Genomic DNA, 88,456 nt, shown 5'->3' on the forward strand with positions numbered 1-88,456 from the left:
CCCCCCCCCCCCCGGGACCGTGCCGCGTGAACGGCCGGGCCGCCCGGTCAGCCGTCGCGCGGCGTGGCCCGGCCGGACGGCCCGATCCCGGCCTCGGCCGACAGGGCCGCCCCGGCGCCGGAAGGCAGCGCCGCCAGGTCGAAATCGACCTTGGCAATGCCTTCGTCCTCCTCCGAGCGCCCGATCTTGCCGCCCAGGTTGCGTGCCATGCGCAGCATCGTCGTGTTCTCGCGCAGCACGTCGCCATAGACGTGCCGCAGGCCGCGTTGCCGGGCGAAGTCGAGCATGACGAGCATCAGGCGGTAGCCGAGCCCGATGCCCTTGAGGTCGGAGCGCACCATCACCGCGTACTCGCCCGCCTCGCCGTCGGGCGTGATCACGATCCGAACCGTGCCCAGGATCTCCCCGCCCTGGCCGGGCTCCAGCGCGACGAAGGCCATCTCCCGGTCGTAGTCGATCTGCGACAGCCGCGCGGCCATCTCGTGGTGCAGCATCCGCACCGCGCCGAAGAAGCGCAGGCGCAGATCCTCCGGCGTGCAGCGCGCCACCATCTCGACCAGCGCCGGCTCGTCCTCGGGACGGATCGGCCGCACGCACAGGTGCCGCCCGTCGCCCAGCACCAGCTCCCGCTCCAGCTCGGCGGGATAGGGGGAAAGGGCGAGGCGCCGCGATCCGTCCGGCGCCGGCGGGCCGACCACGGCGCGCGCGTCCAGCGCCACCACGCCCCTCGCATCGGCCAGCAGGGGGTTGATGTCGAACTCCCGCAATCCGGGCAGGTCGATCGCCAGCTCGGCGAGGCGGATCAGCGTCTTCGCCAGGGCGTCGAGATCCGCCGCCGGCACGTTGCGGTAGCCCGCCAGCAGCGCCGAGACGCGGGTGCGCCCGATCAGCTCGCGCGCCAGCGGCAGGTTGAGCGGCGGCAGGCCGACGGCGCGGTCGCGCACCACCTCCGCCGCGATGCCGCCGGCACCGAACAGGATCACCGGGCCGAACACCGGGTCCGTGGCGATGCCGGCGATCAGCTCCGGCGCGTGATGGGTGTCGACCATGGGCTGCACGGTGAAGCCCGCCACCGCCACACCCGGCGCCGCCGCCGCCACCTGCTCCAGCATCTCGGTGGCGGCGAGCCGCACCGCCGCGGCTCCCCGCAGGTCCAGCCGCACCCCGCCGACATCGGATTTGTGCGTGATCTCGGGCGAGAGGATCTTCAGCACGACCGGCGTCCCCGGGGCGCCCGGCAGCGCCCTGGCCAGCGGCCCGGACAGGGCACGGGCCTGCTGCCCGGCCTCGAACGGGTTGGCGGCGATGCGCGTCTCCACCACCGGCACGCCGTAGGCGGCGAGCATGCCCTTGGCCTCCGGCTCCGTCAGCACGGTGCGGCCGTCGTCCAGCGCCCGGCGCAGGATGCCGGCCGCGCGCTCCCGCTCGGCCGGCGTCGCCATGGTCCCCGCCGCCGGGGTCTGCATGAGCTGCTCCTGGTTCCGGCGGTAGCGGACGAGGTGCATGAAGGCGCGCACCGCCTCCTCGGGCATCTCGTAGGCCGGGATGCGCTTCTCCGAGAGGAAGCGGCGCACCGGCTCGGCCGTCGCCTCGCCGACCCAGCAGGCGAGGATCGGCGCGCCGCCGCGTGGCAGCGCCGCCAGCGCCTCGGCCACCGCCGTGCCGTCGGCGGTGCCGGTCGGGCCGTGCAGCACCAGGATCGCATCCTGCTGGCCGTGCCGCCGCAGGATGCCGATCACCTCGGCGTGCCGCTCGGGCGAGGCGTCGGCCGTCAGGTCCACCGGGTTGGCGCGCGACCAGTGCGGCGGCAGCACCGCGTCCAGCGCCTCGCGCGCCGCGTCCGTCAGCGGCGCCAGCACGCCGCCCTCGGCCTCCAGCGCATCCGCCGCGAGCACGCCGGCGCCGCCGCTGTTGCTGACGATGGTCAGGCGCGGCCCGCGCACGCGCAGCCCGGTGCCGAGCGTGGCGGCCGCGTCGAACAGCTCGCGCAGCGTCGCGACCCGCAGCATGCCGGCGCGGCGGAAGGCGGCGTCCTGCACCAGGTCGGCCCCGGCCAGCGCGCCGGTATGGGCGAGGGCGGCGCGCGCCCCCGACTCGCTGCCGCCCGCCTTGACCAGGATCACCGGCTTGGCGCGCGCGGCGATGCGGCCGGCCGACATGAATTTCCGCGCCTCGGTGACGCTCTCGACGTAGAGCAGGATGGCCCGCGTGCCGCGGTCGAGCGCCAGGTGGTCCAGCACGTCGCCGAGATCGACGTCGGCCATGTCGCCCAGCGTCACGACGTGCGAGAAGCCGATGCCGCGCCCGGCCGCCCAGTCCAGCACGCTCATCGCGATGGCGCCGGACTGCGCCACGAAGGCGATGTCGCCGCGCGCCGGCATCAGGTGCGCCGTGCTGGCGTTCAGCCCGTGCGCGGGGGAGAGCAGGCCGACGCAGTTCGGCCCGAGCAGGCGCAGCGTGTGCGGCCGCGCCGCCCGCAGCAGCGCGTCGCGCAGCGCCAGCCCCTCGGCGTCGCCGCCCTCGCCGAAGCCGGGCGGGATGACGATGGCGGCGCGGCAGCCGCGCGCGCCGAGCGCCGCGACCAGCGCGGGCGCGACGGCGGCCGGGGTGGCCAGGATGGCGAGGTCGGGCTTCTCGGGCAGGGCGGCGACGGCGTCGGGCGTCGCCTCGCCCTCGATGTGCATGATGCGGCCGGCGAAGCCGCCCGCCTCCAGGTTCCGGGCCAGGGTGCGGCCCGACGCATCCGCCTCGCCGCCGTCGCGGACCAGCACCACCGCGCGCGGTTCGAACAGGGCATCGAGGTTGCGTACGGTCATGGTCAGCCCTCCGGCGAGGCAGGTCGCGGCCTGCTGGTCGTTCCATCCCCCGCGGCGGGCGTGGCGGCTCGGCCGCCTTCGCCGCTGCCCGAACCTGTCAGCGCGCCACGGCGTAGCCCTGCATGCCGCGCGGGTTGGCGCCGGCGCGGATCTGCCGCTCCTCCAGCCGCGCCGCCGAGAGCCGGCCTTCCGACCATTCGCCGTTCATCTCCACGCGATGGCCGCGCGCCGAGAGATCCCCGGCCACGGAATCGCGGAAGCGCCCTTCCAGCACCAGCTTGCCGGGGCGGGCGACGCGCGGCCAGAAGCTGCTCGGCCAGTGCTCGGTGTGGAAGCTCGGCAGGTCGATCGCCTGCTGGATGTTCAGCCGGTGGTTCACCATGCGCAGGAACATGGTGGCGCTCCACTGGTCCTGCTGCTCGCCGCCTGGCGTGCCGAAGCTCATCCAGGCCCGGCCGTCGCGCAGCGCCATGGAGGGCGAGAGGGTGGTGCGCGGCCGCTTGCCGGGCAGCAGCCCGTTGGGCAGGGATTCGTCGAGCCAGAACATCTGCCCGCGCGTGCCGAGCGCGAAGCCCAGCGCCGGGATGGCGGGCGAGGATTGCAGCCAGCCGCCGGAGGGTGTCGCCGAGACCATGTTGCCATGCCGGTCGATCACGTCGAGGTGGCAGGTGTCGCCGCCCACCGCGCCGAGCCTCGCCACGGTCGGCTCGCCGGCGGCGGCGTTGCCGGTGAGCAGGGCGATGCGCGATTCCGCTTCGTGGTCCACCCAGGCGGCGAAGCCCGGCAATTGCCCCGGCCGCAGCGCCAGCGAGGCCTCGTGCGCCACCAGCTTCCGCCGCACGGCGTTGTAGGCCGGCGAGAGAAGCTGCGTCATCGGCACGTCGGCGAAGTCCGGGTCGCCGTAATAGGCCTCGCGGTCGGCGAAGGCGAGCTTGGCGCATTCCACCACGGTGTGGACGAATTCCGGGCCCAGCGGGTCCATCGCGTCGAGGTCGAAGCCGTCGAGCAGGGCGAGCTGCTGCAGGAAGGCCGGCCCCTGGCTCCAGGGGCCGCATTTCAGCACGGTGTGGCCGCGATACTCGTAGGCGAGCGGCTCCTCGACCGGCGCCTCCCAGCGCGCCATGTCGTCCGCCGTGAGCAGGCCGCGATGGCGGCGGCCGGAGGTGTCCATCACCTCGTTCTCGCGGAAGAACCGGTCGATCGCCTCGGCGACGAAGCCGCGATACCAGGCGTCGCGGGCGCGGTCGATCTGCGCCACGCGGTCGCTGCCGGCGCTCTCGGCCTCGCGCACCACGCGGGCATAGGTCTGGGCGAGCGTGGGGTTGCTGTAGAGCCCGCCCGGCTCCGGCCCGCCGTCGCGCAGCCAGAGCGCGGCGGAGCTGGGCCATTCCGTCTCGAACAGGGCGCGCACGCCCTCGATGGTGGCGCGGATGCGCGGCACGTAGTGGACGCCGTTGGCCGCGTAGCCGATCGCGTATTCCAGCACGGCGCCGAGGGTCCAGGTGCCGTGGTCGCGCAGCATCCGCGCCCAGGCGTCGAAGGCGCCGGGCACCATGGCGGGCAGGAAGCCGGTGCCGGGAATCAGGTCGAGGCCGAGATCGCCGCGCAGATGCGCGACCGTCATCGCCGCCGGCGCCACGCCCTGGCCGCAGATCACCTGCTGCGCGCCGAGCGCCGCCGAGTGGAGGATGATCGGGCAGTCGCCGGCCGGGCCGTTCAGGTGCGGCTCGACCACCTGCAACGTGAAGCCGGCCGCCGCCGCCGCGTCGAAGGCGTTGCCGCCGCGCTCCAGCACGGCCATGCCGACCTGCGAGGCGATCCAGTGCGTGGAGGCCACGGCGCCGAAGGTGCCGGCGACTTCGGGGCGCGTGGTGAAGCCGGGCGGCGACCAGGAGGGGGACGGGGTGGTTGCCATCGTTGCTTCGCCTCGCACGGGGTGGTGCGGGGAATTGGGGCAGGCGGAGCGTGGTGGTCAACGGGACTCGGGGCTTCGCCCCGGGCCCCACCAGGGAAGGCTCTGCCTTCCCTGGACCCATCCGCTGGGGCCGGGAGGCCCCAGACCCCGTTCGTCAGGACGCGCGATGGTGCAAGCTGCTGGTATTACCAATCAAATGGGGTTTCCGAAGGGGCTTCGCCCTTTGGTGGGAGGGGTGCAGGGGAGGGCAAAGCCCTCCCTTGCCTCTGTCCGCTCAGCCCCCGGCCCCACCCAGCGGCAACCGCTCGGCGATGCGGAACGGCGCTCCCGCCGCCGCCTGGGTGAACAGGCAGACCGATCCGACGCGGCGCGGCCGGCCGGCCGCCAGCCCCACCCAGGCCTCGGCCGCCGGGCGGTACAGGTCGCGTTCCGCCGGGGTGAGCCGCCGCGTCAGCGTCAGGTGGAAGCGCCACTCGGCGAAGACGTGCGGATAGCCCCAGCGCCGTAGCATCGCCTCCTGCGACGGGCCGAGCCCGGCGGCAAGGCGGCGTGCCAGCTCGGCCTCGGTGGGCGGGGCGCGGAAGCGGTCGAGCGCCTCGGTCGCCGTGTCGGCCAGGGCGTGCAGGGGCGGGCAGGGGGCGGCCTCGCGCAGCGCCAGGAAGCCGCCCAGTTCCGCCACGGCGAGGGGCGGCAGGTCGAAGGGCGCGATGCCGGCTGCCATCGCCGCCGCCGCCTCGCGGACCTCGGCCCAGGGGGCGAGCGGGCGGAACGGCGCCTTCAGGGTCGCGTGGAAGCCGTAGAGGCGCGCCTCGGCGGTGATGGCGTGGATGTCGGGCAGGGGCGGCTGCTCCAGCGCGGCGCCGGTCTCGGCGTCGCGGCCGAGCCAGGCGGAGGCGGCATGGTGCAGCGGGTCGTCCAGCTCCGGCGCCCAGTAGAGGGCGACGCGCGCGGTTCCGGCGGTGTTCATGCCACGCGCTCCCCCTCGCGCCAGACCCGCCTCGCCACCGGCAGGTCGTGCACGGTGCGCACCTGCACCAGATCCGCGCGCAGCCCCGGGGCAAGCCGGCCCCGGTCCGTCAGGCCGACCATCCGCGCCGGGCGGTCGCTGACCATCGCGACGGCCTCGTGCAACGCGATTCCGACCGCGCGGCCGCACAGCCAGGCGGCCTCCAGCGGCGCCGCCGGCACGTAGTCGCTGGCGAGGCTGTCCACGAGGCCGGCGCGCAGCAGCGTCGCCGCATCGACGTTGCCGTAGTGGCTGCCGCCGCGCACGAGGTTCGGCGCGCCCGCGATCACCCGCATCCCGGCGGCCGCGGCCGCCTCGGCCGCCACCAGCGTGACGGGGAATTCGCTGATGGCGATGCCGTCGGCGTGGTTCTCCGCCACCTCGTCTTCCGTGCGGTCGTCGTGGCTGGCGAGCGGGATGCCGGTGCCGGCGAAGCGTTCCAGCAGGGCGCGGCGCTGCCTGTCGCGCAGCAGGGCGCGGCGCTCGACCAGCGACTCGATCTTGCGGCGCACATCCGCCACGCTGAGGTCGTTGCCGATCCGCCGCAGCGTCACGTAGCGGTCGAGGTCGGCGTACTGGCCGTAGCCGGGCGAGTGGTCCATCAGGCTGACCAGCCGCACCAGCGGATGGCCCGCCAGCGCGTCCAGCTCGCCGGGCAGGTCGGGGGCGGGGACCTCGCAGCGCAGGTGCAGGAAGTGCTCGGCGCGCAGGGCGCCGGTGCCGGCCAGCGCGTCGAGATCGGCCGCGCCGTCGCGGCAGGTCTGCACCCGGCCGGGATCGAAGCCGAGATCGCCGAGGCAGAGCGCGTCGAACACCGTGGTCACGCCGGCGGCCGCCGTCTGCGCGTCGTGCGCCAGCAGGGCGGAGCGGGAGGGCCAGCGGGCGGAGGCACGGGGCTGCACCTGCCGCTCCAGGTTGTCCGTGTGCAGGTCGACGAGGCCGGGGATCAGGTGATCCCCCTCGCAATCCTCGGCGCCGGGCAGGTGGGAGCGGCCGGGCTGCACCTCGGCGATGCGGCCGCCGCGCAGCACCAGCGTGCCGGGGTGCACCCCGTCCGGCAGGACCAGCAGCGCGTTGGTGAGGACGGTTTCGGCGGGTGGGAGGAGTCTCTCGGTCACGCGCCCGGTCTTGCCATGAATCGACGCCCTTGCGGAGCCCCGGCGCCGCGACGTTTCCGCGACACCACGCCTCGGCGGGACAGGGCCGACGAGGCCGGAACGGGGATGGGCGCCGTCGCGGAGCCCGGCGGGCCCGGAAGGGCGGTGGCTCCCCGAGTAGGACTCGAACCTACGACCGAGCGATTAACAGTCGCTTGCTCTACCAACTGAGCTATCGGGGATCAGCGGCGCGGCCGGGCGTATAGCAAAGCCGCCCGGTGGGGGAAAGCCCCGTTGCCGGCCTTTCCGGCGGGAAAATCACCCTCGCCCCCGGAGAGTGCAGGCCGGCCATGCCGTTTCGCGGGCCGCCCGCGCCCCGCTCCGGATCCGCCGGGCGTTCCGGGCGTTCCGGGGATACGGCCGCCCCCTGCCCGAAACCGGGGCAGCGTGGGGCGTGCCGCAGGAAGGACAGGGGACAGGCATGGACGAACATCGCATCTCCGGCATGGCCAAGGATGCCATGGGAAAGGTGCAGGACGCGGTCGGGGGGCTGGCCGGCGACACGCGGTTGCAGTCGCGCGGCAAGCTGCGCCAGGCGGAAGGGCAGGCCGAGAATGCCATCGGCCGGTTCGGCGACCTCATCCGGGACCAGCCGGTGACCTCGGTGCTGATCGGCCTGGGAATCGGATACCTGCTGGGCCGCTCAAGGATCGTCTGACACGGGTGGCGGGCCCGGGCGGCGGGATCGTCCGACCCGCCAGGCGGGGAAGGGGTTTCGCCCCGGGCGGGCCGGCGGATGCCGAGATGGGCATCAGGCCGGGTGTGGCAGGGATCCCGCCCGCGTCGGATGGCGCGGGCGGACCCCTCGCTCGCCCGCCGCGCCCGTCCGTCATGGCCCGTCCGCCACGGCCCGCCGAGGGGCGGCGCAGGGCCGCGTTCAGCAGCCGCGCGTGGCGGGCTGCGTGGTCGACGCGGTGCCGCCGGGGCCGAGCGGGCTGAAATTCGCCTCGCAGCGCTCGCTCGGCGTCCCCTGCGTCACGCCGCCGCCACAGGCGGCCGCGAGAAGCGGGAGGAGAAGGGCGAACAAACCGCGTCGCATGGGCCGCATGGAACGTGCTCCGCCGACCTCCGGCATGCCCTCAGCTTGCCGGCGAGCCGGCGGCGGTGGCAAGGTCCGGCCGCCCGTCGGCCGTGTCGTCGTTGCAGAGGTCGGCGATGCGGTGGCGCACCGCCTCCATCTCCTCCTCGGTGCGGTCCTCCAGCGCCATCAGGCTGTTCTGCGCCCCCTGGGTGACGCGGATCAGCTCGTCCAGCTTGAGCTGGATCGCCTGGGTGTCGCGGTTCTGCGTGTGCTGCAGCAGGAACACCATCAGGAAGGTGACGATGGTGGTCCCGGTGTTGATGACGAGCTGCCAGGTGTCCGAGTAGTGGAAGAGCGGCCCGGTCACGCCCCAGACGACGACCAGCAGGCACGCACCGACGAAGGCGTAGGGCCGGCCGGCCTGGCGCGCCGTGGCGTGCGCGATCCGGGAGAACAGATTGGTCATGGCATGGCGATCCGTTCGGGAAGATGGGGCCGACGTCCCGGCACGGCGGCATCCGTGACGCCTTAACTCGCGAGGGTGGCGCCGGTGCCCGCGGGCCGTAGCGTTTCCGGCGCCGGCCCGCCGCGTCGCCGGGTGGAAGGCGCCGGCCGGCCAGCCTCCGCCGGCTGAACGGATCTCCGGCCTCCGCCGGTTGGCCGGGCCGCCGGCTTCGCCGTGTAGCCGGGCCGCCGTCATTTCCGCCGCAAGCGTGCCGCAAAGGCGCCACGTTGGGCCCGGATACGATGCGTACACGAACGGGAACGGCCGGCGCGCGGCGCCGTTGACCAGGGCGGGCCGGATACGGCCTGCGTCTCGCCTTCCCGGTCACAGGAGGTCGTGTGAGCATGCGTATCGCGCAGGTCGCCCCGCTGGCTGAGGCGGTTCCCCCGAAGCTCTATGGCGGCACGGAGCGGATCGTCTCCAACCTGACGGAGGAGCTGGTGGCCCTCGGCCACGAGGTCACGCTGTTCGCCAGCGGCGACAGCGTGACCGCCGCCGAGCTGGACGCCATCGTCCCCTGCGCCCTGCGCCTCGACCCGTCGGTGCGCGACACGCTGGCGCCCACCGTGCTCCAGGTCTCGCGCGTCGTGCGGCGGGCGCACGAGTTCGACGTGATCCACTTCCACATCGACCACCTCCAGCTCCTCGCCATGCGCGGCGTGGAGGTGCCCTTCCTGACCACCCTGCACGGCCGCCTGGACCTGCCCGAGATCGCGCCGCTCTTCGCCGCGCATCCCGAGGCGCCGTTCGTCTCCATCTCCGATTCCCAGCGCCGGCCGCTGCACGGCGTGAACTGGGCCGGCACCGTGCTGCACGGGCTGCCGACCGACGTGCTGCGCCCGTCGCTGCCGCAGGGCCGCCGGCAGGACGGCTACCTCGCCTTCCTCGGCCGCATCTCGCCCGAGAAGGGGCCGGACGCCGCCATCCGCATCGCCCGCGCCACCGGCATGAGGCTGCGCATCGCCGCGAAGGTGGACCGGGTCGATGAAGAGTATTACGAAACGGCGGTCCGGCCGCTGATCGAGGAGGCCGGTGACCAGGTGGAGTTCATCGGCGAGATCGGCGAGTCGCAGAAGGCCGGGTTCCTCGGCGGCGCGGCGGGCCTGCTCTTCCCGATCGACTGGCCGGAGCCCTTCGGCCTCGTCATGATCGAGGCGATGGCCTGCGGCACCCCCGTGGTCGCCTTCAACCGTGGCTCCGTGCCCGAGGTGCTGGAGGATGGCGTGACCGGCTTCATCGTCGAGGACGAGATCAGCGCGGTGGCCGCGGTGCGCCGCCTCGCCTCCCTGGACCGCGGCACGATCCGCCAGACCTTCGAGACCCGCTTCAGCGCGCGCCGCATGGCCGAGGACTACCTCGCCCTGTACCGCAAGCTGGCCCAGGCCGGCCGGCCGCAGCTGCGGGTCGCCTGACTTGATGGCGGCGGCGCAGGCGGAGTCGGCGGAGGAAAGCTTCACCATCGCCGCCACGGCGGCGACCGCGCTCGCCATCGCCCGACCACGCACGCTGAAGAGCGGCAACACCTTCGTGGTGCTCGACCTCTTCGGCGACGCGCAGTGGCACGCCGCCACCGCCGAGGGCCTGTTCCACGAGGACACGCGCTACCTCTCGCGCATCGCGTTGCGGATCAACGGGGAGCGGCCGCTGCTGCTCTCCTCGATGGTCAGCGAGGACAACGCGCTGCTGTCGATCGACCTGACCAACCCGGATTTCGGCCAGCGCGGCCAGCTGCAGATGATGCGCGACACCGTCCACCTGCAGCGATCCTTCGTCTGCGGCGACGGCGTGCTGCACCAGCGCCTGACGCTGCGCAATTTCGGCGCCGAGCCGATCGAGTTCGAGCTGCACCTGGAGCAGGCGGCGGACTTCGCCGACCTGTTCGAGGTGCGCGGCATGCACCGGCCCGAGCGCGGCACGCTGCTGCCGCCGGAGACGCTGCCGGACGGCGTGCTGCTCGGCTACCGCGGGCTGGACGGCGTGACGCGCCGGAGCCGGCTGAGCTTCGCGCCGCCACCGGACGAGGCGCAGGGCACGGAGGTGCGCTACCGCCTTCGCCTCGCCCCGGCCGAGGAGCGGGTGATCGACATCGCCTGCCGCTGCGAGCGCGAGGGCGCCCCGCCGCCGCGCGACCTCGGCCTCGACGGCTGGCTGGCCACGCACCAGGAGTGGACCGCCCGGCGGCGCGACGAGGTGGTGGACATCTACACCGCCAACGAATCCTTCAACGACTGGATCAACCGCTCGCGCGCCGACCTCGACATGCTGGCGACGCGCGCGCCGGAGGGGCCTTTCCCCTATGCCGGCATCCCCTGGTTCAGTACCGCCTTCGGGCGCGACTCGCTCATCACCGCGCTGCAATGCCTCTGGCTCGACCCCACCCTGGCGAGCGCGGTGCTGCGCTACCTCGCCGCGCGCCAGGCGACGAGGCTCGATCCGGCGCTGGATGCCGAGCCGGGCAAGATCCTGCACGAGACCCGCAAGGGCGAGATGGCGGCGCTCGGCGAGGTTCCCTTCGGCCTCTACTACGGCTCGGTGGACGCCACGCCGCTCTTCGTGGTGCTGCTCGACGCCTATCACGCCCGCACCGGCGACCTCGCCCTGGTGCGCGCGCTGTGGCCCAACGTCGAGGCGGCGCTGGGCTGGATGGAATGCCACGGCGACCCGGACGGGGACGGCTTCCTCACCTACGACCGTCGCGCCTCCAACGGGCTGCTGAACCAGGGCTGGAAGGACAGCCACGACGCGGTGTTCCATGCCGATGGCCGGCTCGCCGAGGCGCCGATCGCCCTGGCCGAGGTGCAGGCCTACGCCTACGGCGCCTGGAACGGCGCGGCACGCCTGGCGCGGCTGCTCGGCGACGCGCCGCGCGCCGGGGCGCTGGAGCGGCGCGCCGCGCGGCTGCGCGAGCGGTTCGAGGCGCGCTTCTGGTGCGAGGAACTCGGCCTCTACGCCCTGGCGATCGACGGCTCCGGGCAGCCCTGCCGCGTCCGCGCCTCCAATGGCGGCCACACGCTGCTCACCGGCATCGCCGGGCCCGAGCGGGCCGCGCGCATGGCCGCGACCATGCTGGAGCCGTCCTTCTTCTGCGGCTGGGGCGTGCGCACCGTCGCCGAGGGCGAGTCGCGCTACAACCCGATGAGCTACCACAACGGCTCGGTCTGGCCGCACGACAACGGGCTGATCGCCATGGGGCTGGCCCGGTACGGGCTGCACGGCCCGATGCTGCGGCTGCTGGGCGGGATGTTCGATTCCGCCATCTGGACCGAGGCCAAGCGCCTGCCGGAGCTGTTCTGCGGCTTCCCCCGCCGGCCCGGCGAGGGGCCGACCGCCTACCCGGTCGCCTGCCTGCCGCAGGCCTGGGCCAGCGCCACCGCCTTCGCCGCGCTCGGCGCCATGCTGGGCATCGGCTTCCGGCCGGAGGCGCGGCAGATCCGCTTCGAGCGCAGCGTGCTGCCGCAATGGCTGGAATGGGTGCGGCTGAAGAACCTGCGGCTCGGCGACGCCTCGGTGGACGTGCTGCTGCGCCGATTCCACCCGAGCGGCGTCTCGGTGAGCGTGCTGCGCCGGGAGGGCGACGTCGAGGTGGCGGTCATCACCTGAGGGCGGCGGCCCCCGGACCCGCCCCGACTCACGCCGGCCGCCGATCCGGGCTGCAGCGAACCGCAGTCCGGTCGGGACTGCGGTTCGCTGCAGCTCGATTGTTCCCGGCGCGGATTCACGCCGCCGGGCGTATCCGCCCGCCGGCGATCCGCTCTAGCCTGGAAGGAAGCCGGGAGTGGGAGAGGCGCCATGAATGAGACACCGGAGTTCCGGCCTGTGGCCGATGCCAGCGTCTGGCGCGGCGCCGATCTGGTCGGGGACCCGGCCTGGATCCACTGGCTCGGGGCCGACGAGGTGGAGGAGCTGGCGGCGGCGCTGGCCGTCGCGCGGGCCAAGGGGGAGCGCGACGGGGAAAAGGGCAGGGGCCTCGCCACCACCGCCATCACCCGCGACGACTTCCCGTTGCCGACGCTCGGCCCCCGTCTCGCGGCGCTGCGCGAGGAGGCGCGGCTCGGGCGCGGCTTCTTCCTGATCCGCGGCCTGCCCGCCGACCGCTTCGACGAGGCGGAGCGCGAGGCGATCTTCTGGGGCATCGGCACCTGGCTCGGCAGCCCGGTCTCGCAGAACGCGCATGGCGAGCTGCTCGGCCACGTCTTCGACCAGGGCCGCACCTACGGCGCCGCCAACACGCGCGGCTACCAGACCAACGCCCGGCTGCCCTACCACACCGATCGCTGCGACCTCGTCGGCCTGCTCTGCCAGCGCAAGGCGAAGGCGGGCGGGCTCTCCAGCATCGTCAGCACCATGGCGGTGCACGACGAGATCCTGCGCACCCGCCCGGACCTGCTGCCCTACCTGTATCGCGGCTACCGCTACGGCGAGCGCGAGGCCGCCGACCGGCCGGACGGGGTGACGCCGCACCGCATCCCGGTGTTCAGCCGCCAGGACGGCCTGCTGAGCTGCCGCTTCATCCGCTCGCCCATCGACATGGCGGTGAGGCGCACCGGCATCCCGCACGAGCCGGCCGAGGCCGAGGCGCTGGAGCTGATGACGCGGCTGACCGAGGACCCGGAACTGCGCCTCGACATGGACCTGGAGCCCGGGGACATGCAGTTCTGCAACAACTACGTCACCGCCCATTCCCGCACCGGCTTCGAGGATTTCGCCGAGCCCGCACGGCGCCGGCTGATGGTGCGGCTGTGGCTCTCCTTCCCCGAGCGCCGGAAGCTGGCGCCCGATTTCGGCGAGCATGACGGGATTCCGCAGCGGCTCGCGGCCGAGGCGGCGCCGCCCGTGCCGGCGTAGGTCCGGACCGGGCGGCCGAGTCCCCCGGGCAGGCGCCGGAGCCCGGGCCGGACGGGCGACGGCACGGCGTGCCGGCTCGGTTCCGTGCGCCGGCACGCCGCGGGGAGACGACCGCCGCGCCGGCGCGATCCCGCTCGCGCGGACCTTGCTCCGCGCCGCCGCGCCGACACCCGCCATTCCGCTCGTCCGGGCCGGTGTTCCGGCTCGCATCGCCATGCCCGGATACCTCGGGACCGGCAACGGGGTTCGTCCAGGCTGCGGCAGCGGAGATAGAATTCCGCTATATCTGTTATACAACCAGCGATTATTGACAATAACATTGCCGGTTAACGAGTATTGCCGCGAGAATAAGAACTCGCGGAGAAAAGAATGCATTCCCTGGGAGGGGGTAACCGATCGCCGGGCGCCGTGTCCGCGCCGTCGGAACCAGGGCGGGAAGTCGCGGGCGCCGTACCCGGATGCCTCGCCCCGCTCGACGAGGTCTCCGCCCCGGGCTGGACTCCCCCGGCGCACGCCACCGACTGCCATTTCCACATCAACGGCCCCTACGATCGCTATCCTCTGAGCGAGGGCCGCATCTACGATCCGCCGGCCGCGCTCATACCGGATTATCTGCGCGTGGCACGGCGGCTGGGCCTCGAACGGATGGTGGTGGTGCAGCCCAGCACCTTCGGCACGGACAATGCCTGCACGCTCGATGCGGTGCAGGCGCTCGGCCCGGCGCGCACCCGCGCCGTCGTGGTGGTGGACGACGAGGTGAGCGAGGCCACGCTCGGCGCCATGCACGCGGCCGGCGCGCGCGGCGTGCGATACAACGTCATCCACGGCAACGGGCCCACCCTCGGCTGCCTCGCCCGTCTCGCCGAGCGGCTCGCTCCCCTCGGCTGGCATATCCAGTTCTATGGCGACGCCGAGCGGCTGCCGGACCTGGAGCCCGTGCTCGCGGCCCTGCCGGTGCCGGTCGTGCTCGACCACATGGCGGGCGTGACCGGCGCGCGCGGCGTCGACAGCGCCGGCTTCAGGGCGGCTGAGCGGCTGCTGGCGTCGGGGCGCGCCTACGTGAAGCTCTGCGCCTACCGCAGCTCCGCGCAGGGATTCCCCTACCCGGATGTCGATCCCATCGGCCGGCGCTTCGTGGCGGCGGCGCCCGAGCGGTGCCTGTGGGGCACCGATTGGCCGCATCCCAGCCTGTTCGGCGCGACGCAGATGCCCGATGACGGCCGGCTGCTCGACCTGCTCGGCGCCTGGGCGCCCACGCAGGCGCTGCGGCAGGCGATCCTGGTGGACAATCCCGCCCGGCTCTACGGCTTCGACTGAGGACTGGCGCGCGGGCGCCCGCCCCGGCCAGGAAGAACCCCGAGGATCAGGTCGCCGGACACGGCGCGTGCCACCAGCACGTGCCACTGGCGCGTGCCACTGGCGCGTGCGCGCCCGCGGGCCGCCGCGCCCGCGTGCCGGACGACAGGACAGGCACCGGAACAACGAAAGGAAACGTCATGGTGGCGATCGAGAAAGCGGCCACGCTCGGGAAGGCCCCGCCGGCGGCCGAGGACACCAGCCTGTTGGGCTTCTACGCCGACATGAACGTCGGCGAGCGGCGGACCTTCTGGAATTGCGCCGCCGGCTGGGCGCTCGACGGCATGGACTTCCTGATCTATCCGCTCGTCATCGGGACGGTGATGGCGCTGTGGAACATCACCGCCGGGCAGGCCGGCCTCGTGGCCACGGCGACGCTGCTGGCCTCGGCCGTCGGCGGCTGGCTCGCGGGCTATCTCGCGGACCGCATCGGCCGCGTCCTGACCCTGCAGATCACCATCGTCTGGTTCTCCTTCTTCAGCCTGCTCTGCGCCTTCGTGCAGGACTACAACCAGCTCCTGATCGTGCGGACGCTGCTCGGCCTCGGCTTCGGCGGCGAATGGGCGGTGGGCGCCATCCTGATGGGCGAGATGGTGCGCCCGCAGTATCGCGGACGGGCGGTCGGCTCCGTGCAGTCCGGCTGGGCGGTCGGCTGGGGCGCCGCCGTGCTGCTGCAGGCCATCTGCTTCTCGATCTTCCCGGCCGAGGTCGCCTGGCGCTACATGTTCGCGGTCGGCGCGCTGCCCGCCGTCCTCATCTTCTTCGTCCGGCGCTACGTCGAGGAGCCTGAGATCGCCGCGACGTCCCGCGCCCGCCGGGCGCAGTCCGGCGACCATCCCGCGCTCACCGAGATCTTCACCGGCCCCTACCTGCGCACGACCCTGCTCGCCTCGTTCATGATGTGCGGCGCCCAGGGCAGCTACTACGCCATGAGCACCTGGGTCCCGCGCTTCCTCACCACCGAGCGCGGCCTGACCCTGGTGGGCTCGACCGGCTACCTCGCCACGCTCATCGTCGGCAGCTTCGTCGGCTACCTGACCGGCGCCTGGCTCGCCGACAGGATCGGGCGGCGCAAGCTGTTCCTGACCTTCTCGCTCGGCGCCATCGCCATGATCCTGCTCTACATGAAGGCGCCGCTGCCGACCGGGGCCTTCTGGCTGCTGGGGCTGCCGCTCGGCTTCTTCTCCACGGGCTTCTTCTCGGGGATCGGGCCGTTCCTCACCGAGCTCTTCCCCACCCGCCTGCGGGGGTCCGGCCAGGGGTTCTGCTACAATTTCGGCCGCGGCATGGGCGCCCTCTTCCCGGCCCTCGTCGGGGTCATGGCGGATCACACCTCGCTCGCCAACGCCATCACGGTCTTCGCGGTCGCGGCCTACGCCATCTTCTTCCTGACCGCCTTCGCCTTCCCGGAGACCCGCGGCAAGGTCCTCGACGCCGAGGCCTGAACCCCCTTCACGTCCGGGCCGCTCCCCCGAGCGCGGGATCGGCCGGCCCGGACGCCGAGGAACAACAGCGAGGGTAAGCCGACATGACGGAACTGCATCAGGCGGGGGAGCCCGGCGCCCGGGCCGCCTTCCGCTGGCCCGGTGGCCGCTCGGTGGCCGTGGTGCTGAGCATCGCCTACGAGGTCTGGGCGGAAGGGCACGTCTCTGGGGTGGGGCCCATGGGCAATCCGCTGCCGCCGGGCGTGTTCGACACCAACGCCGATTCCTATGGCCGCTACGGCGCCCGGACCGGGATCGGCCGCCTGCTGCGCCTCGTCGGGAAGGTGGGCGTCCCCGTCGACGTCTTCACCTCCGGCGCCCTCGCCGAGCGCGATCCGGCGCAGGTGAGGGCCATCGCGGCGGCGGGGCACGGCATCGTCGCGCACGGCTACACGCAGGACGCCATTCCGGCGAAGCTCACGCCGGAGCAGGAGGCGGAGAGCATCCGCCTCACCACCGAGCGCCTCGCCGACGTCACGGGCCGCCGGCCCTCGGGCTGGATCAGCCCGCGGGCTTCCCCGGGGCCCGCCACCCGCGATCTCCTGGCACGGGCCGGCTATCGCTGGCACGCCGACGGCCTCGACGCGGACCTGCCCCATGTCGAGCATCACGCGGGCCGGCCGCTGGTGAGCGTGCCCCTCGGCGTCGAGCTGAACGACCTCGCCCATGCCATGCGCCACGGCCGCACGCCGCGGCAGTTCATCGAGATGTTCGAGGACGCGGTCACGCACTGCCTGGCCGACGCGGACCACCCCGTGGTCCTCGACGTTCTCGTGCATGCCCATTGCTACGGCCGGCCCGCCAGCGCCTGGGCCTTCGCCGAGATCGCCCGCCTCTGCCTGGGGCACGACGAACTGTGGCTCACCACCCGGGAGCGGATCGCCGACGTCGTTCTCGCCGACCAGGGCGAGTCCCGCTCGCCGTGACTCGCGGAACGGCTCCAGTTCCTCGGCTTTTCGGGCATCCTCACCCGGTCAGGTGACTCCGCCCGACCGGGATCCGCCCCGATGGCCACGCCCCGATGGCCACGCCCCGATGGCCACGCCACGGATGCCCTTCCGGCCGGCCCGGGACCGGCCAGGCGGGGGCGCCAGCCGGCCTGGCGGCTTCGTCGGCCGTTGCCGGGCGGCTCGGGACGGCGGCCGACCGCCGTCAGAGCCCCGCGAACAGGTCGGTGGAGAGATACCGCTCGGCGAAGGAGGCGGCGATGCCGACCACGAGCCGGTCCCGCATCGCCGGGTCGCGCCCCACTTCCAGCGCCGCGTGCAGCACCGCGCCCGAGGAGATGCCGATTGGCAGCCCCTCCACCCGGGCGCAGCGGCGCGCCGCCGCCATCGCCTCGCGCTCGGAGACGCGCATCACCGCGTCCAGGCGATCCAGCTCCAGCACCGCCGGCTTGAAGCCGGCGCCGATGCCCTGGATGTCGTGCGGCCCCGGCTCGTCGCCGGACAGCACGGCGCTCTCCGCCGGCTCGATGCCGATCACCCGCAGCGAGGGGCGGCGCGGCTTCAGCGCGCGCGCGATGCCGGTCAGCGTGCCGCCGGTGCCGATGCCGCCGATCACCACATCCACCTCCCCCGCCGAGTCGGCCCAGATCTCCTCGGCCGTGGTGGCGGCGTGGATCGCCGGGTTGGCGGGGTTGTCGAACTGCCGCGGCATCCAGGCACCGGGGGTGGAGGCGACCAGCGCCTCGGCGCGGGCGATGGCGCCGGCCATGCCCTGCTTGGCCGGGGTCAGCTCGATCTCGGCGCCGAGCAGCCGCATCATCTTGCGCCGCTCCGTCGAGGCGCTCTCCGGCATCGTCACCACCAGCCGGTAGCCCTTGGCGGCGGCGACGAAGGCGAGCGCGATGCCGGTGTTGCCGGAGGTCGGCTCCACCAGCGTGCTCTCGCCGGGGCGGATCAGCCCGGCCGCCTCCGCCTGCTCGACCATGGCGAGGCCGATCCGGTCCTTCACCGAGCCGAGCGGATTGAAGAATTCCAGCTTCAGCGCCAGCCGCGCCGGCAGCCCCTCCGCGGCCCGCAGGCGCGGCAGGGCGACCAGCGGCGTGCCGCCGATCGTGCCGAGGATGCTCTCGTAGAGGCGGCCATGGTGCGGCGCGCCGCCTCGCTGGCTTCCGTCCGGACCGGATGCGGGATTCATGTTTCCCGTCTGGGATCTGGCGTCATCGGGCATGGAGGAGGCATTATCACGTCTCGCTGGCGTGGAAACCAGCCAAAACGGCCCGGGCCGTCGTGGGGACGGCCGCGCGCGGGGACGGGACGCGGCGACGGCACGGCCGGGCCGGGCCGGGCCGGGCCGGGGGCAAGGGTAGCAAGGGGAGCAAGGGGAGCGAGGATGCTGCTGCGACGGGACCGCGCGATGACCGCGGTGGCGATCATGCTGGACGTGGCCTTCCATGCCGGGCGGGGCACCACGGTCAGCGCCGCCGATATCGCCGACCGACTCGGCCAGGCGCGGCGCGGCATCGAGCCGGTGCTCCAGGCCCTGTCGCGCGCCGGACTGCTCGACAGCCTGCGCGGTCCGCGCGGCGGCTACCGGCTGGGGCGCCCGAAGCGCAGCCTGACCGTGGCCGAGATCATCGCCGCCGCGGTGGACACGGACGGAGACGCCGACGTGCCCACCGGCCAGCTCCAGGCCGCCGTGGTGGTGCCGCTCTGGAACGATCTCGAGGCCATGTGCCGCGAGCACCTCTCGAAGCTGACGGTGGACGACCTGGTGAAGCGCGCGGTCGCCGCCGGGATGCGCCGCCCGACCTCGGAACCGCTCACCTTCGCCATCTGAGGGGTTGCCGTCCGTCATCCGCGACGGCGTGCGCGGGCCCGCCCGCGCTTCTCCCCGGCCCCCGCTGCCGAGGGATCGGGAGGCGAAGCGTCCTCCGCGCCTTCCTTCCGTGGAACCGCCCGGTCGGCCCCGCCGCCCCTGCGAGGGGCGCGATCCGGGGGCGCTTCGGACGGTGCGGGGCCGATATTCTGGTTGTATTCCATCGATAGTTTTGACACGTTACGGTTGATGGATTTCGGCAGGGGCACCCAGGCTTGCTTGCAAGGCCCGATCCCGATGTGCCGGGCGGCGATCCACCGGGGCAGCGGCCCGCCGCGCCCGGCCGGCCCTTCGCCAGCACCGGGCCGCAGGGCCATCGTGCCCGGATGCGGGCCCGGCTGCTCGCCGACCCCGCCGCGCTCGCCGACTACGAGCTGCTGGAGATGCTGCTCTTCCTCGGCATTCCGCGCCGTGACACCAAGCCGCTCGCCAAGGCGACGATCAACCGCTTCGGCAGCCTCGCCGCGGTGCTGTCGGCCACGCCGCGCACCCTGCACGAGGCCACGGGACTGCGCGGCGCCGGGATCGGGGCGATCAAGCTGGTGGAGGCGGCCGCCGCCCGGCTCGGCGCCGCCGAGGCGCGCGAACGGCCGCTGCTGAACCGCTGGGACCGGCTGACCGCCTATCTGGACGGCACGCCGGACGCCGGCCCCGAAGCCGGGCAGCGTTTCCGCATGCTGTTCCTCGACAACCGCAACCGGCTGCTCGCCGACGAGGCGACGGCGCGGCCGGCGGCGGCGGACGAGGCGGCCTGGAGGCGCGAGGTGATGCGCCGCGCGCTGGAGCTGCATGCCACCGCGCTGCTCCTGATCCACACGGGCGGCGACCGCGACGCCGCCGAGACGGCCGTCGAGACGACGATGCGCCTGCGCGAGGCCGGACGGCTGCTGGCGATCACGGTGCACGACCACCTGCTGCGCGAGTCGACGGGCTGGACCAGCCTGCGCCGCGAGGGGCTGCTGTGAGCGGCATCGCCGGAAGCGTCCCGGCCGAAGCGTCGCCGGTGGGCGGCACGCGCACCGGCTTCGCCGACGGCGAGAGCTTCCGCCCCGGCGCGTCGGTCGCCGTCGTGCCCGAACTGCCGCTGGCCCCGCCCCAGGTGCAGCGCGAGGAAAGCTGCCGCCGCCTGCTGAAGCTCGGCGGCGCGCTGCTGCCCGATGGCGAGCTGCTGGCGCTGCTGCTCGCCAATGCCGCGCCGGGGCGGGACGTCCGGCCGCTCGCGGCGGCGCTGCTGGCGCGCTTCGGCAGCTTCGCCGCCGTGCTCGCCGCGCCGCTGCAGGAGCTGCGGGGCATCCCCGGCATCGAGATCCACGCCCTGGCGGCGATCAGGCTGACGCACGAGGCGGCGCTGCGCCTGGCGCGGTCCGAGGTGATGCGGCAGACGGTGCTCGACCACTGGGACGCGCTGATGCGCTACCTCAACGCCGCCCTGGCGCGGGAGCGGATCGAGCAGTTCCGGATCCTGTTCCTCGATGCCGAGAGCCGGCTGCTCGCCGACGAGGCGCAGGCGCGCGGCACGGTGAACCACACGCCGGTCTATCCGCGCGAGGTGGTGCGGCGGGCGCTGGAGCTGCGCGCCACCGCGCTGATCCTGGTCCACAACCACCCGAGCGGCGACCCGACGCCCTCGCAGGCCGATCTCGACATGACGGCCGAGGTGCGCGACGCGGCGGCGCTGCTCGGCATCGTCGTGCAGGACCACGTGATCGTCGGCAACGGGCGCTGGCTGAGCTTCCGGACGGAAGGGCTGCTGTAGCCGGCCATCCTGCCCGGAAACATGCCGGATCAGCGGGTTGGAATCTCCGGCTGATGTCGCCGGCGAAGCCGGGGCGGCCCCGGCGCCACGCCGGCGGGGCGGATCAGGCCGGCGGGCCGGGTTGCTGCCGCTCGGCGATCAGCGCGTCGTCGATCTCCACCGCCCGGCGATGGGCCGGCCGTTCGTCGTGCCGCGCGACGTACCGCTCGAAGGCCGGCCGTTTCTCGATGGAGCCGAACTGCATGCCGAAGCCCAGCATGGCGGCGAGGTAGAGGTCGGCCGCGCTGAAGCGGTCGCCGGCCAGGAAGGACCGGCCGGCGACGGCATTCTCGATCGTGTCCAGCACCGTGGCGAGGTTGCCGTAGCCGATCATCCGTTCCTTGTCCTTGGGCGGGACGAGGCCGATGCTGGTGTTGGCCCAGGCCGCCTCCAGCGGGCCGGCGACGAAGAACAGCCAGCGGTAGTAGGGGCCGCGCTGGCGGTCGCCGGGCGGCGGGGCCAGGCCGGCTTCGGGGAAGGCATCGGCCAGGTAGGCGCAGATCGCGGCGACCTCCGTCACCACCGTCCCGCCGTGGCGCAGCGCCGGCACCTTGCCCATCGGGTTGATGGCCAGGTACTCGGGCGCCTTCATGGTGGTGCCGTAGTCGAGCAGTTCGGTGCGGTAGGGCTGGCCGACCTCCTCCAGCATCCAGCGCACCACCCGGCCGCGCGACATGGGGTTGGTGTAGAAGACGAGTTCGTCGGCCATGCTGCCCTCCCGCGTCCGGCTCCGGACGGATACTGGATAGCGGTTCTCGTTCACGATTTGTACAGAAATTCCCGTGGCCACGGGGCGGCATGCCGGCAATGCCGCCTTCGTCGCCGCGCGGCCGGCCCCGTCAGGGCGTCGGGAATTCCTCGCCGCTCCAGCTCACCGGCACGTCGAGCCTGCCCACGGCGATCGCCTCGGCCGCCGCCGCGATCCGCGCCGCGACCGCCGCCGGCACGCGCGGCGCCAGGGTGAGGCGCACCGCCTCCGGCTGCTCCAGGCCGATGCGCCGGATCGCGCCCGCCTGGAATCGTCCGGCCGCGAGGTCGAGGACGGCGTCGAGCACCGCCTGCCCGGAATCCGCCACGGCCGAGCCCAGGAACACGTCGGGCGCCACCGCGACCCAGTCTCCCACATTGCCGATCTGCGCCCGGCCGGCCGCGCGGCACGCCTCGGTGACGCCGCTGCGGCCGGCGTTGAGCATGGTGAAGACGATGTCGGCACCGGCCGCGAACATCGCCTCGGCGATGCGGCGCGCCAGCGCCGGGTCGTCCTGGCTGCCGGAGAAATTGGTCAGCAGCCGCGCCGCGGGATTGGCGTGCCGCACCCCGTGCGCGTAGGCGGCGCGCCCCTTCAGCCCGGGCACCACGCGGATGCCGGACTGATGGCCCACCACGCCGCTGCGGGTCGAGAGCCCGGCCAGCATGCCCGCCAGGAAGGCGGACTGCTCCTGCAGCACCTCGTAGCTCGCGAGGTTGGGGCCGGTGACGTTGCCCTGCGTCACCACGAAGCGCGTGCCGGGGAATTCGGCCGCGACCGCCTGCGCGGCGGCGTTGTTCTGGCCGCCATGGGCGATCACGAGGTCCGGCGAGTCCGCCGCCAGCCGGCGCAGCGCCGCCTTCAGGGCCTCGGCCTCCGGCGGGATGCCCTGGATGGTGCGGATCTCAGCGCCCAGCGTGTCTCGCGCCCGCTCCAGGCCACGGTGGCCGGCCTGCATGAAGCCGCCATCGTCCACCCGACCGGCGAACAGGGCCGCGAGGCGCATCGGGGTGGCCGCCCGCGTGCCGGCGGGCAGGCCGGCGGCGAAGGGCAGCGCGAGCAGCCCGCGCCTGGGCAGGGGGAGGGGGAGGGGGAGGGAGGCGGGCATCGGCGTGCCGTCCGGATCCTGATGGGAGCGCCGGCCTGGAGGCGCCGGCCGGGGTATCGCCGGATCGTCCCGGCCGTGCCGCGCGAGGCAACGGCCATGCCATGGCCGCCCCCTGGCCCTTCCTGGGCCGGCCGCGCCTGCCTCACGCGCCTCGCCCCCGCCCGCGCCGCCCGAGCCAGCCCAGCAGCAGCGCCAGGGCGAGGCAGGCGAGGGCGGGCACCAGCAGGTCGCCCACGCTCTTGGCCGTCCATTCCCAGGGAAACCAGCCCTGGTCCCAGACCTCGGCGGCGGGGCGGTGCAGGCGGTTCTCGTGGTCGCGCTTCTCGCGGCCCCAGTAGAAGCCGATGGCCAGCGCCGCGCCGATCCATTCGCCGTTGCGCACCCGCAGCAGGCCGAGCGGCAGCGCCGCCGCGCCCTGGATCGCCAGCGCCAGCGCCGCGTGCGAGAGCCAGGAATGCGCCTGGAGGAACGCCACCACGGCCGGCGCCGCCGCGGCTCAGCGGGCCGGCGGCAGCTCCACCGCGTAGCTGTCGAGGGCCGGCACGGCGCGGATCATCCGCCGCTCCTGCATGAAGCGGCCGAAGCGCTCGTAACGGTTGCGGTCCAGCGCGCCGGGGGCGAGGGCGAAGCGGCCCAGCGTGTCGCGCCAGGCGCGGCGGTTCAGCTCGTTGTCCAGCTCGCGGCGCGGGCCGGCGACGAACATGCGCCACGCCTCGTCCGGGTTGTTGATCATCCAGTTGGCGGCGGCCTCCACCGCGTCGACGAAGCGGCGCATCGCCGGGTCCGGCACGCGGTCGCGGTGGGCGACCAGGATCAGCTCGTCATAGGTCGGGATGCCGTATTCCTCGGGGAAGAAGGCGCGGCCCGGGCGGCCCTCCAGCGCGAGCTGGTTCAGCTCGAAATTGCGGAAGGAGCCGATGATCGCATCCACCTGCCCCGACATCAGCGCCGAGGAGAGGCCGAAATTGACGTTCACCAGAGTCACGTCGCGCAGCGTGAGCCCGGCGCGCTCGATCATGGTGCCGACATAGACCTCCTCGAACCCGGCCACCGAGAAGCCGATGCGCCGGCCGCGCAGGTCGGCCAGCGTCTTCACCGGCCCGTCGCGCAGCACGGTCAGGGTCGAGAGCGGCGTGTTGACCAGCGTGCCGACTCGCACCAGCGGCAGGCCCTGCTCCACGGCGAGGTAGAGGTTCTTCTGGTAGTACACGGCGATGTCGCCGCGCTTCGCCGCCACCAGCTTGGGTGGGTCGGAGGGATCGGCGGGCGCCACGATGCGCACGTCGAGCCCGGCGCGCGCGAAGTCGCCATGCTCCTGCGCCACGATCAGCGGGCCGTGGTCGGGGTTGACGAACCAGTCGAGCAGCAGGGTGAGGGGCTGTGCCGTGGCGGGTTGCGCGGGCGCCTGGGCCTGGGCCTGGGCGGGCCGGAGACCGGACAGCGGTCCCAGCACGGTGCCGAGGGCGCCGCCGGCCAGGACGGATCTGCGGGTGGTCATGGGCGGCGGTCCTCCTCTTGTTCCCCTGGCTGTTCCCCTGGCAGCCGGTCGGGCTGCCAGGGCAGCAGGGCCCGCAGCAGCCAGTCCAGCGCGTACCAGAGCGCCAGCGCCATCGCGGCGAGCACGAACAGCGCGGCGAACATCACGTCGGTCTGCGAGCGCCCGTTGGCGTGCAGCATCAGGTAGCCGAGCCCGGCCGAGGCCCCGACCCATTCCCCCACCACCGCGCCGATCGGCGCGACGGCGGCCGCGACGCGCAGCCCGGAGGCGAGGGCGGGCAGGGCGGCCGGCAGGCGGATGCGCAGCAACACGGCGCGGCGCGTGGCGCCCATGGTGCGGGCGAGGTCGAGCCAGCCCGGCTCGGTGCGGCGCAGCCCGTCGTAGAAGGTGGCGGTGACGGGGAAGAAGATCACCACCGTCGCCATCGTCACCTTGCTGGCGATGCCGAAGCCCATCCAGAGCGTCAGCAGCGGCGCGATGGCGAAGACCGGCACGGCCTGCGAGGCGAGCAGGATCGGCAGCAGCCAGCGCCGCCCCGCCGGCCAGGCGGCCAGCAGCAGCGCCGTCGCGACGCCGAACGCCGTGCCAAGGGCGAGCCCGGCCAGGATCTCCGTCAGGGTGATCCAGGCATGGCCGGCGATGATGTCCCAGCGGTCGAGCAGCGCCGTGGCGACGCGCGCCGGGGTGGGCAGCAGGAAGGGCGGCGCGCCGGTGGCCCAGACCAGGCCCTGCCAGACGGCCAGCAGGCCCAGCGCCGAGACGAGGGCGCGCCAAAGGCGGCCAATGGGGCGGCCAGTGTGGCGGCCGATGGGGCCGCCGGCCTGTGCCACGGCACCGGCCGGTGCCGCCGGATCCGCTTTCATCGGAACGGCTTGCGCGGCGTCGCTCACGCGGCCTCCGAGGCGGCGGCGAGGCTTTCCAGCAGCCGGCCCTGGGCCGCCAGCACCGCCGGGTCCCGCACCTCGCGTGGCGGCGCGCCGGGCGGGACGGGAACCGGCACGGGCACCCAGCCGGGGCCGCCGGCGGCGGGTTGCAGCACCAGCACGTGATGGGCGAGACGCAGCGCCTCCAGCGGGTCGTGCGTCACCAGCAGCACGGTGCGCCCGGCCAGCAGCCCGGCGGCGAGGCCCTGCAGGCGATGGCGGGTCGGCGCGTCCACGGCGCTGAAGGGCTCGTCCATCAGCACGAAGGGGCGGTCCTCGACCAGGGTGCGGGCCAGGGCGGCGCGCTGGCGCATGCCGCCGGAGAGCCGGTCGGGGCGGACATGCTCGTGGCCGGCGAGGCCGACCGCGGCGATCATGGCGCGCATCCGGGCGGGATCGGCCGGCTCGCCGCGCAGGCTGGCGCCGAGCCCGACATTGCCCAGCACGTCGCGCCAGGGCAGCAGCAGGTCCTGCTGCCCCATCCAGGCGATGCGCCCGGCGACCGGGGCGCCGTCGGTCGCGGCGAGGCGGGTGCCGGCCGGCGGCAGCAGCCCGGCGACGAGGCGCAGCAGGGTGGACTTGCCGGAGCCGGACGGCCCGAGCAGCGCCATGGTCTCGCCCGCCGCCAGCGTCAGCCGGAAGGCGCCGAGCACCGGCCGGCCGCCGAGGGCGAGGCCCGGGCAGTCGAGCAGCAGGCCGGGCGCGCCGGCAGCGGGCGCGTCGGCAGCGGACGCACCAGCGGGGCGCGCGCTGTTGGGTCGCGCACCGATGGGCGGCGTTCCGGGGGGCGTCGCCCCGGCGGCGCGGGGGGCGGTCGGGTGCTGGGCAGGCAAGCGGTCCACCGATCCCTTCGCCGGAATGACCCGGATCAGGTTCCAGGAGTCGCGGTTGCGCCGCCTCTCAGCCGGTGCCGCGGATGCGGACCGGCTCCCCCCGGTGACAGGTCGGCAGGATGCGGTGGCGACACGCCCGGCGCAAGCCCGGGCGCCGCTGCGCCCGCCCGGCGGCGGTTCAGGCCTGGCGCGATCCCCCGCCGCTGCCGCGCTGGCCGATCGCCTCGATCACCCGGCCCAGCACGCTTTCCAGCAGGCCGCCGGACCCGCCGCCGGATTGCCCACCCTGCGGCGCCGCCTGCCCGGGCTCCACGCGCCCGTGCGGGGTCAGCAGGTTGATCAGCACCGGCAGCGCCTGGCTGAGCAGCATCAGCAGCTCGCCGCGGTCCAGCCCGATCCGCTGCTCGATGCGCGAAAGGATGTCGCCGCCCAGCGCCGGCTCCAGCGCCTGCGGCGAGACGGGCTGGTTCGCGCCGTTGCCGATCCAGGAATCCACCTGCTCGCCGAGGCCCGCCTGCCGCAGCCGCGACAGCAGCCCGTCCAGCCCGCCCTGGCTGTCCAGGAGCTGCTGCACGGCGCCCGCGGCCTGGCCGCCGCCCGCGATGCGGGAAAGGAACTCGCTCATCTCGTGGCCCTCGTGCCCGTCGCCGGCCCGACTTGCGCCGGACATCCCGCCGCGCCAACGCGCCGGCCACCCCGGCCGTTGCGGCACCTCTTGAGTCGGCTCCCGGAGGCACCGATAACCCCAGCCGTGAATTACCGACACGCCTTCCACGCCGGCAATTTCGCCGACGCGATGAAGCACGCGCTGCTGCTCTGGCTGCTGCGCGCGCTGCAGCGCAAGCCGGCGCCCTTCGCCGTGCTCGACACCCATGCCGGCACCGGCGCCTACGACCTGACCGACGATCCGGCCGAGCGCACCGGCGAGTGGCGCCAGGGCATCGGCCGGCTGCTGGAGATCGAGACGGGGCCGCTCGCCGACTATGTCGGGCTGGTGCGCGCGGCGGGCGGGCCGCTGCGCTACCCGGGCTCACCGGCGCTGGTGCAGGCGGTGCTGCGGCCGCAGGACCGGCTGGCGGCGGTGGAGCTGCACCCCGAGGACCATGCGCAGCTCCGCGCCCGCTTCCGCGGCGATCCGCGCGTCGGCACGCATCACCGCGACGGCTGGGAGGCGCTGCGGGCGCTGACGCCCTTCCCGGAGCGGCGCGGCCTGGTGCTGATCGACCCGCCCTTCGAGGAGCCGGGCGAGTTCGAGCGGCTGGCCGAGGCGCTGGCGCTGCTGCGGCACCGCTTCCGCGCCGCCATCGTCGCCGCCTGGTACCCGATCAAGCACCGCGCCCCGGTGCGCGCCTTCCACGAGGCGTTGCAGACGAAGGGGGTGGGCGACGTGGTGGCGGCGGAGCTGTTCCTGCGCGAGCCGACCGACCCGCAGCGGCTGAACGGCAGCGGCCTCGCCGTGCTGTCGCCGCCCTTCCGCTTCGAGGCGGAGGCCGGCGAGATCCTGGCGGCGCTGCTGGAGCGGCTCGGCGACGGCGAGCCGGGTCAGGGCTGGTCGGTCCGGCGCGTCACCGATGAGTGAGGCGTCGCCCGTCGCGGTGCTCGGCGCCGGGGCCTGGGGCACGGCGCTGGCGATCCAGGCGGCGCGGGCGGGCGGGCCGGTGACGCTCTGGGCGCGCGACCCGGCGCGCGCGGCCGCGATCGAGGCGGAGCGGGTGAACGAGCGGCACCTGCCGCGCGCCGTGCTGCCGGCGGCGGTGCGCGTCACCGCCGATGCCGGCGAGGCGCTGCACGGCGCCGCCTTCGCGCTGCTAGTGGTGCCGGCGCAGCACCTCCGCGCGGTGCTGGCGGCGATGCCGCCCCTGCCGCCGGCGGTCGTCTGCGCCAAGGGCGTCGAGCGCGGCACGCTGCTGCTGCCGCTGGAGGTGCTGCGCTCGCTGCGGCCCGGCGCGCCGTCGGCGGTGCTGACGGGGCCGAATTTCGCGCACGAGGTCGCGGCCGGCCTGCCGGCGGCGGCGGTGGTGGCGGGGGAGGAGGCGGCCCTGCGCGACGCGGTCGCGGCGCGCCTCGCCACCGCCGCCTTCCGGCTCTACGGCGGCGACGACCCGGTGGGGGCGCAGGTCGGCGGGGCGGCGAAGAACGTGGTCGCGATCGCCGCCGGCGCCGTGATCGGCGCCGGGCTCGGCGAGAATGCCCGCGCGGCGCTGGTGACGCGCGGCCTCGCGGAGCTGTCGCGGCTGGCGGTGGCGCTGGGCGGCCGGGCGGAGACGGCGGCGGGCCTTTCCGGCCTCGGCGACCTGCTGCTGACCTGCACCGGGCCTTCCAGCCGCAACACCTCGCTCGGCATCGCGCTCGGGCGCGGCGAGACGCTGGCCATGGCGCTGGCCGGGCGGAGCAGCGTGACGGAGGGCGTCGCCACCGCCCCGGCGCTGCTGGCGCGCGCGGCGGCGGCCGGCGTCGAGATGCCGATCTGCGCCGCGGTGGCGGCGGTGCTGGCCGGGCGGTGCTCGGTGGCCGAGGCGATGGACGCGCTGCTGGCACGGCCGCGGCGGGACGAGTAGGCGCAGCCGCGCCTGAGTCGATTGGCGCAGCCGCGCCGGGCCCATCGGGCGCAGTCGCGCCGGGCCCATCAGGCGCAGCCGCGCCGGGCCCATCGGGCGCAGTCGCGCCGGGGCACTCAGTTTCAAGGACCGAACCCGCAACGGAATGGCGGTGCCGGCCTGGCCGGTGGCTCCCGGCATGTCGTCGCGTCTCTCCTGGCATGAGACGTGCTTCCTGAACGGCTCGTTGGCCCGTTGTGACGCGGCTGACACATGGTCCGGGCGTCGCGCCACGGATCGCCGGGAAGGGCGCCGCAAGAGGCACCGCAAGGTGATGCTGGCGATCCGCCCATCCATGAGGCAGGCTGGCGTGAATTCGGGCGCAGATCCGCGAGAAGAAGGTTCCACTGATGGATCGTAGAGGGTTCCTGAAGGCGACGGCGGCTGCCGGCGCGCTCGGCGGGCTGGGCTCGGGCCGCCTGGCCTCCCCCGCGCTGGCGCAGGGGGCCGCGGCGCGCACGCTGCGCTTCGTGCCGCAGGCGAACCTCGCGAATTTCGATCCGGTCTGGGGCACCCAGTACGTGGTGCGCAACGCCGGCGCGCTGGTGTGGGACACGCTCTACGGCGTGGACGACAAGCTCGAGCCGCAACGCCAGATGGTGGAGGGCGAGGAGGTCTCGCAGGACGGGCTGACCTGGACCTTCCGGCTGCGTCCCGGCCTCAAATTCCACGACGGCGAGCCGGTGCTGGCCAAGGACGTGGTGGCCAGCCTGAACCGCTGGTCGGCGCGCGATTCCATGGGCCAGATGATCCGCGCCATCCAGAACGAGGTGGCGGCGGTGGACGACCGCACCTTCGTGTGGAAGCTGAAGTCGCCCTACCCGAAGATGAAGTTCGCCCTGGGCAAGACCAACTCGCCCTTCGGCATCGTCATGCCCGAGCGGATCGCCAAGACCGATCCCTTCAGCCAGATCACGGAATACGTCGGCTCCGGCCCGATGCGCTTCAAACGTGACGAGTGGGTGCCGGGCGCCAAGGCGGTGTTCGAGAAGTTCGCCGGCTACGTGCCGCGCGACGAGCCGGGGAACTGGCTCGCCGGCGGCAAGCGGATGCTGGTGGACCGCGTCGAGTGGGTGATCATGCCCGACACCGCCACCGCCTCCGCCGCGTTGCAGAACGGCGAGGTGGACTGGTGGGAGAACCCGATCTCCGACATCATCCCGACCCTCAAGCGCAACCGCAACATCGCGGTGGACATCGCCGACCCGCTGGGCAACATCGGCGTGTTCCGCATGAACCACCTGCACCCGCCGTTCAACGACGTGCGGGCCCGGCGCGCCATCCTGATGGCGACCTCGCAGGAGGACTACATGGCGGCGATCGTCGGCGACGACGCGGCGCTGTGGAAGCCGCTGCCGAGCTTCTTCACCCCGAACACGCCGCTCTACACCGAGGCGGGCGGCGAGATCATGAAGGGCCCGCGCCGGCTCGACGAGGCGAAGCGGCTGTTGCAGGAATCCGGCTACAAGGGCGAGCCGATCGTGATGCTGGTGGCGCAGGACCAGCCCATCACCAAGGCCCAGGGCGACGTCGCCGCCGACATGCTGAAGAAGATCGGCGTGAACGTGGACTACGTGGCGACCGACTGGGGCACCGTCGGCCAGCGCCGCGCCTCCAAGGCGTTGCCCTCGCAGGGCGGCTGGCACATCTTCTTCACCTGGTTCGGCGGCGCCGACTGCATCAACCCGGCGCCCAACAACGGCGTGCGCGCCGGCGGCGACACGGCGTGGTGGGGCTGGCCGAACAGCCCGGAATGCGAGGCCCTACGCAACGAGTGGTTCGCCGCGCCGGACCTTGCCGCCGAGAAGGCGGTGATGGCCCGCTACAACAAGGCGCTGATGGACTTCGCCATCTACAACCCGACCGGCTTCTTCCTCGCCTACCAGGCGTGGCGGAAGAACGTCTCCGGCGTGGTGAAGGGGCCGCTGCCCTTCTTCTGGGGCGTCTCCAAGAGCTGAGGAGGAGCGCGCGATGTTCGCCTACATCCTGCGCCGGCTGATCGCCACCATCCCCGTGATGCTGGTGGTCGCGGCGGTGGTGTTCATGATGGTCTACGCCTCGGGCAACCCGGCGGCGCTGCTCGCCGGCGACCAGGCGACGCCGGAGGACATCGCGCGCATCGAGCACGCGCTCGGCTACGACCGGCCGAAGATCCAGCAATTCGTCGAGTGGCTGTGGCGGGTGATGCAGGGCGACCTCGGCACCTCGGTGTTCACCAACCTGCCGGTCACCACCATGATCGCCCAGCGCATCGAGCCGACCGTCTCGCTGATGCTCGTCACGCTGGTTCTCTCGGTCGGCGTCGCCGTGCCGATGGGCGTGGTCGCCGCCTGGAAGGCCGGCACCTGGATCGACCGGGCCATCATGGTGATCGCGGTGCTCGGCTTCTCGGTGCCGGTCTTCGTGGTCGGCTACATCCTGGCCTGGGTCTTCGCGCTGCAGCTCGACTGGTTCCCGGTGCAGGGCTACACGCCGCTCTCCGAGGGCTTCATCCCCTTCATCTCCAACCTGATCCTGCCCGCCATCGCGCTCGGCGGCGTCTACATCGCGCTGATCGCGCGCATCACCCGCGCCACCATGCTGGAGGTGCTGCAGCAGGACTACGTGCGCACCGCCCGCGCCAAGGGCGTCGGCCAGCGCGAGATCCTGTTCGTCCACGCGCTGAAGAACGCCGCCATCCCGATCGTCACCGTGATCGGCATCGGCATCGCCCTGCTGATCGGCGGCGCGGTGGTGACGGAGAGCGTGTTCGCCATCCCCGGCCTCGGCCGCCTGACGGTGGACGCGATCCTGCGGCGCGACTTCCCGGTGATCCAGGGCGTCGTGCTGATGTTCTCCTTCGTCTACGTCATCATCAACCTGCTCATCGACCTCTCCTACTCCCTGTTCGACCCGAGGATCCGGTATTGAGCGCCTCCACCATCGAAGTGCCGCAGGGCGACGCGCCGCAGGGCAGGGTCGCCGTCGCGGCGCCCATGCCCGACGTGCTGCCGCCGATGCGCCGCATCGGCGGCGTGGTCGGCTTCCTCCGCCGCAACCCGACCATCGCGGTGGGCGGCTTCCTGCTGCTGCTGATGATCGGCGTCGCGGTCTTCGCGCCGTTCCTCGGGACGGTCGATCCGACCGCGCTCTCGCCGGCGCGGCGCACCCGCGAGCCCTCGGCCATGTACTGGTTCGGCACCGACATGCTGGGCCGCGACGTCTACTCGCGCGTGCTCTATGGCGCCCGCGTTTCGCTGATCGTCGGCTTCTCGGTGGCGCTGATCGCCTCGGTGATCGGGCTGGCCATCGGCCTCGTCTCGGGCTTCGTGCGCTGGCTCGACTGGTTCGTGATGCGGGTGATGGACGGGCTGATGTCGATCCCGCCCATCCTGCTCGCCATCGCGCTGGCCGCCGCCACCCGCGGCTCGGTGCAGAACGTGATCTTCGCCATCACCGTGGCCGAGATCCCGCGCGTCGCGCGCCTCGTGCGCGGCGTGGTGCTGAGCCTGCGCGAGCAGCCCTACGTCGATGCCGCCATCACCACCGGCACCCGCGTGCCGGTGATCATGTGGCGGCACATCCTCCCCAACACCCTGGCGCCGATGACGGTCCAGGCGACCTACATCTGCGCCAGCGCCATGATCGTGGAGGCCATCCTGAGCTTCATCGGCGCCGGCACCCCGCCGACCACGCCCTCCTGGGGCAACATCATGGCCGAGGGCCGCGCGCTCTGGCAGGTCAAGCCCTACATCGTGTTCTTCCCCGCCATCTTCCTCTCGATCACGGTGCTGGCGGTGAACCTGCTGGGCGACGGGCTGCGCGACATGCTCGACCCGCGCATGGCCAAGCGCGTCTGATGAGCGGCATCACGCTTGAGAAGGCGCCCGCCGACGCGGCGGCGCCGGCCGGCCGGGCAGCGGCGCCGCTGCTCTCGGTCGAGCAGTTGCAGACCCATTTCCGCACCCCGGATGGCGGGGTGAACCGCGCCGTGGACGGGCTGACCTTCCACGTGGACGCGGGCGAGACGGTCGCCATCGTGGGCGAGTCCGGCTGCGGCAAGTCCGTCACCTCGATGTCGATCCTGCGCCTGCTGCCGACCCCGCCGGGGAAGATGGCCGGGCGGATCATGTTCGAGGGCCGCGACCTGCTCGCCGCCTCCGAGGCGGAGATGCGCGACCTGCGCGGCAACGAGATCGGCATGATCTTCCAGGAGCCGATGACCTCGCTGAACCCGGTGCTCAGCGTCGGCCAGCAGATCGGCGAGTCGCTGCGCCTGCACCAGGGCATGAGCCGCCGGCAGGCCGAGGCGCGCGCCATCGAGATGCTGGAGCTGGTCGGCATCCCGGCGCCGGCGCGGCGGGTGAAGGAGTACCCGCACCAGCTCTCCGGCGGCATGCGCCAGCGCGTGATGATCGCCATGGCGCTGGCCTGCAACCCGAAGCTGCTGATCGCCGACGAGCCGACCACGGCGCTCGACGTGACCATCCAGGCGCAGATCCTCGACCTGATGCGCGACCTCAAGCGGCGCGTCGGCGCCGCCATCGTGCTGATCACCCACGACCTCGGCGTGGTGGCCGAGGTCGCGGAGCGGGTCATCGTGATGTATGCCGGCCGCAAGGTGGAGGAGGCCGGGGTGGTGGCGCTGTTCCGCGATCCCAAGCATCCCTACACGCAGGGGCTGCTCGGCGCGGTGCCCAGGCTCGGCTCCTCGCTCACCGGCGAGCACACGCGGCTGGCCGAGATCCCCGGCCAGGTGCCCAGCCTCAAGCAGCGCATCGACCATTGCGTCTTCGCCTCGCGCTGCCCGAAGGCCACGGAGCTCTGCCGCACCGTGGTACCGGCGCTGGAGGAGAAGGCGCCCGGCCACGTCGCCGCCTGCCACTACGCCGACAAGGAGGAGCTGGTCGCGGCATGAGCATCTCCCTCGCCGGGCCGCAGGCCGCCGATGCGCGGCCACTGCTGCAGGTCAACGACATCAAGAAGTACTTCCCGCTGCGCGGCGGCTTCTTCGGCGGCCGCACCGGGCAGGTCCACGCGGTGGACGGCGTCTCCTTCCACGTCGACCGCGGCGAGACGCTGTCGCTGGTGGGCGAGTCCGGCTGCGGCAAGTCCACGGTGGGCAAGGCGATCCTGCGCCTGTTCACGCTGACCGACGGGCAGGTGGTGCTGGACGGCCAGCGCATCGACGACCTGCCGGCGGGCCGGCTGCGCCCGTTGCGGCGCCGCATCCAGGTGATCTTCCAGGACCCGTTCTCGGCGCTCAACCCGCGCCTGCGGGTCCGCGACATCCTGGCCGAGCCGCTGCGCTCCTTCGGCATGGCCGGCAGCCGCTCGGAGCTGACGGCGCGGCTCGAGAAGCTGATGGACACGGTGCGTCTGCCGCGCGACGCGCTGAGCCGCTTCCCGCACGAATTCTCGGGCGGCCAGCGGCAGCGCATCTGCATCGCGCGCGCCCTGGCGCCGGAGCCGGACCTGATCGTCTGCGACGAGGCGGTCTCGGCGCTCGACGTCTCGGTGAAGGCGCAGATCGTCAACCTGCTGCAGGACCTGCAGAGCGAGCTGGGCCTGGCGCTGCTGTTCATCAGCCACGACCTCGCCGTGGTCGAGCACATGACGCACCGGGTCGCGGTGATGTATCTCGGCGCGGTGGCCGAGGTGGCGCCGCGCCGCTCGCTCTTCGCGGCGCCGAAGCACCCCTATACCCAGGCGCTGCTCTCCGCCGTGCCGGTGCCCGTGCCGGGCCAGGCGCGGCAGCGCGTCATCCTCAAGGGCGACGTGCCGAGCCCGATCAACCCGCCCTCGGGCTGCCGCTTCCACACGCGCTGCCCCTACGCCTTCGACCGCTGCAAGACGGAGCGGCCGGTGCTGAAGCTGGTGCCGGATGCCGGCGTCAATGCCGGGCACTGGGCGGCGTGCCACCTGCACGACCTGCCGGCCTCGCAGAACCCGCTGGCGGCCTGACATCCCGGCCCGGTCCCGCGGCCCGGCGGGGCAAGGGGCCTTGTTGAAGGGGCGGACGGGAGCCGCCCCGCTGCCAGAGGCGGGCCGGCCGAGGCCCCGGCCCGTCCCCCCGCCGGCCCTGCGGCGCGCCTGCCGGGTCGTGGCGGCGGGCGGGGCTGTCTCCGGCATGGCGCCCCGTCTTGACGCCGTCCGGTCCGCGGAGGACCCTGCCGCCATGGGGCCACGCGTCGAGACGGGCGCGGGCGGATCGGATGCGGGAGGCGCGCGAATGCCACAGGTATCGCTGACGGTGAACGGCAAGCCGCACTCGGTCGAGGTCGAGGGCCGCACCCTGCTCGTCGAGCTGCTGCGCGAGAAGCTGCGCCTGACCGGCACGCATGTGGGTTGCGACACCAGCCAATGCGGGGCCTGCGTCGTCCATGTGGACGGCGAGAGCGTGAAGTCCTGCACCATGCTGGCCGTGCAGGCAGAGGGCGCGGACGTGACCACCATCGAGGGCCTCGCCTCGGCGGACGGCACGCTGCACCCGATGCAGGAGGCCTTCCGCGAGTACCACGCGCTGCAATGCGGCTTCTGCACCCCGGGCATGGTGATGAGCGCCATCGACCTGGTGATGAAGCACCCCGAGGGGCTGGACGAGAAGCAGATCCGCGAGGGGCTGGAGGGCAATCTCTGCCGCTGCACGGGCTACCACAACATCGTCAAGGCGATCGCCGCCGCCGCCGAGGTGATGCACGGCCGCCGGACGGAGCTGGCCCAGGCCGCCGAGTAGCCTCGCCGGCCGGCTTTCCACGGGAACCCCGGACGGCCCCGCCGGCGGCCTGACCCGACGAGGCGTCCAGCGGCCGGCGCCGCGTCCTCTGTCGCCGGGGCCGCCCGGGAAACCGGCCGCCCCGGCGGCCCATGAAGTCGGCCGCGACGACGGGCCGGGAAGCAAGATCGCAGGGAAGGGGCCGGCAAGGTCCCTCGGGAGGCGTCCGCATGAACGTGGTGACCCCGTTCGAGGGGATCGGCGCCAGCGTGCGCCGCAAGGAGGATCTGCGCTTCCTCTCCGGCCGCGGCCGCTACACCGCGGACATCGACCGGCCCGGCCAGGCGCACGCCTACATCCTGCGCAGCCCCCACCCGCATGCCGCCATCCGGGGGATCGACGCCACGGCGGCGCGCGCCATGCCCGGCGTGGCGGCGGTGTTCACCGGCGCCGACATGGCGGCCGGCAAGGTGGGCGGCCTGCCCTGCGGCTGGGGGGTGAAGAACAAGGACGGCTCGCCCATGGCCGAGCCGCCGCACCCGGTGCTGGCCGTGGACCGCGTGCGCCATGTCGGCGATCCGGTGGCCGTGGTGGTGGCCGCGACCCGTGCCCAGGCGCGCGACGCCGCCGAGGCCATCGTGGTGGACTACGCGCCGCTGCCCGCCGTCGCCACCATCGAGGAGGCGCTGCGCCCCGGCGCGCCGGCGGTGCACGACGAGGTCGCGGGCAATCTCTGCTTCGACTGGCATCTCGGCGACAAGGCGGTGACGGATGCCGCCTTCGCGAAGGCCGACCGGGTCGTCACCTTCGAGCTGGTCAACAACCGGCTGATCCCGAACGCGATGGAGCCGCGCGCCGCGATCGGCGACTACGACCCGTCCGCCGACGAGCACACCCTCTACACCACCAGCCAGAACCCGCACGTGATCCGGCTGCTGATGGGTGCCTTCGTGCTCGGCATCCCGGAATCGCGGCTGCGCGTGGTGGCGCCGGATGTCGGCGGCGGCTTCGGCAGCAAGATCTACCACTACGCCGAGGAGGCGATCGTCACCTGGGCCGCCGCCAGGCTCGAGCGCCCGGTGAAGTGGGTGGCCGACCGCACCGAGAGCTTCGTCTCCGACGCGCATGGCCGCGACCACGTCACCCGCGCCGAGCTGGCGCTGGACGGGGAGGGGAATTTCCTCGGCCTGCGCGTCGCCACCAGGGCCAACATGGGCGCCTATCTCTCGACCTTCGCGCCCTCGATCCCGACCTACCTCTACGGCACGCTGCTGGCCGGGGTGTACCGCACGCCCGCCATCTACGTGGAGGTGAAGGCGGTCTTCACCCACACCGTGCCGGTGGACGCCTATCGCGGCGCCGGCCGGCCCGAGGCGACCTACCTGCTGGAACGGCTGGTGGACGTCGCCGCCGCCGAGACCGGGATCGATCGAATCGCGCTGCGCCGGCGCAACCTCGTCAGCCAGTTCCCGCACCAGACGCCGGTCGCGCTGGAGTACGACAGCGGCAACCACGCGGCGACGCTGGAAGCCGCCCTGCGCGCCGCCGACTGGGACGGGTTCGAGTCACGCCGCGCCGAGGCGAAGGCGCGCGGGAAGCTGCGCGGCATCGGCGTCTCCACCTACCTGGAAGCCTGCGGGCTGGCGCCGAGCCACCTCGCCGGACAGCTCGGCGCGCGGGCCGGGCTGTACGAGGTGGGCACGATCCGCTTCCACCCGACGGGCAGCGTCACGGTGCTCACCGGCTCGCACAGCCACGGCCAGGGGCACGAGACCACCTTCGCCCAGCTCGTCGCCGACCGCTTCGGCCTGCCCGTCTCGCAGGTCGAGGTGGTGCACGGCGACACGGGCAAGATCCCGTTCGGCATGGGCACCTATGGCAGCCGCTCGCTCGCGGTCGGCGGCAACGCCATGGCCATGGCGATGGACAAGATCGTCGCCAAGGGGCGCAGGATCGCGGCGCATCTGCTGGAGGCGGCGGTCGAGGACGTGGAGTTCGAGGGCGGCAAATTCCGCGTCGCCGGCACGGACCGCGAGAAGACCATCGGCGAGATCGCCATGGCCGCCTACGTGCCGCACAACTACCCGCTGGCCGAGATCGAGCCGGGTCTGGAGGAGACCGCCTTCTACGACCCGAAGAACTTCACCTATCCCGGCGGCTGCCATGTCTGCGAGGTCGAGATCGACCCCGAGACCGGCCATGTCCAGGTGGTGAACTTCACCGCCGCCGACGATTTCGGCCGCGTCATCAACCCGATGGTCGTGGAGGGCCAGGTGCATGGCGGCGTCGCCCAGGGCGTCGGGCAGGCGCTGCTGGAGGCCTGCGTCTACGACGCGGATGGCCAGCTCCTGACCGGCTCGATCATGGACTACAACCTGCCGCGCGCCGAAGACCTGCCGAGCCTCTCGCTCTCGCACCACGACACGCCCTGCCTGACCAACCCGCTCGGGGTGAAGGGCTGCGGCGAGGCGGGGGCGATCGGCTCGCCCCCGGCCGTCATCAACGCCGTGGTGGACGCGCTGCGCGAGCGGGGCGTGCGCCATGTCGAGATGCCGGCGACGCCGGCGCGCATCTGGGGCATCATCCATGGCGGCGGGCCGAAGGGCGCGCCGGCCATCGCGGCGGCATAGCGGCCGGCCGGCGGACCGGACAACATCGTGAGGGCAGCATGTACGATTTCGCCTACCACAAGCCGGGCAGCATCGCCGACGCGGTGAAGATCCTCACCGACGACCCGGAGGCGCGGCCGATCTCCGGCGGGCAGACCCTGCTGCCGGCGCTGAAGCACCGGCTCGCGCACCCGACGGCGCTGGTCGACCTCTCCGGCATCGCCGAGCTGCGCGGCATCCAGCGCGACGGCGACAGGCTCGTCATCGGCGCGATGACGAAGCACTACGAGATCCAGACCAGCGACGTGGTGAAGACCGCCATCCCGGCGCTGGCGAAGATGGCCGGCAACCTCGGCGACACGCAGGTGCGCAACCGCGGCACGATGGGCGGCAGCCTCTCCAACAACGACCCCGCCGCCGACTACCCGGCCGCCGCCATGGCGCTGAACGCCACCTTCCGCACCGACCGTCGCAGCATCCCGGCCGACGAGTTCTTCCAGGGCATGTTCGCGACGGCGCTGGAGCCGGGCGAGCTGCTGGTGGCGATCGAGTTCCCGATCCCCACCAAGGCCGGCTACGCCAAGATGCGCAACCCGGCCAGCCGCTACGTGATGGCGGGCGTGTTCGTGGCGAAGCTCGCCGACGGCAGCGTTCGCGTCGCGGTGAACGGCGCTGGCCCCGGCGTGTTCCGGCAGGAGGAGATGGAGGCGGCGCTGGCGAAGAGCTGGTCCGCCGACGCCATCGCCGGCATCCGGCAGGACCCGGACGGGCTGAACGGCGACATCCACGGCAGCGCCGAGTACCGCGCGCACCTCGTCGGCGTGATGGCGAAGCGGGCGCTGGCCGAGGCGGGCTGAGCCGGAGGCGGCACGGCGCGGCGGGGTCTCCGCCGCGCCCGCCCCGCCTGCGCCGCTCCCGGCGGGCGGTTCTAGAGCCGATCCAGCCTGACTGTATCAGGCCGGAACGGCTCTAGCCTTTTGATTTTTCGCATTTTCCGAGCCGCTGAGCGAGGACGCTCAGCTTGAAAATGCTCTAACGCGCCGAGAAGGCGGTCGGCCTGAGGATCGTGTTGCTGTAGGAGGCGATGATCGGGCCGTCCTTCTCCGAGGCGGCGCGCGCCGCCTGCCATTCGGGATCGTTCATGAAGGCGGTCCATTTGCGCTCGCGCTCGGCGAGCGAATCCCATTCCAGCAGATAGTAGAGATCCTGGTTCGACTCGCCGATCTCCACCGTCCAGAAGCCGGCCTGCCGGATGCCGTGCCGCTCCCAGATCGCCAGAGTCGCCGCCTCGAAGCGCCTGAGCAGCACCGGCAGCCGCCCCGGCAGGCAGTGGTAGACGCGCAATTCGTGGATCATCGTAAGGCCTCCCTCATTCCTCGTTGGGGATGGGCAGGCTAGAGCGGATCGCCGGCGGGCGGATACGCCCGGCGGCGCGGCGCCGTTCCGAAAGCAGCGGGCTGGAGCGGAACGCGGTCCCGACCGCGTCGCGTTCTGCGCCGGTGCAGCCCATCCGGGCTGGAAGCGCCCCCTCGAACGCCAGGACCCGAAGGAAACGCCATGCATCCCGCCCTTGCCGTGCTGCTCCTGCTCGCCCTGCCGCCGCTGGCCGGCTGCACCTACAGCAGCCCGAGCCCCAGCAGCGGCAGCTCCAGCTCCTCCCGCCCCGCGCCGGACACGGTCTACCTGCCGCCGGGCACCACCGTCGTCTGCACCGGCACCGGCCGGCCCCCGCCCTGCGACTGACGGGCGGCCAGGCGTTCCTCCGCCGGCGGCGATCCGGCGAGCGGCGCGGTCCTCGCCCGCAATTGCGAGGCGAGGACCACCCAGCGCGGCTCGATCGCCAGCCCGGCGGCGCCCAGCGCGTCCGCCGTCCAGGTGTTGCAGGTGTAGAACAGCGTGTAGCGGTACGAGGCGGCGTAGAAGTCGCCGCCGGGATAGGGGCCGGGCGCGACCGTCTCCGGCGTGCCGTCCGGCCGCAGTGCGAAGGAATCGCGCAGGAAGCGGCGCAGCCGAACCAGTTCCTCCGCCGAGAGCGGCACCTCCTGCCGTTCGGCGGCGGGAAAGGCGCGCGAGGGCGGTCCGCGCAGCGCCGTCACCATCACCACGCCCTTGCCGGGCAGGAAGGTGCGCAGCACGTCGAGCGGCCCGGGATGCGGCTCGATCATCCAGGCGTGCTGGCCGAAGCCGAACACGAAGTCGGTGGCGCCGGGGTAGCGGTCCGCCACCATCGCCAGCTCGGGACCGAGCGCCGCGGCAGGCAGTCCGAGATCCGTGTGCCATTCCCGCGTCATCACCGTGAGCATCGTGACCGGCGGCGCGTCCGAGGCTGGCGCGGGGTAGCGCGGCGACGCGCAGGCGGCCGGCAGCCAGGCCAGGAGCAGCACCCGGCCGGCCCGGCGCAGGCGAGGGAGAAGGCGCATGGCGGCGGAGGCTACGTCACGGCGCCTGCCCGGCCCAGGGACCCGGCCGCTTCGCCGCGCCGACTCCGGCCATGTCGATTCCGGCCACGTCGATTCCGGCCGCGTCGCCGGCGGCATGCAGGCCCGCCTCAACGCGGCAGGCTCAGCAGCAGCGCCAGCACGCCGATCGCCAGCAGCAGCGCGAAGAACGGCACCACGCCGAGGCCAAGCCAGCCGGCCAGCACCCCCGCGCACCAGGGCAGGGTCGCCGCGCCGACCACGCCGGCCGCGCCCTGCAACCCCACCGCGTGCAGCGCCACGGCCTCGCCGAGCCGGTCCGGGGTGCGTGCCATCAGCGTGGGGAAGATCGGCGCCAGCGCCAGGCCGCACAGCGCCAGCGCCGCCACGTTCAGCACCGGCAGCGGCGGCAGCAGCAGCGCCGTGGCGGGCAGGACCGCTAGGCCGGCGAACGCCAGCAGCCGGTCCGCCCCGAGCCGCCCGACCAGCAGCCCGGCGCCGATCCGCCCACCGGTCACGCCGGCCCAGAACAGGGTGGGACCGGCCCCGGCCAGCACCGTGCCGGCGCCGCGCGCCTCGTGCAGCAGCGCGTAGCTCCATTGCCCGAGGGTCAGCTCCAGTCCGACATACAGGTAGAACAGCAGCATCTGCCGGCGCACCAGCCGGTTGCGCAGCACCGAGAGGCCGGGCGGGCCGGGCGGCGACACGGCGCCGTCCCAGACCCGGCGGGACAGGGCGAAGACCAGCGCCAGCGCCGCCAGCGCCGCGCCGATCAGCGCGTAGCCCAGCCGCCAGGACAGGCCGGCCGCGATCACCGCCGTCAGCAGCGCCGGGCCGACGGTGACGCCGATGCCGTAGCAGGCGTGCAGCCAGTTCATGTGGCGCGGCGAGAAATGCCGCGCCGCGTAGCTGTTCATCCCGGCATCCACCGCGCCGGCGCCGAGCCCGGCGAGCAGGGCGAGCAGCAGGAAGCCCGCCCAGCTTCCCACGGCGGCCTGACCGAGCGCCGCCAGCGCCGTGGCGCCGATGCTGAGGCAGAGCAGCCCGCCCAGCCCGAGGGCGCGGATCGCGCCGCCGGTCGTGCTGCTGGCGGCGACGTAGCCGATGGCGAGCGCGGCCAGCGCCATGCCGAGCGCCGACTGGCCGAGGCCGAATTCGTCGCGCAGCGAGGGCCAGGCGACGCCGAAGGCGCCGTCCGGCAGGGCGAAGCCGATGAAGGCGAGATAGGCGAGCAGGAGCGGCATGGGATCCCGGCGGCAGGGCAGGGTGCCCATGCCCGCCGGTGCCCGGCCGCGCAACCCCGGCGCGGCGAGGCTTCCGGGCGGGGAACGGTCCCGGGGCCGCGCCCGGAGGCGCGAGGCGGAGGCGGGAGGCGACGCGGGGCGGCGCCGGGTGGAGGCCCGGATGCCCCGATGCGCGGCGCCCCCGAGGCAGAGCGCCCCTGATACGCGGCTCCCCGGGGCTCAGCCCCGCTCCGGCTCCAGCGTGCGCCGCCACAGCACGGCGCCGGTCAGGTCCTTGAGCAGCACGGTCATGTTGCCGCTGGCGCCCTCGATCTCGCACTGCCCGAAGAATTGCGTGCCCTCGCCCGGCGGCGCGTTGTCGCGGCCCGGCGCCTTCTGCCAGACCACCGCCGGCCCGAAGGTGTCGTCGAGCGGGTTGGGGCCGAAGCCGCCGGCCCAGAGCGGACCGCTGACGAACTCCCAGAACGGCGCGAAGTCGCGGAACCGCGCCCGGTCCGGGTGGTAGTGGTGGGCGGCGGTGTAGTGGACGTCGGCGGTCAGCCAGACCACGTTGCGCACCGCGTCCTGCCGGATGCCGGAGAGCAGCGCGGCGATCTCCAGCTCCCGCCCCAGCGGCGGGCCGTCGCCGTTGGCGATCGCCTCGAAGCGCGGCCTTCCGTCGGGGTCCCGGCCGTCCGGCACCTGCAGGCCTATCGGCATGTCGGCCGCGACCACCTTCCAGGTCGCGCGCGAGTCGCGCAGCCCCTGGCGCAGCCAGGCGAGCTGCTCGGCGCCGAGGAAGGCCGTCTCCGGCCCCGGCCGCTCCTGCCGGTTGAAGCTGTTCGGGCCGCGATAGGAGCGCATGTCGAGCATGAACAGGTCGAGGTGCGGCCCGTAGGCGATGCGCCGGTACACGCGCTCCGGCTCGTCGGGGTTGCCGCGGATCGGCGCGTAGTCGAGGAAGGCGCGCGTCGCGTTGGCGCTGAGCCGGCGGATGTGCTTCTGCGCGTAGGCCGGGTTGGCCGTCAGGTCCTTGCTGTCGGACCAGTTGTTGGTCACCTCGTGGTCGTCCCACATCCAGATCTGCGCCACTTCCGCATGGAAGGCGCGGACGTTGCGGTCGAGCAGGTTGTAGCGGTGGTTGCCGCGGAACTCGGCCAGGGTCTCGGCGACCTTGCTCTTCTCCGGCGTGACGAGGTTCCTCCAGGTGGAGCCGTCCGCCATGCGCACCTCGGCCTGCAGCGGGCCGTCGGCGTAGATCGTGTCGCCGCAGTGGATGAAGAAGTCGGCGCCGGTGCGGCGCATCGTCTCGTAGGTGGTCATGCCGCCGCGGCTCTCGTCGATGCCCCAGCCCTGGCCCACCGTGTCGCCGGACCACAGGAAGCGCACGTCCCGTGTCCCGGCGGCGCCGGGGCGGGGCACGGTGCGGAAGCGGCCGGTCACCGGCGCCGAGGCGGCGCCGGGCGAATCGAGGTCGAGGAAGGAGACGCGGTAGAAGATCTCCGAATCCGCCGGCAGGCCGCGCAGGTCGAGGCGGGCGGTGAAGTCGCTCGCCTCCGTGGCGTGCGGGCCGAGCAGGCGCTGCGCGTTGGCGAAGTCCTCGCGCGGCGACCATTCCACCAGCATGCGGGCGGTGCGGTCGGCGCGGCTCCAGATCAGCGCGCGGTCGGCGGCCACGTCGCCGGCCATGGCGCCCCATTCGGCGCGCGGGCGGGTGGCGTCGGCCGGGATCACGGCCGGCGCGCTGCCGGCCGCGATCCCCTGGCCGCGGGAGAGGCGCGCGCCGAGGCCGGTGCCGAGCAGCGTGGCGCCGGCCAGGGTCGCGCGTCGGGTGAGTCGGAAACGGGTCATGGCCCGGGGCTCCCTTGCGAAGGGCGGCAGCCTTGCCATGCCGGGATGACGCTTCGAGGAAGCCGGTGTGACGGTCCGGTGACCCGGGGCCGTGGCATCGCCGCCGCGCCGGCGCGGCGCGCCCGGTTCGGCGGAGGCGCGGAGTTTGGGCAACAATCCGCATCTCTATCGCGGTACGGCTTCGCGATCGGGCCCATCGGCCTTGACAAGGCAAGCCGGTGATTGCCCAGAACACGAATTCCCGCTCGCTTTGCCTTCGGCGGAATGTCATCATGCGGCGCGTGGTGCTGCATGTCGCGGCGCCGCGGCACACTGGTACGGACTGGTAAAGACGTGTTTCCCGATAACGATCAGCAGGGTGGCGCCGGAGCCGTAGAGGCTCAGGTGAAGTGGTACAATGGCCGCAAGGGGTTCGGCTTCGTGCTCGGACCGGATGGTCAGGACGTGTTCTTCCACGCCTCGGCGCTGACCGAGGCCGGAATCGAACCGCCCGAAACCGGTGATACGCTGGTCTGCGAGATCGGTACCGACCGGCAGGGTCGGCGCCTCGTCACCAAGATCATCGAGCGCCGCCCGGGCGACGGCGCCCAGGCCGCCGGCGCGGGTCGTCCGCCGCGCCGCGACTTCGGTGGCGGCGGCTTCGGGGATCGCCCGCCGCGCCGCGAGTTCGGCGGCGGTGGCGGCTTCGGCGGTGGCGGCGGCTTCGGCGACCGTCCGCCGCGTCGCGACTTCGGCGGTGGCGGCTTCGGGGATCGCCCGCCGCGCCGCGAGTTCGGCGGCGGTGGCGGCTTCGGCGGCGGCGGCGGCCGCGTCGGTGGCGGCGGCGGCTTCGGCGGTGGTGGCGGCGGCTTCGGTGGCGGCGGTGGCCGCTTCGGCGACCGTCCGCCGCGTCGCGACTTCGGCGGTGGCGGCTTCGGGGATCGCCCGCCGCGCCGCGAGTTCGGCGGCGGTGGTGGCGGCTTCGGCGGCGGCGGCGGCCGCTTCGGTGGCGGCGGCGGCTTCGGCGGTGGTGGCGGCGGCTTCGGTGGCGGCGGTGGCCGCTTCGGCGACCGTCCGCCGCGTCGCGACTTCGGCGGCCGCGACGAGGGTGGCCCCACCTACGCCGTGGGCGGCACCGTGAAGTGGTTCGACCAGGTGCGCGGCTTCGGCTTCGTGACCCCGGACGATGGCGGCCAGGACGTGTTCCTGCACTCCTCCGTCCTCCAGCGCGCCGGCGTGCCGGACGTGCAGCAGGGCCAGAAGGTCAACCTCGAGGTGCGCGACGGCCAGCGCGGCCGTCAGGCGGTCGAGCTGAAGTCCTGAGCATCCGCGCCGGATGGCGGCCCGCGGGGAGACCCGGGCCGCCCCGGTGACCGATGCGGGCCCCGGCGTCCAGGCGCCGGGGCCCTTCTTCGTTCGAGGCCCTGCCTTCTTCGTTCGAGGCTCTGCCTTCGCCGCCTGGCGCCCACCTGCGGCGCGTCCCATGCGACGGCCCGCGCCCGGTCCTTCGTCCCGGGCTGTTCGGGGCGACACGCCCGGCGACGTGAAGCCGCGCTGATACCGGTCCGCACAAGTCATCCGACGTCGAACGCCATGAGTCGTCTGCGCCCCCTGAGGCACCCCGGCCGCGAGGGGGTCGTGCTGCGCGGCTGGATCCGCGGCAGCGAGGTCGGCATCGTCGCGCTGGCCACCCTGGTCGGGCTGGCGGCCGGCCTGCTGGCCGTCGCCATGGGTACCCTGGCGCGCCTGATGCACGTCGTCCTGTTCGGCATCAGCACCGGCGAGCTGAGCCAGCTCCGGCACCTGCCGGCGATCTGGCTGCTGCTGGTGCCCGCCCTGGGCGGGCTGGTGCTCGGGCTGGTCAATCTGGCCCTGGCGCGCTGGCGGCCGAAATCGCCGGTGGACCCGATCGAGGCCAACGCGCTGCATGGCGGCCGGCTCACCCTCGCGGACGGCGCGGTGGTGGCGACGCAGACCGTGCTCTCCAACGGCTTCGGCGCCTCGGTGGGGCTGGAGGCGGGCTACACCCAGGTCGGTGCCGGCATCGCCTCGCGGCTCGGCCAGTTCTTCCGGCTGCGGCGCAGCGACCTGCGCACGCTGGTGGGCTGCGGCGCGGCCGCGGCCATCGCCGCCGCCTTCGGCGCCCCGCTGACCGGTGCCTTCTACGGCTTCGAGCTCGTGATCGGCACCTACTCGCTGCTCGGCCTCGCCCCGGTGATCGCCAGCGCGGTGGTCGGCTCGCTGGTGATGCGGGCGCTGCACGGCGACATCTGGCTGGTCGAGCCGGGCAACATCGCCGAGCCGGTCGGCTACGGGGTGTACCTGCTCGCCCTGCCGCTCGGCCTGCTCTGCGGCCTCGCCGGCATCGCGCTGATGCGCGGCGTGGCGGTGACGGAGGCCCTGCTCGGGCGGCTGATCCCGGTGCCGCTCTGGCGCGTGACGGCGGGCGGCCTCGTGGTCGGCACGCTGGCGCTGGTCTCGCCCGTCGCGCTCTCCGCCGGCCACGGCGCGCTGCACCTCGCCTTCGACACGGAGATGGCGGCGCGCGGCGTCGCCCTGCTGCTGGCGGTGAAGGTGGCGGCCTCGGCCGTCTCGCTCGGCTCCGGCTTCCGCGGCGGCCTGTTCTTCGCCTCGCTGCTGATGGGGGCGCTGCTGGGCAAGCTGTTCGCCGCCGGCCTCGCCTTCCTGGCGCCGCCCGGGCCGGACCCGCTGCTCTTCGCCGTGGTCGGGATGAGCGCCTTCGGCACCGCCGTGATCGGCGCGCCGCTCGCCATGACCTTCCTGGCGCTGGAGACGACGGGCAGCTTCCCGGTGGCCGGGCTGGTGCTGGCCGCCGTCGTCGTCGCGGCGCTCGTGGTGCGCCGGCTGTTCGGCTACTCCTTCGCCACCTGGCGCTTCCATCTGCGCGGCGAGACCATCCGCAGCGCCCACGACATCGGCTGGGTGCAGGATCTCACCGTGGAGCGGATGATGCGCCGCGACGTCCGCACGGTGCGCGACGACACCCCGATGCAGCGTTTCCGGCACGACTTCCCCCTCGGCTCGACCCAGCGCGTGGTGGCGGTGGACGCGGCGGGCCGGTATGCCGGCATCGTCTCGGTGCCGGAGGCGCATGCGACGGACGTCGCGACGGTGGCGCCGCTGCTGCAACTGCAGAAGCGCGCGCTGCTGGCGACGATGAACGTCCGGCAGGCGATGAGCGCCTTCGACGCGGCGGAGGCCGAGGCGCTGGTGGTGCTGGACAGCGCCGGCGGCGGCCGGGTCCTCGGCCTGCTGACCGAGGCGCACCTGCTGCGCCGCTACGGCGAGGAGCTGGAGAAGCGCCGGCGCGAGGAAGCCGGCCTGACCTGACGGCGCCGCCGGCCCGCGGCGGCTTGCGCCATGCCGGCGGCATGCGACACTCGCGCCCACAGGACCGGCGCCGCACCGACGGCGCGGCGAACGGGGAGGGGGCCGCCATGGCGCAGGGCAACGGACCGACCGACACCGGATCGACACGCCGCCGCCTGCTGGGCGCGTCGCTGCTCGGGCTGGCGGTCACGCCCCGTGCCGGGGCCCGTGCCGAGGCGGCGGCGGGCTTCCCCGACCGGCCGATCCGCGTGGTCGTCCCCTTCGGCGCCGGCACCAGCACCGACATCGTCACCCGCCTGCTGGCGCCGCGCATGGGCCAGGCGCTGGGCCAGCCGATCGTGGTCGAGAACCGCCCGGCGGCCGGCGGCGTGGTGGGCAGCGAGGCCGTCGCGAAGTCGCCGCCCGACGGCCACACGCTCTGCATGGGCAGCATCGCCTCGCATTCGGTGAATGCCTCGCTGATGCCGAACCTGCCCTACGACCCGCTGCGCGACTTCGTGCCGGTCTCGCTGGTGACCAACGCGCCCAACCTGCTGGTGGTGACGCCGGGCCTGCCGGCGAACAGCCTGCAGGAATTCCTGGCCCTGGCGCGGCAGCGCGGCGGGCTGGAATATGCCTCGGCCGGCAACGGCACGTCGAGCCACCTCGCCGGGGAGCTGCTGCGGCTGAAGACCGGCGCGCCGCTCTCGCACGTGCCCTACCGCAGCGGCGCGCAGGCGGTGAACGACGTGGTGGCCGGGCACGTGCCGATGACGGTCTATCAGGTCGCGGCCGTGCTGCCCTTCGTGCGGGACGGCAAGCTGCGCGCCCTGGCCGCCACCTCGGCGCGCCGGCTGGAGCAGGCACCGGAGGTGCCGACCGCCATCGAGCAGGGCGTCGCCGACTTCGACGTCAGCGCCTGGCACGGGCTGTTCGCCCCGGCCCACACGCCGATGCCGGTGGTGACGCGGATCCACGCCGCGCTGGTGACGGCGCTGGGCGCGCCGGACCTCCGGCCGCAACTGCTCGCGCAGGGGCTGGAGCCGGTAGGCATGCCGCCCACCGAATTCCGCGAATTCCTCGCCGCCGACATCGCCAAGTGGCGCGAGGTGGTGCGCTCGGCCAACCTGCGGGCGGACTGAACGGCATGAGCGGGAGCTACGATGTCGGCGACCTCGTCGCCGAATTCCTGGCGCGGATCGGCGTCCGCACCGCCTTCGGCATCGTCTCCGTCCACAACATCCCGATGCTGGACGGCATCGCCCGGCGCAACGCCATCCGCTTCGTGATGGCGCGCGGCGAGATGGGCGGCGGCCACATGGCGGATGCCTATGCGCGCGTCTCCGGCGGGCTCGGCGTGCTGTTCAGCAGCACCGGGCCGGGGGCGGCGAACGCCATGGGCGGGCTGGCCGAGGCGCGCTTCGCCGGCTCGCCCGTGCTGCACCTCACCGGCGCGACCGCGACCCGCTTCGCCGGGCGGGACATGGGCACGGTGCACGACCTGCCGGGCCAGAGCGCCATGCTGGGCGCGGTGTGCAAGGCGGTGCACCAGGTGCGCTCGGCGGAGCAGGCGCTCGGCGTGCTGGTGCGCGCCGCCACCGAGGCGCTGACCGCGCCGCGCGGCCCGGTCAGCGTCGAGATCCCGATCGACATCCAGCGCACCGCCATCGCGCGGCCCGAGGCGCTGGACACGCTGATCCTGCCGCTGCCGCCGCCGCAGGCGCCCGATCCCGCCGAGCTGGACGTGGCGGCCGACCTGATCGCGCAGGCGCGCCGGCCGATCCTGTGGCTGGGCAACGGCGCCCGGGAGGCGGGGCAGGGGGCGCGGGCGCTGCTGGAGCTCGGCTTCGGCGCGGTGAGTAGCTGGAACGGCCGCGGCATCCTGGCCGAGGACGAGCCGATGCATCTCGGCGGGCTGAACGGCAACGGCGCGCCGCTGGTGCAGGAATTCTACGGCACGGCGGACCTGCTGCTGGTGGCGGGCTCGCGCCTGCGCGGGCACGAGCTGGCGGATTTCTCGGTGAGGCTGCCGCGCAACGTCGTGCAGATCGACGTCGATCCCGCCGCGCGCGGCCGCACCTGCCCCTCCGCCGCCTTCGTGCATGGCGATGCCGGGCTGGCGCTGGAGGGGCTGGCGCTGCGGCTGCGCGGCCGGCTCTCGCCGGACCCCGAATTCGGCACCGAATTCCGCGCCATGCGCGAGCGCGCCCGCGCGGCCTTCCGCGACACGCTCGGCCCCTATGCCGACTTCCCGGCGATGCTGCGCGAGGCGATGCCGCGCGACGCCGCCTGGGTACGCGACGTGACCATCAGCAACAGCTCCTGGGGCAACCGGCTGTTCCCGGTGTACGGCCCGCGCGACGCGGTGCATCCGGTGAGCGCCGCGATCGGCCCCGGCCTGCCGCTCGGCATCGGCGCGGCGATCGCGGCGGGCGAGTCGCGGCCGGGGCGCAGGACCGTCGCCATGGTCGGCGATGGCGGCTTCGCGCTGAACCTGCCGGAGCTCTGGACCGCCGCGCAGGAGCGGCCGGACCTCGTGGTGCTGGTGATGAACGATCGCGGCTACGGCGTGATCAGGCACATCCAGGACGCGCTCTATGGCGGGCGGCGGAATTACGGCGACCTGCTGGGGCCGGACCTCGAAGGTCTGGCGAAGCTGGCCGGGCTGCCCTTCCACCGCGTCGCCGAGGCGACCGCCTTCGGCGACACGATGCGCCGCGCCCTGGCGACGGCCGGGCCGGTGCTGGTCGAGGTGGACATGAACGCGATCGGGCCGCACCCGCCCTATTCGCCCTACGACAAGCGTTGAGGAGGAAGGGTTGGACTGGACCGATAGGCGGCGGCGCTTCCGCGCCATCCTGGCGGGCGATCGCTGCGTGCATCCGGGCTCGGTGTACGACCCGATCTCCGCCCGCATCGCCGAGGATCTCGGCTTCGAGCTCGGCATGTTCGCCGGCTCCACCGGCTCGCTCGCCGTGCTCGGCGCGCCGGACCTCGTGGTGCTGACGCTGACGGAATTCGCCCAGCAGGCGCTGCGCATCAACCGCGCCGGCGGGCTGCCGCTGCTGGTGGATGCCGACCACGGCTACGGCAACGCGCTCTCCGTGATGCGCACCGTGCAGGAGCTGGAGACGGCGGGCGTCGCCGGCATGACCATCGAGGACACGGCGCTGCCGCAGCCCTACGGCGCCGGGCAGCCGCGCCTGCTTTCCGTCGAGGAGGGCCTGGGCAAGATGCGCGCGGCGGTGGCGGCAAGGCAGGACCCGAACCTCGTGATCCTGGCGCGCAGCAGCGCCGTGACCATCGCCGGCACCGAGGAGGCGGTGGCGCGCGCGAAGGCCTATGCGGTGACCGGGGTGGACGGCTTCTTCCTGCCGGGCGTCACCCGGCGCGCCGAGGTGGAGCCGATCGCCGCCGCCATCGACCTGCCGCTGGTGATCGCGTCCGCGACCGGCGAGCTGGCGGACCAGGACTGGCTGCGGGCGAACCGCGTCAGGGTCGGGCTCCAGGGACACCAGCCCTTCCAGGCGGCGGTGCAGGCCGTGTACGCGACGCTGAAGGCGCTGCGCGAGGGGACGGCGCCGAAGGACCTGCAGAACCTGGCGCCGCCGGCCCTGATGCGGCAGGTGACGCGCGAGTCGGACTACCAGGGCTGGACCAGGGACTTCCTGGGCGGCTGAGCAAGGCGCGGCGGCGGGGCCGCGGCAGGCCCCGCCGCCAAGCCCGTCAGCCCTTGGTGAGGGCGCGGAAATCCGGCTCCCGGCAGGGCCAGAACTGGTAGCCGCCGATCGTCTTCTGCATCGCCGCGTCGTGCAGCGGCTGGGCGATCGGCACCATCGGCACCTCGCTCATGAACAGGTTCAGGAAGCCCAGCACGTCGCGCTCGTAGCGCGCGCGGTCGGGCGCGAAGCGGGCGGCGTCGATCAGCCGGTCGTTGGCCGGGTTCTGGTAGGAGGAGGCGTTGAAGATCGAATTGTTGCCGTGCAGGGTCCAGAAGAAGAAGTAGTCCGGGTAGTCCAGCCAGCCGCCGAAGCGGTTGATCACCATCGGCGCCGTCTTCTTCGTCAGCTCGCCGCGGAAATTGGCGCCCGGCACCTTGTTCAGCTCCACCGTGATGCCGATGGCGCCGAGGCTCTCCTTGATCAGCACCGCCATGGGCTCGGCGATGGTGGCGACGCCGGCGTCGAAGACCAGCGAGACGGTGGCGCCGTTCGGCGCCGCCTCCGCCACCAGCGCCTTGGCGCGATCGAGGTCGGTGCGGTAGGGCGTGGGCTGCGGCCAGGCGAGGGTGGTCGCCTCCGGCGGCCCGCCCCACATCGGCACGCCGCGGCCGAACAGCGAGGCGGCCATGATCCGCTCGTAGGGCATGGCCCAGGCGACGGCACGGCGCAGGCGCACGTCGTTGAAGGGCGGATGCGCGGTGTTCAGCGCCACGTACCAGATGGCGTTGGGCACCGGCACGCCGGCCACCCGCACCTTGCCGCCCGCCGCGAGGTCGGCGAAGTCCTTGGGCGGCAGGCCGTAGGAGATGTCGGCGTCGCCGCGCTCGATCAGGGCGCGCCGCGTGCTGGGCGAGGCGATGTCGCGGGCGATCACCCGGCGCAGCTTCGGCAGCGGGCCGTTCTTCCAGTCGTCGAAGCGCGTGTAGATGGTCTCGGTGCCGGGGCGCCAGCTTTCCACCCGGAAGGCGCCGCCGCCGGCGACGTTGTTCTTCAGGTACTCCTTCGCCCAGGGGTCGCCGCCGCCGTTGCGGATGGCAAGCTCGCTGTCGATCACGAAGGGGATCGTGACGGCGAGGTCCGGCATGGTGAGCTTGTCGCGCCGCAGGTAGTCGATGCGGAAGGTGTGGTCGTCCAGCGCCACGAACTGCTCGGGCTTCTCCAGGCTGCCGGCGGCCATCTGGGTGGTGGCGAAGCCGCCGATCGAGACGGCCCGGTCCAGCGACCACTTCACGTCGCGTGCCGTGACCGGGCGGCCGGAATGGAAGCGCGCCTCCGGCCGCAGCTTGAAGGTGACGCTGGAGCCGTCGCTCGACTCCTGCCATTCCGTGGCAAGCTCGGGCTCCAGGGCATTGATGTCGAAGGTCCGCGTGAAGCCGTCGGAGAAGGGGACGCTCTTGAAGCGCACCAGCCGGTCGTAGCAGTTCAGGGAGACCCCGTTCACCGGCTGCGCCGCGCCGAGCCCCTGCATGTCGAGGCTGTTGGGGCCGTATTCCTGCACCAGCAGCAGCGTCTCGTTGCGGGTCGGCGCGGGCTGCGCCACGGCGGAACGCAAGGCGGGGGTGGAGAGGGCCATGGCGGCCGGAACGGCCTTGAGAAGGTCGCGGCGCTGCATCGGAAGCCTTTCGTGGGACGGAGCCGGCCGCCGAGCGGCGGACAGGGGCGCGTCCTTTCAAGCATCGTGCCAGCGACGCCCTGCGGCGAACCGCGGTCCGATTGGGACTGCGGTTCGCCGTAGCGCGTTGTTCCCGGCGCGGATCCACGCCGCCGGGCGTATCCGCCCGTTGTCGGTCGCCTATAGCAACGACCATGCCGCGAGAGGTCGCGGGTGCGTCCGCCTCCTGACCGGTGAGCCTGCACGGGCCAAGGCAGTGCGCCGCCGAAAGTGGCGTTGCGGTGAGGGAGGCTATTCCGGACCCGATGCCTTGTCCAAATTGGACAGCTCGTCCAGATTGGACAAGAGCTGCGCGGATGGGTGCCGCCCCGCCGAGGCAGGGACTTCCGCGGCGGCAACGGCAGGTCGCCCGGTTCGGCACCTTGTCCTCAGGCCCCTGCAGAATGAGGGTGGCCGGCGGCCTGCCGGCCCTAGCAGCATCCTGGGAGACTTCCCGGCCTGACCGTCTCGGGCCGGAAGGGCGCCAGGCTTCGGTCTGGCGCATCTTCCGAGTCGCCAGGCGAGGGACGCCTGGCTTGAGAATGCTCCTAGGCGGCGGCGCCCATCATGGGAGCCTCGGCCGCGCGCGGCGACAGGCGCAGCGGGCTGGCAGGGTCCTTGAGCAGGTAGCCGCGGCCCCAGACCGTGCCGATCAGGTCCCTGGCGCCGGCCTGCGCCAGCTTCTTGCGCAGCTTGCAGATGAAGACGTCGATGATCTTCACCTCGGGCTCGTCCAGCCCGCCGTAGAGGTGGTTCAGGAACACCTCCTTGGTCAGCACCGTGCCCTTGCGCAGGGTGAGCAGTTCCAGGATCGCGTATTCCTTGCCGGTCAGCGGCACCGGGTTCGTGCCCACCCGCACCTCGTGCGAGCTGAGGTCGAGGGTGAGGGCGCCGACGGACAGGGTCGGCTGGCTGAAGCCGCGGGCGCGGCGGACGATGGCCTGCAGCCGGGCCACCAGTTCGTCGGCATCGAACGGCTTGCAGAGGAAGTCGTCCGCGCCGGCCGAAAGCCCGTCCACCCGCGCCTGGGTCCGCGACAGGCCGGACAGGATCAGCACCGGCGTCTCGTTGCGGTTGGCACGCATCTGCCGGACCACGTCGTAGCCGCTCATGTCGGGCAGCATCAGATCAAGAACCACCACGTCGTAATCATAATGACGCAGCAGCTCGCCTGCCTCCTCGCCGGTGTCGGCGGTGTCGACGACCATCGCGGATCGCCGGAGCATCAGCGAAATGCCACGCATCGCGGAGGTATCGTCTTCAACCAGGAGAACACGCATCGCAGGTCTCACCAGCCAGGGTTGGAAGCGTCTTCCCTTCTATACAACCCATGGGTGTATCTCGAAAGCGCTATTCGCGGTTGATGTCAAAAAAACCATGATTTGGCCGCGGCAGGGGCGCGCCCCGGCACGAAGCGGGGACGGTACCTTCATGGTTCCTCAACCATCAGGAAGGAAATCGGCTCCGGATCCCGTCATGTCGGCATCATGGCCGAAAAATGGTGATGCTCTTATTAAAGAGCGCACCATGCGGCGCGGCCCGCTCGCGCACCTGCCTCGTTGCAGAGCCTCCGTGGACATGGCACCTCTCCGCGCATGGTGAATCGGCGCTTCCTCCTCGCCGGCGCCGGCCTCCTCGCCCTGCCGGGCACGGGGCTCGCGGCCGGCTCCTTCGACGATTGGCTGGCGGGGCTGCGCGCCGAGGCGCGCCGCGGCGGCATCTCCGCCGCCACGCTGCAACGCGCCTTCGCCGGGGTGCAGCCGAACAGCCGGGTGCTGGAGCTGGACCGGCGCCAGCCCGAGTTCACCATGACCTGGGACCAGTACCGCGACCGCATCGTCTCGCCGCAGCGGGTCGAGAACGGCCGGCGGCTCTACGTCGAGAACCGCAGCCTGCTCGATGCCATCAACGCCCGCTTCCGGGTCTCCCCGCGCGTGGTGCTGGCGATCTGGGGGATGGAGTCGAATTTCGGCGCCGGCACCGGCAACTTCAACGTGATCGAGGCCACCGCCACCCTGGCCTGGGACGGCCGCCGCGCGGAATTCTTCCGCCGCGAGCTGCTGGCGGCGCTGCGCATCCTCGATGCCGGGCACATCACGCCGGAGCGGATGAAGGGAAGCTGGTCCGGCGCCATGGGCCAGCCGCAATTCATGCCGACCAGCTTCGAGCGCCTGGCCGTGGACTTCGACGGCGACGGCCGCAAGGACATCTGGGACAGCCGCGCCGACGCGCTTGCCTCGGTCGCCAATTACCTCGCCCGCTCCGGCTGGCGCGAGGACGAGCTGTGGGGGCGGGAGGTGATTCTGCCCGGCGGCTTCGACCCCTCGCTCGCGGACCGGCGCAACACGCGCTCCGTCGCCGAATGGTCGCGGATGGGCGTCCGCCGCGCCGATGGCAGCCCGCTGCCGGTCGCCGAGGTCCAGGCCGCGATCCTGATCCCGGGCGGGCTCGGCGGGCAGGCCTTCGCGGTCTATCCGAACTTCAATGCCATCCGTCGCTACAACCCGTCGGACTTCTATTCCCTCGCCGTCGGGATCCTGTCCGACCGGGTCGCCTGACCGGCTCGGCGCCTGCCCCCGACATGACGCCTCGGCGCCTGTTCGAGTGGTCCGCGGGCCGGTCCGGCCGGTCTTTCCCGCGTCCGGGGGAGGAGGGTGAGCGTCGGGGGCCCGGCACGATCCGCCGCATCGCGCCGGCGGCCCTCGCTTCCCGGCACGGAGGATTCCGCGCCATCCCCCCGCCGAAAGGACATCGCCGCGCCGCGGCCGGGGCGGTGCTACTGGCCGTGCTGGCGCTGGCCGGCTGCCGGCCGGCGCCGACCGCGTCGCCGGCCGCGGCGCCGCGATACACGGTCGGCGCCCCCTACGAGATGGGTGGCGTCTGGTCCTACCCGCGCGCCGACACCACGCTGGTCCAGTCGGGCCTCGCGACGATCCTGCCGGACCGCCGGGCCGGGCGGCGGACCGCCGACGGCGAGATCCACGACCCCGCCGCCCTGGTCGCCGCCCATCGCACGCTCCAGCTTCCGTCGATCCTGGAGGTGACCAACCTGGAGAACGGCCGTTCCCTGCTGGTGCGCGCCAATGATCGGGGCCCGGCGCCGCCGGGGCGGGTGATCGGCCTCTCGCGCCGCGCCGCCGAGCTGCTGGGCGTGCGCGACGGCACCCAGGTGCGTGTCGCGGTGCGGCCGGCCGAGAGCCAGGCGCTGGCCGCCGCGCTGCCCGGCGAGGAGAACGCGCCGCCGGCGGTGGCCGCGCCGCGCGGGGCCGTCGCCACCGAGGCGCTGCCCCCGCCGCCGGGCGCGCGCGCCGCCGAGCGGGTGCGGGAGGCGGCGCCGCTCGCCCGCCCCGCCGCCGGCGTGACGGAGGCCGCTCCCGTCGTGCCCGACCGGCTGCCCGAGCAGGTGGCGCAGGGCGCGCCGTCGCCGGGAAGCCTCTACGTGGAGGCCGGCACCTTCTCGCGGCGCGACATGGCGGCGCGGCAGGCCGCCTCGCTCGCCGGCGCGGGCGCCACGGTGCAGGCGGGCGGCCCGCGCGGGCGGGAGCAGTTCCGCGTCCGCATCGGCCCGCTCCCCGACCCCGCCGCCGCCGACAGGACGCTTGAGCAGGTCCTCCGCTCCGGCGTATCGGAGGCGCGGATCACCGTCGAATGACCGGCGACTCGCCCGTCCCGGCCGTTCCGCCCTCCCGCCCGCCACGGACCTTCGAGAAGACCAGGATACCAGCCATGCCGCACCGTCGGTCCCTGATGGGTGCCGCCGCCGCCTTCGCGGCGGCCGGCCTGCTCCCGCCCCAGGCGGAGGCGCAGCGCGCCGCGGCGCCGCCGGCGCGGGGCGCGCGCGGCGGCCAGCGCACGCCGCCCGCCCCCGTCGGCTCGCCGGCCAGCACGCCGCTCGGGCCGTTCGACACGGTGGCGCGGCAGGCGATCATCGTGGATTTCGACACCGGCGCGGTGCTGCTGGAGAAGAGCGCCGACGAGCGGATGCACCCCTCCTCCATGTCGAAGCTGATGACGCTCTACGTCGTCTTCGACATGCTGAAGCAGGGTAGGCTGCGGCTGGACCAGGAGCTGCCGGTCTCCGAGCGCGCCTGGAAGATGGGCGGCTCGCGCATGTTCGTGCAGGTCGGCACCTCGGTGAAGGTGGAGGACCTGATCCGGGGCGTGATCGTCCATTCGGGGAACGATGCCTGCGTGGTGCTGGCCGAGGGCATCGCCGGCTCCGAGACCCAGTTCGCCGAGCAGCTCAACGAGACGGCGCGCAAGATCGGCCTGCAGAACAGCACCTTCAAGAACGCCACCGGTTGGCCCGACCCCGAGCACCTGATGACCTGCCGCGACCTCGCCACCCTGGCGGGCCGGCTGATCCACGACTTCCCGGACGACTACCGCTACTTCAACGAGCGCTCCTTCCGCTGGAACGACATCACGCAGGAGAACCGCAACACGCTGCTCGCGCGCGTCGCCGGCGCCGACGGGCTCAAGACCGGCCACACCGAGGAGGCCGGCTTCGGCATCACCGGCAGCGCCAAGCGCGGCGAGCGGCGGGTGATCATGGTGATCAACGGCACGAAGTCCATGCGCGAGCGCACCGAGGAGGGCGCCCGACTCATGGAATGGGCCTTCCGCGAATTCGAGAACGTGGTGCTGTTCCGCGCCGCCGAGGTGGTGGAGCAGGCGCCGGTCTATCTCGGCGACAGCCGGACCGTGCCGCTGGTCGGCGGCCGCGACCTGGTGCTGACCCTGCCGCGCCAGTGGCGCCGCACCATGCAGGCCAAGATCCGCTACGACGCGCCGATCCCGGCCCCGGTCGCCCGGGGGCAGGAGGTCGGCCGGCTGGAGGTCTCCGGCACCGGCGTGCCGCCGATGAGCCTGCCGCTGCTGGCGGGCGCCGACGTGCCGCGTCTCGGCATCGTCATGCGCGTGCCGACGCTGATCGGCCGCTGGGTCTCCGGCTCCTGAGCGCGGCGCCGGGCCGCGCCGGGCCGCCGCCCGACGGGCGGCCCGGCGGGCGGTTCATCACGCTGGAAGGCGGGGAGGGGGCGGGCAAGAGCACCCAGGCGCTCAGGCTCGCCGGGTCGCTCGCCGCCGCCGGCCTGCCGGTGCTGCGCACCCGCGAGCCCGGCGGCGCGCCGGGGGCCGAGGCGCTGCGCGCCGTGCTGCTCGGCCGCGGCCCGTCGGAGCCCTGGGACCCAGTCACCGAGGCGCTGCTGCACTTCGCGGCGCGTCGCGAGCACCTGGCGCACACGCTGCGCCCCGCGCTCGCGGCCGGCATCTGGGTGGTGTGCGACCGCTTCCTCGACTCGACCGTCGCCTACCAGTGCTTCGGCCAGGGCGTGCCGCGCGCCCTGGTGGACGGGCTGGCGGCGCTGACGCTGGACGGCCTGCGTCCGGACCTGACCCTGGTGCTGGACCTGCCGCCCGCGATCGGCCTCGGCCGGGTCGCCACGCGCGGCGGCGCCGACCGCTACGAGCGGATGCCGGACGCGACGCACGAGCGGATCCGCGCCGGCTTCCGGGCCATCGCCGCGGCCGAGCCGGAACGCTGCGAGCTGGTCGAGGCGGCGCGGCCGCCCGACGTGGTCGCCGCCTCGCTGCGGGAGGCCGTGGGCCGCCGGCTCGGCGTTCCGCTCGTCGATCCCCTGCCGGCATGAGCCTGCCGCCGCCGCCGCGCGCCAACACCGCGCTGGTCGGGCACGACGCGGCCGCCGCCGCGCTGGAGGAGGCCGCCCGCGCCGGGCGGCTGCACCATGCCTGGCTGCTCGCCGGCGCCCCCGGCATCGGCAAGGCGACGCTCGCCTACCGCTTCGCCCGCTGGCTGCTGGCCGGGCGCCCCGCGCCGCGGCCCGGCGAGCCGCCGCTCGCCGTCGATCCGCGCCATCCCGCCGTCTCGCGGATCGCGGCCGGTACGCATCCCGACCTGCTGACCGTCGCGCCGAACGCGGGCGAGAAGGGGCGCAAGGAGGTGATCCGCGCCGACGACGCCCGCGCCGCCGTCCGCTTCCTCGCCCACACGGCGGCGGAGGGCGGCTGGCGCGTCGTGGTGGTGGACGAGGCCGAGCGCACCGAGCGCGACGTGGCGCCCAACATCCTGCTCAAGACGCTGGAGGAGCCGCCGCCGCGCACCGTGCTGCTGCTCGTCACCGACGTGCCGAGCCGGCTGCTGCCGACCATCCGCTCCCGCTGCCGCCGCCTCGACCTGGCGCCGCTGCCGGATGCCGCGCTGGCGCCGCTGCTGGCGCGCTGGCTGCCGGACCTGCCCGCCGGCGAGCGCGACGAGCTGCTGCGGCTGGCGGAGGGTTCGCCGGGCCGCGCCCTGCAGCTCGCCGACGCGGAGGGGCTGGAGCTGCACCGCCTCGTCGCCGCGACTCTCGCCCTGCTGCCGCGCGGCGATCGCCGGCACGACCTCGCGGTCGCGGAGAAGGTGGCCGGTCGGCGCGACGCCGCCGCCTTCGCGACCTTCGTGTCGCTGCTGCGCCGGGCCCTGGCCGCCGCGCTGGGCGAGGCGGCGCGCGGCGGCGAGGCCGCGTCCTGGCTCGGCCACCGTCCGCTTGCCGAGTGGGCGGCCCTGTGGGACAAGCTGGGGAGTCTCGCCGAGGAAACGGAGCGGCTCAACCTCGACCGCAAGCAGGCCGTGCTGACCGGGCTGGGCTGGCTTCCCACCCCCTGAGTCGGCGCCTCCGCCTGTCCGACCGGTGAGCGCCCCGGGCCGGGGACCCTTAGCAATGCCGGATATCGAGATGCCCGAGAGCCAAGGCGGCGGCGCGCGCCCGCGCACCTACCTGACCACGCCGATCTACTACGTGAACGACCGGCCGCATATCGGCCACGCCTACACCTCGCTCGCGACCGACGTGCTGGCGCGCTGGCGCCGCCTGGACGGGCACGAGGTGTTCTTCCTGACCGGCACGGACGAGCACGGCCAGAAGGTGGAGAAGGCCGCCGCCGATGCCGGCATGGACCCGCAGGCCTTCACCGACCGGGTGAGCCAGCACTTCCGCGACCTCGCGGCGCGGATGAACTACTCGAACGACGACTTCATCCGCACCACCGAGCCGCGCCACAAGGCGGCCTGCGCGGCGCTGTGGGAGCGGCTGCGCGAGCGGGGCGAGATCTATCTCGGCGACTACGAGGGCTGGTACGCCGTGCGCGACGAGGCCTTCTACGGCCCCGACGAGCTGGTGGAGCGCGACGGCCAGCGCTTCGCGCCCACCGGCGCGCCGGTGGAGTGGGTGAGGGAGCCCAGCTACTTCTTCCGCCTTTCCGCCTGGGGCGAGCGGCTGCTCGCCTTCTACGAGGCGAACCCGGACTTCATCGCCCCCGCCACGCGGCGCAACGAGGTGCTGAGCTTCGTCCGGTCCGGGCTGCAGGACCTCTCGGTCAGCCGCACCAGCTTCCGCTGGGGCGTGCCGGTGCCGGGCGACCCGGACCACGTGATGTATGTCTGGCTGGACGCGCTCACCAACTACATCACCGCCGTCGGCTATCCCGATGAGAATGCGGAGAAGTGGAAGTTCTGGCCGGCCGATGTCCACTTCGTCGGCAAGGACATCCTCCGCTTCCACGCCATCTACTGGCCGGCCTTCCTGATGGCCGCCGGGCTGGAACCGCCGCGCCGCGTCTTCGCCCATGGCTGGTGGACCAACGAGGGGCAGAAGATCAGCAAGTCGCTGGGCAACGTGATCGACCCGCTGGCCCTGGTGGACCAGTTCGGGCTCGACCCGGTGCGCTTCTTCCTGCTGCGCGAGGTGCCCTTCGGCAATGATGGCGACTTCAGCCGCCGCGCCCTGATCTCCCGCCTGAACAACGAGTTGGCGAACGATCTTGGCAACCTGGCGCAGCGCACGCTGAGCCTCGTCGCGCGCAATTGCGGCGGAGGCCGCCCCAGCAACCCGAAGCCGGACCCGGCCGACGAGGAGCTGCTCGGCCCGGCGCGGGCACTGCCGGCCGTGGTGGACGAGGCGCTGAACCGGCAGGCCTTCCACGAGGCGCTGGAGCGCGTCTGGGTGGTGGTGCGGCTGGGCAATGCCTGGATCGACGCGCAGAAGCCCTGGTCGCTGCGCAAGACTGATCCGGAGCGGATGACCTCCGTGCTGCGGGCATTGCTGGATGCGCTGCGCATCGTGGCAACGGTACTGCAACCTTTCATGCCGGATACTATGTACCGAATGCTGGACCAGCTTGGCGTGCCGCCCGATTCCCGGTCGCTGGCGGCGCTGGGCACGGTGCTGGAGGATGGCGCGGCGCTGCCATCGCCCGCGCCGCTTTTCACGAAAATCCAGGATGATACGGCTGCAGGCTGATGTTGATCGATAGTCATTGCCATCTGGATTATTTCGAGGACGCCGAGATCGAGGCACTGGTCGCGCGCGCCGGCGAGGCCGGGGTGGAGCGGATGGTGACGATTGGCACTAGCGTCGCCCAGGCCGAGAAGGTAAAGTCGATATCGCAACGATTCGCCGGGGTCTGGTGCTCCGTCGGCGTGCATCCGCACAATGCCGGCGAAGGCGAACTGCCGACGGTGGCCGAATTGGTGGCCCTGGCCGACCATCCGAAGGTGATCGGCTTCGGTGAGAGCGGCCTCGACTACTTCTACGACAAGGCGCCGCGCGACCGGCAGCAGGAGAGCTTCCGCCGGCATCTCCGCGCCGCGCGCGAGGCCGGGCTGCCGCTCGCCATCCACACCCGGCAGGCGGACGAGGACACGCTCGCCATCCTGCGCCAGGAGCGGGAGGCCGGACCGTTCGAATTCCTCCTGCACTGCTTCACCTCGGGGCGGGAACTGGCTGAAAAGGCGGTGGAAATGGGTGGCTATGTCAGCTTCTCCGGCATCCTGACCTTCCCGCGCTCGCAGGAGATACGCGACATCGCCCGCGACCTGCCGGCCGAGCGGCTGCTGGTGGAGACGGACTCGCCCTACCTCGCCCCGGTGCCGCTGCGCGGCAAGCGCTGCGAGCCGGCCTACGTGGCGCACACCGCCAGCGTGCTGGCCGCGGTGCGCGGCATGACGCCGGAGGCGCTGGCGGCGCTGACCACGGCGAACTTCCGGCGGCTCTATCCGAGAGCCGTGGCCTGAACCGATGCCGACCGAAGCCGTGCTGAAGGTCACGATCCTCGGCTGCGGCGGCTCCGCGGGCGTGCCGCGGCTGGGCGGCGGGGCAGGGCCCGGCGACGGCTTCGGCGACTGGGGCGTCTGCGATCCGGCCGAGCCGCGCAACCGGCGACTGCGCAGCGCCATCCTGGTGGAGGGGCCGGAGGGCGGGCGGCTGCTGGTCGATGCCGGCCCGGACCTGCGCGAGCAGCTTCTCACGGCGGGAATCGGGCGCCTGGACGCGGTGGTGTTCACCCATCAGCACGCCGATCACATCATGGGCGTGGACGAGATGCGGCCGCTCAACCGCAGCATCGGCGGCGTCATCCCGGCCTACGGCACCGAGGAGACGCTGGAGGATGTCGGCCGGCGCTTCGACTACGCCTTCCTGCCGCCCACGCCGACCTTCTACCGGCCGGCCCTGGTGGCGCTGCCGGTGCCGCTGGCGGGCGAGTTCACCGCTGCCGGCCTCGCGCTGCGGACCTTCGAGCAGGACCACAAGGTGATGCGGACCCTGGGCCTGCGGATCGGCGGCTTCGCCTACAGCACCGACGTGGTGGAACTGCCCGAGAAGAGCCTGGCGACGCTGGAGGGGATCGACACCTGGGTGGTCGGCTGCTTCCAGCGGGACCCGCATCCGGTGCACGCCAATATCGGGCGGGTGCTGGAGTGGGTGGAACGCCTCCGGCCACGCCGGACGGTCCTGACCCACATGGGACCCGACATGGACTACGCCATGCTGCGCGAGATGCTGCCGCCGGGGATCGAGCCCGCCTACGACGGGATGCGGCTGGAGGTGCCGTCCTGAACCGATCGGGCCTGAACCGATCAGGCTGGGCCGGATCGAGGCCGGGGAGCCGGCGGCACCCGATGGCGGATCGATATCAGTTTACATAATATATCTTATGCGGTCATTGCGGGCAGCCCCTTCGATCGGGCCCTTCGACCAGGGTTGCCGCCCCCGTTGCCGATCCCCGCATCCGGATGTCACCGTCGGATCGCCATGGCCGCCCTGCCGGCCTGGAACCGTTCACGCGCCCGGGCGTCGGATCGGTTACGCCCAACGCCCTGGAGAATCGCCGCCTCGATGTCGCTTGAGCATTGGAACGACCTGCTGGAACGTCTGGAGCCGGGCATGCGCGACGAGGTCCGCGCCGCCATGACCGCGCCCGACCGCCACTATCACGACGCCCGGCACATCGGCGCCATCTGGCAGATGCACCTGGAGACCGGCGGCGACCCCGGGGACCAGGCCGTGCTCTGGGCCGCGGCCTATCATGACCTGATCCTGCTGCCGGGCGCGCCGCGCGGCGAGAACGAGGAAGCCTCGGCCCGGGCCTTCGAGCGCACCGCGTCGCGGCTCCGCCTCGATCCCGCCCTGACGGCCCGCGCCGCGCGCATGATCCGCGCCACCGGCGACCACCTCGCGGCCGAGGGCGAGGACGAGACCCGCTTCTGCGACCTCGACCTCGCCGGCATGGCCAGCGACTGGGAATGCTTCTGCGAGAACACGCGCCGGCTGCGCCGGGAACACCCCGCGGCCAGCGACGCGGAGTTCCGCGACGGCCGCCGCCGCTTCCTGATCGGCCTGGACCGCGCCCCGCGCCTGTTCCGCTCGCCCCGCACCCCCGCCTCCTGGGAACCGGCCGCGCGGGCCAACATCGCCCGCGACATCAGGCTGCTGGGAGCCCGGCCATGAGCGATCCCGAGGCGGCGCTCGGCCGGCTGCTGGCGGTGATGCGGCGGCTGCGCGACCCGCGCGACGGCTGTCCCTGGGACCAGGCGCAGGACTTCGACAGCATCGCTCCCTACACGATCGAGGAGGCCTACGAGGTCGCCGACGCCATCGCCCGGCGCGACGGCGCCGCCCTGCTGGACGAGCTGGGCGATCTGCTGTTCCAGGTCGTCTTCTACGCGCAGATGGCGTCCGAGCGGCCCGAGGGAGACGGTCCAGAGGGAGATGGCACCGCCACCAATCGTTTCGATTTCGGAGACGTCGCCCGGACGATCGCCGACAAGATGCTCCGCCGCCACCCGCACGTCTTCGGCGACGAGGCGGCGCGCGCCGCCGGCGCCGTGCGCGGCATGTGGGAGGCGCAGAAGGCCGCCGAGCGCGCCGCGCGGGCCGAGACGGGTACGCTGGCCGGCCTGCCGGCCGGCCTCCCTGCCCTCACCCGCGCCGCCAAGCTGACCCGGCGTGCCGCCCGCGTCGGCTTCGACTGGCCGGATGCCGAGGCCGTGCTGGAAAAGCTCGACGAGGAGGTGGCGGAGCTGCGCGCCGAGCTTCCCCGGGAAGGCGAGGACGGCGACCGGACCCGCCTCAAGGACGAGATGGGCGACCTGCTCTTCGTGCTGGCCAACCTGGCGCGCAAGCTCGACCTCGACCCCGAGGAATGCCTGCGCGGCGCCAACGCCAAGTTCGAGCGCCGCTTCGGCGCCGTGGAGCAGGCCCTCGCCGCGGAGGGCAAGGCACCGGGCGACGCGACGCTCGACGAGATGGAGGCGCAATGGGCCGCGGCGAAGCGCGCGGAGAGGACCGCACAGGGGAGGACCTGACCGGGCGGACGCCGCCGGCATCCGTTGCGCGAATCCCGCGGCACCGTAACCTTGCCTCCTGGCACCCGACGAGAGGTGCCCGGAGGAAGCGATCATGGACGATCTCACCCGGCGAGCCGGCCTTGGCCTCGCCCTCGGCCTGGTGGCCACGCCGCTGCTGGCGCAGACCGGTGCGGCACCTTCCGCCGCCGGCTCATCCTCCGCCCCTGCCCCCGCCCCTGCCCCCGCCGGCGCACCCGCGGAGGCCGTCCACACCATTCCCCGCTTCACCTTCGAGAACGGCCGCAGCCTGGACGGGATGAAGGTCGGCTACGCCACCTGGGGCCGGCTGAACCAGCGCCGGGACAACGCCATCCTGCTCGTGCCGGGAACCAGCAGCGGCCGCCACTTCGCCGCGAGCTACATCGGACCGGGCAAGGCCTTCGACACCGACCGCTACTTCGTCATCGGGGCAGACCCGATCGGCGGCGGCAATTCCTCGAAGCCCGCCGACGGGATGGGCGTCGACTTCCCGCGCTACACCATCCGCGACATGGTGCGCGCGCAGCACGAGCTGGTCACGCGCGGGCTGGGGCTGGAGCGGCTGCTGGCGGTGGGCGGCTCCTCGATGGGCTCCTTCCAGGGCCTGGAATGGGGCATCGCGCATCCGGAGATGATGCGGGCGCTCATCCTCTGGGTGCCGGCGGCGCGCAGCGACCGGCGCTTCCAGACGGTCGTGGACACGGTCGAGGCGATGATCACGCTCGATCCCGGCTACCAGGGCGGCCGCTACGCCGGCAACCCGACCGAGGGCATACGCCGGGCCGGCATCATCTACTTCCCCTGGCTCTACAGCGATGCCTATCTGACCTCCGCGGCGCTGCGCGACGATGCCGTCTTCGACCGGGCGAAATTCGCCTTCGGCGAGAACTGGGCGCGCAACTGGGACGCCAATTCGATCCTCTGGCGCTACCACGCCAGCCGCAACCACGACGTCTCGAAGCCTTTCGGCGGCGACATGGCGGCGGCGCTCGGCCGGATCCGCGCCCAGGCGCTGGTGATCGCGAGCAGCACGGACCGCACCATCGCGCCCGACCTCACCGCCGAGATGATGCAGCATCTGCCGCTGGTGAACTACCTGCGGGTCGAGACCGACAAGGGCCACCTCGCCACCTCGCAGCCCGAGGGCACGCCGGAGTGGAACGCGGTGAACGCCCGCACCCGCGATTTCCTCGTCCGGCTCGGGACGGGGTGACTCCGGGGCCCGGGAAGTCCCCGGGATCCATGGGAGACCGTGGCAGCCGGGGCTGCCGCGGGCCTCACGGGTCCAGCATCGTGGCCCGCACCGCCTCCCATGTCTCCCGGTCCGGCGCCGCGATCAGGCCGCCGGTGGTCTCCAGCACCGAATAGGGCGAGCCGTCGAAGCGGGCCGCGTAGCCTCCCGACTCGCGGTGCAGCAGCCAGCCCGCCGCGTGGTCCCAGGGCATGGTGCGGTTGAACAGCAGCACATGCGCGTGCCCGGCCGTCACCACGCGGTAGGCATGGGCGGCGCAGTGGTACTCGAAATGCGCCCCGAAGCGCGGCATGCGGCAGGCGACGCGCTGGCGCAGCGGCTCGGGCAGGTAGCGGAAGGAGATCGAGGCCTTCATCTGCTCCAGCGGCCGCGCCGGCGCGACCCGCAGCGTCGTCCGTGCCCCCGCCGCATCCTCCAGCCAGGCCCCCTGCCCGGCCGCCGCGATCGCCGTGTCGTCCACGAAGGGGTCGTGGATCCAGCCCGCCACGATCTCGCCGTGCCGCACCGCCGCCGCCATCACGCCGAACAGCGGCACGCCGGCGACGAAATTGGCGGTGCCGTCCACCGGATCGAGGATGAAGGCGAGCGGCGCCCCCGCGAGCCGGGGCAGCAGCGACGGGTCGGCGGCGCAGCCCTCCTCGCCGACGATCAGGCAGCCGGGGAAGCGCGCCTCCAGCGCCGCGGCGATGCGCCGCTCGGCGATCTCGTCGGCATCGGTGACGAGGTCGAACGGCCCGTTCTTGGCCCGTATCCCGTCGGCGCCCAGGCGCCGGAAGCGCGGCAGTATCTCGGTCCGCGCCGCCTCGCGCAGCAGCGAGGCGACCTCCGTCAGAGTCGCGCGGTCGAACATGCGGGATCGTCCTCTTCAGCTCGCCCGCTGCTCGAATCGTGCCCGGTCGGCGGGCGAAAGGCGGACGCGGAGCTGAATATCGTGCTCGCCATCCTCGCGCGATAGCACCTCTCCATGACGATAGAGCCAGGCGAGCCCGGCGCCGTCCGCGGCCGGCAGCGCCAGTTCCACCGTCTCCATGCCGGCGGCGAGCCGCTCGTCCAGCACCGCGCGCAGCGCCTCCAGCCCCTCGCCGGTCAGCGCCGAGACGGCCACGGCCTGCCCGTCCTGCCCCGGCGCGACGCTCCCCGGCGCGCCAGCCTGGGCGCCGACCGGGGCTTGGCCACCCGGCACATGATCGGTGCCGCCGAGCAGGTCGGCCTTGTTCAGCACCTCGATGACGCGGCTCCGCCAGCCGGCGTCGAGGGCCGCGTCCGGCCCCTCGGCCATGTCGTCCAGCACGCCGAGCACGTCGGCGCGCTGCGCAGCGGTGTCGGGATGCGCCACGTCGCGGACGTGCAGGATCACGTCGGCGGCGGCCACCTCCTCCAGCGTGGCGCGGAAGGCGGCGACCAGCTCGGTCGGCAGCTCCGAGATGAAGCCCACCGTGTCGGAGAGGATCGCGACGCGGCCGGAGGGCAGCCGGATGGCGCGCATGGTCGGGTCGAGCGTCGCGAAGAGCTGGTCCTGCGCGTAGACGCCGGCGCCGGTGAGCGCGTTGAACAGGGTGGACTTGCCGGCATTGGTGTAGCCGACCAGCGCCACCACCGGGTAGGGCACGCGCCGCCTTGCCTCGCGGTGCAGGCCGCGCGTGCGCCGCACCTGCTCCAGCTCGCGCTTGAGCTTGACGATGCGCTCGCCGATCAGCCGCCGGTCGATCTCGATCTGGGACTCGCCGGGGCCGCCGAGGAAGCCGAAGCCGCCGCGCTGCCGTTCCAGGTGGGTCCAGGACCGCACCAGCCGGGTGCGCTGGTACTCCAGATGCGCGAGCTCGACCTGCAGCGTGCCTTCCCGCGTGCGGGCGCGCTCGCCGAAGATCTCCAGGATCAGCCCGGTGCGGTCGATGACCTTGCAGTCCCAGGCGCGTTCCAGGTTGCGCTGCTGCACCGGCGTCAGCGCGGCGTCGACCACCGCGACGGCGACCGACTGCTCCTCGATCGACTGGCGCACCATCTCCACCTGCCCCTCGCCCAGCAGGGTGCTGGGGCGGCGCAGGCGCAGCGGGTAGACGGCGCTGTGGACGACGGTGACGCCGATGCTGGCGGTCAGGCCCACCGCCTCCGCGAGCCGCGCCTCCGCGGCGCGCTGCCCGGACGCGTCGGAGGCCGGGCGGGTGCCGAACCCCTCGGCGGCGGGGCGATGCGGCCGCTCGAAGGGCAGGATGACGGCGGCCCTGGTGTGGCCGCCATCGGTCGGATGGACGGCGGCCTTCGCGCGGCCGCCGTCGGTCGAATTGGCAGGTTGCAGTATCAGCTCCCGCTTGCCGTGGCCGTCTCCCGCACCGGCAGGGAAAGCGCCTCGCGGGTCAGGGTGTTGCCCTCCGGCCGGGCCGTGGCACCCGCGGCGCTGGCGTCGAAGAGCTGGATGGGCGCACCGGGCATCACGGTGCTGATGGCGTGCTTGTAGACGAGCTGGGTATGACCGTCCCGGCGCAGCAGCACCGAGAAATTGTCGAACCAGGTGATGATGCCCTGGAGCTTCACGCCGTTGACCAGGAAGATGGTCACCGGGGTCTTGCTCTTGCGCACGTGGTTCAGGAACACGTCCTGCACGTTCTGGGATTTCTCTGCGGCCATGGCCGTAGGCCCTTTCGCGCCGGCGGCACGCCCGTCCCCGCGAGGGGCGGATCGTCGCCAGCTTGTTGATGGCGCGCGCCGGGCGCGCACCATGGGTTGGTGGATGCGGCGGGAAGACCCCGCCCGGCCCCGCCAGTGTTCGGCGGCCAGCCAATGCCCAATCTGGCGATCCACAACCGTTCAGGCAAGCGTTTCGAGTCGGGCGAGCGTCTCGAGATGGCGCGCCAGGGCCGGCGCATCCGGGAAGGCGGCATCGGGGGCGAGGCTGGCGACGCCGCCGTCATGCGCGGCATCGCCCAGCAGCACCGCGGTGCAGCCGGCGGCACGCGCGCCCTGGATGTCGATGCCGGTGTCGCCGACATACCAGACCGCCGGGCCGGGCTCGATGCCGAGCGGCGCCAGCGCCATGCGGAAGGGCGCCGGGTCGGGCTTGTCGGAGGCGGCGTCGCCGGCGCCGACCAGGGCGCCGAAATAGCCGCCCCAGCCGAGATGCGCCGCCTCGGCGCGCAGCAGCGGCCCCTGCTTGTTGCTCACCACGCCCTGCGGCCAGCGCGCCGCGGCGCGCAGCGCGGCTTCCGCCCCCGGCATGGGGGCGAGGACGGCGAGATGGCGGGCGCGCACCTCGGCATAGAACAGGTCCCGGGCGCGCTCCCATTCCCCGCCGAAGATCTCGGGGAAGCTCTCGCGCAGGGAACGGCGGACGCGCCCCTTGGTCTCCGCCACCGTCCAGGCCGGCAGGCCGAAGGCGGCGAAGGCCGCGTTCAGCCCTGCCGCGATGGCGGCCCAGCCATCCACCAGCGTGTTGTCCCAGTCCCAGAGGATGGCGCGCGGGCGCGGCGGGGCCGGGACTTCCGCCCCCGCTTCCACGGCGGGTGCCGTCACGCCGCGGCCCCGGGGCGGGAGTTGCTCGGCAGCCCCTTCACGTGCCGCGCGAAGATCTCGAACAGCCGGCGGGTCACCGGGCCGGGCCGCCCGTCGCCCACCGACTCGCCGTCGATCGCCAGGATCGGCTTCACGAAGCTGGTGGCCGAGGTCAGGAAGGCCTCGCGGGCCCGACGCGCCTCCTCCACCGTGAAGCCGCGCTCCTCGAAGTCGATCCCGGACCCGGTGAGCAGCTCCATCAGCGCGCCGCGCGTGCAGCCCGGCAGCACGGCATGGTCGAGGTGCCGGGTGCGCAGCACCCCCTCCTCGTCCACGATCCATACCGTGGTGGAGGAGCCCTCGGTCACCTGGCCGGTGCCCTCCTCGTAGAGGATCGCCTCGCCCGCCCCCTGCTCGCGCGCCGCCTGCTTGGCCAGCACGTTGGGCAGCAGGTTGACGCTCTTGATGTCGCGCCGCGCCCAGCGAAGGTCGGGATGGGTGATCGCCCTGAGGTTCCAGCCCTCCAGCGAGGCCGGGAAGCCGGGGATGCGCCGGGCCGTCACCACGAAGGCGGGCGGCACGGCGGCGGCGGGGAAGCCGTGGTCGCGCCGGGCGACGCCGCGGGTGATCTGCATGTAGACCAGCCCGTCGGTGATGCGGTTGCGCCGCACCACCTCGCGCAGCACCTGCCGCAGCGCCCGTCGCCCCATCGGCTGGGCGAGGCGGATCTCGCCCAGCGAGCGCTCCATGCGGGAGAGGTGGGCGTCCTCGTCGATGAAGCGGCCGTCCTGGACGTGGACCACCTCGTAGATGCCGTCGCCGAACTGGTAGCCGCGATCCTCGATGTTCACCGCGGCGTCGCGCTGCGGCAGGTAGCGTCCGTTGACGTAGGCGATACGCGACATGGTGCCCTCTGCGGCTGAGCACCCCGCGCGGCACGGCAGCGGCCGGCGCGCGGGGATGCATCGGAACTGGCCCCTGACCCGGCGCGGGGCCGCGCCGGCCCCGGCACGCTCATGGTGTGTGAAGAAATCGAACCCGTGAAAGAATGCCCGTTGAAAAGACCCGTCTTTTTCGGCCGGTTCCAACGCTGACGGGCATTCTTTCACAAACTCTCAGGCGATCGGCGTCGGCGTCCGCTCGTCCGCCTGCACGCCGAGGAATTTCAGCTTCCGGTGCAGCGCGCTGCGCTCCATGCCGACGAAATTGGCGGTGCGGCTGATGTTGCCGCCGAAGCGGAGGAGCTGCGCCTCCAGGTACTGCTTCTCGAACAGCTCCCGCGCCTCGCGCAGCGGCAGCGTCATGATCTCGGAGGAGCGGTCGAGCTTGAGCATGGCCGGCGCCGCCGAGCCCACCTCGGGTGGCAGCATGTCGGCGCGGATCGGGTCGCTCGCCGCCCCCGGGGCCATGATCAGCAGCCAGTCGATCAGGTTGCGGAGCTGGCGGACATTGCCCGGCCAGTCATAGGCCTGCATGGCGGCCAGCGCGTCCTCGGAGAGGTCGCGCGGCGGCATGCCGGAGGTCTCGCCGGAACGCTGCATGAAGTGGCGCGCCAGCGTCGGCACGTCGTCGCGGCGCTCGCGCAGCGGCGGCATGCGCAGCGGCACGACGGAGAGCCGGTAGAACAGGTCCTCGCGGAAGCGCCCGGCCTGGATCTCGGCGGCGAGGTCGCGGTTGGTAGTGGCGATCACCCGCACGTCCACCTTCACCCGCGTGGCGCCGCCGACCCGCTCGAAGCCCTGCTCCTGCAGGGCACGGACGATCTTGCCCTGCGTCTCCAGCGGCATGTCCGCCACCTCGTCGAGCAGCAGCGTGCCGCCATGGGCGCGCTCCAGCACGCCGGCGCGGCGCGGCTGGGCCACGCCGTCCGTTCCGGGCTCGACCCCGAACAGCTCCTCCTCGAAGCGGGCCGGGTTCAGCGTGGCGCAGTTCAGCGCGACGAAGGGCCCGTCGGCGCGGCGGGAGCGGGCATGGATCATGCGTGCCGCCACCTCCTTGCCGGTACCGGCGGGGCCCGAGATCAGCACCCGGCTGCCGGTCGGCGCCACCTTCTCGATGGCGCCGCGGATCTGCGAGATCGCGGCCGAGACGCCGACCAGGTCGGTCTCCGGCCCGGCGCGCAGGCGCAGCTCGCTGTTCTCGCGCTTGAGCCGGGCGGCCTCCAGGGCGCGCTCGGCCACCAGCAGCAGCCGGTCGGTCTTGAACGGCTTCTCGATGAAGTCGTAGGCGCCCTGGCGGATCGCCTGCACCGCGGTCTCGATCGTGCCGTGGCCCGAGATCATCACCACCGGGACCTGGGGGTCCTCGCGCGAGATCGAGTCGAGGATGCCGAGCCCGTCGAGGCGGGAATTCTGCAGCCAGACGTCGAGCACCACCAGCGACGGCCGCCGGGCGCGGAAGGCCGCCAGCGCGGTGTCGCTGTTGTGCGCCTGACGCGTCTCGTAGCCCTCGTCCGTCAGGATGCCCTCGATCAGGGCCCGGATGTCGGGTTCGTCGTCGACGATCAGGATCTCATGCGCCATGCGCGACACTCACTCCGTGCTCGGCACCGGGCGCCGTTCCGGCCCCGGTCCCGCCTCCCTCCGCGGCCCGCTGGCCCGCGCCGTCCGCCACCGCGGGCCGATCCGCCGCGGCAGGGCGCCAGGGCAGGGTCAGCACCGCGCGCGCCCCTGGCAGAGGACCGGGCGACGGACCGGGCGACGCACCGGAGGCACCGTCGAGTCGGTCCTCCAGGGTCAGGCGACCGCCATGGTCCTCCATGATCTTCTTGACGATGGCAAGGCCGAGGCCGGTTCCTTTCGCCTTGTGGGTGACGTAGGGCTCGGCGAGCTGCTCCCGCTCCTCGCCCGCCGGCAGGCCGACGCCGTCATCCTCCACCACCACCGACACGGAGTCGTCGGCGGGGACGATCCGGACGGCGATGCTCCCCGCCCCCTCGCGCATGCCCACCGCGTCCGCCGCGTTCTGCAGCAGGTTGGTCAGCGCCTGGCCGAGCAGGCGGCGGTCGCAGGGCACGCTCAGCGGCGTCTCGGGCATCGTGGTGGTGTAGGCGATCTCGGGATGCGCGTCGCGCTGGAGGACCAGCGCGTCCCGCACCACCTGCCGCAGGTCCTCGGGCCGGATCACCGGCTGCGGCATGCGGGCGAAGGCGGAGAACTCGTCCACCATCCGGCCGATGTCGCCCACCTGCCGCACGATGGTATCCGTGCAGGCCCGGAACGTGTCCGGATCGGACTGTATCTCCTTGAGGTAGCGCCGCTTCAGCCGCTCTGCCGAGAGCTGGATCGGGGTCAGCGGGTTCTTGATCTCGTGCGCGATGCGCCGGGCGACGTCGGCCCAGGCGGCCTTGCGCTGGGCCGAGAGCAGCTCGGTGATGTCGTCGAAGGTCAGCACGTAGCCGGCGATGGCGCCCCCCGTCTCGCCGCCGGCCTCTCCCCTGCCGCCCGCCTGGCTCCTCCCCTGGCCTCCCCCTTGGCCTCCCCCTTGGCCTCCCCCTTGGCCCGCCTCCCCCGCCTCCTGGCGCTCGGCGCCGATCCGGGCGAGCAGGGTGCGGCGGTGGGAGGGCGAGCCCATGCGGATCTCGGCCGTGCGCGCGACGCCGTCGCGCATCACCGCCGCCAGCAGCTCGGCCATCTCCGGCACGGTGGCGGCGAGCGGCAGGCCGATCGCCGAGTCGAGGTCGAGGCCCAGCAGCACGCTGGCGGAACGGTTCGGCAGGTTGATCCGCCCGTCCAGGTCCAGCCCCACCACCCCGGCGGAGACGCCCGAGAGCACCGTCTCGGTGAAGCGGCGCCGGTCGTCGATCTGCCGGTAGGCGGCCATCAGCTCGGCGCGCTGGGCGGAAAGCTGGCTGGTCATGCGGTTGAAGGCGCGCGAGAGCGAGGAGACCTCGTCGTCCGCCCGTCCCTCCTCCACCCGCGTCGTCAGGTCGCCCGAGCGGACCCGCTCGGCGGCGTTGATCAGGCCCGAGATCGGCCGGGCGAGCTGGTTGGCGAGCACCAGCCCCACCAGCACCGCCGCCAGCAGCACCAGCAGCGCCGCCACGGCGAAGATCATCACGAAGGTGATCTGCAGGCCCGAGCGGTTGCGGTCGAGCAGCTGGTACTGCTCCACCGCCTGCTCGGTGCGGCGCATGTGCTCGATCACCTGCGGGTCGACGGGGCGGCCGATCAGCAGCATCAGGCCGGGCTGGATGTCGAGCGAGACCACGGCGCGCACCCGCCCCTCCGACTCGCCCGGCAGCACGGCGACGTCGCCGGAGCGGGCGATCTCCAGCGCCCAGGAGGGGGGCGGGTCGAGCACGAAGCCGGTGGTCAGCCCGGCATGCGCCAGCACCCGGCCGAGGGTCGGCTCGAAGACCAGCGCCTCGGTCAGCCCGCGCAGCGCGGTGTGGGTGGCCAGCACCCGGGCGAAGGTCAGCCCGTTGTCGGGCAGCATCACCGCGGCGCGGTTGAGGTCGTTGGCCATGGCCAGCGCGTCGGCGCGGATGTTGCCGCGATGTTCCTCCAGATAGGCGCGGGAGGCGGCGAGGCTCTCCTCCAGCGTGGTGCGCACCCGGTCGCTGAACCAGGCCTGGACGCCGACATTGAAGAACAGCGCCGCGAAGCCCGCCACCAGCAGCGAGGGCACCACGGCCACCACGCCGAACAGCAGCACGAGGCGCACATGCAGGCGCGAGCCGGCCGAGCCGCGCCGACGCTCCGCCCAGACCCGCACCAGCCGCCCGGCCAGGATGGCGCCGAGCAGCAGCAGCACGGCGAGGTTGACGAAGACCAGCGCCGTGACCTGCCCGGGGCGCGTCGGGCCGAACGGGTTGCCGTCGGCCAGCAGCGCGAAGGTGGCGACGGCGAAGACCAGCGCCAGCACCGCCAGCCCCAGCGTGACCACGCGGCCGAGCAGGAAGTCGACCAGCCGGCGCAGCAGCGAGGAAGGCTCGCCGGGCACCCGGGGGCCCGGCGCGGAGGAAGGCTCGCCGGGCACCCGGGGGCCCGGCGCGGAAGGCCCGCCCGGCAACCGGCTGCCGGGCGCGGAGGCCGCAGGCCGGCCGGCGGCGGGCGAGGCGGCCGGCGGGGCCGCGACCCGCGCCGCCCCGGCCCGTGCCGCCCTGGTCAAGAGACCCCGCGCACCACGGGCAGGTCGAGCTCGCGGATCTTCTTGCGCAGCGTGTTGCGGTTCAGGCCCAGCATGGAAGCCGCCTTGATCTGGTTTCCCCGGGTGGCGGCGAGCGCCAGGCGCAGCAGCGGCCTCTCCACCTCGGCCAGCACCCTGCCATAGAGGTCGCGCACCGGCAGCCCGTCGCGCTGGGCCGACACGAAGCTTTGCAGATGCCGCTCCACCGCCTGCTCCAGCGTCTCGGGCGACTCGCCGCGCGGCTCGGCGGCGGGCTCGGCCTCGAACAGCTCGGCGGCGACGGCGTCGGCGTCGATCGTCTCCTGCGGGTAGAGGGCGGCGAGGCGCCGCATCAGGTTCTCCAGCTCGCGGGCATTGCCCGGCCAGCGATGCTCCTTGAGCCGCTCCATCGCATCCACCGAGAGCTGCTTGGCCGGCAGGCCGGCGGCCTTGGCGCGCTCCAGGAAGTGGCGGGCGAGCAGCGGGATGTCCTCGATCCGTTCGCGCAGCGGCGGCAGGCGGATCGGCACCACGTTCAGCCGGTAGAACAGGTCCTCGCGGAACAGCCCCTGCCGGATCGCCTGCCGCAGGTCGCGGTGGGTGGCCGCCACGATGCGGACATTGGCCTTGACCGGGGTGCGGCCGCCGACCGTGGTGAACTCGCCCTCCTGCAGCACGCGCAGCAGCCGGGTCTGCGCCTCGGGCGGCATGTCGCCGATCTCGTCGAGGAACAGCGTGCCGCCCGCGGCCTGCTCGAAGCGTCCCACCCCGCGTGCCAGGGCGCCGGTGAAGGCGCCGCGCTCGTGGCCGAACAGCTCGCTCTCGATCAGCTCGCGCGGGATGGCCGCCATGTTGATGGCGACGAAGGGGCCGGGCCGGCGGCGGCCGTAGTCGTGCAGGGCGCGCGCCACCAGCTCCTTGCCGGTGCCCGACTCGCCGGTGATCATGACGGTGAGGTCGGTGGTGGTGAGGCGCGCCACCGTCCGGTAGATCTCCTGCATGGCCGGCGAGCGGCCGACCAGGGGCAGCCGCTCGCCCGTCTCCTCCTCGCCGGGGGGCGCGGCCACGGCCTGCTGCGGCACCAGGGCGCGCGCCACCACGGCCAGCAGCTCCTTCAGGTCGAAGGGCTTGGGCAGGTACTCGAAGGCGCCGCGCTGCGCCGCCTTGACCGCGGTGATGAAGGTGGACTGCGCCGACATCACGATCACCCGCAGCTCCGGCCGCACGCGGCGGATGCGGGGGACGAGGTCGAGCCCGTTCTCGTCGGGCATCACCACGTCGGTGAGCACGAGGTCGCCCTCGCCATCCTCCACCCAGCGCCAGAGCGTGGCGGCCGAGGAGGTGGCGCGCACCTGATAGCCGGAGCGCGCCAGCGCCTGGCTCAGCACGGTGCGGATGGCCCGGTCGTCATCCGCGATCAGGATGGTGCGGGCGCCGTTCTCGTCGCTCACGACAGGTCCCCCCGGGCCGTGTGCGGGAGGGATGCCGAGCCGGGGGATTTGCCGGGGGGCGACCCGGTCGGCGCCACGGCGAGGGAGAGGCGGAAATTGGTCCGGCCGGGACGGCTGTCGCACTCGATCAGCCCGCCCTGGTCGGCCACCAGCTTCGCCACCAGGGCGAGGCCGAGCCCCTGCCCGGTGCGCTTGGTGGTGACGAAGGGCTCGAACAGCGTCGCGCGCACGCTCTCCGGGATGCCCGGGCCGTTGTCGCGCACGCTGACCTGGAGCGGCAGATGGACCCGCTCGCGCGAGCCGGGCACGGCGATGCGCACGCCGTGCTGGTAGCCGGTGGAGAGCTGGATCTCGCCGTTGATCGGGTCGATCGCCTCGGCGGCGTTCTTCACGAGGTTCAAGAGGATCTGCACCAGTTGGTCGCGGTTGCCGTACACGGGCGGCAGCGAGGGGTCGTAATGCTCCACGAAGCGGATATGCGGCGCGAAGCCGGAGCTGGCGATGCGGCGGACATGGTCGAGCACCTGATGGATGTTCACCGCGCCGCGCTCGATCGGGTGGTCGGAGAACATGTCCATCCGGTCCACCAGGGTGCGGATGCGGTCGGCCTCGTCGCAGATGAGCTGGCACAGCTCGCGGTCGGGGTCGGAGGCGGCCTGCTCCAGCAATTGCGCGGCGCCGCGGATGCCCGAGAGCGGGTTCTTCACCTCGTGCGCCAGCATCGCCGCCATGCCGCTGGCGGTGCGCGCCGCGCCGCGGAAATTCAGCGAGCGGTCGAGCATCTGCGCGGTGGAGACGCTGTTGAGCGTGAGCACCACCGCCCCGGTGGCTCCCCCCGGCAGCTCCTGCATCGGGGCGCCGTGCACGGCGACGTCGCGCCGGTGCAGGCGGGGCGAGTCGAGGGTGATGTCGTAGTCGGAGACCGGCGCGTCGGCGGCGCGCACCTGCTCGACCAGCGCGAAGAGGCGGCTGTCCTGCGGCACCAGGTCCTCCAGCCGCATCGCGTTGAGCGTGGCGATGGAGAGCTGGAAGAACTGCTCGGCGGCGGAGTTGGCGAAGCAGAAGCGGTTGCCGGCGTCCAGCACCACCGTCGGCACCGGCAGCGCGCCGAGGATCGCCGCGGCGTCCGGCAGCGGCGCCGCGCGCTTCTCCACCGCCGCGGGCTTCGCCGCGCGGGGGCCGCGCGCGTTGCGCGCCGCGGCGGTCAGTCGCTGCACCACGCCGCTCATGCCGCCGCTCCCGTGTCCCAACCCTGCAGCAGGGGGCCGTAGAAGGCGTGGACCAGCCGCTCCACCACCTCGGGCTCCGTCGCCAGGTTCACCGCCGCACGGAACTCGGCCGAGCCGGGCAGGCCCCTGGAGTACCAGGCGACATGCTTGCGGGCGAGGCGCAGCCCGACGTCGCGGCCGTGATGCGCGAGCATGTCCCGGTAGTGCTCCAGCAGGATCCGCATCTGCTCGGCGAGGCCCGGCGCGGCCGCGTCGCCCGCCGGGGCGAGGCCGAGACGGGCGGCCACCTGGCGCGGGAACCAGGGCCGGCCATAGGCGCCGCGCCCGATCATCACCCCGTCCGCGCCCGAGAGGCGCAGCGCCTCGGCCGCGTCCTCGACCGTCACGATGTCGCCGTTGGCGATCACCGGGATCGACACCGCCTCCTTCACCCGGCGGATGAAGGACCAGTCGGCGGTGCCGGTGTAGAGCTGCTGGCGGGTGCGGCCGTGCACCGTGACGAGACGGATGCCGCACTCCTCGGCGATGCGCGCGAGTCGGGGCGCGTTCAGGCTGTTGTGGTCCCAGCCCATGCGCATCTTCAGCGTCACCGGCGCCGAGACGGCGCGCACCGTCGCCTCCAGGATGCGGGCGGCGGCCACCTCGTCGCGCATCAGCGCCGAGCCGGCCTGCTGGCCGATCGCCACCTTCTTCACCGGGCAGCCGAAGTTGATGTCGATGATGCGGGCGCCGCGATCCTCGGCCAGCCGCGCCGCCTCGCCCATCACCGCCGGGTCGCAGCCGGCGAGCTGGACCGAGGAGGGGCTGCCGAAGCCGTCCACCTCCGCCATCTTCAGGGTCTGGCGGTTCTCGCGGACCATCGCCTGGGAGGCGATCATCTCGGAGACGACCAGGCCGGTGCCGAGCGAGCGTGCCAGACGGCGGAAGGGCAGGTCGGTGACGCCCGACATGGGCGCGAGAATTACCGGCGTCTCGATCCGCACGCCCCCGCCGAGGTCGAGCGGCCGAGGGCCGGCGCCGATCATATTGCTCATGATTTGGGCAAGCTAGTCGAGTGGCCGCCGTCTCGCAAGGCATGCTGCGTTGCCGATAGCGGAACGATGTCCGCTTTGTTGCCTTCGCCCATCCGCCCCGCCGCCCCCGATGAAAGGTGGGCCGTCCCACGCAACACGGTCTCCCATTCGCGACTCGCCGGGTCGCGGCGACACGCCGCCGGATCGGGTCTCACCGGTGGTCCTGCCATGGACCACGCGCGCCCGTCCCGTGATCCCCCACCTCATGGCCCCCCACCTCATGGGCCCCCGTCCCATCGCCCTCCGCCCCATCGCTCTCTGGGGCACCCGCCAGCATGGCGGCGATGGCCTGGCGCATCGCCATGACGCCACCCTGGCCGCCGACGGGGTGGCCCGCCCCCTCCACCAGCGTGAAGCCGGCCGGATTCGGCACGGCGGCCGCCACCCGCGCGCCCATCGCCGGCGGGATGAGACCGTCCCCGGCACCGTGCAGCACCCGCACCGGCGCCGCGACACGCGGCGCCAGCGCCAGCGTGTCGAACGGATGGCGCAGCAGCAGCCGGACGGGGACCAGGGGAAAGCGCTCCCCCGCCAATTCGCGCAGGGAGGTGAACGGGGCGTCGAGCACCACGCCGGCGACGGCGTCGGGATGCGCCGCCGCCAGCCACATGGCGAGATAGGTCCCGAGGCTCTCGCCGACCAGGACGACCGGCCGCCCCGGCCAGGCGCGGCGCAGCCAGCCGAGCTGGGTCTCGGCATCCTCCTCCAGCCCGGCCTGGGTGGGCCGGCCGGGATTGCCGCCATAGCCGCGATATCCGGCGATCAGCACGCCGTGGCCGGCCTCGGCCAGCGGCCGCAGCAGACCGGCACGGTCCGCCGCGTTGCCGCCATTGCCGTGCAGGTAGAGCAGCACCGCGCCGTCCGCGGTTGGCCCGCCCGATGCCGTCGGCGTGGCCAGGGCGACGAGGCCGGGTCCGATCGTGACCGGCCGGAAGGGTCCGGTCGCCGTGAGGACGCGCGGGTCCGGAAAGAAGATCAGGTGCTCCTGCAATCCCCACAACGCCAGGCAGGCCAGCAGCCAGACCAGCCCGACGGCCCCGCCGAGCAGGGCGGCGATGCGCGGGCCGGCCGTCAGCGGCATCGGCGTCCCTCCCGACATCCTCCCGGCAGCGCCCTCCACGCGGATTTCCCCCCGTGATTTCCCCCGCGACTTCCCCTGTGATTTCCACTGGCGCCGATCCGCACTAGCTTCCGCCCCCATGCGAGTCGCCGCCCTGTTGATGGCCGCGGGCCGGGGTACCCGGTTCGGCGCCGAGATGCCAAAGCAATACCTGCCGCTGCTCGGCCGCCCCGTGCTGCGCCGCGCCGCCGAGGCACTGCTCGCCGACGGGCTGGTGGAGACGATCCAGCCCGTCTGCGGCGAGGGCGAGTCGGGGCGGGTCGCCGCCATCCTGGAGGGGCTGCCGGTCCTTCCCCCCGTGGCGGGCGGCGCGACCCGGCAGGAGAGCGTCCGCGCCGGGCTGCGCGCGCTGGCCGGTGCCGCGCCCGAGCTGGTGCTGGTGCACGACGCCGCCCGTCCCGTGGTGCCGCCGGGCACGGTCGCCCGGCTGCTGGAGGCGCTGCGCGAATTCCCCGGCGCGATCCCGGCGCAGCCCGTGGCGGACACCCTCAAGCGCGCCGAGGGCGGGCGCATCCTGGAGACGGTGCCGCGCGCCGGCCTGTTCCGGGCACAGACGCCGCAGGCCTTCCGCTACGAGGTGCTGCGCGAGGCGCACGAGGCCGCAACCGCCGAGGCGACCGACGATGCCGCCCTGCTGGAGGCCGCCGGCCTGCCGGTCGCGATCGTCGAGGGATCGGAGAACAACGTGAAGCTGACCTTCCCCGAGGACCTCGCCCGCGTCGAGGCATCGCTGGCTGCGCGCCTGCTGCCGCGCGTCGGCACCGGCTTCGACGTGCATCGCCTCGTCGAGGGCCGGCCGATGATCCTGTGCGGGGTCACGGTCCCCTCCCCGCTCGGCCTGGACGGGCATTCCGATGCCGATGTCGGCATCCACGCGCTGTGCGACGCGATCTACGGCGCGCTGGCGGACGGCGACATCGGCCGGCACTTCCCGCCTTCCGAGAACGAGTGGAAGGACGCCGACAGCGCCCGCTTCCTGCGCCATGCGGCCCGGCGCGTGGCCGAGCGCGGCGGCGTGATCGCCAACGCCGACGTGACGCTGATCTGCGAGCGGCCGAAGATCACGCCGCACGCCCCGGCGATGCGGGCGCGGCTGGCCGAGCTGATGGGCGTGCCGGTGGAGCGGGTCTCCGTGAAGGCGACCACCACGGAGCGGCTGGGCTTCCCGGGGCGCGGCGAGGGCATCGCGGCGCAGGCGGCGGCGACGGTGCTGGTGCCGTTCGGCTGAGACCGGGGCGCCATCGAGGCTCCGCCCCGGACCCCGCCAGGAAGGGCGCTGCCCTTCCCTGGACCCATCCCGCCAAGGGGCGAAGCCCCCTTGGATCCCCCTTTCCGGAAGAAGGCCCGGCCGTTGCAACGGTCGGGACCCAAACGAAGAGAGGTCCAGGAGGGCCTCGCCCTCCTGGTGGATGGGGGCCGGGGAAGGCAACGCCTTCCCCGGGCGGTTCCGCCCGCGCGCCCTCCCCGTCAGGCCTCGACGCTACCGCCCCCCGCGCACCCCGCCCGCACCCAGGCGAGGAATTCCGGGTCGCCCTCGGCCGGCACGGCCAGGATGCAGGGCAGCTCGTAGCTGTGCAGCGCCCGGACCCGGGCCCGCAGCGCCTCGAAGACGCCGGCCGTGGTCTTGGCGAGGAAGGCGGCTTCCGGCCCCTCCTCCACCTTCCCCTGCCACTTGTAGATCGCGGTGTGGCCCGGCAGCAGGTTGACGCAGGCGGCCAGCCCCCCCTCGACCAGCGCCCGTCCGATCCGCCGCGCCTCCGCCGCGTCGGCGGCGGTGACGTAGACCCAGAGGACGGTGTCGGGCGGGTGCAGGATCACCCGAGGCGTTCCAGCACCGAGACGTAGTTGGCGACCGCCGCCCCGCCCATGTTGAACACCGCCCCGAGTTCCGCCTTCGGGAGCTGCATCGTGCCGGCCTGCCCCGTGAGCTGCATCGCCGCGATGGCGTGCATGGAGATGCCGGTCGCCCCGATCGGGTGGCCCTTGGACTTCAGCCCGCCGGAGCGGTTCACCGGCAGCTTCCCGTCCGCCGCCGACCAGCCCTCCAGCGCGGCGCGCGCGCCCTGCCCTTCCGGCGCCAGGCCCATCGCCTCGTAGGCCAGCAGCTCGGCGATGGTGAAGCAGTCGTGCACCTCGGCGAAGGAGAGGTCGCCGAGGCCGACCCCGGCACCGGAAAGCGCCCGCGACCAGGCCTCGCGCGGCCCCTCGAAGCGGATCACGTCGCGCGCCGAGATGGGCAGGAAGTCGTTCACCTGCACCGCCGAGCGGAAGCGCACCGCCTTGCCCATGGCGCGCGCCGTCTCCTCGTCGGTCAGCACCAGCGCGGCAGCGCCGTCCGAGACCAGCGAGCAGTCCGTGCGCTTCAGCGGCCCCGCGACGAAGGGGTTCTTCTCGCTCTCCCGGCGGCAGAACTCGTAGCCGAGATCCTTGCGCATCTGGGCGTAGGGGTTGTCCACGCCGTTGCGGTGGTTCTTGGCGGCGATGGCGGCCAGCGCGTCGGACTGGTCGCCGTGGCGCTGGAAGTAGCTCTCGGCGATGCGGCCGAACACGCCGGCGAAGCCCGCCGGGATGTCGCCCTCCTCCTTGCGGTAGGAGGCGTTGAGCAGCACGTCGCCGATCTGCGGCCCCGGGGTCGCCGTCATCTTCTCGGCGCCGACCACCAGGGCGAAGCGGGAACGCCTCGCGGCGATGCCGGTCAGGGCGCCGTGGATCGCGGCGGAGCCGGTGGCGCAGGCGTTCTCGTAGCGCGTGGCCGGCCGGAAGCGCAGCTCCGGCAGCGACTGGAACACCAGCGAGGCAGGGAAATCCTGCTTCTGGAAGCCGGCGTTGAACACGCCCACATGGACGGCGTCGATCTCGGCCGGCTCGATGCCGGCATCCTCGATGGCGGCGCGGGCGACGCGGCCGAGCAGCGCCTCGATGTCGGGCGCGTCCTCCAGCCGGCCGAAGGGGGTGTGCGACCACCCGACGATGCAGGCGCCGGCCGCCTCGTTGCTCGAACCGCTCATTCCCGTTCTCCTCCGTGCGTTCGGGGCAGGATAGAGTGGAACGGCGTGGCGTTGAATGGGATGCGGCCGCGGGCCGCGTCGGGCAGGGGAGCGGGCGGATGCGACTGGTGAGGATCGCCTTGGCGGCGACGGTGGCGGCGACCCTTCCCGCCGTCGCCCGGCCCGCCTTCGCCCAGGTGACGTGGTTCCTGACCCCGCTGCAGCAGCCACCGGCCGACCCGCCGCGCCGGCCGCTCTCGCCGCTCGGTCCCGGGGGCAGCCAGTCGCTGGGCCCCGGCGGCGGGCAGTCCCTGGGGCCGGGCGGCGGGCAGTCGCTCGGACCGAGCGGCCTGTCGGGGCAGCCCCTGCCGCGCGGCGGCCCCTGCGGGCTGGCGCCGCTGCCGCCCTGCATCCCGCCGAGCCGCTGACGGGCGGCCCCCGGCAGGGGAGGCCGCCCCTCCGTCTCAGCGTCGGACGCGACGCCCCGCCGCGACGGGCGCCACCGCCGGCAGGGGCGCGGCGAAGGCGGCGCGCAGGCGCTCCCCGGCATAGGCCTGGGCCAGCGCCGCCTGCTGCACCACCGCCCCGGTGCCGAAGAATTCGTGGGTGACGCCCGGATAGAGGCGCATCTCCGTCGGCACGCCGGCGCCCTGGAGCTTCCGCGCCAGCATCTCGCCGCCGGAACGCAGCGGGTCGATGTCGGCCAGGATGATCGTGGTGGGCGGCAGGCCCCGCAGGTCGGCCTTGCCCACCACGTCGAGGCGCGGGTCGCCGAGGTCGCCGGGGTTGCGGGCGTAGAAGCTCAGGAACCAGTCGAGCATCGCGGCATTCAGCGGCACCGCGTCGCGGTTCTCGCGCACCGAGGGGACGTCCATGTCGGTGCCGGCCACCGGGTAGATCAGCACCTGCGCGACGGGCTGCGGCTGGTGCTGGTCGCGCACCGCGATGGCGACGTTGATCGCCAGGTTGCCGCCCGCGCTCTCGCCGGCCAGCGCCACGCGGCGCGGGTCGCCGCCGAATTCCGGGGCGTGGGTGACGGCGTAGTTGTAGCCGAACACCGCGTCGTCATGCGCCGCCGGGAAGCGGTTCTCCGGCGCCTGCCGGTAGTGCACGGAGAGCACGATCGCGCCGGACTGCGCCGCGATGGCGCGGGCCGAGGCGTCGTAGGTGTCGAGATCGGCGATCACCCAGCCGCCGCCGTGGAAGTAGACCACGACCGGCAGCGGCCCGGCGCCGCGGGCCGGGACGTAGAGCCGCGCCTGGAGCGGCGTGGGGCCGCCTGGGATCAGCAGGTCGCGCACCTCGGCCATGGGCAGCGGCGTGGTGGGCATGCCGCGCTGGACCTGAACGCGGCGCACGGCATCGGCGATGGTGGGCTGGCGCCGCGCCTCGGCGGGGCTGAGGGATTCGATCGGCTTCGGCCCGAGCGACTCGAAGGCCGCGATCACCGCCCCCATGTCGGGCTGCGCCCGGGCGATGGTGCGCTGCGCGATCTCCATCGGCGAGGCGCAGCCGGCCAGGCCGAGCAGGCCGGGAGTGGCGACGGCAGCGGATGCGCCGAGCAGAAGCGAGCGGCGGGGCAGGCGGAACGCGGTGACTGGCATGACGGACCCTGGGTTCGATTGGCCCAGTGAACGTCCGGCCCCGTGCACGGTTCGGCACCGGCCGGCCTTGCCACGCCCATCCCGGCACACGTTTCCGCGCCGGGGCGCGTGCCTGTCGTCCGCCATCGGCGGCCGTGACGCGCCGCCCCGGCCACACCGCCGATCGTTTCCATCGTTCGCCGATGGCGGCGCCAGCCTTTCGATCTGGCGCGTTTTCCGGGCCGCTGAGCGCGTGCGCCCGGCTTGGGATTTCCCTCCAGCGAACCGCGGTCCGGTTGGGACTGCGGTTCGCTGTCGCTCGTTGTTCTCGGCGCGGCTGGAAGCCGCCGGGCGGGTCCGCCCGACGGCGATCCGCGCGGGAGGCTTTTCAAGCTGAGCGTCCTCGCTCAGCGGCTCGGAAAATGCGAAAAATCAAAAGGCTAGAGCCGTTCCGGCCTGATACAGTCAGGCTGGATCGGCTCTAGTCGACGACCTGCCGGCGGACCCGTCCGTTGAAGCGGGCGGCAATGGCGTCGATCGCCGCCGTGCTGTCCTCCTCGACTTCCATGATGATCGCCGTCGTGCCGGGATAGAGATCGGCCGTGACCGCGCTGACGAAGTCCTCGTCGATCGCGCCGCTGACGGCATCACCTCCGATGCCGGCCGTCGCGCCGACGACCGCTCCGGCCACCGAGCCCGCCGGCCCGCCGATGAGCCCGACCAGCGCGCCGACGAGCGTCCCGGTGATCGTGCCCCAGAGCGGACGATCCTTCTCCTTGAGGAACTCGATGTTGCCCTTCCCGTCCTTGGCGATCATCGTGCCCGCCTCGACATGGAAGTCCGCATCGTCGCTCTCGGCATCCTTCAATGCATACGCGGCATCGTAGGCGGCACTCTGGTTGTCGAACATGATCACAACGGCCTTGTCGGACATCGTCCTCGCCCTTCCTGTGTTTTCCTGTGTGGCGTTCCTGAAAGACGCGAAAAGCGGAAATCCCCTCTCGCGGGGGAGAAACGGGATTGGGTGATGAACCATCGAGAAAGAGGCGTGATCCGCGAATTCGCCCGCCCTGCACCGGACCATGCTTCGCAGGTGATGACATCTCAATGAATTGTCGTGACGATTACATGCGGCATACAGTCAAGTCGATCCTGAAGACAGGACGACAGCAGACAACCTTGCTCCAATTGTCTGGAACGTTTCGGCGCGATCAGGGACAGGCGGCCATCAGCGTGGCGCTTGTTCTGTACTATTATTCCGGGCGCCAGGAAGTAAGATCGGTTTGAGTCGCGGAAAGTTCGGGGCTCGGTGCGGACCGGCCGCGGCGTGCCGCTCCAGCCGTCGTTTCACGGCCTTGCCGGGGGTGCGGGGCGAATACGCCCGGTCCGGAATGCCGCGGCATATGCCGCGGATGCCCGGCCCACCCTACGGAAAGGAGGGACAAGGGGCCTTCACCTTCCGGAACCCCGGACCGCGTCCCGGACGGGTCGGCGAACACCGCGTTGCGGATGCACGGGCAGGCCAGCGTGATCGCCGGACCCGATCGCCGGATGGCCGGGCGAAGCCGATCGGGTCGGAAGCGGCCCGGTCGGGCTGCGGCGGCGCAGGCCGCCTGCCGGCCGTTCGACGCGGTCGCCTCGAGTGCCGCGCAGGCATTCGAATGGCGCGCCCTGAGGGACTCGAACCCCCAACCAACCGGGTAGAAGCCGGTTGCTCTGTCCAGTTGAGCTAAGGGCGCCGCCTGGGTGGCGTCAGTGTGTCCAGTTCTCGCCGCGACCGAAACGGAAATTATCGGCGTAGGCCTTGGGCTTGATGGGGGCCTTGGGCTTCGGCTCCTCCACCTCGTAGGGGATGCCGTTGGCCTCGGCGTAGGCCACCGCCTCCTCGCGCGTCTCGAAGCGCAGGCGGAGCTGGGCCTCGGTGTCGCCAGAGCCGTACCAGCCGGTGAGCGGGTCGATCCGCTTCGCCTCCGCCAGTTCGTGCTCCAGCACCCAGACATGGGTGCGGCCACGGCCGGAGGTCATGGCCGAGCGCGGCGGCACGTAGATGCGGGCGATCCCTGAACGAGACATCGACGCGTTGATCCTCTGCATCGCAGGAAGCATCGGGGCGGCGGGATTCGAACCCACGACCTCCTGTACCCAAAACAGGCGCGCTACCAGACTGCGCCACGCCCCGTCAGCGGAAAACGTTGGAAATCCAGCATTTCCGACGTGCGCCCGCTTCTAGCACAGCGCACGGGGTTCGTGAACGGCCGCCCGGCGGGCCGCCGCGAATGCCGGGACCGGCGCGCCGCGGCGGGAAGCCCCGACTCAGGAAGCCCCCCTCTCAGGGCGCCGTGCCGAACAGCCGGTGCAGCACGCGGTCGCCGGGGTGCAGGTTCAGCCGCTCGGCGGTGCCGGCGGCGAGTTCCAGCGTGGCGCGCACCGGCCCCTGGCTGGACACGGTGGCGAGGCTGAGCGGCACGGTGCGCTCGGCGATGCGGCGGATCGTGCCGTCGGCGTTGATGAACACCATGTCGAGCGGGACCAGCGTGTTGCGCATCCACATCATGGACTCGATGGGCCGGCCCCAGTCGAACAGCATGCCCTCGTCCGGCGCCACGCTGCGGCGGAACATCAGGCCCACCGTCTGCTGCTGCGGCTCCAGCGCCATCTCGACCTTGAACTCGTGCCGCTTGCCCTCGCGGCCGACGATCGTCAGCGGCTCGGTCGGCAGGCGGGGCTGCGCCTCGGTCTGGGCCAGGGCGGGCCGGGCGGCGGGCGGGGCGGCGAGAGCCGGGAGCAGCAGGCCCGGCAGGGCGAGGAGATGGCGTCGGCGCATGTTCCGCTTATGCCACGGCGCCGGCCGTCACGGCAGGGTGTTCGCGCGGCGGCGGCGGCAGGTCCTCGACGGCGAGCGCCGCCACCGCCCGCACCGCCTCCCGCACCGGGCCCGGGCGCGGCGAGTCGCGCAGGGTGGTGCACCAGTGCGCCGGCGGGTCGCGGCCGGCGGCGCGGTCGTAGCGCAGGGCGCGCAGCACGGCCTCGGCCGGCGCCGGCAGGCGTTCGGGAACCGGCAGGTGGTTCAGCGTGGCCCAGACGCCGGCCCAGCAGCGACCGACGGTGTAGGGGTTGTAGCCCCCTCCCCCCAGCACCACCAGCCGCGGCGCGAGCGGCATCAGCGCCCGCACCACCGACCAGTGCGCGTTGTTGGAGAGCGAGAGGCGCGACAGCGGATCCTCCTCCAGCGCGTCGGCGCCGCACTGGAGCATGATCGCGTCCGGCATCAGGTGGTGGGCGATGGGCAGGATGGCGTGGTGCAGCACCCAGGCCATCTCGGTGTCGTTGAAGCCGGCCGGCACCGGCAGGTTGCGGGCGTGGCCGCCGGCACGGTCCGTGGCCGGGCCGGTGCGCGGCCAGCGGTCCGTCTCGTGGACGGACAGGGTGAAGACGCGGCCGTCGTCGTGGAAGGCGTCCTGCACGCCGTCGCCGTGATGCGCGTCGATGTCCACGTAGAGGATATTGCCGAGGCCGAGGTCGCACCAGGCGAGCAGGCCGAGCACCGGGTCGTTCAGGTAGCAGAAGCCGCTCGCCCGGTCCGGCCGGCCGTGATGCGTGCCGGCACCGGGAACGTGCACGATGCCGCCCTCCCGCGTCAGGTGCGCCGCCATGATGGCGCCGCCGGCGCCGGTGGCGGGGCGGCGGAAGACCTCGCGATAGACCGGGTTGCCGTGCGCGCCGATGTGGAAGCGTTCCCGGTCGGCCGGATCGACGCGCTGCGTCGCCTCGGCGCGCAGCAATGCGGCGACGTAGTCCGGATGGTGGAAGCGGGCCAGCGCCTTCGGCGTCGCGCGCGGGCTGTCCAGGTACTGCGCGGCGGGCAGCCAGCCGAGCGCGCGGATCAGGTCGAGGGCGGTGGAGACGCGCGGGATGGCCAGCGGGTGCTTCGGCCCGTAGGTGGAGTGCCGGTAGATCTCCGAGCCGATGAGGAGCGGTCGCTGTCGGGGATCGGGCGGCATCGCCAGGGATATGCGTGCGCCCCGCGCCGTCGCAAGCCTCCCGCCCGGGCGGACGGAGCCGTCCCGCTTCGGGGGCGAGGATCGGGTCCTGCCGGATCCCTCCCGCCATCCTGGTTCTTCGCTGGAGACCGGAAGCCCGGTCCCGGCCTGCCGACGACCGCTGGTGACTGGCGTTTCTTTGCTTGGCGTGTCGCGGCGGCGATGCTCAGAACTTGCGGGAGAGCGAGACGATCCCGGTGGCGCCGCAGATGTCCTGGCCGCCGGCGCAGTCGCGTCGGGCGACGTTGGTGTCGTAGTAGCCGGCCGAGAGCGTGAAGCCGGCGGGCAGGTCGTAGGAGAGGCCGGCGGACCAGTTCAGGTAGTCCGGCACGCCGAAGCGCTGGTTGCGCTCGATCCACTGGTAGCCGACGCGGCCGGAGGCGGTGAAGCCGTAGGGCAGCTTCACGTCGGCCTGGCCTTCCAGATAGAAGGAGTTGCCGGACTGGAGCTGGAAGTTCGGCGTGTAGAAGCCGCTCACGGTGACGGTGACCGGATCGAAGGTGCGCGAGCCGCGGACCGCGAGCTCGAGCCAGTCGAGATTGTAGCCGCCGCGGCGGTTGTAGCCGGCATAGGCGTAGTAGACGATGCCGGCGTCGAGATTGAAGCCGGCGAGCTCGGTGCGGTAGCCGGCGACGACGTCGGTCTCCTGGCGGGCATTGGTGCCGAGGAACGAGACGTTGCTGATGAAGCCGCCCACGTAGAAGCCGCTGCTGTGCGCGACATCCAGCGTGAGCTGGCCGGCGACGTTGCGGCGGGTCTGGCTGATGCCGCGGAAGATGTAGTCGCTGGTGAAGGCCGGCGTGGTGGTGACGGTCAGGCCGAGGCTGGAGATCTCCTGCTGCGCCATGGCCGGCGCCGCGGCGAGCCCGGTAGCGAGCGCGCCGCCGGCCAACCGGCGGCACCAGCGCGCCATCCCGGTCTTCCTTTCCTGCATGATGGTCGAGCACCCCTGTTCGTCAGCGGCGAGGATCGCCGCGGTTCACGCCGAAACTGTAACATCGGGGTAAAGAATGACTAAGGCCCGATCCATGTGCGGAACCGCTGCGGGCGCAGAACATGTGCGAGTGTGATCTGAAATCTTCGGCATGGATACAGCCCCAGGGGCCGGAACCGGGGCCGGGGCCAGGGCCGGGGCCGGCGCCATCGGCGCCGGGATCGGTGGCCAGCCGCGCCGCGCCTACTTCGGCGGCTCTCCGGAGCGGCCCTGCCCGCGCCCCTGGCCGGGCGGATCGCTCGGGTCGTTGTCGCTGATGCCGCCCCGTGGCGGGCGGACCATGCCGGGGGGATCGAGGGCGCCGGGCTCAGCAAAGGCGGAGGCTTGCCCCCCTGCGCCATCGTCACGGTCGGCAGCAGTGCGGCACCGGCCGTCACGCCGACCAGAAGGACCAGCAACCGCCGGGCAAGGTGCGAATCGTCCAGGCGGCCGGGCATCCCAACCGCTCCTGCCCGGCGGCATCGCTCCGAAATCGTTTCGATCGTTCAGGGCCCGTTCGCCACGGGCGGGAGCGCCGTGGGCATCCCCGAGCGGGGGGGGCGGGCCCGGCCCGGCGCCCCC

The 88,456-nt window shown here is 73.3% G+C and carries 78 protein-coding genes, 3 tRNA genes and 1 riboswitch; of the genes, 39 read left to right on the top strand and 42 right to left on the bottom strand.

Annotated elements, in window-relative coordinates; translation table 11 throughout:
* Positions 1-47: 47 nt before the first annotated feature.
* The 5 genes from M0638_RS04695 to M0638_RS04715 form a co-directional block, all read right to left on the bottom strand.
* Positions 48-2,816: a bifunctional acetate--CoA ligase family protein/GNAT family N-acetyltransferase gene (locus M0638_RS04695; RefSeq protein ID WP_248665806.1), complete on the bottom strand. Its 2,769-nt coding sequence runs from the start codon at positions 2,814-2,816 to the stop codon at positions 48-50.
* A 97-nt stretch (positions 2,817-2,913) separates the two neighbouring features.
* Positions 2,914-4,731 (bottom strand): gamma-glutamyltransferase family protein, encoded by a 1,818-nt coding sequence (locus M0638_RS04700; protein WP_248665807.1) that lies wholly within the window; start codon positions 4,729-4,731, stop codon positions 2,914-2,916.
* Positions 4,732-5,005: 274 nt separating this feature from the next.
* On the bottom strand, positions 5,006-5,698 hold the full coding sequence (locus M0638_RS04705) for a DUF1045 domain-containing protein (protein ID WP_248665808.1): 693 nt from the start codon (positions 5,696-5,698) through the stop codon (positions 5,006-5,008).
* Entirely contained in the window at positions 5,695-6,855 is a 1,161-nt protein-coding gene (locus M0638_RS04710) for an alpha-D-ribose 1-methylphosphonate 5-triphosphate diphosphatase (protein WP_248665809.1), read from the bottom strand. The genes M0638_RS04705 and M0638_RS04710 overlap by 4 nt, the downstream gene beginning before the upstream one ends.
* 145 nt (positions 6,856-7,000) lie before the next feature.
* Positions 7,001-7,076, bottom strand: a tRNA-Asn gene (locus M0638_RS04715).
* Between the two features lie 239 nt (positions 7,077-7,315).
* On the opposite strand from M0638_RS04715, the gene M0638_RS04720 reads away from it, so the two are divergent.
* Positions 7,316-7,552, top strand: a complete 237-nt coding sequence (locus M0638_RS04720; RefSeq protein WP_248665810.1) for a CsbD family protein — start codon at positions 7,316-7,318, stop codon at positions 7,550-7,552.
* Between the two features lie 219 nt (positions 7,553-7,771).
* Here the strand turns inward: M0638_RS04720 and M0638_RS04725 are convergent, their stop codons facing one another.
* Both M0638_RS04725 and M0638_RS04730 read right to left on the bottom strand, forming a co-directional pair.
* Complete coding sequence (locus M0638_RS04725) at positions 7,772-7,933, bottom strand: hypothetical protein (RefSeq protein ID WP_248665811.1); 162 nt, start codon at positions 7,931-7,933, stop codon at positions 7,772-7,774.
* Positions 7,934-7,973: 40 nt separating this feature from the next.
* Positions 7,974-8,381, bottom strand: a complete 408-nt coding sequence (locus tag M0638_RS04730; protein WP_248665812.1) for a low affinity iron permease family protein — start codon at positions 8,379-8,381, stop codon at positions 7,974-7,976.
* Positions 8,382-8,764: 383 nt separating this feature from the next.
* Here M0638_RS04730 and M0638_RS04735 point away from each other — a divergent pair, with 383 nt between their 5' ends.
* The 6 genes from M0638_RS04735 (at position 8,765) to M0638_RS04760 (ending at position 17,031) form a co-directional block, all read left to right on the top strand.
* A complete protein-coding gene (locus M0638_RS04735; protein ID WP_248665813.1) occupies positions 8,765-9,832 on the top strand; it encodes a glycosyltransferase family 4 protein in 1,068 nt (355 codons plus the stop codon).
* A 4-nt stretch (positions 9,833-9,836) separates the two neighbouring features.
* Positions 9,837-12,020: an amylo-alpha-1,6-glucosidase gene (locus M0638_RS04740; protein ID WP_248665814.1), complete on the top strand. Its 2,184-nt coding sequence runs from the start codon at positions 9,837-9,839 to the stop codon at positions 12,018-12,020.
* Between the two features lie 189 nt (positions 12,021-12,209).
* Positions 12,210-13,265 carry a TauD/TfdA family dioxygenase gene (locus tag M0638_RS04745; RefSeq protein WP_248665815.1) on the top strand — a complete coding sequence of 352 codons (1,056 nt, stop codon included), beginning with the start codon at positions 12,210-12,212 and terminating at the stop codon, positions 13,263-13,265.
* A gap of 408 nt (positions 13,266-13,673) precedes the next feature.
* Positions 13,674-14,582 (top strand): amidohydrolase family protein, encoded by a 909-nt coding sequence (locus M0638_RS04750; protein WP_248665816.1) that lies wholly within the window; start codon positions 13,674-13,676, stop codon positions 14,580-14,582.
* Between the two features lie 182 nt (positions 14,583-14,764).
* The gene (locus M0638_RS04755; protein WP_248665817.1) at positions 14,765-16,066 is read left to right on the top strand and encodes an MFS transporter; all 1,302 of its coding nucleotides are present in this window, start codon (positions 14,765-14,767) and stop codon (positions 16,064-16,066) included.
* 83 nt (positions 16,067-16,149) lie between these two features.
* Positions 16,150-17,031: a polysaccharide deacetylase family protein gene (locus tag M0638_RS04760; protein WP_248665818.1), complete on the top strand. Its 882-nt coding sequence runs from the start codon at positions 16,150-16,152 to the stop codon at positions 17,029-17,031.
* A 226-nt stretch (positions 17,032-17,257) separates the two neighbouring features.
* On the opposite strand, the gene cysK is transcribed toward M0638_RS04760, so the two are convergent.
* Positions 17,258-18,247: a cysteine synthase A gene (cysK, locus tag M0638_RS04765; protein ID WP_248665819.1), complete on the bottom strand. Its 990-nt coding sequence runs from the start codon at positions 18,245-18,247 to the stop codon at positions 17,258-17,260.
* A gap of 195 nt (positions 18,248-18,442) precedes the next feature.
* Between cysK and M0638_RS04770 the strand changes: the two genes are divergently transcribed.
* From M0638_RS04770 to radC, 3 genes are all read left to right on the top strand, one after another.
* Positions 18,443-18,889 (top strand): RrF2 family transcriptional regulator, encoded by a 447-nt coding sequence (locus M0638_RS04770; protein ID WP_248665820.1) that lies wholly within the window; start codon positions 18,443-18,445, stop codon positions 18,887-18,889.
* A 365-nt stretch (positions 18,890-19,254) separates the two neighbouring features.
* Positions 19,255-19,893 carry a JAB domain-containing protein gene (locus M0638_RS04775; protein WP_248665821.1) on the top strand — a complete coding sequence of 213 codons (639 nt, stop codon included), beginning with the start codon at positions 19,255-19,257 and terminating at the stop codon, positions 19,891-19,893.
* Complete coding sequence (gene radC / locus M0638_RS04780; protein WP_248665822.1) at positions 19,890-20,684, top strand: RadC family protein; 795 nt, start codon at positions 19,890-19,892, stop codon at positions 20,682-20,684. The genes M0638_RS04775 and radC overlap by 4 nt, the downstream gene beginning before the upstream one ends.
* A gap of 103 nt (positions 20,685-20,787) precedes the next feature.
* Here the strand turns inward: radC and M0638_RS04785 are convergent, their stop codons facing one another.
* From M0638_RS04785 to M0638_RS29070, 7 genes are all read right to left on the bottom strand, one after another.
* Complete coding sequence (locus M0638_RS04785) at positions 20,788-21,432, bottom strand: glutathione S-transferase family protein (protein ID WP_248665823.1); 645 nt, start codon at positions 21,430-21,432, stop codon at positions 20,788-20,790.
* 130 nt (positions 21,433-21,562) lie between these two features.
* Positions 21,563-22,579: a BMP family protein gene (locus M0638_RS04790; RefSeq protein ID WP_248665824.1), complete on the bottom strand. Its 1,017-nt coding sequence runs from the start codon at positions 22,577-22,579 to the stop codon at positions 21,563-21,565.
* A 142-nt stretch (positions 22,580-22,721) separates the two neighbouring features.
* A complete protein-coding gene (locus M0638_RS04795) occupies positions 22,722-23,057 on the bottom strand; it encodes a hypothetical protein (protein ID WP_248665825.1) in 336 nt (111 codons plus the stop codon).
* An 18-nt stretch (positions 23,058-23,075) separates the two neighbouring features.
* Complete coding sequence (locus M0638_RS04800; RefSeq protein WP_248665826.1) at positions 23,076-24,077, bottom strand: ABC transporter substrate-binding protein; 1,002 nt, start codon at positions 24,075-24,077, stop codon at positions 23,076-23,078.
* Positions 24,074-24,940: an ABC transporter permease gene (locus M0638_RS04805; RefSeq protein WP_248665827.1), complete on the bottom strand. Its 867-nt coding sequence runs from the start codon at positions 24,938-24,940 to the stop codon at positions 24,074-24,076. Before M0638_RS04805 ends, M0638_RS04800 begins: the two co-directional genes overlap by 4 nt.
* A gap of 23 nt (positions 24,941-24,963) precedes the next feature.
* Positions 24,964-25,842, bottom strand: a complete 879-nt coding sequence (locus M0638_RS04810) for an ABC transporter ATP-binding protein (RefSeq protein WP_248665828.1) — start codon at positions 25,840-25,842, stop codon at positions 24,964-24,966.
* Positions 25,828-25,944, bottom strand: a riboswitch (TPP riboswitch). It overlaps the preceding gene by 15 nt.
* Before the next feature lie 67 nt (positions 25,945-26,011).
* On the bottom strand, positions 26,012-26,458 hold the full coding sequence (locus M0638_RS29070) for a YidB family protein (protein WP_345892989.1): 447 nt from the start codon (positions 26,456-26,458) through the stop codon (positions 26,012-26,014).
* 126 nt (positions 26,459-26,584) lie between these two features.
* Here M0638_RS29070 and M0638_RS04820 point away from each other — a divergent pair, with 126 nt between their 5' ends.
* From M0638_RS04820 to M0638_RS04865, 10 genes are all read left to right on the top strand, one after another.
* Complete coding sequence (locus M0638_RS04820; protein ID WP_345892990.1) at positions 26,585-27,412, top strand: 23S rRNA (adenine(2030)-N(6))-methyltransferase RlmJ; 828 nt, start codon at positions 26,585-26,587, stop codon at positions 27,410-27,412.
* Entirely contained in the window at positions 27,405-28,391 is a 987-nt protein-coding gene (locus M0638_RS04825; RefSeq protein WP_248665831.1) for an NAD(P)H-dependent glycerol-3-phosphate dehydrogenase, read from the top strand. Before M0638_RS04820 ends, M0638_RS04825 begins: the two co-directional genes overlap by 8 nt.
* A gap of 389 nt (positions 28,392-28,780) precedes the next feature.
* A complete protein-coding gene (locus M0638_RS04830) occupies positions 28,781-30,388 on the top strand; it encodes an ABC transporter substrate-binding protein (protein ID WP_248665832.1) in 1,608 nt (535 codons plus the stop codon).
* Between the two features lie 13 nt (positions 30,389-30,401).
* The gene (locus tag M0638_RS04835; protein ID WP_248665833.1) at positions 30,402-31,340 is read left to right on the top strand and encodes an ABC transporter permease; all 939 of its coding nucleotides are present in this window, start codon (positions 30,402-30,404) and stop codon (positions 31,338-31,340) included.
* Positions 31,337-32,269: an ABC transporter permease gene (locus M0638_RS04840; protein ID WP_456316021.1), complete on the top strand. Its 933-nt coding sequence runs from the start codon at positions 31,337-31,339 to the stop codon at positions 32,267-32,269. The genes M0638_RS04835 and M0638_RS04840 overlap by 4 nt, the downstream gene beginning before the upstream one ends.
* Positions 32,269-33,327 (top strand): ABC transporter ATP-binding protein, encoded by a 1,059-nt coding sequence (locus tag M0638_RS04845; RefSeq protein ID WP_248665834.1) that lies wholly within the window; start codon positions 32,269-32,271, stop codon positions 33,325-33,327. The genes M0638_RS04840 and M0638_RS04845 overlap by 1 nt, the downstream gene beginning before the upstream one ends.
* Positions 33,324-34,373 carry an ABC transporter ATP-binding protein gene (locus M0638_RS04850; RefSeq protein ID WP_248665835.1) on the top strand — a complete coding sequence of 350 codons (1,050 nt, stop codon included), beginning with the start codon at positions 33,324-33,326 and terminating at the stop codon, positions 34,371-34,373. The genes M0638_RS04845 and M0638_RS04850 overlap by 4 nt, the downstream gene beginning before the upstream one ends.
* Before the next feature lie 268 nt (positions 34,374-34,641).
* Positions 34,642-35,145 carry a (2Fe-2S)-binding protein gene (locus tag M0638_RS04855; protein WP_248665836.1) on the top strand — a complete coding sequence of 168 codons (504 nt, stop codon included), beginning with the start codon at positions 34,642-34,644 and terminating at the stop codon, positions 35,143-35,145.
* A 209-nt stretch (positions 35,146-35,354) separates the two neighbouring features.
* The gene (locus M0638_RS04860) at positions 35,355-37,754 is read left to right on the top strand and encodes a xanthine dehydrogenase family protein molybdopterin-binding subunit (protein ID WP_248665837.1); all 2,400 of its coding nucleotides are present in this window, start codon (positions 35,355-35,357) and stop codon (positions 37,752-37,754) included.
* A 38-nt stretch (positions 37,755-37,792) separates the two neighbouring features.
* Complete coding sequence (locus M0638_RS04865; RefSeq protein ID WP_248665838.1) at positions 37,793-38,590, top strand: FAD binding domain-containing protein; 798 nt, start codon at positions 37,793-37,795, stop codon at positions 38,588-38,590.
* A 175-nt stretch (positions 38,591-38,765) separates the two neighbouring features.
* Here the strand turns inward: M0638_RS04865 and M0638_RS04870 are convergent, their stop codons facing one another.
* Positions 38,766-39,089: an NIPSNAP family protein gene (locus M0638_RS04870; protein ID WP_248665839.1), complete on the bottom strand. Its 324-nt coding sequence runs from the start codon at positions 39,087-39,089 to the stop codon at positions 38,766-38,768.
* A gap of 201 nt (positions 39,090-39,290) precedes the next feature.
* On the opposite strand from M0638_RS04870, the gene M0638_RS04875 reads away from it, so the two are divergent.
* Positions 39,291-39,476, top strand: coding sequence for a hypothetical protein (locus M0638_RS04875; protein WP_248665840.1), 186 nt, complete (start codon positions 39,291-39,293; stop codon positions 39,474-39,476).
* Here M0638_RS04875 and M0638_RS04880 read toward each other — a convergent pair.
* The 3 genes from M0638_RS04880 to M0638_RS04890 all read right to left on the bottom strand — a co-directional run bounded on the left by M0638_RS04880 (position 39,413) and on the right by M0638_RS04890 (position 43,224).
* A complete protein-coding gene (locus tag M0638_RS04880; protein ID WP_248665841.1) occupies positions 39,413-40,153 on the bottom strand; it encodes a DUF2459 domain-containing protein in 741 nt (246 codons plus the stop codon). The two genes, M0638_RS04875 and M0638_RS04880, sit on opposite strands and share 64 nt — an antisense overlap.
* A 128-nt stretch (positions 40,154-40,281) precedes the next feature.
* Positions 40,282-41,394, bottom strand: a complete 1,113-nt coding sequence (locus M0638_RS04885; protein WP_248665842.1) for an MFS transporter — start codon at positions 41,392-41,394, stop codon at positions 40,282-40,284.
* Positions 41,395-41,613: 219 nt separating this feature from the next.
* On the bottom strand, positions 41,614-43,224 hold the full coding sequence (locus M0638_RS04890; protein ID WP_248665843.1) for an alkaline phosphatase D family protein: 1,611 nt from the start codon (positions 43,222-43,224) through the stop codon (positions 41,614-41,616).
* A gap of 291 nt (positions 43,225-43,515) precedes the next feature.
* Between M0638_RS04890 and M0638_RS29215 the strand changes: the two genes are divergently transcribed.
* From M0638_RS29215 to M0638_RS04920, 5 genes are all read left to right on the top strand, one after another.
* On the top strand, positions 43,516-44,526 hold the full coding sequence (locus M0638_RS29215) for a cold-shock protein (RefSeq protein ID WP_282571839.1): 1,011 nt from the start codon (positions 43,516-43,518) through the stop codon (positions 44,524-44,526).
* 270 nt (positions 44,527-44,796) lie between these two features.
* A complete protein-coding gene (locus M0638_RS04905) occupies positions 44,797-46,554 on the top strand; it encodes a chloride channel protein (RefSeq protein WP_248665844.1) in 1,758 nt (585 codons plus the stop codon).
* Positions 46,555-46,661: 107 nt separating this feature from the next.
* The gene (locus M0638_RS04910; protein ID WP_248665845.1) at positions 46,662-47,675 is read left to right on the top strand and encodes a tripartite tricarboxylate transporter substrate binding protein; all 1,014 of its coding nucleotides are present in this window, start codon (positions 46,662-46,664) and stop codon (positions 47,673-47,675) included.
* 5 nt (positions 47,676-47,680) lie between these two features.
* Complete coding sequence (locus tag M0638_RS04915; RefSeq protein WP_248665846.1) at positions 47,681-49,342, top strand: thiamine pyrophosphate-binding protein; 1,662 nt, start codon at positions 47,681-47,683, stop codon at positions 49,340-49,342.
* A gap of 10 nt (positions 49,343-49,352) precedes the next feature.
* Positions 49,353-50,213 carry an isocitrate lyase/PEP mutase family protein gene (locus tag M0638_RS04920; RefSeq protein WP_248665847.1) on the top strand — a complete coding sequence of 287 codons (861 nt, stop codon included), beginning with the start codon at positions 49,353-49,355 and terminating at the stop codon, positions 50,211-50,213.
* A gap of 46 nt (positions 50,214-50,259) precedes the next feature.
* Here the strand turns inward: M0638_RS04920 and M0638_RS04925 are convergent, their stop codons facing one another.
* A complete protein-coding gene (locus tag M0638_RS04925; protein ID WP_248665848.1) occupies positions 50,260-51,867 on the bottom strand; it encodes an ABC transporter substrate-binding protein in 1,608 nt (535 codons plus the stop codon).
* Between the two features lie 587 nt (positions 51,868-52,454).
* Positions 52,455-53,186: a response regulator transcription factor gene (locus M0638_RS04930; RefSeq protein ID WP_248665849.1), complete on the bottom strand. Its 732-nt coding sequence runs from the start codon at positions 53,184-53,186 to the stop codon at positions 52,455-52,457.
* A 315-nt stretch (positions 53,187-53,501) separates the two neighbouring features.
* Between M0638_RS04930 and M0638_RS04935 the strand changes: the two genes are divergently transcribed.
* The 11 genes from M0638_RS04935 to M0638_RS04985 all read left to right on the top strand — a co-directional run bounded on the left by M0638_RS04935 (position 53,502) and on the right by M0638_RS04985 (position 64,784).
* Positions 53,502-54,464, top strand: a complete 963-nt coding sequence (locus tag M0638_RS04935) for a lytic murein transglycosylase (protein WP_248665850.1) — start codon at positions 53,502-53,504, stop codon at positions 54,462-54,464.
* A gap of 215 nt (positions 54,465-54,679) precedes the next feature.
* The gene (locus M0638_RS04940; protein ID WP_248665851.1) at positions 54,680-55,558 is read left to right on the top strand and encodes a septal ring lytic transglycosylase RlpA family protein; all 879 of its coding nucleotides are present in this window, start codon (positions 54,680-54,682) and stop codon (positions 55,556-55,558) included.
* 74 nt (positions 55,559-55,632) lie between these two features.
* Positions 55,633-56,865: a D-alanyl-D-alanine carboxypeptidase family protein gene (locus tag M0638_RS04945; RefSeq protein ID WP_248665852.1), complete on the top strand. Its 1,233-nt coding sequence runs from the start codon at positions 55,633-55,635 to the stop codon at positions 56,863-56,865.
* Positions 56,862-57,557 (top strand): dTMP kinase, encoded by a 696-nt coding sequence (tmk, locus tag M0638_RS04950; protein WP_248665880.1) that lies wholly within the window; start codon positions 56,862-56,864, stop codon positions 57,555-57,557. The genes M0638_RS04945 and tmk overlap by 4 nt, the downstream gene beginning before the upstream one ends.
* Positions 57,554-58,573 carry a DNA polymerase III subunit delta' gene (locus M0638_RS04955; protein ID WP_248665853.1) on the top strand — a complete coding sequence of 340 codons (1,020 nt, stop codon included), beginning with the start codon at positions 57,554-57,556 and terminating at the stop codon, positions 58,571-58,573. The genes tmk and M0638_RS04955 overlap by 4 nt, the downstream gene beginning before the upstream one ends.
* Positions 58,574-58,643: 70 nt before the next feature.
* The gene (gene metG, locus M0638_RS04960; protein ID WP_248665854.1) at positions 58,644-60,206 is read left to right on the top strand and encodes a methionine--tRNA ligase; all 1,563 of its coding nucleotides are present in this window, start codon (positions 58,644-58,646) and stop codon (positions 60,204-60,206) included.
* Entirely contained in the window at positions 60,206-60,979 is a 774-nt protein-coding gene (locus M0638_RS04965) for a TatD family hydrolase (RefSeq protein ID WP_248665855.1), read from the top strand. Before metG ends, M0638_RS04965 begins: the two co-directional genes overlap by 1 nt.
* A gap of 4 nt (positions 60,980-60,983) precedes the next feature.
* The gene (locus M0638_RS04970) at positions 60,984-61,802 is read left to right on the top strand and encodes an MBL fold metallo-hydrolase (RefSeq protein WP_248665856.1); all 819 of its coding nucleotides are present in this window, start codon (positions 60,984-60,986) and stop codon (positions 61,800-61,802) included.
* A gap of 279 nt (positions 61,803-62,081) precedes the next feature.
* Positions 62,082-62,693, top strand: a complete 612-nt coding sequence (locus tag M0638_RS04975; RefSeq protein ID WP_248665857.1) for an HD domain-containing protein — start codon at positions 62,082-62,084, stop codon at positions 62,691-62,693.
* Positions 62,690-63,550, top strand: a complete 861-nt coding sequence (gene mazG / locus M0638_RS04980) for a nucleoside triphosphate pyrophosphohydrolase (RefSeq protein ID WP_248665858.1) — start codon at positions 62,690-62,692, stop codon at positions 63,548-63,550. The genes M0638_RS04975 and mazG overlap by 4 nt, the downstream gene beginning before the upstream one ends.
* A gap of 94 nt (positions 63,551-63,644) precedes the next feature.
* Positions 63,645-64,784, top strand: a complete 1,140-nt coding sequence (locus M0638_RS04985; protein WP_248665859.1) for an alpha/beta fold hydrolase — start codon at positions 63,645-63,647, stop codon at positions 64,782-64,784.
* Between the two features lie 64 nt (positions 64,785-64,848).
* Here M0638_RS04985 and M0638_RS04990 read toward each other — a convergent pair whose 3' ends face one another.
* The 11 genes from M0638_RS04990 to M0638_RS05040 all read right to left on the bottom strand — a co-directional run bounded on the left by M0638_RS04990 (position 64,849) and on the right by M0638_RS05040 (position 78,252).
* Positions 64,849-65,673 carry an inositol monophosphatase family protein gene (locus tag M0638_RS04990; RefSeq protein WP_248665860.1) on the bottom strand — a complete coding sequence of 275 codons (825 nt, stop codon included), beginning with the start codon at positions 65,671-65,673 and terminating at the stop codon, positions 64,849-64,851.
* 15 nt (positions 65,674-65,688) lie between these two features.
* Positions 65,689-67,035, bottom strand: coding sequence for a GTPase HflX (gene hflX, locus M0638_RS04995; RefSeq protein WP_248665881.1), 1,347 nt, complete (start codon positions 67,033-67,035; stop codon positions 65,689-65,691).
* 86 nt (positions 67,036-67,121) lie between these two features.
* Positions 67,122-67,448, bottom strand: a complete 327-nt coding sequence (gene hfq, locus M0638_RS05000; protein WP_248665882.1) for an RNA chaperone Hfq — start codon at positions 67,446-67,448, stop codon at positions 67,122-67,124.
* A 180-nt stretch (positions 67,449-67,628) separates the two neighbouring features.
* Positions 67,629-68,330: an HAD family hydrolase gene (locus M0638_RS05005; protein WP_248665861.1), complete on the bottom strand. Its 702-nt coding sequence runs from the start codon at positions 68,328-68,330 to the stop codon at positions 67,629-67,631.
* Positions 68,327-69,214 carry a D-amino-acid transaminase gene (locus M0638_RS05010; protein ID WP_248665862.1) on the bottom strand — a complete coding sequence of 296 codons (888 nt, stop codon included), beginning with the start codon at positions 69,212-69,214 and terminating at the stop codon, positions 68,327-68,329. Before M0638_RS05010 ends, M0638_RS05005 begins: the two co-directional genes overlap by 4 nt.
* A 210-nt stretch (positions 69,215-69,424) precedes the next feature.
* Positions 69,425-70,831, bottom strand: coding sequence for a nitrogen assimilation response regulator NtrX (ntrX, locus tag M0638_RS05015; protein WP_248665863.1), 1,407 nt, complete (start codon positions 70,829-70,831; stop codon positions 69,425-69,427).
* Positions 70,821-73,253, bottom strand: coding sequence for a sensor histidine kinase NtrY-like (locus tag M0638_RS05020; protein WP_248665864.1), 2,433 nt, complete (start codon positions 73,251-73,253; stop codon positions 70,821-70,823). Before M0638_RS05020 ends, ntrX begins: the two co-directional genes overlap by 11 nt.
* Before the next feature lie 164 nt (positions 73,254-73,417).
* Positions 73,418-74,869, bottom strand: coding sequence for a nitrogen regulation protein NR(I) (gene ntrC / locus M0638_RS05025; protein ID WP_248665865.1), 1,452 nt, complete (start codon positions 74,867-74,869; stop codon positions 73,418-73,420).
* Positions 74,866-76,098 carry a two-component system sensor histidine kinase NtrB gene (locus tag M0638_RS05030; RefSeq protein WP_248665866.1) on the bottom strand — a complete coding sequence of 411 codons (1,233 nt, stop codon included), beginning with the start codon at positions 76,096-76,098 and terminating at the stop codon, positions 74,866-74,868. The genes ntrC and M0638_RS05030 overlap by 4 nt, the downstream gene beginning before the upstream one ends.
* A complete protein-coding gene (gene dusB, locus M0638_RS05035; RefSeq protein ID WP_248665867.1) occupies positions 76,095-77,132 on the bottom strand; it encodes a tRNA dihydrouridine synthase DusB in 1,038 nt (345 codons plus the stop codon). The genes M0638_RS05030 and dusB overlap by 4 nt, the downstream gene beginning before the upstream one ends.
* Positions 77,133-77,322: 190 nt before the next feature.
* A complete protein-coding gene (locus M0638_RS05040) occupies positions 77,323-78,252 on the bottom strand; it encodes an alpha/beta hydrolase (protein WP_248665868.1) in 930 nt (309 codons plus the stop codon).
* A gap of 118 nt (positions 78,253-78,370) precedes the next feature.
* Between M0638_RS05040 and M0638_RS05045 the strand changes: the two genes are divergently transcribed.
* A complete protein-coding gene (locus M0638_RS05045) occupies positions 78,371-79,519 on the top strand; it encodes a bifunctional 2-C-methyl-D-erythritol 4-phosphate cytidylyltransferase/2-C-methyl-D-erythritol 2,4-cyclodiphosphate synthase (protein ID WP_248665869.1) in 1,149 nt (382 codons plus the stop codon).
* Positions 79,520-79,758: 239 nt separating this feature from the next.
* Here the strand turns inward: M0638_RS05045 and cutA are convergent, their stop codons facing one another.
* Positions 79,759-80,109: a divalent-cation tolerance protein CutA gene (gene cutA, locus M0638_RS05050; RefSeq protein WP_345892991.1), complete on the bottom strand. Its 351-nt coding sequence runs from the start codon at positions 80,107-80,109 to the stop codon at positions 79,759-79,761.
* The gene (locus tag M0638_RS05055; RefSeq protein ID WP_248665870.1) at positions 80,106-81,299 is read right to left on the bottom strand and encodes an acetyl-CoA acetyltransferase; all 1,194 of its coding nucleotides are present in this window, start codon (positions 81,297-81,299) and stop codon (positions 80,106-80,108) included. The genes cutA and M0638_RS05055 overlap by 4 nt, the downstream gene beginning before the upstream one ends.
* 107 nt (positions 81,300-81,406) lie before the next feature.
* On the opposite strand from M0638_RS05055, the gene M0638_RS05060 reads away from it, so the two are divergent.
* A complete protein-coding gene (locus tag M0638_RS05060; RefSeq protein ID WP_248665871.1) occupies positions 81,407-81,706 on the top strand; it encodes a hypothetical protein in 300 nt (99 codons plus the stop codon).
* Positions 81,707-81,742: 36 nt separating this feature from the next.
* Here the strand turns inward: M0638_RS05060 and M0638_RS05065 are convergent, their stop codons facing one another.
* The 8 genes from M0638_RS05065 to M0638_RS05100 form a co-directional block, all read right to left on the bottom strand.
* Complete coding sequence (locus tag M0638_RS05065; protein WP_248665872.1) at positions 81,743-82,882, bottom strand: alpha/beta hydrolase; 1,140 nt, start codon at positions 82,880-82,882, stop codon at positions 81,743-81,745.
* Positions 82,883-83,342: 460 nt separating this feature from the next.
* Positions 83,343-83,795 carry a DUF1269 domain-containing protein gene (locus M0638_RS05070; RefSeq protein ID WP_248665873.1) on the bottom strand — a complete coding sequence of 151 codons (453 nt, stop codon included), beginning with the start codon at positions 83,793-83,795 and terminating at the stop codon, positions 83,343-83,345.
* Positions 83,796-84,523: 728 nt separating this feature from the next.
* Positions 84,524-84,600: transfer RNA gene (locus M0638_RS05075), tRNA-Arg, on the bottom strand.
* Positions 84,601-84,613: 13 nt separating this feature from the next.
* Positions 84,614-84,934, bottom strand: a complete 321-nt coding sequence (locus M0638_RS05080; RefSeq protein ID WP_248665874.1) for an ETC complex I subunit — start codon at positions 84,932-84,934, stop codon at positions 84,614-84,616.
* Between the two features lie 32 nt (positions 84,935-84,966).
* Positions 84,967-85,040 (bottom strand) — tRNA-Pro (locus tag M0638_RS05085).
* A gap of 150 nt (positions 85,041-85,190) precedes the next feature.
* Positions 85,191-85,685 (bottom strand): DUF192 domain-containing protein, encoded by a 495-nt coding sequence (locus M0638_RS05090; protein ID WP_248665875.1) that lies wholly within the window; start codon positions 85,683-85,685, stop codon positions 85,191-85,193.
* Positions 85,686-85,692: 7 nt separating this feature from the next.
* Positions 85,693-86,862: an acetoin utilization protein AcuC gene (locus M0638_RS05095; RefSeq protein ID WP_248665876.1), complete on the bottom strand. Its 1,170-nt coding sequence runs from the start codon at positions 86,860-86,862 to the stop codon at positions 85,693-85,695.
* A gap of 205 nt (positions 86,863-87,067) precedes the next feature.
* The gene (locus M0638_RS05100; protein ID WP_248665877.1) at positions 87,068-87,814 is read right to left on the bottom strand and encodes a TorF family putative porin; all 747 of its coding nucleotides are present in this window, start codon (positions 87,812-87,814) and stop codon (positions 87,068-87,070) included.
* Positions 87,815-88,456: the final 642 nt, after the last annotated feature.

Origin of the sequence: Roseomonas acroporae (assembly GCF_023223525.1) — a bacterium.
GTDB lineage: Bacteria > Pseudomonadota > Alphaproteobacteria > Acetobacterales > Acetobacteraceae > Roseomonas_E > Roseomonas_E acroporae.

Bases quoted from the DNA above. Each gene is read 5' to 3' on its own strand.
- M0638_RS04705 (WP_248665808.1), bottom strand. From the start codon at position 5,698: ATGAACACCGCCGGAACCGCGCGCGTCGCCCTCTACTGGGCGCCGGAG.
- M0638_RS04845 (WP_248665834.1), top strand. From the start codon at position 32,269: ATGAGCGGCATCACGCTTGAGAAGGCGCCCGCCGACGCGGCGGCGCCG.
- M0638_RS04875 (WP_248665840.1), top strand. From the start codon at position 39,291: ATGCATCCCGCCCTTGCCGTGCTGCTCCTGCTCGCCCTGCCGCCGCTG.
- M0638_RS04860 (WP_248665837.1), top strand. From the start codon at position 35,355: ATGAACGTGGTGACCCCGTTCGAGGGGATCGGCGCCAGCGTGCGCCGC.
- M0638_RS04835 (WP_248665833.1), top strand. From the start codon at position 30,402: ATGTTCGCCTACATCCTGCGCCGGCTGATCGCCACCATCCCCGTGATG.
- M0638_RS04905 (WP_248665844.1), top strand. From the start codon at position 44,797: ATGAGTCGTCTGCGCCCCCTGAGGCACCCCGGCCGCGAGGGGGTCGTG.
- M0638_RS04700 (WP_248665807.1), bottom strand. From the start codon at position 4,731: ATGGCAACCACCCCGTCCCCCTCCTGGTCGCCGCCCGGCTTCACCACG.
- M0638_RS04890 (WP_248665843.1), bottom strand. From the start codon at position 43,224: ATGACCCGTTTCCGACTCACCCGACGCGCGACCCTGGCCGGCGCCACG.
- M0638_RS04825 (WP_248665831.1), top strand. From the start codon at position 27,405: ATGAGTGAGGCGTCGCCCGTCGCGGTGCTCGGCGCCGGGGCCTGGGGC.
- M0638_RS04800 (WP_248665826.1), bottom strand. From the start codon at position 24,077: ATGACCACCCGCAGATCCGTCCTGGCCGGCGGCGCCCTCGGCACCGTG.
- M0638_RS05095 (WP_248665876.1), bottom strand. From the start codon at position 86,862: ATGCCGCCCGATCCCCGACAGCGACCGCTCCTCATCGGCTCGGAGATC.
- M0638_RS05080 (WP_248665874.1), bottom strand. From the start codon at position 84,934: ATGTCTCGTTCAGGGATCGCCCGCATCTACGTGCCGCCGCGCTCGGCC.
- M0638_RS04785 (WP_248665823.1), bottom strand. From the start codon at position 21,432: ATGGCCGACGAACTCGTCTTCTACACCAACCCCATGTCGCGCGGCCGG.
- M0638_RS04770 (WP_248665820.1), top strand. From the start codon at position 18,443: ATGCTGCTGCGACGGGACCGCGCGATGACCGCGGTGGCGATCATGCTG.
- M0638_RS04925 (WP_248665848.1), bottom strand. From the start codon at position 51,867: ATGCAGCGCCGCGACCTTCTCAAGGCCGTTCCGGCCGCCATGGCCCTC.
- M0638_RS04885 (WP_248665842.1), bottom strand. From the start codon at position 41,394: ATGCCGCTCCTGCTCGCCTATCTCGCCTTCATCGGCTTCGCCCTGCCG.
- M0638_RS04760 (WP_248665818.1), top strand. From the start codon at position 16,150: ATGACGGAACTGCATCAGGCGGGGGAGCCCGGCGCCCGGGCCGCCTTC.
- M0638_RS04955 (WP_248665853.1), top strand. From the start codon at position 57,554: ATGAGCCTGCCGCCGCCGCCGCGCGCCAACACCGCGCTGGTCGGGCAC.
- M0638_RS04865 (WP_248665838.1), top strand. From the start codon at position 37,793: ATGTACGATTTCGCCTACCACAAGCCGGGCAGCATCGCCGACGCGGTG.
- M0638_RS05070 (WP_248665873.1), bottom strand. From the start codon at position 83,795: ATGTCCGACAAGGCCGTTGTGATCATGTTCGACAACCAGAGTGCCGCC.
- mazG (WP_248665858.1), top strand. From the start codon at position 62,690: ATGAGCGATCCCGAGGCGGCGCTCGGCCGGCTGCTGGCGGTGATGCGG.
- hfq (WP_248665882.1), bottom strand. From the start codon at position 67,448: ATGGCCGCAGAGAAATCCCAGAACGTGCAGGACGTGTTCCTGAACCAC.
- M0638_RS04730 (WP_248665812.1), bottom strand. From the start codon at position 8,381: ATGACCAATCTGTTCTCCCGGATCGCGCACGCCACGGCGCGCCAGGCC.
- M0638_RS04985 (WP_248665859.1), top strand. From the start codon at position 63,645: ATGGACGATCTCACCCGGCGAGCCGGCCTTGGCCTCGCCCTCGGCCTG.
- M0638_RS04935 (WP_248665850.1), top strand. From the start codon at position 53,502: ATGGTGAATCGGCGCTTCCTCCTCGCCGGCGCCGGCCTCCTCGCCCTG.
- M0638_RS04790 (WP_248665824.1), bottom strand. From the start codon at position 22,579: ATGCCCGCCTCCCTCCCCCTCCCCCTCCCCCTGCCCAGGCGCGGGCTG.
- M0638_RS04805 (WP_248665827.1), bottom strand. From the start codon at position 24,940: ATGAAAGCGGATCCGGCGGCACCGGCCGGTGCCGTGGCACAGGCCGGC.
- M0638_RS05055 (WP_248665870.1), bottom strand. From the start codon at position 81,299: ATGAGCGGTTCGAGCAACGAGGCGGCCGGCGCCTGCATCGTCGGGTGG.
- M0638_RS04930 (WP_248665849.1), bottom strand. From the start codon at position 53,186: ATGCGTGTTCTCCTGGTTGAAGACGATACCTCCGCGATGCGTGGCATT.
- M0638_RS05040 (WP_248665868.1), bottom strand. From the start codon at position 78,252: ATGCCGCTGACGGCCGGCCCGCGCATCGCCGCCCTGCTCGGCGGGGCC.
- M0638_RS04915 (WP_248665846.1), top strand. From the start codon at position 47,681: ATGAGCGGGAGCTACGATGTCGGCGACCTCGTCGCCGAATTCCTGGCG.
- M0638_RS04970 (WP_248665856.1), top strand. From the start codon at position 60,984: ATGCCGACCGAAGCCGTGCTGAAGGTCACGATCCTCGGCTGCGGCGGC.
- M0638_RS29070 (WP_345892989.1), bottom strand. From the start codon at position 26,458: ATGAGCGAGTTCCTTTCCCGCATCGCGGGCGGCGGCCAGGCCGCGGGC.
- M0638_RS04775 (WP_248665821.1), top strand. From the start codon at position 19,255: ATGCGGGCCCGGCTGCTCGCCGACCCCGCCGCGCTCGCCGACTACGAG.
- M0638_RS05030 (WP_248665866.1), bottom strand. From the start codon at position 76,098: ATGAGCGGCGTGGTGCAGCGACTGACCGCCGCGGCGCGCAACGCGCGC.
- M0638_RS05045 (WP_248665869.1), top strand. From the start codon at position 78,371: ATGCGAGTCGCCGCCCTGTTGATGGCCGCGGGCCGGGGTACCCGGTTC.
- ntrX (WP_248665863.1), bottom strand. From the start codon at position 70,831: ATGGCGCATGAGATCCTGATCGTCGACGACGAACCCGACATCCGGGCC.
- M0638_RS04975 (WP_248665857.1), top strand. From the start codon at position 62,082: ATGTCGCTTGAGCATTGGAACGACCTGCTGGAACGTCTGGAGCCGGGC.
- M0638_RS04910 (WP_248665845.1), top strand. From the start codon at position 46,662: ATGGCGCAGGGCAACGGACCGACCGACACCGGATCGACACGCCGCCGC.
- M0638_RS04725 (WP_248665811.1), bottom strand. From the start codon at position 7,933: ATGCGACGCGGTTTGTTCGCCCTTCTCCTCCCGCTTCTCGCGGCCGCC.
- M0638_RS05090 (WP_248665875.1), bottom strand. From the start codon at position 85,685: ATGCGCCGACGCCATCTCCTCGCCCTGCCGGGCCTGCTGCTCCCGGCT.
- M0638_RS29215 (WP_282571839.1), top strand. From the start codon at position 43,516: ATGTCGCGGCGCCGCGGCACACTGGTACGGACTGGTAAAGACGTGTTT.
- M0638_RS04855 (WP_248665836.1), top strand. From the start codon at position 34,642: ATGCCACAGGTATCGCTGACGGTGAACGGCAAGCCGCACTCGGTCGAG.
- metG (WP_248665854.1), top strand. From the start codon at position 58,644: ATGCCCGAGAGCCAAGGCGGCGGCGCGCGCCCGCGCACCTACCTGACC.
- dusB (WP_248665867.1), bottom strand. From the start codon at position 77,132: ATGAGCAATATGATCGGCGCCGGCCCTCGGCCGCTCGACCTCGGCGGG.
- M0638_RS04880 (WP_248665841.1), bottom strand. From the start codon at position 40,153: ATGCGCCTTCTCCCTCGCCTGCGCCGGGCCGGCCGGGTGCTGCTCCTG.
- M0638_RS05100 (WP_248665877.1), bottom strand. From the start codon at position 87,814: ATGGCGCGCTGGTGCCGCCGGTTGGCCGGCGGCGCGCTCGCTACCGGG.
- M0638_RS04965 (WP_248665855.1), top strand. From the start codon at position 60,206: ATGTTGATCGATAGTCATTGCCATCTGGATTATTTCGAGGACGCCGAG.
- cysK (WP_248665819.1), bottom strand. From the start codon at position 18,247: ATGAATCCCGCATCCGGTCCGGACGGAAGCCAGCGAGGCGGCGCGCCG.
- M0638_RS04945 (WP_248665852.1), top strand. From the start codon at position 55,633: ATGCCGCACCGTCGGTCCCTGATGGGTGCCGCCGCCGCCTTCGCGGCG.
- M0638_RS04745 (WP_248665815.1), top strand. From the start codon at position 12,210: ATGAATGAGACACCGGAGTTCCGGCCTGTGGCCGATGCCAGCGTCTGG.
- M0638_RS04695 (WP_248665806.1), bottom strand. From the start codon at position 2,816: ATGACCGTACGCAACCTCGATGCCCTGTTCGAACCGCGCGCGGTGGTG.
- M0638_RS04720 (WP_248665810.1), top strand. From the start codon at position 7,316: ATGGACGAACATCGCATCTCCGGCATGGCCAAGGATGCCATGGGAAAG.
- M0638_RS05065 (WP_248665872.1), bottom strand. From the start codon at position 82,882: ATGCCAGTCACCGCGTTCCGCCTGCCCCGCCGCTCGCTTCTGCTCGGC.
- M0638_RS04870 (WP_248665839.1), bottom strand. From the start codon at position 39,089: ATGATCCACGAATTGCGCGTCTACCACTGCCTGCCGGGGCGGCTGCCG.
- M0638_RS05010 (WP_248665862.1), bottom strand. From the start codon at position 69,214: ATGTCGCGTATCGCCTACGTCAACGGACGCTACCTGCCGCAGCGCGAC.
- M0638_RS04850 (WP_248665835.1), top strand. From the start codon at position 33,324: ATGAGCATCTCCCTCGCCGGGCCGCAGGCCGCCGATGCGCGGCCACTG.
- M0638_RS04735 (WP_248665813.1), top strand. From the start codon at position 8,765: ATGCGTATCGCGCAGGTCGCCCCGCTGGCTGAGGCGGTTCCCCCGAAG.
- M0638_RS04830 (WP_248665832.1), top strand. From the start codon at position 28,781: ATGGATCGTAGAGGGTTCCTGAAGGCGACGGCGGCTGCCGGCGCGCTC.
- M0638_RS04740 (WP_248665814.1), top strand. From the start codon at position 9,837: ATGGCGGCGGCGCAGGCGGAGTCGGCGGAGGAAAGCTTCACCATCGCC.
- M0638_RS04990 (WP_248665860.1), bottom strand. From the start codon at position 65,673: ATGTTCGACCGCGCGACTCTGACGGAGGTCGCCTCGCTGCTGCGCGAG.